Genomic DNA, 113,119 nt, shown 5'->3' on the forward strand with positions numbered 1-113,119 from the left:
AAGCTTCGCGGGGGATGGCGTTCCGCTTGTTTCCGCCGGCGAAGGAGGCGACCTGGAGATCGAAGGCGGGCACGATGCGGAACAGGATCTGGCCCAGGATGCGCAGCGCGTTGCCCCGGCCCTGGTGGATCTCCATGCCGGAGTGCCCGCCCTTGAGCCCGAGCACCTTCACGCGGAAGGGCTTGGAGCCCGGCGCGGGCGCCACCTGACGCAGCCGGCGGGTGGCGACAGTGTCCATCCCGCCCGCGCAGCCGATGGTGAGGTCGCCCTCCTCCTCGCTGTCGAGGTTCAGGAAATAGCGGCCCTTGAGAAGGCCCGGCTGGAGGTTGCCGGCGCCGGTGAGGCCCGTCTCCTCGTCGATGGTGATCAGGAATTCCAGGGGGCCGTGGGCGATGTCCTTGGCGGCCATCACCGCCAGGGCCGCGGCCACGCCGATGCCGTTGTCGGCGCCGAGGGTGGTGCCCTTGGCCCGCAGCACGTCGCCGTCGCGCACCACCTGGATGGGGTCCTTCAGGAAGTCGTGGACGGTACCCTCGTTTTTCTCGCAGACCATGTCCACATGGGCCTGGAGGACCGTGACGGGCGCCTGCTCGCGGCCCGCCGTAGCCGGCTTGCGGACGATGACGTTCCCGATGGCGTCCTGCTCCGCATCGAGCCCCAGGCCCTTCGCCTGGTCCAGCACCCACTGCGCCGCCGCCTGCTCCTGCTTGGATCCGCGCGGGATCTTCGACAGGGCGAGGAAATAGGACCAGATCGTCTTGGGTTCGAGGGTTTCGAGCAGGGCGTCCACAGAGCCTCCATGCGCCGGGCCCCGGGGGCGCCGGACCCTCCCAGGCTACCGGGGGCCCTTCGGCCGCAGGGTGACCGCGGTCACGATGGCGGCTTCAGCGGAGACCGTGCCGGGCTTTGAAAGTCGGCCACTCGGCTTTTAGGCGGATGAAGGCCGCCGCGTCCGCGCACTGGAGGAAGGGGTTGCAGCGCCGCTCCCAGGCCAGGGTGGAGCTGGGCCGGGCGCCGTAGTCGTGGCCGGGCCACACGGTGGTTTCCGGCGGCCACTCCCGCAGCAGGCGCTGGAGGCTGTCCCACTCCGTGCGGGCGTCGGCATCGCTGGCGGTGCCTCCGACCTTGCCCACGAAGAGGAGGTCACCGGTCAGCCCGGCATTCTCTTCTTCTACCAGGAACGCCAGGTGATCCGCGCAGTGCCCCGGGACGTGCCAGACCTTCAGTCCGAAGGCGCCGAACGCGATCCGCTCGCCGCCGCGCAAGAGGACGTCCACGGCGCCGGGATGTCCGGGTCCGCCCATCACCGGCGCCCCGGTGAGCGCCCGGGCCGCCGCGTTGCCGCTCGAGTGATCCGCATGGCCGTGCGTGTTGAGGATCCCCCGGATCCGCAGCCCCTGCGCCTCCGCCCGTCCCACGGCGGCCTCGGGATCGAAGGACGGATCCACCAGCAGGCCCTCTCCCGCCTCCCGGTCCCCCAGCAGGTAGCCGAAGTTGCGATCGCCCCCCAGCCGCAGCTGCTCGAAGATGAACCGCATGGAGCCTCCGCGTGAGAGGCCATTATGCGGCCGGCCCAAGGGGATCTTCGGCGGAGCGGGCTTGACGGATGGCGAATGCGATGTTATGTTGTTATAACGTCATGCCCAGGAGGGCGAGATGCTGGATCCCGAGAGCCGCATGCCGCTGTACCACCAGGTGGAAAACCACCTGCGCGAGGCGATCCGGCGCGGGCGGTGGAAGGTCGGCGAGGCCATCCCCCCGGAGCGGATCCTGATCGAGCAGTACGGCGTCAGCCGGATCACGATCCGCCAAGCCCTGACGAATCTAGTCGCGGCGGGCTGGCTCGTCCGGAAGCACGGGCGGGGCACCTTCGTGGCGGGCGAGGAGGACCGGCCCATCACCGAATCCCTGGCCAGCCTGACCGGGCACATCGAGGAGCTGCAGGGGCGGGGGCTGGATCCCCGGATCGAGGTGCTGGCGTTGGAAACCCGGACCATGGACGACGATGTCGCGGAGGCGCTGCAGCGGCGTCCGGGCTCCGAGGGGTGGTACGTGCATCGGCTCGTCTCCGTGGACGACCTGCCGCTCATGCTCTCGACCGTCTGGCTCCCCTGCGACCTCGGGATCGGGCTGACCAGGGCCCTCGCGAAAGCCGAGGGGATGATCCCGCTGCTGATCCGCCACGGCCTCATGCCCCGCTTCGGCCGGCAGAGGATCGGGGCCATGAAGGCCGGGTCCCAGGAGGCCCGTCTCCTGGGCATCCGCAGCGGAGAGGCCGTCCTGCGGGTGAGCCGCATCCTGCACGGGGAGGATTCCCAGCCGCTGGTGTGGTTCCGGACGCTGTATCGCGCGGATCGCTACGAGTACGACATCGAACTGAGACGAATGGGAGCGAGACCATGATCCTGATGACCGTCAGCATCTTCCTCATCGCCATCTTCGCCGGCACGGCCGGCGCGATGCTGGGCCTGGGGGGCGGCATCATCATCGTGCCCGTCCTGACGCTCATCTTCGGCGTCTCCATGCGCACCGCCGTCGCCGCGTCGACCGTCTCCATCATCGCCACGTCCACGGGGGCCGCGGTGGCCTACCTCCAGGACCGCCTGTCGAACGTGCGGGTGGCCATGTGGCTGGAGATGGGCACCGCCACCGGGGCCCTCACGGGCGCGCTGGTCGCTGGCTTCGTCAACCAACGGCTGCTGTTCCTCCTGTTCGGCGGCCTGCTCGCCTATTCGGGCTGGAACATGTTCCGGACGCGCAGCGCCGAGCTGCTCCGGGACGTGGTGCCCGACCGGGTTTCGAAGGCCCTGCGACTGGGCGGGTCGTACCACGACCAGGTGCTCAACCGGCAGGTGGACTACGAGGTCACGCGGAGCATCCCGGGCCTGATCATCATGTACTTCTCGGGGGCCGCCGCCGGCCTCCTGGGGATCGGCGCGGGCATCTTCAAGGTGCCGGCCATGGACCAGGTAATGGGCCTGCCCTTTAAGGTCTCCACCGCCACTTCCAACTTCATGATCGGCGTGACGGCGGCTTCGGGCGCGGTGGTCTACTTCGTCCGTGGCGACGTGGATCCGCTGATCACGGGGCCCGTCGTGCTCGGCGTCCTTCTCGGCGCCCTGATCGGCGCGCGGCTGATGGTCCGGCTGAAGGCGGCCACCGTGCGCAAGCTCTTCATTCCCCTGGTGGCCTATACGGCCGTCGTGATGATCTACAAAGGTCTGGTGCGCCCATGAGCGATTCTGCAAACGCCGCTACCCCTCACATGATGATCGAGCTGATCCTGGCCCGGTGCCTGCGTATCGGTTCCATCGTCGCCGCGGCGCTGCTGGCGCTGGGTCTCGGCGTGATGGCGGCCACCGGCGCCCCCGTCGGGAAGAGCCTGATGACGGCGGGGCTGATCGCCCTGCTCCTGACGCCGGTCCTGCGCGTCCTCGTCGCCGCCATCGTCTTCGTGAAGGAGAAGGACTGGCTGTACGTCGCCTTCTGCCTGGTCGTCCTGTGCTCCCTCGCCGCCGGCGTGAAGTTCGGGCTGGTGGAATAGGGCGCTGAAGCCCATTCGTTCAGGGCTCAGAGCGTTCTCCGGAAGGTGCGGGCGGCGAGGTGCAGCGCTCCCGTTCCGATCAGCGCCAGGACGAGGACATCCAAGCCCACGGTGGCCAGGCCCACGTGCCTGAGCAGCACCGCGCGAAGCCCGTGGACGGCGTAGGTCATGGGGTTGATGCGGGAAATCAGGCGAAGCCAGCCCGGAAAGGCCTCCAGCGGATAGATGGCTCCGCTCGAGAAGTACAGCAGCGTGTTGAGCAGGCCCGAGAGCACCTTGGGCGTCATCGGATCGTCGAGTTGGCCCATCAGCAGGAACATGAGCGCATTGAACGCGAAACCGGCGGTCAGGATCAGCAGCACCACCCACGCCAGCGAGAGGGGATGGAGCAGCAGGTTCACGCCGTCCAGGGCGGAGCCGAAGATGGCGACCAGCAGCCCGCAGATGCTCGCTTTCACCGTGCCCGCGAGCACCATCCCGCCGACCATGTCGATGCTGCGGATAGGCGTCACCAGGAATCCTTCGTGCACGCCCCGCATCCGGTCCTCGTTGTAGAGCATTCCGCCGCCGATCATCACGGACACGAAGATCGACAGGGAGATGATCCCCGGCAGCAGGAACCGGATGTAGCGGATGTAGGGAAAGACCTCCACGGTGTCGAGGGTGATCTCGGAGGACAGCCGCGGCGCGAAAGCCGGCGCATTCAGGGCGGTGACGACCTCCTGCATCTTCTGGCCGAGGGCCGCGCTCACGAAGGCGTCGCTGTTGTCGATGACGAGCCCGAGCCGCGGGGCGTCCCCCTTCAGGGTCCGCGCGCTGAATTGGGCGGGGATGATGATGGCGGCTTTCAGCTTTCCGGTCGCCACTGCCCGTTGGGCGACCTCCTCGTTTTCGATGTCCGTCGTCCGGAACGTGTCGGCGTTGACGGAGACGGATTGCAGCGCCGTCCTGAGTCGGACGGACTGGCTCCCCCGGTCCAGGTCCACGATCCCGACGGGGCACTTGACGACCTTTCCCCCGAAGGCGTTGCCCATCAGGAGGAGCTGAATCAGCGGGCCCAGAAGCGCGACGTAGAGTAGCACCGGCGAATGGAAGAACTTGCGGAGCTCCCGCTCCGCGATGGCGAGCATGCCCATCATGGGCCCTCCTTCCGGCGCCCGTGGGAAGCGCCCTGGCCCTTGTCGGCGATCACGTGCCCTGTGAAGTGGACGAAGACGTCGTCCAGCGTCGTCGGTTTGACCGCGATGGATGCCAGTTCCACGCCCGACCGCAGGGACAGGTCCAGGAGATCGGTGATGGTCTTCGAGCCGTTCCGGGCGCGCAGTTGGAACGTGGCGTCCTCGAGTTGCCTCAGATCCTGAATCTCCGGAAGCCTCCCCAACTCCGACAGCCACTGCGGCGGCGCGGATTTGAACGCCACTTCCACGAGCGTTCCGCCGGGGACGCTCTTTTTGAGGTTGTTCGCCGTATCCAGCGCCACGAGCGTTCCCTGGTCCACGATGGCGATCCGACCGCAGAGGAAGTCCGCCTCGTCCATGTAGTGGGTGGTCAGGAGCATGGTGATGCCGCGCTCCTGATTGAGCCGCTTGAGGAGTTCCCAGACGCGCACGCGCGACACGGGATCCAGGCCGGTGGTGGGCTCGTCGAGGAAGAAGACCTTGGGGCTGTGGATCAGTCCCCGGGCGATCTCCATGCGGCGGCGCATGCCTCCCGACAGCGTCTTCACCATGGCCTTGCGCTTGGGCACCAGGTCGACGGCCTCGAGCAGCTCCTCGATGTTTTTCTTCCGGGGGGCGCTCCCGACGCCGTACAGCTTCGCGTAGATGGAGAGGTTCTCCTCCACGGTGAGATCGGTGTCGCTGGTCATCGCCTGGGGGAGCACGCCGATGCTCTTCCTGACGGCGTCGGGAGCGGCGGTGACGCTGTGCCCGTCGATGAGGACCTCGCCTGCCGTGAGGGGCATCAGCGCTGTCATCATCCGGATCAGGGTGCTCTTGCCCGCGCCGTTGGGGCCAAGCAACCCCAGCACCTCTCCGGGGTTCACGTGGAAGCTCACGCCCTTGACGGCCTCGAACCCCCCGAAGCGCTTCACCACGTGGTTCACGTGAATGGAACCGGGATCGACGGAAGTCATCCCCGCCTCCGCATCGAGGCCGGAATCACCGCTTCCGCGGTCATGCCGGGGACGAACCGGCCGCCCGGGTTGGGAATGAGGAGCTTGAGGCGGATGCAGCGGATGTCCCGTTTCTCGCTGCTCACATCCCGCTGGGTCGCGAACTCCGCTTCCGTCGCCTTGGCGATCACGCGCCCGTCGATGCGCGACCCGCCCGGCATCCGCACCGCCAGCACGTCGCCGACCTTCACGTGGTCGGCTTCGGTCTCGGGAAGGGAGACGTAGACCCAGGTCTGGCTGAGGTCCACGAGCGCGACCACCGGAGCGCCCGCCGAGACCACTTCGCCTTCGCGGACCACCACGGTCGAGATCCGTCCGCTCACGGGGGCGTGGAGCCGCGTGTAGCCCAACCTGGCCTCCGATTCGGAAGTCACGGCCCGGGCCGACCGCAGTTGGCCTTCCACCGAGGTCACGGTCCGCCTGGCCGCCTGGGCCTGGAACTCCCGCGATTTCGCGGCCTGGAGGGCGGCCTTGGCCTGTTCCACGGCCTTCTCCGCGGACCGCTCGCGGGCCTGAAGGGCTTCCAGGCTCTGCTGCGCGGTCTCCTGGTCCTGGAGCGACATCGCCCCCTGCCGAGCGAGGGCGATTGTGCGTTGCGTGAGGCCCTCCTGGCGTTTCCGGTTCGCGGCGGCTTCCGCGGAGGAAGCCACGGCCATGTCCAGGGCGGCCCCGGCATTGGCCACGCCGCTGGTGACTTCCCCCAGGGTGCTCAGGGCCGAAGCCTGGGCCGCCTGCAACTGGCTTTCGAGGCTTCCCGCCTGGGCGCTGCTGGAATCGTGGGCCGCAGCCAACTCGCGGCCTTCCAGGAGGGCGATCAGCTCGCCCGCCTGAACTTCCTGGCCCTCTCCCACGAACAGCTTCTCGACCCGGCCCGTGACTTGGGGACTCACCAGCACCTGGTGGGCGTCCACGGTGCCGACCAGGTTCAGATCCGAGACGTGGAACGCCGTATACGTGCCTGCCGCGACACCAAGCGCGACAAGGGTGAGGGCGATTCCGTACAGACGCTTCCTGTTGCCAAGCAGATTCATGGCTAGCTCCGAACATGGATTGACGGGTGGGTTGTAAGGCTGCCTACGCGAGCCCCAGGCCGCCCACCCCGAATGGAGGGCCGGTGGATCGAGTTGGCGAGAGTCGATGGAGCTTAGGGACGAAGCCCCTTGATGACGCAGGCGAACGCCTTCTCAATGAGGAGGCCATCGACCTGCGCGGGACTTTCATGCAGGGGCTTCGACCGGTCCGGCACCCACCTCAGCATGGAATAGAGGGGCCCGTAGGCGAGCGACCAGTAGAGGTCCCGGGGGAAGTTCTCGTGGACGGACGGGCCCAGGCCGAAATCGGTCAGTTCCCCCCGCTTGATGGCTTCCAGGACGTAGGTCATCGCGATTTCAGCCAGGGCCGCGGGCATCCGGCCCATGTGCTTCTCGTGAAGCGGCGAGTGCCTCACCTGCTGGACGAACTGCCATTCCAGAGGGTGCTGCTGGAAAAAGAGGACTCGGTTGTTCCACTGCCGCCAGAGTTCCGCTTCGAACGGCGCCTCCGGAACGAAGCCCGCCAGCTGGAGTTCGCTCCACGCCGTGACCTGCTCCTGCCAGAGCTGGAAGATCAGGTCCTCTTTGTCCTTGAAGTAGATGTAGAGCGTGGCGGGAGACACCCCCGCGGCCTTGGCCAGCTTCTGCATCGAAAACCCGTCGAAGCCCTCGAGTACGAGCAGCTCAAGCGCGCACCGGCGGATCTTCTCGATTTTGGCTTGGTCTCTGGGGCGCATCGTCTCTCTCGTTCCTCGCTTTATCAATAATAAACGAACATTCGCTCATTTCAAGATGGAGAAAATAAATTTTCAACTCTATTCAAATGAATATTTGTAGGTGGAGAGAGGGGTTCTCGGAGGGCTCAGGGCTGTGCCCCATCCCACGAAAACGCCCCGCAGAGCGGGGCGCAGTCTGGCGGAGAGAGAGGGATTCGAACCCCCGTTGAGGTCACCCCCAAACCTGATTTCGAGTCAGGCGCCTTCAACCGCTCGGCCATCTCTCCGGATCGTCCAGTCTAGCAAACCGGGGGCTAGAATCCAGCGCGGGAGGTCGGGATGGCTTCGAGGTGGCGGCTGGGGCTGGCGGCGGCGGTATGCGTGGCGGCGGCGGGGCAGGGGGACGCGGGGCTGACGGATGGGGCGGCGGACCGGTTCGCGGCGCTGGCGCTGAGGTGCGCGCGGCAGGAATATCCGAACAAGCTGGACCACGTGATGAACGGCGCTGCGGAGGTCCAATCGCCCCGGGCGCTCCATCCGGCCTTCTACGGCTGCTTCGACTGGCATTCTTCGGTGCACGGCCACTGGATGCTGGTCCGGCTGCTGCGGACCCACCCCGGGATGGCGCGCGCGGCCGACATCCGGGCGGTATTGGACGAGAATCTGACGCCGGAATCCATCGCTGCGGAGGTGGCCTATTTCGCGCAGCCGGGCCGCCGCAGTTTCGAGCGCACCTACGGGTGGGCCTGGCTGCTCAAGCTGGCGGCGGAACTGAGGAGCTGGGACGCGCCCGAAGCCCAGCGCTGGGCCGCGGCGCTGCAGCCGCTGGCGGACCGGGTGGCCGCCGTGTACCTGGAGTTCCTGCCGAAGCAGACCTATCCGATCCGCACCGGGGTTCATCCCAATTCGGCCTTCAGTCTGGATCTGGCCCTGGATTACGCGCGGGCGGCGAATGACGGCCCGCTGGAGGCGGTCCTTCTCGACCGGGCGCGGACCTGGTTCGGAAAGGATCGCCGGGGTCCGTTGGTGTGGGAGCCGGGCGGGGAGGACTTCCTGTCGCCCTGCCTGGAAGAGGCGGCCCTGATGGCGAAGGTCCTGCCCCCGCGCCGGTTCGCGGCTTGGCTCGACGGCTTCCTCCCGGGGCTGCCCAGCGGCCTCGCCCCGGCGGAGGTCTCGGACCGCACGGATCCCAAGATCGTGCACCTGGACGGGCTGAATCTCAGCCGGGCGCGGGCCCTGTATGCGCTGGCCCGGACGTTCGGGCCGAAGGATCCCCGGCGGGCGGCCCTGATGCGGTCGGCCGAGCGCCATTCGCAGGCGTCGCTGCCCCACTTGGCCAGCGGCAGCTACGAGGGGGAGCACTGGCTCGCCACCTTCGCGGTCCGGATGCTGGAGGAGGCCCGGGCCGAGGAGAAATGAGCCCTTCGGTGCCCTGGATCACATCGCCGGAAGATTTGCTTGCGCGTCTAGAGACTGTGTCTCATTATTTGGCCCAGCGGGGCCTCCCAATGCGCGATTACATCCATCACATCCCGGGCAGATTGCGTATCAAGGGCGCGGGCCTGCGCCAGCCTCAACGGCATCTCGAAGCCCTGCGCGCCCTCGAGGGCGTGGAGAGCGCCACGTTCAACGCGGCGGCGGGCTCTCTGCTGATCACCTACGTGCCGGCGGAAGGGCGCGGAGAGTGGATCCTCAACGAGATGGTCGCCATGGGCGTTCTGGCCGGCCGGCCCTCCGCCGCGAAGCCCGCGGCGCCGCCGAAACTGGCGTCCCTCCTGTTCAAGACCCTCGCCGGGGAAGTGGTGGGGAAGCGCATTCCGATGGGGTTGGGCAAGGTCCTGATCGCGCTGGTCTGAGCGAAAAAAGAACCTGATAAAGCGTCGCAGATCCAGGAGCGGCGCGGGAAAGCGAGGCTCCGCCTCGCTGGTGGAATTTCCTTAACTCCCGGAATCGGTTTGGACGAAGATGGGGGAGCAACCCCATTCCGCAGGAGCCGCGATCGTTCCTGCGTAGCTCGTCATCCGGAGAGCACGTGAATCCGACCCGTCCCACCCTTGAGAAGGGCGCGCTCCTGGGCCTTCTCATGAAGGCCCGCCGCTACCTGGACATCGCCCATCACGTCCGGGGACGCATCCGCATCACGTTCGATTTCGAGATCCTCGCGCTGGGCCGCACCGTCGATCTGCCGAGCCTCCGCGCCGCCTTCGAGCGGATCCACGGCGTCCGGAACGTGCGCTGGAACCTCATGGCCGGCTCGCTGGTCGTCGAATACGATCCGGCTCTGCTGCTTCCCGCCTGGTGGGAAACGCTCGTCCACGGTTCGTCCGAAGGTGCTGAAACCGTGCTGGAAGCCCTTCTCGGGCTCTCCGGCGCGTCCCCGATTCCACCCGTCCAGAAGGAGGTTCATCGATGAACACCGCCCCCGAGGGCTTCCCGACGGGAAGTCCCATCCCCCCGGGAATCGATCCCGAGCTGTGGGCCGCGTGGGCCCGCGCCGGTTTCCCCCAGCTTCCTCCCAAGGGCTGGCCGCCCCCCGCGCCACCGGCTCCCGCTCCGTGGCAGGCCGGTCCGTGGGGTCCCGCCCCGTGGCCTCCCTATCCTCCGCCGGGCTATTTCCCGCCTCCCCCTCCGCCCATGGCGGCTCCCGCTGCGCCCAAGGGCGGCCTGGGCGCGCTGTTCGGAGGCGACGACGGAGGCCTGCTGAAGAGCCTCGCCCCCTGGTTCGACTTCTCCGACAAGGACTTCCTCAAGGGCGCCCTCCTCGGCGCGGCGGCCCTCTACGTCCTCACCAACGAGGGGACGGAGGACAAGCTGATCCGCGGGGCCGCCAAGGCGGCGGGCAAGGTGAAGGCCAAGGTCAAGAAGGCGCGCGCCGCGTTCCGCGAGGCGGCTGGAGATGAGGATCCGTTCGGTTCCGAGGAAGGAGTGAGCCATGTCCCGTCAGAATGAGTGGCCTTACGGCTATCCCTATCCCTACGGTCCGTGGCACAACCACGGCCAGTATCCGCCCCACCCCTCGTCCTATCCCCACGCCGAGCAGCCGGACACCCTGGCCAACCCCAAGTTCCTCCGGGGCCTGATCACCGGTGCCGTGCTCACCTACCTGGTCACCAACGACAAGGTGCAGGGCGCCGCCATCAAGGGGCTGGTGAAGGCCTGGACCAAGGCCCAGGGCGGGTTCGAGGAGATGAAGGAGCGCTTCCGCGACGCCGAGGCCGAGCTGCGCGCCGAGCAGGAGCAGGAGTGAGCAAGCCGACGGCCCCCTCTGGTCTTTCCGCCGGGGCGGGGCCGTCGATCCTTCACGAGCTGCCGGGGCGCCTCCGCGTCGGCCTGCCCGCCCTCCGGGATCCGGATGTGTCGCGGGTGGCGCTGGAACAGCGCCTGGGCTCGCTGCCGGGGGTCCGCGCCGCGCGGGCCAACCGGCGCGCCGGCTGCGTCGTGGTGGAGCATGACGGGCGCCCTGCCACGCGGCGGGGCGTCCTGTCCGAGATCGAGGCCTGGCACCGGGCGCCGGAGGTGGATTCCCTCCCGGATCCCGACGACGGGCCGGATGGCGTCGAGCTGGCCGCGAGCGGGCTCCTGGCGCTTGCCACGCCGCTGCTTCCGCCCCGCCTGAGGTCGGTGGCCACGGCGGCGAACATCGCGCCGGCGGTGTTCCGGGGCGCCTCCACCCTGATCACCCAGGGGCTCAAGGTGCCCGTGATGGACGCCGCCGCCCTGCTGATGCTCACGCTGGGCCGCGGCGATCATCAGGCGGCCAACACCACGGCCTTCCTCCTCCGGCTGGCGGAGTACCTGGAACACCGCACCGAGCGGCGCTCCGAGGATCTGCTGAAGCGCCTCCTCGCCCCCGTGCCCGGCACGGCGTGGGTGGAGGTGGACGGCGAACTCCAGGCGCGGCCCGCGGGCGAGCTCGCGTCGGGGGACGTGCTGGTGGTGGGTCCCGGCGAGATGATCCTGGCGGATGGGCGCGTCCACTCCGGCGCCGCCACCGTGAACGAATCCGTGATGACCGGCGAAAGCCTGCCCGTGGGCTTGGAGCCCGGCGATGCGGTGCGCGCCGGGACGACCGTGATCGAGGGCCGCATCCACGTCCACGCCGAGCGCGTGGGGCGGGAGACGGGCCTCTCGCGGATCTCCAGCTACATCGAGGAGGCGCTGCGGAACCCCGCGCCCACCCAGCGCCTGGCCACCGAAATGGCCGATCGCCGCCTGGGGTACACCCTGGCGCTGGCCTCCGGGGTCTTCCTGTGGACCGGCAGCGTGGATCGCCTGGCGTCCATGCTCCTGGTGGACTTCTCCTGCGCCCTCAAGATTGGCGTGCCGGTGGCCTTCCGCACCGCCATGAAGCATTCCGCGGAGGCCGGCGCCGTGCCCAAGGGCGCCGCCGCGGTGGAATCGCTGGGCCGGGCGGACACGTTCGTCTTCGACAAGACGGGCACCCTCACCACCGGCAATCTGTCGCTGTCCGGCGTCCACACCCTGGATCCCCGCGACTGGCCGGAGGACCGGTTCCTGGCGGTGATGGCGTCCCTCGAGGAGCACGCCCAGCATCCCATCGCGCGGAGCATCGTGGACCTGTCGTCGTTCCGGAACCTGGACCACGTGTCCCACACGCCGGTGGAATTCGTCGTCGCCCACGGGCTGCGCGCCGAGGTGGAAGGGCGGGCGGTGGTGCTCGGGAACCGCCACTTCCTGGAGGCCCACGAGGGCGTGGACTTCGCGGCGGTGGAGGATCGGATCGCGCCGCTGGAGGCCGAAGGCAAGCTGCTGGTATTCATGGCCTGCGACGCCCGGCTGGTCGGGTTCCTGGCCTTCGAGGACGCCGTGCGGAAGGAGACCCGCGAGGTGCTGAAGGGGCTGAGGGCGGCGGGCGTGCAGCGGCTGGTGATGCTCACTGGCGACCGCCGCGGCCCCGCGGAGGCCCTGGGCGCGCGGCTGGGGATGGACCAGGTGATCGCCGAGGTGGAGCCGGAGGGCAAGGCCCAGGTGGTGAGCGACCTCCAGAAGCGGGGCTACCGCGTCGCGTTCATCGGGGACGGCGTCAACGACGGCCCCGCGCTGGCCCAGGCCCACGTGGGGATCGCCATGCCCAAGGGCACGGATCTCGCTCGCGCCACCGCGGACATGCTGCTCCTGCGGGAGGACCTCCGCACGCTGCTCCAGGCGCGGAAGATCGCCCACGCCACCCTCGAGCGCCTCCAGAATCACTTCCGGGTCGCCATGACCGCGAACACCGCCATCATGGGCGCCGCGGGGCTGGGCCTCCTCACGCCCATGGCCAGCGCCACCCTCCACAACGGCACCACCCTGGCGCTGCTGGCGGAGAGCCTGATGGGAGCCTCGGTCGAGACGTAGGCCGCGGATTAAGCCCGGGATTCCCGCCCGAGCTTGTGGTTCAGGTGGTCGAAGTAGTGGCAGTCCTCGGTGAGGAGGTGCCCCTTCACCAGGTCGGTGGCGAGGTAGGTGACCAGGCGCCCGAAATCCATGCAGCCGGTCCTCAGGTCGGCCTGGAGGTTCCGGGCGGCGCCCAGCAGGCGGGCGTGCTCGCCGCGGTGCTGGTCCAGGTCCGGATAGCCGGCCTTGCGGAGGAGAGCCTCCTCGTCGTGGAAGTGCCGCTCCGCGTGATAGAGCAGCGTGTCCAGGCGGGCCTCGGCCACGGAGATGGGAAGCCCCTCGACGATCGCCGAGAAGAGGGCGTTCGACAGGTCGAACAGGAGGATGTGCTGTTCGTCGATGAGGTGGTGGCCGCTGCCGTAGCCCTCCTCCCAGATCAGTTCCAGCAGACCCGTGCTCGCCGAGACGGTGCGGGGGCTGCGGGCGTGATCGCCCACCACGCGGTTGCGGCCCTGGGTCTTGGCGCGGTAGAGGGCCCCGTCCGTCCGGGCGATCCAGGCATCCAGCGGTTCGTGGGCCAGGTATTCCGCGACGCCGGCGCTGAGGGTGACGGGTTCCGCGTCGGGAAAGGCCGTTGCTTCGAGGGCGAGCCGCAGGCGCTCGGCGAGGTTGATCGCTCCGTCCAGGCCCGTGGCGGGGGTGAGGACGAGGAACTCCTCTCCGCCCCAGCGGACGAGGGCGTCGGAGCTCCGCAGCACCGTCCGGAACACCGCCGCCGCCCCAGCCAGGACGCCGTCTCCCGCGCGGTGGCCGTAGGCGTCGTTGATGTGCTTGAAGTGGTCGAGGTCGAGGCTGATGAGGGCCAGCGGGGCCCGCCGCCGGTGGGCCAGGCCCATTTCCATGGCCACGGCCTCCTCGAAGCGGCGGCGATTCCAGGCGCCCGTCAGGCGGTCCCGGCTGGTGCTCTCCTCGAGGCGCACCATGTCCTCCTGAAGGTGCCGGATCTCCTCCGACAGGTCCTTCGTCTGGCGCACGAGGAAGCGGTTCCGGAGCATCGCCTTCCCCCAGGCCAGGCCTGCCGCGCCGACGAGAAGGATGGGAAAGAGGGAGGTGTGCAGGAAACCCGGGAGGGGCATAGACGTGTCCAAACAGGAATGGGGCGTCATCGGAAGGAAAGCGGCGGCCTTGAGTTATGGAGACCGCGGCTTCCCGGTGTCCCTCAGCTCCGTCGGCGGCGGAAGAAGGCCTGGAGCTGTTGTCGGCATTCCGGTTCGAGGAGGCCTCCCTCGAAGGCGAACCGGTGGTTGAGGGCCGCGCCGTCCAGGCTCGCCAACCAGCGGCTGACGCCCACTTTGGGATCCGACGCGCCGAAGACCACGCGGCCCACCCGGGCGTGCACCAGCGCCCCGAAGCACATCAGGCAGGGTTCCAGGGTCACGTAGAGGGTCGCGCCGGTGAGGCGGTAGTTCTTCGCCCAGGCGCCCGCGCTGCGCAGGGCCTGGATTTCCGCGTGGGCGCTGGGATCGTTCAGCCGCACCGGCTGGTTGTGCCCCCGCCCCAGCAGCGCGCCTTCGGAGACCACCACGGCGCCCACGGGCACCTCGTCCAGGCGATCCGCCCGCTCGGCTTCCTCCAGCGCCAGCTTCATGAAGTAGATGTCGTCGCCCGACCACATGGGGACCAGTGTGGCCTACTTCGCACGGGAGGCTCCGACGGGCCTGATTCCCTTCTCGCCCGGGCGGCCGGAACATCGCCGCCGCTCCACAGGGTGGAGACCGTGAGGGACAGGAGGAGGGAAGCGGTGTGGGGCAAAGGAGCAGTATGGCCCATTTCCCCTTGAATAAAAAGGCTGATCCTCGCGTTTGCCGGTCGATACACTCACCTTTGGTCCTTGATGACCGACGGATATTCCATGCCCCGCGACGGCCCGGCCCTCGCGGGGTTTTTGCAGGGCCGCCGAGGGGGAGGCACATGCGCGCGCACTTGATCCTGAAGGACGGCACCCTCTTCCGCGGGCGGGCCCCCCTGGGCTTCGGCGGGAGCGGCGAAGCGGTGTTCACCACCGCCATGGCCGGCTACCAGGAGATCCTCACCGACCCCAGCTTCGCGGGGCAGATGGTCTGCATGACCTTCCCGGAGCAGGGCATCTACGGGATCCACGCGGACCTCAACGAAGGGACCAGGCCCTGGGCCACGGGCCTGCTGTGCCGGCGGCTGACCTTCGATCCCGACCACACCCGCTCCGAGGGCGACCTGGCGGGCTGGCTCAAGCGCCACCGCGTCCCCGTGATGACCGACCTCGACACGCGCGCCCTGACCCAATACCTGCGCGATGGCGGCGCCCAGCCCTCCCTCCTGTGGACGGAGGTGGACGGCGATCTGGACGCCGGCGTGGCCAAGGCGAAGGCGCTGCCGGAGATGACCGGTCAGGCCCTGTGCGCGGAAGTGAGCTGCCGGGACCGCTACGAGCTGAACGCCGGCGGAACCTTCCGCGTGGCGGTGCTGGACGGCGGCATCAAGCAGAGCATCCTCGACCAGCTGGTGGGGGTGGGGCTGCACCTGGAGGTCTTCCCCTGGGACGCTCCGGCCTCCGAGCTGGCGGATGCCCGCTTCCACGGCCTGTTCCTCAGCAACGGCCCCGGCGATCCCGCGGCCCTGTCCGGCATGCAGAAGGAGATCGAGGCCTGCGTGGGGAAGCTGCCGATCTTCGGCATCTGCCTGGGCCACCAGCTCCTGGGCCAGGCCTTCGGGGGGCGCACCTTCAAGCTGAAGTTCGGCCACCGCGGCGCCAACCAGCCGGTGCATGACCTCACCACCGGCCGCATCGAGATCACCGCCCAGAACCACGGCTTCGCGGTGGACGAGGCCAGCCTCCCGCCGGACATCGAAGTCACCCACCGGCACCTCAGCGACGGTACGGTGGAAGGGCTGCGGCACACGAAGCTGCCCATCTTCTCCTTGCAGCACCATCCCGAAGCCAGCCCTGGCCCCCACGACGCGCATCCGGCGTTCCGGCGGTTCGTCGAGCTGATGGAAACCTTCCACAAATGACTGAATCGAAACCGCAGATGCCGCAGATCGCGCAGATGAAAACCGGCCCTGCTTCGTCTGCGTCATCTGCGACATCTGCGGTTGATCAAGAGGTTCTCTGATGCCGAAGCGAACGGATCTGAAGAGCGTGCTGGTGCTGGGGTCGGGACCGATCCAGATCGGGCAGGCGTGCGAGTTCGACTATTCGGGCACGCAGGCGCTGAAGGCGCTGCGGGAGGAGGGGATCCGCACGGTCCTCCTCAACTCCAACCCGGCGTCGATCATGACGGACCCCGGGCGGGCGGACGCCACCTACATCGAGCCCCTGACGCTGAGCGTGCTGGAGAAGATCATCGAGGCGGAGAAGCCCGACGCCATCCTGCCCACGGTGGGAGGCCAGACCGCGCTGAACCTGGCGATGGAGGCCCACCATTCCGGCCTCCTGGAGCGCAGCGGCGTCATGCTGATCGGCGCCCAGCCCGAGGCCATCAAGCGCGGCGAGGACCGCCAGCTCTTCAAGGCCCTTATGGACGACCTGGGACTGGAGACCTGCCGGGGCGGCTTCGCCCACAACATGGCCGAGGCCCGCGACCTGCTCAAGCTCACGGGCTTTCCCGCGATCATCCGGCCCAGCTTCACGCTCGGCGGCAGCGGCGGCGGGATCGCCTACAACGTGGACGAGTTCGAGACCATCGTCGCCCGCGGCCTGGACCTGAGCCCCACCAAGCAGGTGCTGATCGAAGAGAGCATCCTCGGCTGGAAGGAATTCGAGCTGGAGGTGGTGCGCGACCTGGACGACAACGTCGAGGTGATCTGCTCCATCGAGAACGTGGATCCCATGGGCGTCCACACCGGGGACAGCATCACGGTGGCCCCGGCGCTCACGCTGACGGATCCCGAGTACCAGCGGATGCGCGACGCGGCGCTGGCGGTGATCCGCGCCGTGGGCGTGGAGACCGGCGGCTCCAACATCCAGTTCGCGCTGGACCCCGAGACCAGCCGGATCATCGTCATCGAGATGAATCCCCGCGTGAGCCGCAGCTCCGCCCTGGCGTCGAAGGCCACGGGCTTCCCCATCGCCTGGGTGGCCACGAAGCTGGCGCTGGGCTACCGGCTGTGGGAACTCCCCAACGCCATCACGCGCATGACCAAGGCCGCCTTCGAGCCCGTGCTGGACTACGTCGTGGTGAAGATCCCCCGCTTCACCTTCGAGAAGTTCCCCCAGGCCGAGAAGGTGCTGGGCACGCAGATGAAGAGCGTGGGCGAGGTGATGAGCCTGGGCCGCAGCTTCCAGGAGGCCCTGCAGAAGGCGGTGCGCTCGCTGGAGGAAGGCCACCGCGGGATCTCGGGCGCTCTCGAAGGCAAGCTGGACTTGGGCCGCCTGAAGGAGCACCTGATCACGCCCGGCCCCCAGCGCCTGTTCTGGATCTACCACGCGCTCAAGGCCGGCCACAGCGTGGAGGAACTGCACCGCCTCACGAAGATCACCGCCTGGTTCCTCCGCGAGATCGAGGAGATCGTGGTGCTGGAGGGCCGCCTGCGCAGCTTCCCCGTGGACCGCCTGCCCGAGGAACTGCTGGAGAAGGCCAAGCGCGCCGGGTTCGCGGACGCCCAGATCGGCGTGTTCTGCTCGGGCACCGAGGCCGAGGTCGCCGCGCGGCGCGAGGCGCTGGGCCTGCGTCCCGCCTACAAGCGGGTGGACACCTGCGCCGGCGAGTTCAAGGCGGAGACGCCCTACCTCTACGGCACCTGGGAGGACTACAGCGAAGCCGAACCCACCGACCGGCCCAAGGCCATCGTCCTGGGCAGCGGCCCCAACCGCATCGGGCAGGGCGTGGAGTTCGACTGCTGCTGCGTCCAGGCGGTGGAGGCCATCCGCGCCAGCGGGGTCGAGGCCATCCTGATCAACTGCAACCCCGAGACCGTCAGCACCGATTTCGACACCAGCGACCGCCTCTACTTCGAGCCCCTCACCTTCGAGCACGTGAAGGCGGTGGTGGACCGCGAAGCCAGCACCGGCAAGCTCCTGGGCGTGTTCGCCCAGTTCGGCGGACAGACGCCCCTGAAGCTGGCGTCGCCCCTGGACGCCGCGGGCGTCAAGCTGCTGGGCACGCCGCTGAACACGATCATGGACGCCGAGGACCGCGAGCGCTTCGGCCAGGCCCTCAAGCGCCTGGGCATCCCGGCTCCGGCCTGGGGCATGGCCACCAGCTTCGAGCAGGCCCGCGAGGTCGCCCAGCGGCTGGCCTATCCCGTGATGGTGCGGCCCAGCTTCGTCCTGGGCGGCCGGGCCATGGCCGTGGTCTTCGACGACGCGGGCCTGGAGAAGTACATGCGCGAGGCGGTGGCCGTCAGCGAGGACCAGCCGGTGCTGCTGGACCGCTTCCTGGACGGCGCGCAGGAGCTGGACATCGATGTGGTCTGCGACGGCGAGGAGGTGGCCATCGCGGGCCTCCTGGCCCACATCGAGGAGGCGGGCATCCACAGCGGCGACAGCTACGCCGTGATCCCGGCCCTGGGCGTGCCCCAGGAGATCCTGGAGACCGTCGGAGGCTACGCCCGGAAGCTGGCGCTGGACCTGGGCGTGCGCGGGCTGATGAACCTCCAGTTCGCCGTGAAGGACGGCGTCGCCTACTGTCTGGAGGCCAACCCCCGGGCCAGCCGCACGGTCCCCTTCGTGAGCAAGGCCACGGGCGTGGACTGGGCCGGCGTGGCCGCCCGCATCGGGTTGGGCCAGACCCTGAAGCAGCAGGGCATCACGGACGGCGTGCCGCGGGCGGTCTCGGTGAAGGGCGTAGTCTTCCCCTTCGCCAAGTTCCCCGGCGTGGATCCGATCCTCGGCCCCGAAATGAAGAGCACGGGCGAGGTCATGGGCATCGGCGAGACCTTCGGCGAAGCCTACGCCAAGGCCCTGCTGGCGGCGGGCATCCCCCTGCCGCTGTCGGGCACCGTCTTCCTCACCGTGAACGACGCGGACAAGGCCCGCCTTCCGGATCTGGCCCAGAAGCTGGTGGCGCTCGGCTTTGGGCTGTGCGCCACCGAAGGGACGGCGCGCACCCTCGAATCCGTGGGCCTCAAGGTCCGGCGGATCTTCAAGGTCAACGAAGGCCGGCCCAACGCCGTCGATCTCCTCAAGAACGGCGAGGTCCAGTGGGTGATCAACACCCCCCTGGGCCGCGAGGCCTTCTTCGACGAGAGTTCCATCCGCAAAGAGGCCCTCCGCCTGAAGATCCCCTGCCTCACCAACCTCAGCGCCGCCCTCGCCGCCTGCGAAGCCGTCGAGACCCTGCGCGGCGAGATGAAGGTACGGGCCATCCAGACGCTGGGCTGAAGCAACCGCGAAAGACGCGAAAGGGCGCGAAAAAAGAATTCGTACCGCTGGGCGTTCGGAAGATCAAAGGATCATCGCCAAGGCCCCCCGTGCCCTGCTTTCGCGTCCTTTCGCGCTTTTCGCGGTTACAGTCTTTGGTTCTGGAGGTTCCATGTCCGTCGACGACCGCATCCAGTCCTTCCTCGCGTCCGATTCCTTCGCGGTGGTGGGCGCCAGCTCCGACCGCTCGAAGTTCGGGAACAAGGTCCTGCGCTGCTACCAGGAGCATGGGAAGGAGGTCTATCCCATCAATCCGCGGGCGGAGGAACTGGAAGGGCTGAAGGCCTATCCCTCGCTGGCGGCGCTGCCGGTGAAGGTGCCGGCGATCTCGGTCATCACGCCCCCGGCCATCACCGAACAGGTGGTGCGCGACGCGGCGGCGGCGGGCGTGAAGCACGTCTGGATGCAGCCCGGCGCCGAGAGCGACGCGGCCATCCGCACGGCGGAATCCCTGGGGCTGAGCGTCATCGCCGGCGGCCCCTGCCTGCTGGTGGTCCTGGGCTTCCGGGGCTAGGCCCCGTGTCCGGAGACCGGCCGCCCGTCCTGCTGTTTCCCGGCCAGGGGACGGAGGGCGTGGGCATGTCCGCGGGCTGGGACGGCCACGAACCCTGGGTCCGCACGCTCGAAGCCGCGGAAGCCCATGTGGGCCGCCCCCTGCGGCGCCTGATGGCGGAAGGGCCGGTCGAGGCGCTGCGCGCCCAGGACTGCGCTCCGGCCGCGGTCCTGGCGCATTCCGTGGGCGTCTACCGCGCGTGGCGGGCGACGGTTCCCTTCGAGCCCCTCGCGGGCGCAGGTCACAGCATGGGGTTCTACTCGGCCCTGGTGGCCGCGGAAGTGGTGCCGCTGGAGGCCATCCTGGACCTGTTCGCCGAGGTGGATCGCCTGGGCGCCGCGGCCTTCGAGGCGCCCATGGGGATGGCGTTCGTGATCGGCGCCTCCGAAGCGGAGGTCCGCGGCGCGCTCGCGGAGCGGCCGGATCTGGTGCTGTCCAACCGCAACGGCCGCGCCCAGTTCACGGTGTCGGGTCCCCGCGCGTCGCTGGAGGCCCTGGTGGAGGCGCTCCGTCCCGTGGCGATGAAGGCGGGGCTCCTGCCGGTGCAGCATCCTCTCCACGGCCCCCACATGGCGGCGCTGCTGCCGCCCCTCGCCCGTCGCCTGGCCGCCGTCCGGCCCGCGGCGCCGCGCTTTCCGCTGATCTCCTCCTTCGACGGGCGGCTGATCGCGGAGGGCGCCGCGGCCTGGGACGAAGGCCTCGCCACCGTGGCATTGCCGGTGGATTGGCTGGCCGTGGTGGCGCGGCTGAAGGCCCTTGGCGCGCCTTTGGCGGAGTGCGGCCATGGGAGCCAACTGGCGGGGCTGACCCGCTGGGCGGACCGGGAGCTGGTGGTCCATTCCCTCCAGGCGCCGCGGCCCGTAGCCGAGGGAAAGTAAAAAATCGGCCAATTTTTGGTGACCGCCGCCGGGACATCGCTTCCCTGATCTGGCATCATGCCCCCTGACTCCTTCTCAGGACCGCCCGATGCCGGCCCCTTCTCTCCTCCTCGGTGATGCGCTCGCCAACCGGTGTTCCCAGGTTCTGTACCGCTGCCTGGAGGAGGTTGGAAGCACCAAGGGCGCCCTCTACCTCCGGCCTTCGGGCGGCGGCGGATTCCAGGTGGTGAGCTTCTACGGCTGGCCCCGCGGGACGCGCCCCCCCGTGGCTCTGGCGGAGGATCATCCCCTCGTGGTGAAGGTCCACCGGGAACGGCGGGCCTTCGTGGTGAACGACGCTTCCGGCTCACCCGAGCTGGCCGCGTTCGGGCAGGGCGGGGAATGGCCCCGCTACTTCATCGCGCCGGTCTACCTCCAGGGGGACTGGGTGGGCCTTCTGGTCCAGCGGGACCGGATCAAGGGCGGGACCTTCGACCTGGAGCGCGACGGGCCTCCCACGCTGGCCATCTGCGAGGATCTGGCCGCGGGGCTGAAGGTCTTCCGGTTCGACGGGGGCGGAGAGGCGGTACCCTTCCGGGACCCCCAGCCCGAGGTCACCTCTCCCGGCACGGGCGTGGACTTCGTCCCGACTTCCCCCGGGACGGGGGTCGAGGCGCTGCCCACGGCCGCCGCCTTGATCGACGAGGTGGCGCCTCCGCCGGAGCGCCTGCTTCCTCCGCCGGGGCTGGGCGCCGAGAGCGTGCCGGCGGGCGAGAACCGCCCCCCGGCCAGCGGCCCCGGGCAGCAGGAGCACCTGTTCGGGTTTCTCGGCGGACAGGCGGGCTACGCGCCCCTGCCGTGGGAAGGCGACCGCACCCTCAGCGGCTGGGTGGCGCCCGCGTCCGACGAAGTCCCCCGCCGGCCGGGGATGGTGCCCCCGGAGCAGCGGGCCTACTTCTGGGAGGTGGCCGGGTTGCTGGGCGAGATCCTGTCGGCCAGCGCCGTGGTGCTGTGGATCGAGGATCCGGAGGAGATCCGGCCGCTGCTGGCCTACAGCATGTTTCCCCTGTCCGCGGACCTGCAGCAGCAGATCCTCGCCCACGCCACCTTCCACCTTCCGGAGGTGCGGGAGCCGGAACTGCGCCTGATCACGCGGACGGAGATGCCCGAGGTCCCCGAGCTGAAGGGCGCGTTCGCCACCTACCTCCCGCTGCTGCTCAACGAAGCGCCCCACGGCTACGACCTGCTGATGGTGTTCCGGGTGGAGGACCACTCGTTCTCGCGGACGGAGATCGAGGCCATCCATCAGCTGGCGCGGATGCTGGGCCTCTACCTGCAGGAGGCGCGGCTGCACGAGCGCTACCACCACGCGTTCCTGTCCGTGAGCCACCGCATCCTGAAATCCGGCGAGGCCCGCGTCCCGGCCCTCCGTCCCCACAGCCTGGCCACGGCCCGGCTGGCGCGGGAGCTGGCCCTCCGCCTGGAGCTGCCCACGGAGGAGGTGGAGGCGATCAGCATCGCGGCGATCCTGCACGACGTGGGGATGCTGATGCTCGATCCCGGGATGCTCGCCAAGGCGCAGCTGACGGACGACGAGATGCGGAAGGTGCGGAACCATCCGGAGCTGGCGGCGGTGTTCCTGCGCGACCTCCGCTTCCCCTTCGACGTGGTGCGGATGATCCGGCACCACCACGAGCGCTGGGACGGCCGCGGGTATCCCGAGGGCCTGCGCGAGACCGCCATTCCCATCGGCAGCCGGATCATCGGGCTGATCGAGGCCTACGAGGTGATGACCAGCGGGAAGGGCTACCGGCGCCCCCGGGGCTTCCGGCAAGTCCTGGCGGAGATCCACAACGAGGCGGGCTCCCAGTTCGATCCCACCGTGGTGGAGGCCTTTTCCGACCTGATGACCAGGAAGGATGGGCGGGCCTGATATTTTGAAGGGAGGAGCATCCATGCCCTCTCGCCGTTCCCAGCGCGGATTCACCATGGCCCTCGCCCTCGCCCTGGCGGTGGTGATGGGCCTGATGCTGATGAAGAGCGGGCCGAACATGATCGCCGAGGTCCAGCGGGAGAACGAGGCGGAGCTGATCTTCCGGGGGGAGGCGATGGCCACCGCGCTGCGGATCTACTTCGCCAAGGCCGGGCGCTATCCCACGGACCTGGACGAGCTGATGAAGGTCCGCCCCCGGATCCTCCGGCAGAAGTACAAGGACCCGATGACCGCCGACGGGCAGTGGGAGCTGATCACCCAGGTGCAGCCCGGCGCGTCGGGCAACAAGGACGGGCTGCCCATCGTGGGGGTCCGCAGCCACAGCATGCTGGACAGCTTCCGCATCTACCAGAACAAGACGCTGGTCCACGACTGGATCTTCACGGCGGACCAGAACCTGCTGGGCGTGGCGCCGGTGGTGGACGATGAGAAGGTCCGCTCCCTCCTCAAGGGGACCGTGAGCAAGGGCACCACCGACGCGGCCACGACGACCGCGACCAAACCCTGATGCGCCCTTCCGCGGCTTTGGCCGCCCTGCTCCTGATGCCCGCCCTGGCCGCCCAGGATTTCCAGGCCTGGGCCCGCGGGCTGGAGGCCCGGAACATCGCCGTTTCCGCCGGGATCTGGGACGTGGAGACGGGCAGGGCGCTGGAGCGGTACCTGGACGGCCAGGCCCTCGTTCCCGCCAGCACCACCAAGGTCGTCACCACCTACGCCATCCTCAAGACCCTCAAGCCCGAATCCGTCATCGAGACGGAGGTCTGGGGCGACCTCCGCGACGGCGTGGTCCAGGGGGACCTCACCTTCAAGGGCGACGGCGACCCGCTGTTCACCAGCGAGCGCATCTGGATGTTGGCGCAGAGCCTGAAGCGCCAGGGCGTCCGCCGCGTGACCGGCAGCGTGCGGCTGGACCAGAGCGCCTTCGACGCCCAGCGTCGGCCCGTGGGATGGGAGAACACGTCCGCCGACACGCTGCCCGAGGTGAGGGCCCTCTCCGTCAACTTCAACCGGGACGACAACGGGCGGCCCGTGGCGGATCCCGATCGCGCCGCGCGCGAGACCCTCCAGCGGATCCTGCAGGAATCCGGAATCCCCGTCGAAGGCCGCGTTCCCGCGGTGGAACCCATCGCCGGGCCCGCGCCGCGAAAACTCGCCGCGTGGACCTCGCCTCCCCTGCGGGCGGTGGTCCAGGACGTCAACAAGTGGTCCAACAACTTCATGGCGGAGATGCTGGTGCGCCGCTTCGGCGCCGGCTCCTGGCCCCGGGGCGTCCAGCGCGTCCAGGACTTCTACCGCACGGCCTTCGACCTCGGTCCTGACGCCATCCGCATCACGGACGGCTCGGGGCTGAGCAAGGAGAACCGCCTGTCGGCGCGCATCCTCGCCATCATCCTGCGGGGCGCCTACCACGACTTCGAGGTGGGTCCCGAGTTCGTGTCTTCGCTCAAGATCATCGGAGGCGAGCCCTGGCAGCTGCGGGTGAAGGACGCCAACCTCGCGCGCCGCGTGCGGGTGAAGACCGGCCACCTCGACCGCGTCACCAGCCTGTGCGGCTATCTTCAGACCCTGGACGGCCGGGTGCGCGTCTTCGCGATCCTCCTGAACGGCGCCGCGCGGGAGGAGGACATCTGGGAGCAGGTCTCCCGCTGGGCCAACGAGGCGCCGCCTCCATAGTTGATCTGCAGGTGGGAGTGGAGGATAAAGGGACGGGAGGCTTCATGCCGCGCATCGCCATCGTGGACGACAGCCGCCTCATCCGGGCCTTCACGGCCTCCGCCCTCCAGGCGAGGGGATTCGAGGTCGTGGAAGTGGATCCCACCTCCCTGTTCGACGTGCTGCAGATCCTGCGGGCGGAAGCGGTGGACATGCTGCTGGTGGATCTCCTGATGCCCGCCTGTCCCGGCGAGAAGCTGGTGCGGGCCTGCCGGGCCGACGAACGGCTGAAGGAACTCCCCATCCTGATGGTGTCGGCCCACCGCGACGAGGAGACGGTGCTGTTCCTCCAGTCGCTGGGCGTGTCCGGCTTCCTGTTGAAGCCCGTGGACGCCGCGACGCTGGCGGACCGGGTGACCGAGGTCCTTGCCGCGGGCTGAGCCGCTCCGGGGGAGGTTGGAAGAATGGACGGAACGGAGGCGCGGGACGCCAGGGGGCTGGCGGCCCTGATTCTGGGGGCTTCGCTCCTGGGGTTCGCCGCGATGCTGGTGCGCTGGGCCGCTCCCGCGGGACCGCTGGCGGTGGGCTTCTACCGCATGGCGATCGCCCTGCCGCCCGTGGCATGGCTGGCGTGGAAGGCCCGCCGGCCGGACCGCCCGGAGATCATGCGGGCCCGCGGCTGGTGCGCGCTCGCGGGCGTCTGCTTCGTGGCGGACCTGTGGATGTGGCACTCCGCCCTGCACCACACGAGCGCCGCCAACGCCACCCTCCTGGTGGCCCTGGCGCCCATCTGGGTGGCCGTGGTGTCCGTGGCCTGGATGGGCGCCAAGCTGCGGAAGGGCTTCTGGGCGGGCGTGATCCTGGCGCTCCTGGGCGCTCTGATCCTGGGCTTCGCCAAGGGCGCCCGCTGGGGCACGGGCCGGGGCGAACTGCTGGGTGCCCTGGCTTCCCTGGCCTACGGCGCCTTCACCTTGGCCCTGGGCCGCGCGCGGCGGGACCTCAGCGCACCCGAGGCCCTGTTCTGGGTGATCCTCTGGTGCACGGCGGGCTTCGGGATCCTGGGACTCGCCCACGGCGAGACCTTCGGCGGCTATCCGGTCCGTGCCTGGTGGGCCCTGGCGGGCCTGGGCCTGGTGGTGCAGGTGGCGGCCTGGTGGCTGATCACCTGGGGCATGGGCCACGTGCCCACCAACCTCGGCGCCATGGGCCTCATGGTGCAGCCCGTCGCCACGGTGGCCCTGGGCTGGCTGCTGTTGGGCGAATCCGTGCGGCCCCTGCAGGGGGTGGGGACGCTCCTCGTCCTGGCGGGCATCGCGGCCTGCGCCTTCGCGCGGCCGACCGCTACTCGGGCGTGAGGACGCCCCGCTCCTCGCGATAGGCGAAGAGTTCGCCGAACCGGCCCCACGCGACGATGGTCTCGAAGGTCAGGTCGGAGTTCTCCATGGGCAGGCGGGAGTGGATCTCGGCGAGGACTTCCTCCCGGGACAGCTTGCCCTCGTGGAATTCCAGCAGGTCCCGGATGACGCGGAACAGCTTGAGGTCCAGGAGCCGCTCCTTCCAGATCTCCTTGCGCTCCTCCATCCCCGCGCGGATGAAGCGCGTACCGAGGGGCGTGAGCAGGACCATGCGCTTGGGCGTGTCCACCAGGTCGAGCATTTCCGCGGCCTTCACGGAGGCCAGCACCTTCTCGAAGGGGACGTGGGTGGCGGCCACCACCTGGAAGAGTTCGGAACTGCCCCCCTGGGTTTCCAGATACTCCATCAGGCCCAGGATATCGGTGCTCTGGGCGTTGGGGAGGGGCTCGATGACGTCGGGCCCGAGCGAAGGCTCCACGGTGGTGACCTGGATGTCGGGCAGTTCGGTGGAGGTGATGATGTCGTGCAGCTGGTCCACCAGCCGGAGGAACTCCGGCGAGCGCGTGTCGCGGGGGCGGGGCAGGGTGTTCTCCACGATGGTCCGCACGCGGCCGGGATTCGCGGACAGGACGGCAATGCGGTCGGCCATGTAGGCCACTTCCTTGATGTCGTGGCTGACCATCAGGATGGACGAGGGGTTGCGCTCGGCGTCCTCCCAGATGTCCAGGATTTCCGCCCGGAGGCCTTCCGCGGTGAGGGCGTCCACCTGGCTGAAGGGCTCGTCCATGAACAGGATCTCGGGATCCACGCTCAGCGCCCGGGCCATGCCGACGCGCTGCTTCATCCCGCCGGACAATTCGCGGGGGTAGGCCTCCTCGAAACCCTCCAGGCCCACCAGGGTGATGGCCCGGTCCGCCCGGGACTTGACCTCCTCCTCGGGCAGGCCCTTGGCGCGGAGCACCGTCCGGACGTTCTCCTCCACCGTCATCCACGGGTAGAGGGCGAAGCCCTGGAAGACGATGGACACGCCGGGATTGAGGCTCTCCAGCCGCGCCCCGTGGTACCGCACGTCGCCCTTGGTGGGGCTGATCAGCCCCGCGAAGATCCGCAGGATGGTGGATTTTCCGCAGCCCGAGGGCCCGATGAGGCACAGCACCTCGTTGGGGCGGATGTCGAGGTTGATGTCTTCCAGCACGCGCAGGAGGTTGCCCCCGCCGCGGTCGAAGGACTTCCGGACGGCCTTGAGTTCGCAGATCGGAGCGTCAGCCATGGGGCACCTACTTGGTCAGGGAATAGCGGGTGGAGGCCAGTTTGTAGCAGGGCTTCCACACGAGCCGGTTGAAGACCACCACCAGCGTGGACATCAGCATGACGCCCGCCGCCAGCACGGGCAGGTCCTTGTGGTAGGCGGCGGCGCTGACGGTGGAGCCCAGGCCCCAGGTGCTCAGGACCTGGCCCTTGACCTCGGCGTACTCGGCCACGATGCTCGCGTTCCACGCCCCACCCGCGGCCGTCACCCAGCCCGTCACCAGGTAGGGGAAGATCGCCGGCAGGTAGAGGGCCTTCATCCGGTGCCAGCGCGACAGGCGGAAGCTGGTGGCGGCCTCGCGCAGGTCCCCGGGAATGGCCATGGCGCCCGCGATGACGTTGAACAGGATGTACCACTGGGTGCCCAGGAGCATCAGGAGGACGCAGCCGTAGTTGAGGCCCACGCCCAGGGTGGCGAGGCCGGCGATCACGGCGGGGAACAGCATTGGCGCGGGGAAGGAGGCCGCCACCTGCACCACCGGCTGGAGCAGGCGCGAGAGGCGCGGGGACAGCCCGATGGCGAGGCCCGCGGGAACGGCCCACAGGGTGCCGATCACCGTGGAGACCAGCACGCGGGTGAGGGTCAGGGCTCCGGCCTTGATCAGGTCCCACCACCGCGGCCCGGGGATGGTCTGGAGGAAGCCCAGCAGCCGCGCGGCGGCGAAGATCGACAGGATCAGGAGGATCGCCAGGGCGAGGTTGGAGAGCCACTGTCCCCCGCGGAGGCGGGGCGACATCCGCCGCTCGACGCGGCGCTGGGGCGACTGGAGGCGGCGCGACGAGCCGCGGGTGAGGTGGGCGCGGCGGACTTCCAGCCAGCGGATCAGCCGGGAGCGGCGGATCAGCTTCAGGAGCCAGCTCCGGGGCGGCTCGGCCTGGCCGCTCTCCTCCACCCGGAACCGCTGGGCCCACACGACCACCGGCCGCCAGAGCACCTGGTCCAGGAACACGATCATCAGGACCATGGCCAGGATGGCGTAGACCATGGCCCGGCCGTTCCCCTGCTCCACGGCCACGCTCATGTAGGAGCCCAGCCCGGGCAGGCGGAAGTCCTTGTCGCCGAGCTTGAAGGCCTCCGTGATCATCAGGAAGAACCACCCGCCGGCCATGCTCATCATGCTGTTCCACACCAGGCCGGTGGTGCCGTAGGGCAGCTCGATCCAGCGGAACCGCTGCCACCAGTTGAATCCGTAGACCGTGCCCGCCTCCTGCATGTCCTGGGGCACGGACTTGAGGGAGTGGTAGAGGCTGAAGGTCATGTTCCAGGCCTGGCCCGTGAAGATCATCACCACCGCGGCCAGTTCCAGCCCCAGGTTGCTGTGGGGGAAGAGGGCCACGAGGGCCAGCACGAGCCCGGGCATGAACCCCAGGACGGGGATGCTCTGGAGGATGTCGAGCAGGGGGATCAGCAGCTTTTCCGCCCGGCGGTCCTTGGCGGCCCAGAAGGCGTAGACCAGGGTGAAGGCCAGGCTGATGGCGTAGGCCACCAGGCCCCGCATCATGGAGAAGAAGGTGTACTTGGGGAGCGCCCAGGGCGACAGGCTGATCTCTACCAGGGGGCGATGGACGCCGGTCCACTGGCGGCCCATGACCACCAGCCCGTAGAGGATGGCGCAGCCCGTGAGGAGGACCAGGAGATCCACCCACCGGCGGCGCTTGATGGGGTACATGAGGGCCGTGGCCTGGCCCCACACGGTGTCGAGGAAACGATGGATCATGGCCGGTCCGGTCGGAGGGAGGCGCGGGCGGAAGCGCGGTCCCGTTCAGGGGGCGGATTCGGGGGAGCGGAGATGGGCCGCCTCAGCGGACGGCGGGCCTCGACGGAGGTTCAGCGAGATCGGCATGTCGTCCCATTGGACCTCCTTTCCGGCACCGGGGCCAAAGGGCCAGTCTGACGGGGCGGAAAGGGAGGGTCAACCCGCGGAAATCCCTTCAGGGCGTGCCCCGAAGGAGCCCCTGGAGGCCGCCCCACACGATCTGGACGCCGATGGCGAGCAGGACGAAGGCCGAGATCTGGGTGATGGTGGCGGCGCCGGTCTTCCCCAGCTTCCGGATCACGGTGGTGGAGTAGCGGTAGAAGAGGAAGACCGTCGCTCCCGCCAGGGCGATCCCCGAGGCCGTGGCGAGAAAGGCCATGAGGGTGCCCGGATCGAGGATGCTCCCGGACGGCACCAGGCTGAGTGTCACGGCGATCGCGCCGGGGCCCGCGGTGACGGGCAGGGTGAGGGGGTAGAAAGCCTGGTCCAGCATCGTTCCCGGGGCTTCCTCCGGCGCCGAATCCGGCACGCGGGGCGCGTCGTTGAGCATCTTCCACGCGGAGTGGAAGAGTAGCAGCCCTCCGGCGATGGCGATCACGGGAATGGAGATCCCCAGCAGCTTGAGGATCCAGCCCCCCACGCACAGCAGCAGTGACAGGAAGAGGAAGGTGTACAGCCCGATGAGGAAGGCGAGGTGGTTCCGCTGGGCGACGGTCACGCCCTCCGTCAGCCGGAAGAACACGGGCGCCATGGCCGGCGGGTTGAGGATGGGGAAGAGGGCCAGGTAGGCGAAGAACAGCGTGTTCAGGAACTTCATGGCCGGGGTACGGCCTGGAGGAGGTGGGCGATGGCCTGGTCGGTGGTCGCGCCGTCCGCCTCGCTCTCGAAAGTGAGCAGCAGGCGGTGGCGGAGCACGTCCGGAGCCAGGTCCACCACGTCCTGGGGCAGGACGTGGTCGCGGCCGTGGAGGTAGGCCAGGGCCCGGGACGCGGCCTGGAGGGACAGGGACGCTCGGGGGCTGGCGCCGCAGCGGAGCAGCTCCTTGCCCTTCCAGGGCTTCCCGGAGCTGGGCCGGGTGGCCTGGACCAGCTTCACGATGTAGGTGCGGATGGCCTCGTCGAGGCGCACCTGCTGCGCCTCCCGGCCCGCCGCCAGCAGGGAAGGGCCGTCCGTCACGGCGTGCACGTCCTCGCCGTCCAGGTGGGCGCGGCGGAGGACTTCGATCTCCTCCTCCTGCTTGGGATAGTCCACGCGGAGCTTGAACAGGAAGCGGTCCATCTGCGCTTCGGGCAGGGGAAAGGTGCCCTCCTGCTCCAGCGGATTCTGGGTGGCCATCACCAGGAAGGGATCCGGCAGGCGGAAGCTGTCCTCGCCGAGAGTGACCTGGCGCTCCTCCATGGCCTCCAGGAGCGCGGCCTGGACCTTGGAAGGGGCGCGGTTGATCTCGTCCGCCAGCAGCAGATTCGCGAAGATCGGCCCTTTCTTGGGCGTGAACGTCAGGGCCTTGGGATCGAACACGAGCGTGCCCACCACGTCGCTGGGGAGCAGGTCGGGCGTGAATTGGATGCGGCGGAAGGTCGTGCCGCTCGCGGACGCCAGGGTCTTGACGGTGCGCGTCTTCGCGAGGCCCGGCAGGCCCTCCAGCAGGACGTGCCCCCGGCACAGCAGCGCCACCAGCAGGCGCTCCAGCAACTGGGGCTGGCCCACGATCACCTTCCGGCATTCGGCCAGCAGCGGTTCCAGGGCGTGCGCGGGAGTGGACATGAAGGGTCCTTGCGGAATCCCTCCATCTTGCCTGGAATGGGCGGTCGCGGGGGCGCGCCGTTGACCTACGGTAAGTGTCCGCGGGCCTCCCGGCGGATGCTAGGCTCCTCGGAAACCCTGAGCCCAGCCCTTTCCACATGGAGGCCCCATGCGATCCGCAGTCATCGTCGAAGCCAAGCGCACCCCCATCGGCCGGGGCGTCAAGGGCGCCTACGCCGCCACCCGCCCCGAGCAGCTCGGCGCGGTCGTCATCGAGGCCATCAAGCCCCTGCTGAAGGACTGGTCCGGGCTGGAGGACGTCCTGGTGGGCTGCGCCATGCCCGAGGGCGAACAGGGCATGAACATGGCCCGCATGATCAGCTTCCGCGCCGGCCTTCCCCTCACCGCCGGCGCCGCCACCGTCAACCGCTTCTGCGGCAGCAGCCAGGAAACGATGCTCATGGCCGCCCGCGCCATCCTGGCGAACCAGGGCGACCTGTTCCTCGCGGGCGGCGTGGAGAGCATGTCCAAGGTGCCCATGATGGGCTTCAATCCCAGCGTGGATCCCTTCATCAGCGAGACCTATCCCGAGGCCTACTGCTCCATGGGGATCACGGCGGAGAACCTCGCCAAGGAATACAAGATCAGCCGCAAGGATCAGGACGAGTTCGCCTACCGAAGCCACCAGAAGGCCGCCGCCGCGTGGAAGGCCGGCAAGTTCGAGAAAGAAGTCGTCCGCTTCGAGACCCAGGGCCTGGACGGCAAGCCCGTCACCCTGCAGCAGGACGAGTGCGTCCGCGCCGACACCACCGTGGAGAAGCTGGGCGAGCTGAAGCCCGCGTTCCTCGCGGAGGGGAACGTCACCGCCGGCAACAGCTCGCCCATCACCGACGGCGCCGCGTTCCTGCTGGTGATGGAAGAGGGTCTGGCGAAATCCCTGGGTCTGAAGCCCCGCGCCCGCATCCTGGGCGGCGCCGTGGCGGGGGTGGAGCCCGACCGGATGGGCATCGGCCCCGTTCCCGCCGTGAAGAAGGTGCTGGACCGCTTCGGCCTGAAGCTCGACCAGATCGACGCCATCGAGCTGAACGAGGCCTTCGCCGCCCAGAGCCTCGCCGTCATCCGCGAAGGCGGCTACGATCCGGCCAAGGTGAACGCCTGGGGTGGCGCCATCGCCGTGGGCCACCCCCTCGGCGCCAGCGGCGCGCGCATCCTGACGACCCTCCTCCACCGCCTCGAGACCGACGGCGGCAAGTACGGCCTCGCCACCATGTGCATCGGCGGCGGCCAGGGGATCGCGTCCATCATCGAGAAGATCTGAGTTTTTAACCGCAGATGGCGCAGATGACGCAGATGGATTCTGGAGATCCTCGCACCTACGCCATTCTCGGCGCGGCGATGGAAGTCCATCGCGTGCTGGGACCGGGCTTCCTGGAGGCTGTCTACCAGGAAGCCATGGCCCTGGAGTTCGAGGCTCGAAGGATCCCTTTCCGGCGCGAGGTCGAGTTGCCGGTGCTCTATAAAGGCAAGGCGCTCTGCACCACTTATCGCGCCGATTTCATCTGTTTTGAAAGCGTGATCATCGAGTTGAAAGCCATCACAAGACTGGGGCCCAACGAAGAGGCCCAAATACTCAATTACCTCCGGGCCACCGGATACGAGGTAGGGCTGTTAGTCAACTTCGCGGAACCCCGCCTTGCCTATAAGCGATTCGCGAATTCCAAATCTGCGTCATCTGCGGCATCTGCGGTTTCAAATTAGGAGTTTTTATGGTCATGAGGAAGGTAGGCGTTCTCGGTTCCGGCGTGATGGGCTCGGGCATTGCAGCGCATGTGGCGTCGGCGGGATGCCAGGTGGAGTTGCTGGACATCGTCATCGACGACGCGGCGCCGGACAAGCTGGCGGAGGGCGCGCTGGCGGCGCTGGCGAAATCCAAGCCGGCCCTCGCCATGCATCCCGCCTTCCTCAAGAAGATCCGCCCCGGCAACCTGCGGGACCACCTGGATCGGCTGTCGGATTGCGACTGGGTGGTGGAGGTGGTCAAGGAGGACCTGGCCATCAAGCGCGAGCTGTACGGGCGCCTGGAGCCGAAGCTCAAGGCGGGCGCGTGGATCAGCTCCAACACCTCGGGCATTCCCCTGAAGCTGCTGGTGGAGGGGCGCAGCGACGCCTTCCGGCAGCACTTCGTCATCACCCACTTCTTCAACCCCGTGCGCTACCTGCGCCTGCTGGAGTTCGTGACGGGGCCGGAGGTGGATCCCGCTGAGGCCCAGGCCTTCCGGACATGGCTGGAGGAGGCCCTCGGCAAGGAAGTGGTGCCCGCCTACGACAGCCCGACTTTCATCGGGAACCGCATCGGGATCCACGGAATCATGGCCACCCTCCACCTGGCGCTGAAGGAGAAGATCCCCTTCGAGGTGCTGGACCTGGTGCTGGGCGACGCGGCGGCCCGCGCCAAGAGCGCCGCCTTCCGCACGGCGGACCTGGCGGGCGTGGACATCCTGGCGGCCACCGCCAAGAACGTCTACGACCTCTGCCCCAACGACGAGGTGCGCGACGTCTTCAAGTTCCCGGAATTCCTGCAGTGGATGCTCGATCACAAGCTGCTGGGGAACAAGACGAAGCAGGGCTTCTTCAAAAAGGGCCCCAAGGACGCCAAGGGCAAGAAGACCTTCCTGGCCTTGGATCCCACCACCCGGGAGTACGTCCCCCAGGTGAAGAAGGACTGGCCCATCCTCAAGGAACTGAAGGGCCTCGATGACCCTGCGGAAAAGGTGAAGACGCTGCTCGCCAGCGACACCGAGGCCGGGCGCCTGGCCTGGCGGTGCATCTCGCCCAACCTCACTTACGCGGTGAACCGCCTGGGCGAGGTGACGGACGGCCCGCTGAACGTGGACCGCGCCATCAAGAACGGCTTTGCCTTCGAGCTGGGGCCCTTCGAGACCTGGGACACGCTGGGCGTGGAGCGGGTGGTCGCCCGGATGCGGTTCGACGATCAGCCCATCCCGCCGCTCGTCGAGAAGATGCTCGCCCAGGGAATCACCAGCTTCTACCGCTGGGAGCACGGCGTGCCCGTGGCCCAGCTGAATCCCAAGACGCTGGCCTACGACCCCATCCTCGAGGATCGCCGCGTGATCATCCTCAAGCGGGAGGAGGGGCGCGGGAAGGTGGTGGCCGAGAACGAGAGCTGCCAGCTCTTCGACCTAGGCGACGACGTGGCCTGCCTCAGCTTCCGCAGCAAGATGAACGCCCTGGACGACGGGATCATCGGCCTGATGGAGGAGACCGTCCAGAAACACGTTCCCGGCCGCTTCAAGGGGCTGGTGGTGGGCAATCAGGGCCAGCACTTCAGCGCCGGGGCCAACCTGGTGATGGTCCTGAACGCCGCCAAGGACAAGCAGTTCGACCTGATCGAAGAGGTCGCGCGCCGGCTGCAGTACGCGGGCCGGATGCTCACCTACGCGCCCTTCCCGACGGTGGCGGCCCCCTTCAACCTCGCCCTGGGCGGCGGCTGCGAAGTCAGCATGGCCTGCCAGCGGGTGGTGGGCCACGCCGAGCTCTACATCGGCCTGGTGGAAGTGGGCGTAGGCGTCATCCCCGCGGGCGGCGGTTGCCTCCAGATGCTGCTCCGCATGGAGGAGGCCATGGCCGCCAAGGGCGAGCTGGGCCCCATGCCCAAGGTGAAGGCCGCCTTCCAGGGCATCGGAACGGCCAACGTGAACACCAGCTTCGACGAAGCCCAGCGCAACGGCTACCTCCGCCGGACGGACCGCCGCGTGATGAACAAGGCCTTCCTCCTGCACGAGGCCAAGCAGGAAGTCCTGAAGATGGCCGCGGACTTCCAGCCAGTGAAGGAACGCACCCTGCGGCTCCCGGGCCGCGGCGGGGCCGAAGCCCTCAAGTTCGCGGTGCGGGATTTCCAGCTCCAGGGCCTGGCCAGCGAGCACGACGGCGTGATCATGGGCGAGCTGGCCACCATCCTCACGGGCGGCGACGTTAGCCTCGTCCAGGAGGTCGGCGAGGCGCGCATTCTCGAACTGGAACGCGAGGCTTTCGCGCGGCTGTGCGGCTACGAGAAGACCCAGGCCCGCATGGAGTCGATCCTCAGGTCCGGCAAGCCATTGCGGAATTAGAAGTCCGGTCATTTTGTGACTTGAGCCGCCTTTTCCCGGGCGGCTTTTTTTGGTGTTGCCAGAGTGTGACGAGGTCGGAACACTTGGGGCGGTCCAATACGGAACCAGACAATCAGGAGGCACTGTGAGCGGAAATTCTCAGTCAACTCCACGCGTAGCGGCGATCGTGGGGCCCTACCTCTCCGGAAAGACCTCCTTGATGGAGAGCCTTCTCTTCGTGGCAGGCGCCCTGCCGCGCAAGGGCTCCGTCAAGGAGGGAAACACGGTCGGCGACGCCTCCATTGAGGCCAAGGCCCGCCAGATGAGCGTGGAAGCCAGCTTGGCCAGCTGCACCTACCAGGGCGAGGCATGGACCCTGATCGACTGTCCCGGATCGGTGGAATTCCGCCAGGAGACGGTCCATGCCCTGATGGCCGCGGACATCGCGGTGGTGGTGTGCGATCCCGATCCCGTCCGCGCCCTGATGGCGGCGCCGGCCCTCAAATTCCTCGACGACCACCGGATTCCCCACGTCCTGTTCATCAACAAGATGGAGGCCCCCGGCAGCGCCGGGAAGCTGAAGGACGCCCTGAACGCCCTGCAGGGCGTCTCCGAGCGCCCCCTGGTGCTGGTGGAGATCCCCCTCCGCGACGGGGACCAGATCACGGGTTACGTGGACCTCATCAGCGAGCACGCCTACCGCTACGAGGCCGGCAAGGACGCCGACCTGATGCAGCTGCCCGAATCCGTCCTGCCCGAGGAGCACGAGGCCCGGCAGCTGATGCTGGAGAAGCTCGCGGACTTCGACGACCACCTGATGGAGGAGCTGCTGGGCGACATCGTGCCCTCCCTGGAGGAAGTCAGCGACGACATGGCCAAGGACGTCCAGCAGGATCTGCTGGTGCCCGTGTTCTTCGGCTCCGCGGACAAGGACGCCGGCGTGCGCCGCCTGTTCCAGGCGCTGTGCGACGAGGCTCCCCGGGTGGATACCACGGCTGAGCGGCTGGGCATTCCCGCGGGCCAGGATGCGCTGGTGCAGGTCTTCAAGACCGTCCACGCCCAGCACGTGGGCAAGCTGAGCCTCTCCCGCGTGTGGCGCGGGGAGGTGGCCGACGGCGCCTCCCTGGCCGGGCACCGGGTCAGCGGCATCAACAAGCTGTTCGGATCCCAGCAGGTGAAGCAGCAGAAGGCCACCGCGGGCGAGGTGGTGGCCCTGGGCCGGATGGACGAGGTCCACACCAGCGAAGGGCTGACCTCCACCGGCCGCGTGGACCTGACCTGGCCCGAGCCCCTCCAGCCCATGCTGGCCCTCAGCCTGCACACCTCCAAGAGCGGCGACGACGTGAAGCTGTCCCTGGCGCTCCAGAAGCTGTGCGAGGAGGACGCCTCCCTTCAGGTGGAACAGAACGCCGAGACCCAGGAGCGGATCCTGTGGGGCCAGGGCGAAGTCCACCTCAAGTGCGCCATGGACCGCCTCAAGAGCCGCTTCGGCCTGGACGTGCAGCACCATCCGCCGATGGTTCCCTACCGCGAGACCTTCACGAAGGGCGCCAAGGTCCACGGCCGCCACAAGCACCAGACGGGCGGCCACGGCCAGTTCGGCGACGTGTGGTTCGAGATCAAGCCCCTGCCGCGCGGCGCCGGATTCGAGTTCGAGGAGCGCATCGTGGGCGGCGTGGTGCCCAGGAACTTCTTCGGCGCCATCGAGCATGGCGTCGTGGACTGGATGAAGCGCGGGCCCCTGGGCTTCCCCGTGGTGGACATCCACGTGGCGCTGGTGGACGGCAGCTACCACACCGTGGACAGCTCCGACATGGCCTTCAAGACCGCGGCCCGGATCGCCATGACCGAGGGCGCCCCGCAGTGCAACCCCGTGCTGCTGGAACCCATCTGCGAAGTCCACATCAGCGTGCCCAGCGAGTTCACGCCCAAGGCCCAGCGCCTCGTCACCGGCCGCCGCGGGGGCCAGGTGCTCGGCTTCGACGCCAAGCCCGGCTGGAACGGCTGGGACGTGGTCTCCGCCTACATCCCCCAGGCCGAGATGGGCGACGTCATCGTCGAACTGCGCAGCCTCACCATGGGCGTCGGCTCCTTCACCTGGGCCTTCCACCACCTCCAGGAACTCGTGGGCCGCGACGCCGACAAGGTGGTGGAGGCGCGGAAGCAGGCGAAGGCCGCCGCGCAATAGGCCGGGTTTCCGGAACCCGCCCCGAAGTCTAGAGAAGCGCCCGGGTTGCCGGGCGCTTCTCCAATCGGAAGGGAGGGCCCCGGATTCCGGAAAAGCCTTTTTCTTCCTCCAATGAGACACTTGTCTCTGAATCTTCATCTGAAGGTTTGGAGGAACGGCATTGGCCCAGCAAGGCGTTCAGATCATCGCGGTGGAATCCGGCAGCCTGGCGGAGGAGGCGGGGCTGCGGCCGGGGGACACGCTGCTGGAGATCCACGGGGAGGCGGTGCTGGACCAGCTCAGCTACCAGTACCTGATCAGCCGGGAGGACGAGGCGGAACTGCGGGTGCGGCGGCCGGACGGCAGCACGTTCGGGACCCGGGTGGAGAACGGCGGCGAGGGGATCGGGGTGGACCTGGCCCAGGACGAGGTGAAGGTCTGCAAGCAGAACTGCGTGTTCTGCTTCGTCCACCAGATGCCCAAGGGGTTCCGGAAGTCGCTCTACCTGAAGGACGAGGACATCCGGCTGTCCTTCCTCTACGGCCACTTCACGACGCTTTCGAGCAGCGACGACGCGGAACTGGATCGGATCGTGCGGGAGCGGCTGGGGCCCATCCACGTGTCCGTCCACGCCACGGACCCCGAGACCCGGGTGAAGGTGGTGGGCAATCCCCGCGAGGGCCACATCCTGCGCAAGATCGACCGGCTGCTGGCGGGCGGCATCGACGTCCACACCCAGGCGGTGGTGGCGCCGGGGCTCAACGACGGCGACATCTGGCAGCGCACCGTGGACGACCTCTGGGCCCGGCGGAAAGAGGGCCGGGGCAGCGTCCTCAGCCTGTCCTGCGTGCCCGTGGGCCTGACGGCCCACCGGGACCACCTGCCTTCCGTCCAGGACGTGGATTCCGCCTTCGCGCGCGAGTGGGTGGCGCGCTGGACCCCGGAGGTCCGTCGGTACGCCCGGGCCAATGACGGGGAGCCCTGGTTGCTGCTGGCGGACGAGTGGTTCACCCGGGCCGGAATCGAGGTCCCCGGGCGGCCTTTCTATTCCCGCTCATGGGCGCAGTTGGAGAATGGCGTGGGGCTGGTCCGCCGCTTCCTGGAGCACAGCCGCCGGTTCATCCGCAGTCCCCGGGCCCGGGGATTCGCCGGCCGCCGGGTGCTGCTGCTGACGGGATCCAGCTTCGCGCCGACCCTGTCGCGGGTGGCCATGGAGCTGAACCGCGCGGTGGGAAGCCACCTGCGCGTCGCCGTGGCGAAGAACTTCAGCTTCGGCGAGAGCGTGACCGTGGCCGGCCTGCTCTGCGGGGAGGACCTCAAGTACGCCGCCCATGCGGACCGGGACGCCAAGGGCGGCGGGCCGGATTGGGTGGACGCGGTGGTGGTGCCCTCCGCCAGCCTCCGGACCCACACCGGGCCCACGGACCAGTACACGCTGCGGGGAGCCGTGGTGCGCGAGGAAGGGACCTTCCTGGACGACGTGACCCTGCCCGAACTGGCTTCGGATCTCGGCGTGCCCGCCGTTCCCAGCGGCGCGAACCTGTCCCATCTCCTGGACCATCTGGAGGCCGCCGACCGGGGGGCTTTCCGCGGGGGGGCACTGAAGTCGGCGTTCCATGGCGCCGGATTGAACTCGCCGCAGGGCGCATATAACCCCTGATCGGAAGCGGGATTTCCCGGCAGGATGGTGGGGATGCCCGATCCAGCCGCCGCTCAGACCCGCCACCGGATGGCGGCCCGTGTCCAATTGGCGGGATCGGCCCTGTGTTTCGGGCTGATGGCCATCCTGGCGCGGAAGCTGACGCAGCCGGGCATGGGTTTCACGGCTGGGCACCTGGCCGTTCTCCGCTTTGTGGCCGGAGCGCTGGTGAGCCTGGCGGTGTTTCGCGCCGTTCCGGGCCTCTATCGGCCGCGCAACTACCGCCTGCTGGTGAGCCGCGGGCTGTCCGGTGGGGCGGTGGTGGTCCTGTACTTCTACGCACTGGCGCACATGCCGGCGGGGGAGGCGGGGATCCTCTACAACGTGTATCCGGTTCTGGCCACGGTGATGTCCCTGGCGGTATTTCCGGAGCGGCCCACGGTCCATCTGTGGCTGGCGATCCTCGCGGCGTCCGTGGGGGTGGTTCTGGTGCTGGGGCAGGGCCATGGGGGACTGACCCTGGGCCGGGGGGCGCTGGCCGCCCTGGCGGCGGCCGGATTCGCGGCGGCCAGCGCCAACGCTATCCGGGCGGCGCGTCACACGGAAAACGCGGCGACGATCTTCTTCTTTTTCTGCCTCGCGGGGCTGCCGGTGGTCCTTCCCTTCGCCCTGGATCCTTGGCCCAGCCTCGTTCATGGGGGGGCGTGGGCCCTCGCGGTGGCGATGAGCCTCCTGGCCTACGGCGGGCAGATGCTGATGTCCCAGGCCTACGGCACGCTGTCGGTCTCCGAAGCCGCGGTCTGGCTCCAGCTCCTGCCCATCGTCCAATACCTGCTGGCGGTGCCTCTCCTCGGGGAGCGGGCCACGGGATTCGGGCTGGCGGGCGTCCTGATCACGGTCGCCGGGGTGGCCTACGGCACCGTCTTCGGCCATCGCAAGCGGGCATGAAAAAGGGCCCCGAAGGGCCCTTTGGCTTTGCGGTGCGTCGGTCTAGCTGACGGGAACGGCGGCGCCGGCCCGCTTCCTCAGGGAGACGGCCACCTTGATGTCGCCGCCGTCCTGGCCCTGGAACTTGTCGATCTGTTCGAGGGACTTCTTCTTCGCGTCGTCCGAGGCCACGCGAATGGCGTCGAGGATGTCCACCATGTTCTGGTACCGCACGTCCTCGTCCACCTTCAGGAAGACCTTCCGGTAGTTGAGGGGCTGCAGCAGCACGGCGTCGGGCAAGCGATCCTTCAGGCCCTGCACGTCGATCTTGTCGGACTGCAGCATGAGGGTTCCATCCTGATCCACCTGGATGAGGATGTTGTTGGGATCCGGAGGGGAGGGCTTGGAGGTCTGGACGACCTGGGGCACCACCACCTTCGTGGCCCTGTCGAGCCCGGGCACCATCACGATGAACACGATGAGCAGCACGAGCACGATGTCGATCAGGGGAGTGACGTTGATATCCGATTTTGCTTTGCCCTTGGGGCCACCGGCATCCATTACTTGCCCCCTTCCTGCTGATTGCCCTTGTCTTCGCTGGTCACGATGGACGCTTCATCGGCGCCCCCCTTGCGGCAGACCTGGAACAGCTCGTTGATGTACTTGAAGGGAAGGTCGGCGTCGGCCTTGACGAACACCACGCGCTGGCTCAACTGGGAGACGTTGCGGTTGATGTAGTCCGACAGCTTCTGCTGCTGGGCTTCTTCGTTGATGAAGAAGCGCTCGTCCTTGGCGTCCTTGTCGTCGATCAGGACGGGGCCGGGGCCGATCACTTCGTACTTATCGTTGCGCTTGGAGGTCAGCATCAGGGTGAGGTACTTCTCGCCCTGGTTCTTCTCCGCCTTCGGACTGTGCTTGGCCAGCGGCAGCTTCACTGCGCTGTTCACCGCGGGCGTGATCACGATGAAGATGATCAGCAGCACCAGCACGATGTCCACAAGGGGCGTGACGTTGATGTCCGACTTCACGCCACCCTTGCCACCACCACCTGCATCCATGGTGTGTTCTCCTCTGAATGGCCCGGGAGCTCGCGCCCCCGGGCAAGGGTGGGAAGTCCTAGCTCTGGCTCTCGCGGCGGATGAACTCGTCGATCATCTGGGAGGCCGCGTTGTTGATGTTGGTGACGACCACGTCCTGCTTGTTGGTCAGCAGGTTGTAGATCCACACGGCCGGGATGGCGACGATCAGGCCGAGGGCGGTGGTGGCCAGGGCCTCACCGATGGAGCCGGCCAGGGCGTTGATGTCGCCGGCGCCCTTGGTCTTCAGGTCGGAGAAGACCTTGATGATGCCGATCACGGTGCCGAGCAGGCCGATGAAGGGGGCCAGGGCGCCGATGGTGGCCAGGCCGCTCATGCCCTTCTTGAGGAGCTCGAGGACCTCGGCGGTGCCGCGCTGGATGGCGCGCTCGACGGGCTGGATGGCGTCGTGGTTGGGGTTCATGGTCTTGAGCTGCTTCTCGTACTGGAAGATGTCCAGGCCGTGCTTCAGCACGAGGGCGATGTGGCTCTTGTTGTGGGTGGTGGCGGCGCGCTTGGCGGCTTCGAAGTCCCCGCGGCGGAGGGTGTCCATGAAGAGCTTCAGGAACTTGTCCGAGGCCTGCTTGCTCTGGGCGTAGGTCACGAAGCGCTCGACGGCCACGTAGATCTGGTAGGCCAGCAGCACGAAGAGGATGGCGATGATGAACTTGTTGGCGATGGAGGCCGAGCGCCAGATCTCGGCCGCGGAGAAGCTGTCGTGGCCGCCTTCGGCGAGACCGAGGACCAGGGAAGAGGAAAGCAGGTTCATGAGGTTTCCTTGTGGGGTTGAAAAAGTGGGGTGACGGGGGGAAAGGGGTGAGCTACTTCAGCCGGAACGACATGGTCAGCTTGAAGCGGGCATATTGGGGGACGCCATTCATCATGGCGGGCTCGAAACGCCAGGTCTTACCCCAATCGGCCGCGTACTGCCTCAGCTGAGGAGGACCTTCCTTGGCGACGGCATCCGTGGGAATGCCGTCGGGCCCAATGACGATTTCCACCACCACCGTGCCCTGGATCTTGGCGATCTTGGCGAGGGGGGGATAGGGGGGCTGGGGCGGCTGGTACTTGATCTTCACTTGGCTGAAGTCGAAGTCCACCACCTTGCCGGTGCCGCCGACCACGCCGCCGACGACACCGCCGACCACGCCGCCGATGACGCCACCCGGGACACCGCCCGGAACGCCGCCGGGAACGCCACCCAGGGAGTGATCCTGCTTGGGCAGTTCCTTGGGCACCGTCTCAGGCACCACTTCCTGCCGGGGATCGATGGGCGTGGTGTCCGCCTTGCTCGTCGTCGTCATCGCCATGGGCGGCGGCGGCGGCGGGGGAGGAGGGGGGGGCGGAGGCGGAGGAGGCGGCGCATCCTCTGCTTTCTGCTCCGAGATGTCGATGCCCACCGTCTTGATCACCTTCTGGCCGGCTTCCGTGTGCTTGGCCAGCTGGAAAGCCGCGACGGCGAACAAGGCGTACATGGCCACCGTCGTGGGGATGGTCACCATGGGGTTGCCCCGCTTGATGGCTTCGTTCCCGGCGGAGAGGGAGGATTTGTAGACGGCATCCTCCAGCGTCTCCGTAGGAGCAGCCTGTTTGGCGGGAACTGGTTTTTGGGGATCTTTGCTCATGCGACTCCCTTGAAAGATCCATATGAAAAAAACATCGAGCCGAATCGGCGGGAACACCGGTTCGGCTACCGAAGATGGGATAAAGAGCTGGGGCAAGCCCAGCGGCTAAGATGGCAAAGGGCCGACGGCAGGTCAAGTGCGGATGGCTGACGGAACCCCCCGTGAACAGGGCATTCCACGGTTTTTTACTGACTACCGCAACATCCATCTCCGGGGTTAAAGGACCGGATTGTTAATTTTTGTTAAGGAAGCGCTGCCATTCCCATGTCCAAGATCACAACTCCTGATTTCGCACTCATCCCCGAGGCCTCCTGCGGCGTAGCCCGCGCAGGCCGATTCCCCACCTCCCATGGCGAGGTGCTGACGCCTGCCTTCATGCCCGTGGGCACCCAAGGGACGGTGAAAGGCATCACCCCCGTCCAACTTGGGGACCTCGGACCCCAGGTGATTCTAGGCAATACTTACCATCTGGGCCTCCGGCCCGGCGATGAACTGGTGGCCCGCCTGGGCGGCCTTCACCGTTTCATGGGATGGGAGGGACCCATCCTCACGGACTCGGGCGGGTTCCAGGTCTTCTCCCTGGCCTCCCTTCGGAAGATGAGCGAGGACGGAGTCACGTTCCGGAGCCACCTGGACGGCAGTTCCCAGTTCCTCTCCCCCGAGCGGAGCATGGAGATCCAGCGGAACCTGGGGTCGGACATCTGCATGGCCCTGGACGAATGCCCGCCGGGCCGGATGGAGCGGACGCCGCTTGAAGCCAGCATGGCGCGGACCACCCGCTGGCTCGCCCGCAGCCGGGCCGTGCCCCTCCAGTCCCACCAGGGGTTGTTCGCCATCAATCAAGGGGGGACCCACCTGGACCTCCGCCGCCGCCACTTGGAGGAGGCCCTGGAGCTGGACGCCCGGACTCCGTTCCAGGGCTTCGCCGTGGGCGGCCTCAGCGTGGGGGAACCCAAGGCCGAGATGAATGCCGTCCTGGCGGAGTTCGTGAAAGAGCTGCCCCAGGACCGGCCCCGCTACCTGATGGGGGTCGGGACACCGGAGGACCTCCTGTTCGGGATCGAACATGGGGTAGATCTGTTCGACTGCGTGCTGCCCAGCCGGGAAGCGCGCCACGGCCGCATCCTCACCAGCCGGGGGAAGCTCAACCTCAAGAACGCCAGGCACCGCGAGGCGGACATTCCCCTGGATCCGGACTGCGGATGCTACACCTGCCGCACCTTCAGCCGGGCCTACCTCCACCACCTGTTCCGGTGCGGAGAGCTGCTGGCCTTCACGCTGAATACCATCCACAACCTGAGCTACACTGTGGGGCTCACCCGCGCCGCGCGGCAGGCCCTGCTGGAGAACCGTTTTCCGGCCTTCGTCCGGTCCGCGCGCGCCGGATGGACGACCGAGGAGCCTTGAATGATGTACGCCCTTCTTCAGCAGCCCGCGTCCGGCGGACCGGCCTGGATCCAGTTCGTGTTCATCGGCGGCATGGCCCTGATGTTCTACTTCCTCCTCATCCGCCCCCAGAGCAAGGCCCGCAAGGAGACGGAGGCCCGCCTGTCCAAGCTGAAGGCCGGCGACGAGGTCGTCCTGACCTCCGGTCTCTACGCCACCATCGACCGGGTGGAGGACAAGCACATCTGGGTGAAGCTGGGCGGATCGGTGGTCAAGGCGCGGCGGGCCGCCGTCGCTGCCCTGGCCAGCGAGCCCGAAACGCAGAACTGACCTCTTTTCGACTCCCGGGCCGGATCCGTTCCGGCCCGCTTTCTGTGAGGAGCGCCCCGTGACCAAGCGGAGCCTCTGGCGCCTCGCCATCGTCCTGGCCGTCGTGTTCGGCTGCGGATACTTCTTCACGCCCCTGTCCAAGGTGAAGCTGGGCCTCGACCTCCGGGGCGGCGTCCACTTCGAGCTGGAGGTCCAGGGCCAGGAGGCCCTCGCCGCCGACCTGCGCGACAGCAAGGACCGCCTCGTCGCCCGCCTAAAGGAAAAGGGCCTTCCCGATGCCTCGGCCATCGTGGACGGCACCGCCCTCCGGATCGAAGGGGTGAACCCCGATCAGCGGGCCACCGTGGAGAAGGTCACCAAGGACTTCTTCTCCGGCTACGCCCTCGTCGTCGACGGCAGCTCCTTCCGCCTGTCGCAGAAGGCGGACTACCAGAAGCAGCTCAAGGACGACGCCAACAAGCGCGCCCTGGAGGTGATCGAGAAGCGCATCCGCGACATCGATCCCGCCAACGTGCTGGAACCCGAGATCACCGCCAGCGGCGCCGAAGGCAACCGCATCGTGGTGGAGATCCCCGGAATCGAGGAGGGCGACCGCGAGCGCATCAAGAAGCTGCTGGCCACCCCGGGTCACCTGGAGCAGCGCCTTCTCGCCAAGGCCCCCCAGCTCTACTTCGCCACCAAGGAAGACGCGCTGGCCGCCTACAAGGGACAGATCCCGCCCGAATTCGAGCTGCTTCCCGAGATCGAGAGCGACCGCCAGGCGCGCCGCGGGGGCCAGTCCGTCGTGAAGGCCAAGCCCGGCGAAGAGAAGATCAGCCGCTGGATCCTGCTGGAGAGCCGCATTGCGGTGGACGGCGCCGACATCATCGACGCGCACCGGGCCTCCAACTCCCAGACCGAGGCCAACGAGGTCAACTTCACCCTGAACAAGAAGGGCGGCGACGACTTCGCGCGCCTCACCGGCACCGCCGCGGACGAGAACCGGCTGATCGCCATCGTCCTCGACCACAAGATCGTCACCACCCTCAGCGCCAAAGAGAAGATCATCGGCGGCGCGGTCCGCATCAGCGGCAGCTTCACCGCCCAGGAAGCCGACGACCTCGCCAGCCAGCTCCGCAGCGGCGCCCTGCGCGCCCCCATGAAGTTCCTCGAAGAGCGCGTCGTGGGTCCCGGCCTCGGCCGCGACTCCATCCACTCGGGCGTCATGGCGGCCGCCATCGGCTTCGCCGCCATCATCGCGTTCATGGTGTACTTCTACCACTGGTCCGGGGCGAACGCGATCGTGGCCCTGACGGTCAACGTGATCGTGATGATGGGACTCCTGGGCTCCTTCCGCGCCACCCTGACCCTCCCAGGCATCGCGGGCTTCGTGCTCACCCTCGGCATGGCGGTGGACGCGAACATCCTCATCTTCGAGCGCATCAAGGAGGAACTGGGCCTCGGCAAGAGCGTTCCGGGCGCCATCGACGCGGGCTTCAACCGGGTGTTCTGGACCATCGTGGACAGCCACGTGACCCAGCTCTTCGCAGCCCTCCTCCTGTTCATCTTCGGAACGGGGCCGGTCAAGGGCTTCGCCGTCACCCTCACCGTGGGCGTGGTGGCCTCGCTGTTCACCAGCATCTACATCAGCCGCTACATCTACGATTGGATCCTGGAGCGGCATCCCGGCACCAAGACCCTCTCCGTGGGCACCCACACCTTCTTCAAGGGGTCGAGCTACGACTTCATGAAGTACAAGGCCCAGGCTCTGGCCATCTCCTGGGGCATCATCCTCCTGTGCGTCCTGTGGGTGCGCCCCTGGAACCTGACCCACAACAACCGGATCCAGCTCGGAATGCAGTTCGTGGGCGGCAACGACATGACCGTCCGGTTCCGCGGCGCCATGGAGCCCGAGACCATCCGCGAAGCGCTGGCGAAGAACGGCTACGTCGACGCCACCGTCGTGGCCTACGAGAACAAGGACAAGTCCGTCCGCGACTTCGCCGTCAAGGTGAAGGCCAAGAAGGACGGCGACCAGAAGGACAGCACCAAGCAGGCGAACGCCCTGCGGGCCATCTTCAAGCAGATGGATCCCGAGGGGACCAGCAATCCGCTGCCCGCCCTGAACCTGGAAGGCTCGAAGACCCTCACCGACACGCTGGCGAGGGTCAATCCGGCGGGCATCGGCGGTGACGACGCGGCGCTCCAGGCGGCCTACACGCCCTTCGCCGAGAAGGTCATCGCGGGCCGGGACCGGCTGCCTTCGGGGCTCTACCAGAGCTTCAGCGAACTGCCGCAGGATCTGCCCCAGGTGGTGAAGGACAGCATCCAGAAGAGCTACCGCCTGGGCGCGGTGGGCCTCCTCAAGGATGAGAGCTTCTCGCCCAGCATCTCCGGCGAGTGGACCCGCAAGACGCTCACCGCGGTGGCGTGGGCCCTCGGCGCCATCCTGGTCTACGTGATGTTCCGGTTCACCGCCAGCTACGCCGTGGGGGGCATCGTCTCGCTCCTCCACGACATGCTGATGGCGCTGGCGCTGTTCGCGGCCTTCGGGTACGAATTCAACGTCCCGGTGGTGGCGAGCTTCCTGACCTTGATGGGCTACTCCATGGCCGACACCATCGTGGTCTTCGACCGCATCCGCGAGAACGGCCACCGGCCCGAATACCGCCGCGCCACGGTCACCAAGCTGGTGAACGACTCCATCAACCAGACCCTGGGCCGGACGATCCTCACCTCTGCGTCCGTGCTGTTCGTCAGCGTCTGCCTCTGGCTGTTCGGCGGCCCGGCCCTCAAGGACCTGGCCTTCCCCTTGGTCATCGGCGTCATCACCGGCACCTACTCGTCCATCTACATCGCCAGCCCCGTGGTGGTGTATTGGGACAAGTGGTTCGGCGGCAAGGACAAGCTCAAGCAGCATGCGTGATGTTCTCCGGGGGTTCCGCGCTGCGCGCATACCCCCGGACCCCCGCGAAAAAGCCCGGCGCAGCCGGGCTTTTTCTTGTTTCCGATTCGGCGCTTCCGCTTACTTCAGGTGCTTTTCCAGGAAGGCGTAGATCTCCTTCCTCGATTCCTGGGCCAGGGTGGTGTCGATTCGGTTGAAGCTGTGGCCGCCGGGGGCGTCCTGGTAGATCCGGTGCTCGAAGGGCTTGCCGGCGGCTTTGAGGGCGGTGATGAGCTGTTCGACTTCGACCACGTTCACGTCGCGGTCGTTGGTGGTGGTGTGGACCAGAAGCGGGGTGCGCAGCTTGTGGACGTTCCACACGGGGCTGCGGCGGCGGTACTCGTCCACGGCGTCCTTGGGCTCCTTGCCCAGGTGGTACGTGGCGGAGAATTCGGCCACGTAGTCCGATCCCAGGTAGCCGAGGCGCGTGATCAGGTCGGAGACGGGAACGCCGGCGTAGCAGGCGGCGAATTTCCCGGGGTGGTCGAAGACGGCCATCAAGGCGATGAGGCCCCCGTGGCTCCAGCCCACGATGGCGCAGCGGGCGGGATCGACGGGCAGGTGCTCCACCGCCCAGTCCCGGCCCGCCACCACGTCGCCGATCTCCAGGCCGCCGTAGTCGATGGCCTCGTAGAAGCCGCGGCCGTAGCCGGTGGAGCCGCGGTAGTCCGGGGCGATCACGGCGTAGCCGCGCGCCACCATCTCCCGGACGATGTGGGCGTGGTAGGTGGTGAAGTCGGCGTGGACGCCGCCGTGGGGAAGGACGATCAGCGGCAGCTTCCGGCCCTTTTCGGCCTTCCGCGGAAGGAAGACGTACTGCTGGATCTTCAGAGGGTGCCGCTCGTTCTTGATCCCGTAGGTCTCCTCGCCTTTGGGATTGGGCGGGCCGGTGTAGGTGACCTTGTCCACCACCGCCACGTCCGACAGGCGCTGGAACCACAGCTGGTCGTCCGCGGCCTTCCGCAGGCTGTCCAACTCCCACCGCAGGCCCTCCACCTGCTTGAGGGCGGCGTCGGGGGAGGCGGTCTGGGCGCCGAGGGGAAGCAGGGCGGCGCAAAGAAAGGCGGCAAGGCGACAGCGCACGGAAACCTCGGATGGACGCCCCGAGCCTACCGCAACTAGCCTCGTCTTGCGAGGTTCAGCCTTCCCAGCTCACCCAGCCGGCCCGGCCCGGGATCTCCCGGCGGGTGACCGCCTTGGCGGGCGGGTTCGCGGCTTTCAATTCGGGGAGCCACTCCTCATGGGTGCGGACGGCGATGCCCCGGTCGTTGAGGCCGCCCAGGAAGGCGTCGAAGGTCTCGAACAGGGCGCCGCCTTCCACCTCGGTGTGCAGGGCGTAGACGTTCAGGGCGTCCTCCCGCACCAGGTCCCAGACCTCGCGGTTCACCTGGTCCGGGGCGCGCCCGTCCAGGCCCAGCAGTTCGTCCAGAGTGGGCAGGGTGGTGGGGATTTGGAGGGTGGAGAGCGTCCGGCCCTTCACGACGGGATAGAAGGGCGCGAAGCCGCGGCAGTCCCCGGCGTAGGCCAGGCCGTAGCTCTCCTGGAGTTCCAGGGTGGCGTCGTTGCAGCGCCACGCCGGGCTGACGGCACCCAGGGGCTTCTCGCCGAACACCGTCCCGAAGGCGTCGTGGGCCTGGGCGAACCAGTCGGACAGCCACTGGCGCGATTTCCGGTCCAGCAGGTCGTGGTACTGGACGTGGTCCCAGGCGTGGATGCCCACCTCGTGCCCGGCCATCTTCGCGGCGCGCATCTCGGCGGCGGCGCGCTTCCAGATGGTGGGGGCGGGCAGGAGCACGCCGTACATCATCGTCTTGAAGCCGTAGAGCTTCGCCGCGTTGGTGCGGCGCATCTTGGCGAGAAAGCCCTTCCGGAAGATCCGGCGCAGGGCCTTCCCGCTGTTGTCGGGACCGAAGCTGAAGTAGAACCCGGCCTTCATCCGGTGCTTGTCCAGGAGGCGCAGGAGGGTGGGGATGCCGGTGATGGAGCCTTCGAGGGTATCGACGTCCACGCGCAGGGAGATGGCTTTCATGGCGGTTCCTTCCGCTTTCCATTCCACCCGCGAAGGCGTGGCGCATCAAGGCGCGGTCAGCGCGGATCCTTGGAACTGTCGCCCGCGCGGCGCCGCTGGACCAGGCCTTCGGTGCCTTCGAGCCAGGTCCGCTGGATGGCGCCCATCCGCTGCCACAGCCGGAAACCCACGGCCAGCATGATGGCCAACGCCAGCGCGGGCACCAGGCTGGTGGGAAGGAGCGGCTGGAGGATCGCCACCATCGGGAGGGCGACCATGGCCCCCAGCCCCAGCTCGATCACGAAGCGGATGGCGTCCTCCACGCCCTCTGCCGTATCGCCCGAGGCCTGGGTGGCGGTGGCCGCGATGGACCGCGCGATGCGCCGGATCTGCTTCACCATCCCGAACAGGAAGCGCAGGGCGATCCCGCCGACGGCCAGCCAGACGAGGTACTCCGCCATGGCGGGGGAGATGCCGCGGCGTTCGAGGAGGGGCGTCAACTGGCGGTGGACCAGCGCGCCCAGGGCCACGGAGACGGCGACGAGCAGGCTGTCCAGCAGCAGGTAGCGGAAGGGGCGGTGCAGGTGGCGCCAGGCCGCCTTCCGGAAGGGAATCGCCCGCAGGTGCCCTGTGGCGGCCCGGTGGTGCATCAGGAAGTGGCGGAACGACCGGGGCAGGCGCTGCTCGATCCGGTCGGCGAGGCTCTCCGAATGCTGGATCAGGAGCGGCGTGGTGAGGGTGGTCCAGGCGCAGGTGGCCACCAGGACGGGGAACAGCGCCGGCCCGATGACGCCGAGGCTCTGTCCCAGGGAGGCGATGATGAAGCTGAACTCCCCGATCTGCGCCAGGCTCGCGCCGGTCCGCAGAGAAATCCGCAGGCTGTTGCCGCCGATCAGGGCGCCCAGGGAGGCCGAGGCGAATTTCCCGATCAGGACCAGGGCGCCGAAAGCCAGCAGGGCCTTCCAGTTGGGGGGAAGCTGCCCCGGATCGATCAGCATCCCGATGGATACGAAGAACACCGCCACGAACATGTCCCGCAGGGGCAGGACGAGGTGCTCCACCTTCCGCTCGCGGCCCGATTCCGCCACGATCATCCCGGCGAGAAAGGCGCCCAGAGCCACGGAATAGCCGGCCTTGGCCGCCAGGAGCGAGAACCCGAAGCACAGGCCCACCACCGTGACGAGGAGGGTCTCGCTGCTGCCCGAATCGGCCACCCAGCGGATGAACCGCGCCAGCACCCACAGGCCCACGGCCATGACGCCCACCAGGAACCCGAGGAGTTTCCCGACGGTGATCACCAGGGCCGGGAGGCTGAGCCCCGATCCGCTCCCGATGGCGGTGAGGAGGGTGAGCATCAGGATGGCGAGGAGATCCTCCACGATCAGGGTGGACAGGACCAGTTCCGCGAGCGGCCCCTTGATCCGCAGGTTCTCGAAGGCCCGGGCGATGATCATGGTCGAGCTGATGGCGAGGGCCGCCCCGGCGAAGATGCTCTCGATGGCGCCCCATCCCACGAGGCGGCCCACCAGATAGCCCGCCCAGGTCATGAATCCGGCCTGGATGATGGCCACCAGGGCGGCGGGGGGGCCGGCCCTCAGCAGCTTCTTCAGGCTGAACTCCAGCCCCAGGGAGAACATCAGGAAGATGACTCCCAGTTCCGACAGGGTGTGGACGTTCGCCTGGTCGGCCACCAAGGGGACCGGAAGGTGGGGGCCGATGATCAGCCCCGCCAGGAGATAGCCCACCACCACGGGCAGCCGGAAGCGCTGGCAGGCGACCGTGGTGAGCGCGGCCACGCCGAGGACGGTGGCCAGGTCGACGAGAATGCCGGGAGGAGTCGTGGCTGCGATCATGCGCCGGAACCTCACTGAGGGGTGGCGGCCGATGGGCGGGCGGAGAGCTTCCTCCACCATGCCACGGACGGGCCTGCCATGCGGATCGAACGGAGTTTCCCGCCGGGCGGGAGCGGAGCGTCAGCGCGGAAGGGGCGGGGAAGGCGGCCCGGTGCGGCCCCCTTCGTCGGGCGTCAATCCCTGGCTGGCCCTGGGCATGGGCCGATTTGGCGCGGTCGCCGCGGCGGAAGGGTCCGGGCCTTTCCCGCAGAAGGGGATCGAAAAGGGGAGGCTGGGCGCGTCTTTTTCCGGCGGGGCGCCGCCCCCTTCGTCCGAGGATCCGCGATGGACGGCGGGCGCTTCCCGCGGCGGCGCCTGGGAGGATCGGAGGGGACGGGCGGCTTCCACTTTTGGTGCGTCGTGCGGATAAGGCGCGGGAAGGGCGTGACTGGGGGACTGGGAAGGGACCGCCGCGAGCAGGAAGCCGCAGGCGACGAAGCCCAGCGCCATCCGGATCCCGGTCCACCTTCCCGTCATCGCCATCCTTTTCAGAACGTCATGATAACCGCCGGCGGCGCTGGTTCGGGACGCGCCTCCCGTATACTCCCTGGATGTCCACTTCGCGTCGCGCCGGGATTCTCTCCTCGTTTCCGCCGGTCTTCTGGCTGGCGAACGTCATGGAACTCTTCGAGCGGGGCGCCTACTACGGGCTTAATTCGGTGCTCGCGGTCTACCTCACCAACCAGGTGGCGGCGGGCGGCCTGGGCTTCACCGAGCAGTCCGTGGGCTTCCTCCAGAGCCTGATCTACGCCATCACCTACGTGGTGCCCATCGCCGGCGGGGCCCTGGCGGACCGCTACGGCTACCGGCGGATGCTGCTGTTCGCGTTCTCGATCCTGACCGTGGGCTATTTCGTGGCGGGGAACGTCACGGGCTACGGGGCGGTGTTCACCGCGCTGCTGGTGATGGCCACGGGCGCGGGCCTGTTCAAGCCCATCATCTCCGGCACCCTGGCCCGCACCACCACGGAGGAGAACTCGGGATTCGGGTTCGGGATCTACTACTGGATGATCAACATCGGGGCCTTCCTCGCCCCGCTGGCGGTGAGCATCCTCAAGGGCTTCTCCTGGCGCTATGTGTTCATCGCGTCCGCCGCCTACTGCGCGGCGATGCTGCTGCCCACGGTGTTCCTGTTCAAGGATCCGCCGCGGCCCGCCAACACCAAGAGCCTCGGCGAGGTCGCCCGCGGCGCGGCGCTGGTCCTGGGCGACGCCCGGTTCATGCTGATGATCGTGGTCTACTCCGGCTTCTGGATCCTGTACTTCCAGAATTTCGGATCCATCCTGTGGTACCTCCGCGATTTCGTGGATGTGACGCCGGTGAATGCCGCCTTCGCCTCGATCGGGATTCCCCTCAAGTTCGACGCCGAGCACGTCACGGTGGTCAACGGAGGGACCATCATCTTGCTCCAGGTGCTCGTCAGCCGCATCGTGCGGAAAGCGCGTCCCCTGCCGACCATGGTGGCGGGGATCGTCATCGGCACCATCGGGTTCCTGTGCCTGGCGGCCTCCACCCACGTGTGGGTGTTCATCCTGGGCATCTCGGTGTTCTCCATCGGGGAGATGACCGCCCACCCCAAGTACTACAGCTACGTCGGGCTGGTGGCCCCCGCGGACAAGAAGGCCGTCTACATGGGCTACGCCTTCCTGTACGGCGTGATCGGGAGCCTGATTGGCTCCAGCCTGGGCGGGATGCTGTACGGCTCCATGCTGAAGCCCATGATCGGCCAGCCGGGAGCGGCCGCGGCGGCGCGGACCTTCTGGCTGATCTTCGTGGCGCTCAACGTGGTGGCTGCCGTGGGGCTGGTGGTCTACGACCGCCTGTTCGCCGAGGACACGCCCCGCACCAACGCCCAGGCCCGGAAGGTGATGCTGGGGATCTACGTCCTCCTGCTGGCGGGGGGCGTCCTGTTCGTCCGGTCGGCGCTGTTCGGAGGCGCGGAGGTCTCGTACAAGACCCTCGTCCAGGCCGCGATCATGCTGGCCCTGGGCGCCAGCGGCACCGTGGTGAGCCTGCGGAAGGCGGGCTAGGACTGCCGGAAGCGCTGGGAGAGGTCGGTGCGGCGCGCCTGGATGAAGCGGTGGATGGGATCCAGGTCCGTGTCGGGCCGGGGCTGGAGGACGACGCCCAGCCTGGCGGGGTAGGGCTGGCCTTCCAGATAGGTGATGTGCCGCACCTCGCCCGGACAGCGGAGGACGGCGCCGTCGGGAAGCTGGGCATCGATCTCCACCGGGGCGTAGAGGTCCACGTCGGCCGGCTCCTCGAGCCCGAGGCCCACGCCGGTTTCCGTGAGGTTCACCAGCATCGCCTCCAGCCGCCGTCCGCCCAGATTCACGCGGATCCGAAGGGGGGACTGCTCGGGGGCGGCGACCCGGACTTCCCGCCGCTGGTGAAGGCGGGCGGCTTCCCGGGGCCACGCCAGCCGAAGGAGGAGGCCGCTGTCGTCGCCCGCGCCGGGAAGCACGCGGGATTCCAGGGTCAGGACTTCCTCGTCCAGCAGGACGGTGAGCGTCACGGGCGTGCCCTCGGAGGGCGGCAGGTCCCGGGCGCGGAGCCCGGCCAGTTCCAGGAAGGCGCCCGGGCGGAAGGCGTGGACCCGCAGGTCGCCCTGCAGGCGCGGCGTGGCGCCCAGCAGCCGCAGGCTCGCCGCGGCCCCGGCCAGGTGGGCCTGGGCGAGCGCCTGTTCCAGGTCGGGAGCGGACAGAAGGGATGCGTGACCCATGGAGATCCTGCCTTTCAAATGCCTTGGCACAGCCGGTCGGCAAGACTTGGATGCATCCCGACGGCCAAAATGGCCCGGGCCGCGCCGTCCACGTCGTACTCCAGGCGATGCAAGCGGATGCGCCTGCGCCCGGGGTCGAAGGTCATGAAGGAGGCTCGGGGGTCCCGGTCCCGCGGCTGGCCCACGGAACCCGGGTTCACCAGGTAGCGGCAGTTCGGCTGGAGCTGGAACCACTCGCCCGGCTTGAGGGTGATCCAGTTGAGGCGGCCTTCGGTCTCGTCCAGCTCGAAGCAGCCCGCGACGTGGGTATGGCCGAAGAAGCACAGCGGGCCCTCGAAGGCGTCGAACGCCACGCCCACCTCCCGGATGTGAAGGAGGTAGGCATCCTCGTCCATGGGCGACCCGTGCGCGATCACGTAATCCCCCTCCACCTGGAGAGGTCCCACCGGCAGGCTCGCCAGGAAGCGCCAGTTGTCGCGCCGCAGCTTCTCCTGGGTCCATTCCGCGGATTCCCGGGCGGCCTGGTTGAAGCTGGAATCCGCCGCCAGCCCGGCGCAGACCTTGTCGTGGTTCCCCCGCACCAGGAAGCAGGGGCGCAGGTCCCGCACCTTCTCCAGCACCTGGTTGGGATGGGCGCCGTAGCCCACGAGGTCGCCCAGCACGGCGAAGCGCCGGATGGAGCGGCGCTTCGCGAACCGCAACACGGCGCGGAGGGCGTGCAGGTTGGCGTGCAGATCGGAAAGGATCAGGTCCACGGTTGTCCGGAAGGGTTTCTTCAGTCTAGCAAAGCCGAAGCCAACTGCTCAGCGCTCCGGCCGAAGGGGAGGATCATCGGCGCCAGGGACCAGGCGGGCACCCGAGCCGCCCAGCGCTGCAGGAAGACCGTCCGATCCTGGGCCAAGGGGCGCCGCGGATCTCCCGCCACCCGCGCCCAGGCCCGCAGGGGCGGTTCGGCCAGCCACAGGGGCGAAGCTCCGGCCGCCGCCACGGCGGCGCGGTTGGCCGGGGACTCCCAGGCGCCGCCCCCCAGGGCCACTACCGCCGGCGCCTCAAGAAGGCCGGGGAGGAGGGCCGATTCGAGGGCACGGAAGGCGCCTTCCCCCGAGGCGGCGAACACCTCGGCGACGCTGCGGTTCTCCCGGGTTTCGATGGCGGCGTCCAGGTCGTGGAAGGGCAGGCCCAGCCCCCGCGCCAGCTCGCGCCCCAGGGAGGTCTTGCCCGCGCCGCTGCCCCCGATGAGGACCACCGGCCGGTCGCGCCGGAACGGGGGCCGGATCCGCCAGCGCTGCCGCTGGACCTCCCAGCCCAGCGCGGCCGGATCCTCCGCGTCATGGACGGCCCCGACCATGGCCACGGATTCGGCTCCCGCCTCGAAGCAGGCCGCGACATCCTCCACCCGAAGGCCCCCGATGGCGACGGGCGCCAGCCCCCGGGCACGCAGGGTCGCGCAGCCCGCCCGCAGCCCTTCGAGGCCCACGGGCGCCGCGTGATCGGCCTTGGTGGCGGTGCCCCGGAAGGGCCCCACCCCGGCGTGGTCGCAGGCGGGATCGACCGCCGCCCATTCGGCGAGGTCGTGGGTGGAGGCCCCAATGTGGCAGACCTCCAGCCCCGGCAGACGCGCCGCCTCCGACGCGGGCAGGTCCCCCTGGCCCAGGTGAAGCCCCCACGGGGTGAGTCCCTCCCGGGAGGCGAGGAGGGCAAGATCGGCCCTGTCATTGACGCAAATCCACGGCCATCCGCCATTTGCGGTGGACTCCTCCAGGGCCCTTCTCAGCTCGGACCACTGGGCCTGGATTTCCAGTGGCTTTCCCCGGAACTGCACCAGAGGAAAACCCGCTTCGCCCAACCGTCGGACCTGGTCGGAAAGGGGCTCCGCCCGGGTGGCGTCGGTGATGGGGTAGAGGGGGGGCAGGTGGAGCATGGAGGAAGTCTACCGGGGGAGCGATCCCCGCTTCAGGCGGCTTCCCCATCGGCGAACTGCAGCCGCACCAGCTTGGCGTAGACGCCGTCCTGGGCGACGAGGCCGTCGTGGGTCCCGCGCTCCACGAGGCTGCCCTGGTCCATGACCCAGATCTCGTCGGCGTCCCGGATGGTGGACAGGCGGTGGGCGATGGTGAAGGTGGTCAGCCGGTGACTCACCCGCTCGATGACGGTCTGGATCTGGGACTCCGTTTCCGAGTCGATGTTGGCGGTGGCCTCGTCCAGCAGCAGGATGGCGGGCTCCAGGTAGAGCATCCGGGCGAAGGCCAGGAGCTGGCGCTCGCCGGCGCTGAGCTTCTGGCCGCGCTCGCCCACGGGCGTCTCCAGTCCCTGGGGCAGGCGCTCGACCAGCCCCTTCAGCTGGCTCTGCTCCAGGACCGAGGCCAGCCGGGCCTCATCCCGGGGGCGGTCCAGCAGGATGTTCTCCCGCAGGGTGCCGGAGAACACGAAGACGTCCTGGAGGACCAGGCCGAAGAGGCTCCGCAGGCCGCGGATCTGGAGGTCGCGCACGTCGACGCCGTCCACGGTGATCCGCCCGTCCCGCACGTCGTAGAACCGCATCAGGAGATTGATGAGGGTGCTCTTCCCGGCGCCGGTGTGGCCCACCACGGCGATGCGCCGCCCCTTGGGGATGACGCCGCTGAGGTCCCGCACCACCTGGCGGCCGCCCTCGCTGTAGGCGAAGGTCACGTTCTCGAAGCGGATCTCGTGCTCGAACGCGGCGGGCCGGGCATCCGGCGCCTCGGGGATCTCGTCGCGGTTGTCCAGCAGCCGGAAGATCCGTTCGCTGGAGGCCAGGGCGGTCTGCATCACGTTGTACCGCTCCGCCAGTTCGCGGATGGGCCGGAAGAAGCGGCCCGACTGCTGGATGAACGCCAGCAGCAGGCCCCAGGTGATGGCCCCCGCCTGGAGTTTGAAGCCCGCGTAGAAGATCAGCGCCGCAAGGGTCGCGGAAGTGATGAACTCCACCACGGGGAAGAACACGGCGTAGGCGAGGATGGTCCGCAGGAAAGCCTGGAAGTAGTCCTCGTTCAGCCCCCGGAACTGCCGGTCGCTGCGGCTCTCCTCCCCGTTGATCTGCACCAGGCTCATCCCGGAGATCTGCTCCTGGAGGAAGGCGTTGATGGCGGCGTAGCGGCGCTGGGTCTCGCGGAAGGCCTCCCCCGCCCGGCGGCGGAAGACCTCCGTGGCCACCAGCAGGAAGGGCAGGATCCCCAGGGCGACCAGGGCCATGCCGGGATGGGTCCAGAACATCCACGCCACGATGGCCAGCAGGGAGAGGGCGTCCCCGACGATCGCCACGAAACCCGACGCGAACATCTCGTTCAGGTTCTGCACGTCGCTGGTCACGCGGGTCATCAGCCGCCCCACGGGGTTGCGGTGGAAGAAGTCCGTGTTGCGGCCCATCAGGTGCTCGAACAGCTGGATGCGGAGCTGCAGCATGGCCTGCTGTCCCACCCGGGCCAGCAGGAAGTAGCGGGCCAGGCTGACCACCATCCCCGCGATGAGCACGCCGAAGAAGCCCGCCACCAGCGGCGCGGCGCCCCGCAGATTGCCCTGGCCCATGAACCGGTTGATGAGGCGGAGGGTCAGCTCCGAGGGCATCACCTCCAGGAAGGCGCCCAGGGCCATCAGGCCCAGCAGGGCCAGGAGGGAGGCCCACTGGGGCTTCAGGTAGCCCGCCAGGCGCCAGAGGAGCGCGTGGCGCACGGGCTGCTGGTCCACCCGGTCCGATTGGAAGAAGGCTTCCTGTTCCGACATTCGGCCATTCTCCCACAGGCGGGACGGATCCTCCCCGCGCCGCTACAGTGGAAGACTCCGGAGACGAGATGGCCCCCTGGATTCCCGTTCTGCTTGCCGCTTCCTTCCTGGCGGGCGCCCCCGTGGCCCAGGAGAGCGCGGCGGCGGCCCGGATGCGCCGGGACGTGGCCTTCCTGGCGTCGCCGGAACTGAAGGGCCGGGGCAACGGCTATCCCGAGCTGGATCGCGCGGCGGACCGCATCGCCGGCGAGTGGAAGAAGCTCGGATTGAAGGCCGAGATCCAGCGGTTCCCCTTCATCGCCCGGATCGTGCGCGAGCAGCAGGAAGCGGTGGTGGCCGCCGGGAACGAGCGCCGCACGCTGGTCTGGGGCCGCGACGTGGAGGCCCTGGGACTGAGCGCCGACGCGGATTTCGGCGCCGCCCCGCTGGTCTTCGCGGGGTACGGCGTGCAGATCCCTGGGGGCTATGACGATCTGGCGGGCCTGGATCTGAAGGGCCGCGTGGTCGTGATCTCCCGGGCGGTTCCGGATCTGGATGCCTTCGCGCACCTGCCCCGCGGCGAGCGGAGCCTGCTGGTGCGCCTCAAGCGGCTGGAAGCCGCCCAGGCCGCGGCGGTGCTCGTTCTGGAAGACGGCGGACCTCGGCCCCTCCAGCGGGAGGAAGGCCCGGTGAAGGGGGGCATTCCTGCGCTCGGCATCACGCCCGAGGCCCTGGGAACAGCCTGCGGCGACCTGTCGGCCCGCTTCCGGACGATGCGCGAGACGGGCCGCCCCTCGGCGCCGGAGGCCTCTTCCGCGTCCTTCTCGCTCAAGCTGAAGCTGCGGCGCGAGGAGGCGCCGGTTCCCAACGTGGTGGCCGTGATCCCGGGCCGGGATCCGAAGCTGCGGAAGGAATACGTCGTCCTCGGCGCCCACCTGGATCACCTGGGATTGGGCGAGCGCCACAGCATGGGCGGGGCCGAAGCCCGGGGCCAGGTGCATCCCGGCGCCGACGACAACGCGTCCGGCACGGCCCTGGTGGTGGAACTGGGCCGGGAACTGAAGAAGACCCGGCCGCGGCGCTCCATCCTGCTGATGCATTTCGGCGGCGAGGAGGAGGGCCTGCTGGGTTCCGCCCACTGGGTGCGGAATCCCACCCACCCGCTGGAGTCCGTCAAGTTCATGCTCAATTTCGACATGGTGGGCCGGCTGGATCCGAAGGCGCCCAAGCTGATGATGGGCGGCCTGGGCGCCTCTCCCGCGGCGACGGAGGCCGCGAAGAAGCTCGCGCCCCGGGGACTTTCCGTCACGCCCGAGCTGGGCGCGGCGGTGGGAGGCTCCGACCACATGAGCTTCTCCCAGGCGAAGATCCCCACGTTCTTCTTCTTCACCGGCCTCCACGGCGACTACCACCGACCGACGGACACCGCCGACCGCATCAACTTCGAAGGCATGGCCCAGGTGGCGGCCTTCGGCAAGGCGGTGGCCCTCGACCTCGCCAACGCGGACGCCATCCCGGCCTTCGATCCGGAGACCGCCAAGCTCCCCGCCCGGGGCGACGGCGGGCCCATGCGGATCGCCTTCGGCACCATCCCCGACTACGCGGACCATCCCAAGGGCTTCCGGATCAACGGCGTGTCCAAGGGCTCCACCGCCGAAGCCATCGGCCTCCAGGCGGGCGACGTCCTCATAGCTTTCGGGGACCAGCCCATCCGCACGATCTACGACTTCATGGCCGCCCTCGGCGCCCACAAGCCTGGCGACAAAGCGATGATCCGCTGGCTGCGCGAGGACCGGCCCATGGAAGCGGAAGCCACTCTGAAAGGCCGACCATGAGACTCGCCACGCCCCCGGGTTTCGCCACCGAAGTGTTCCTCCTGGAAGCTCCCGATCCGAGCCTGCTGCCGGAAGGCCCCTGGACCCTCGTGGGCGACCAGCGCCTCCGCGAGGCATGGATCGAAGGGGGGCTGCCGGAACCCTCCGACGCGCTGTGGATCTCGGTGTCGGAGGAGGAGAAGAAGCTGCGCACGGTCATCCCCTGGCTGGAGCACTGGGCCCGGATCCCGCTCCACCGCGATGCCACCGTGGTGGCGCTGGGGGGTGGCGTGCTGTCGGATCTCGCGGGCCTCGCGGCCGCCCTCTACCTTCGCGGGATCGCCTGGCAGGTGTGGCCCACGACCCTGCTCGGGATGGTGGACGCGGCCCTGGGCGGCAAGACTGGCGCGGATCTGGCCGCCGGGAAGAACCTCGTGGGCGCCTTCCATGCGCCCAAGCGCCTGGTGGCCTGCACCGGCTTCCTGCGGACGCTTCCCGAGCGCCACATGGAGAACGGGCGCTGGGAGCTGGTGAAGACGGCCATCCTCCAGGGCGAGTTGGGCTGGGCGACGGAGATCCTGCAAACGGGACCCGTGCGGACTGGCTGGATCGAGCGCGCACTCGCCTACAAGGCGGGCGTGGTCCACCGGGATCCCCGCGAGGCCGGAGAGCGGCGCCTGCTGAACCTCGGCCACACCCTGGGCCACGCTCTGGAAGCCGCTTCCGGCTACCAGCTGCTTCACGGCGAGGCCGTGGGACTCGGCCTCCTGGCCTCCTGCCTGCTGGGCGAGGAGCAGGGCTTGAAGCCCTTCCCGGCGGAGCTGCTGGACGCCCTCGCCCGGCGCCTGGCGCCCCTCGCGCCCCTGGTCGCGCCGTGGCAGGCCTGCCTGCCGCTGCTCCACCGCGACAAGAAGGCCCGCCACGCCCCCGGCCACACCGAGGACGCGCCCGTCACCGAGATCCACTGCATCCTGCCGCGCCCGGGCGAATCCGCCATCCAGCGGGTCCTGGCGCCCCGGGTTTGGGAAGCTCCCCACGCCCGTCTCGTCGACCTCCTCGACCGCGAGGCCACCCGTGCCTGATGTCCGACTTCCCATTCTGGGAGCCCTTCTGGGGGCCGCCCTTCTCGCTGCGCCTCCGGCCGAGGACGTCCGCGCCCTCATGCTGCAGGCGCGCGCCCTCCAGATCCGGGGCGGGGGAGGCGATCCCCAGGAGGCGGCGGCCCTCTACCGGCGCGTCGCGGCCCAGGTGCCTGACAGCGCCGAAGTCCAGCTCCGCCTCTCCGAGGCCCTGCAGGAAGCCCAGGATCCGGCCGGCGCCCTGGCTCCCGCCCGCCGCGCCGTGACGCTGGCCCCCGGCAATGCCGAGGCGCGGGCCCACCTGGGGCTCCTCCTCTACCAGCTGGCCCAAAAGGACCCGGCGATGGCCGCGGAAGCGGTGAAGGTCCTGAAGGCGGCCGCCCTGCTTCTGCCGCAGGATCCCGAAGTCTGGGCTCGCCTGGGCGAGATGGCCGAGCAGGTGAAGGACACCGAGGGCGCCCTGCGGGCGTGGCTGCGGCTGGGCCGGCTGCGTCCCGGCTTCATGGTGGCGTGGGAGCGCGCGGCGATCCTGGCCCGGGGGCTGGAGGACTACGAGGGGCGGCGGGAATCCGTTCTCGCCCTGAACGCGAGGACGCCCGAGGATCGCCACCTGCGGATGCTGGAGGAGCTGGCCCGGGATCAGATCCAGGCGGGCTACCTGGCTCACGCCGAGGAGAGCTTCCTGCTCCTCGCGCGCCACCTGCCGCAGGAATCGGGCCTGTGGGAAAACGTGGCGCTGGTGCGGCTCCAGACCTCCCGCTTCGAGGAGGCCCTGGAAGTCCTGGCGCGGGCCGAAGCTCTGAAGCCCACGCCGCGCCTGTCCTTCAACACCGCCCTGGCCCTGATGAACCTGGGGCGGTACCAGGAGGCGGAGGCCCGGCTGCGGACCCTGTTGGGCGAGAAGGTGGACGAGGAGCGGATCGCCGACGGCGCGCAGGCGCTCTACGCCGAGGCGCTGCTGCTTCAGGGCAAGGGCCGCGAGCTGTTGGCATTCGTCCGCGAGCAGTCGATCCGCCCGCGGGTCGCCGGAGAACTGCAGGTGTTCACGTCCCAGGCCCTGATCAGCCTCAACGACTGGCGCAGCGCCCTGGCCGCGATCCGCGAGGGCATCGAGCGGTTCCCGAAGGTTCCCTTCTTCCAGCAGGCCGCGGGCCTTCCACCCAAGTACCTCGAGTACCGCTTCTTCTCGCGGAAGGAGGCGCGGGCGGGCCTGGAGCAGCTCCACCTGGAGGGCATGGCGGCCATCTGGTCCGAGTTCCGCCGCTGGGACAAGTGCCTGGAGTGCCTCGAAAAGGCCCGGAAACTGGGGCCGGTGCGGAATGTGGACGTGCTGCTCATGCGGAGCAGCGCCTATGAGCAGGTCGGTCGGCTGGACGATTCCCTGAAGGTGTTGCGCGAAGCGCAGAAGGCCGAGCCGGAGAATCCCCTCGTCCAGAACAACCTGGGCTACCTCCTGCTGGAGCGGGAGCAGGACCTGGAGGAGGCCGCGGCCCTCATCGCCGCCAGCGCCAAGGCTACGCCCGACAACGGGAACGTGATCGACAGTCTGGGCTGGGCCCAGTTCAAGCTGGGCCGCCTGGAGGAAGCGGAAGCCACCCTCCGCCGCGCCGCGGACCTGAGCCCCTTCAGTCCCGAGGTCCGGCGCCACCTGGGCGAGGCCCTGGTGAAGCAGGGCAAGCTGGCCGAGGGCGCCGAGCAGTGGGAGCGGGCCCTGGCCTTCGTCTTCCCCGAGCGCGCAGACCTGGAGAAGCGCCTGGGCCAGTTGCGCATCCGGATGGCCAAGGAGCAGGCCCTGAAAGTTCCTCCGGCAGATGGCGTTTCAGACCCCATTCTCGATGCGGACCCGTCGGCGGACGACGAGGATCAGCCGTGATCGCGCTTCAGGCGCCCCCCGCGGAAACGGCCCCCGCTCCGGCAGCCCCGGTGCGCGCCCAGTACGGCTGGGGCTATTCGGGACCAGAGGGCGAGGGCGTCGGCACCCTCAGCCTCCTGATGGATCCGAGTTCGGGCCGGCTGGTGGCGGAACTCCACGGCCTCGGCGAGCGGCTGCTCCTCCTGGAAGGGGACCGGGCGGCGGGCTACCGCGTCCAGGTGCCGCGGCAGGGCCTGGATCAGCGCGCGGCCACCCTGGGCGCTTTGCCGGTGCCCTTTCTTCCGCAGCTGCCCAGCGTGGAGGCGCTGCTTCGTCTGCTCGGCACCGGCGAAGGGCCGGGCGTCTCGGTCCTGAAGAAGGACGCGCAGGGACCCCTCAAGCTCCACTGGCGGGGAAAGGACCTGCGGGGTCGCGAGGAGCAGGTGTGGCTCGAGCGGAAGCGATGGGAGGCTTCTCGCTGAGGGGCATAAAAGCACCGGGTGCTCGATGGGTGAAGTGTAAAAAAACGAATAAAGACGCCTTGACGGAAGGAATCCGGCGGGTACCTTGATGCCGAGGCTCCCATGATGATTTCGTTCCCATTCCTGAAGGCGAAAGCCTGGCTCCAGGTCTGGGTCGGCGTCCGTCCGCAGTCTCCTTGCCATTCCCTTTTCGGGGACCCGCGCGCTGGGCAATCCGCCCGCGCGTACGTCGACGCTGCCGAGTGCGGAGCACCCGGTCCGGAGCCGCGGGGCGATGCCCCGATCCGGCGGACGCTCCGGCGGAATCGATGGTCCCCACCAATCTCCCCGTGCCCAGCCGGAAGAGCTCTCTTCCGCGGCTGGCTTTGATCCCAAGAGGCGGTCAGGAACCAAGTAACCCCCCGGTTCCGAGGGCTCCAAGGAAAGTCACCTTCAAAGCGGCGGAGGGAAGGCAGAGACGCCCTTCTCCGCCCCTCTGCCTTCACGCCTGGGGGACGGGAACCCCGAGCTCTCCCTGACCGGCGAGATGCTTTTCTTGGTGTCTTCGCGCCTTGGTGGTGATCTTTGTCTTTTGATATCGGAATGAGCCGGACCTATTCCGGGATCGTGCCCGTCCGCTCCCACCGGGTGCGCGTCAGGAAGTGGCGGGCGGCGTCGATGAAGTCCGCGGCCACGTCCGTGGGGCCGTCGGGCACGCGCCCGTTGTCGTTGTCGGTGTCGCCCTCGCGGAAGCTCCACCACACGATGAAGGGCCGGCCGCGGAGGTGGTCCAGGGGCAGGAAGCCCCAATAGCGGCTGTCCATGCTGTTGTCGCGGTTGTCGCCCATGGCGAACAGGTGGCCGGGCGGGACCGTGACGGGCCCCAGGCTGTCCTTGAAGCTCTCCTGGATGAGGCTGTTCATGGCCTGCATCTGGTTGCGGTCCTGCAGCCCCAGCACGTCGGGATCCGCGTGGCGCCATAGGCCCATGGGCCGCTCCGCCTCGCCGGCGTAGCGCTGCGGCGGCCAGGGGCCGGGCGTCGGGCCTTCGGGGCTGCGCCCGAACTGATGCTCGAAGGGGCCCGTCACCTGCTTGCCGTTCACGTACAGCCGCTTGTTCCGCATCTCCACGGTGTCGCCGGGCAGGGCCACGCAGCGCTTCACGTAGTCCTGGTCGCGGTCGAGGGGGTAGCGGAAGACGATGATGTCGCCGCGCTTCACGCCGCGCATGGGGAAGAGAGCTTCCTCCCAGCCCCACTGCGGCTGGGCGAAGATGAACTTGTTGGCCAGCAGGTGGTCCCCGATCATCAGCGTGTTGCGCATGGATGCCGACGGGATCTTGAACTGCTGGCCCACGAAGGCCTTGAAGAACAGGATCAGGACCATCGCGAAGCACACCACTTCGAGGTTGTCCCGAATGGCGCCCTTGGCGGCGCCCGGCGGGAGGGCCGCTTCGGGCTTGTCGGCGGTCTCAGCGGCCATGGAGCCTCCGGAAGGGATCGATCACGGACGGGGGGCGGGGAAATCGACGAAGCCCCGGCCCACCAGGCGGTTGACGGCCACCCAGGCTCCGCCGCGCTCCTCCAGGGTCTCCACCTCGCCGAGGTTGGGCAGGTAGAGGGTGCGGCGCTGGGGTGCCCGCGGGGAAGTGGCTTCCACCCACACGCCGACCGAAGGGGAGGTCTCGGGAAGGATGGCCGCGCCTTCCCACGCCCCGCGTCCGATCACGCGGAAGCTCGTGCCGCGATCTTCCCAGGCGGCGACGGCGGGGAATCCCTCCGGCAGGATCCGCGCGGCCGGCCGGCCATCGGCCAGCAGGGCCACGCCGCCCGCCTGGTGGCGGACGAAGATCTCCATCTGGCCGCGGGGGCTGCTGAGGGTGAGCTGCACCGTCCGGGCGGCGGCGCCCGGCGCGAGGGCGGCCTTCGCCACCCGCACCTGCAGCCGCTCCTGGGTCCGCTGAGGGAAGGGCAGGGTCGGATCCTCGTAGGCGAGGGTCAGGCCCTCTTCCCAGGGTGCGAACACGGGCGCCGCGGTCCGGGGCTGGCAGCCGAGGGCGCCGAGGAGGACCGCGATCGCCGCGACGGCGACGCCGCGGCCCATCAGCGGGGGCCCTTGTTGAACTTGGCCATCAGGTCGGACAGCGAGGCGCCGCTCGCGGGCATCACAGGCTCCCGCTTCGGCTGGGGCGGGCGAACCTCGCGTTCCGGCCGGGGCAGACGGGGGCCCTCGGGCCGCGGAGGCCGCGCCCCTTCAGGACGGGGAGGCCGGTTCCCCTCGGCCCGGGCAGGCCTCGCGCCTTCGGGCCTGGGCGGCCGGGCGCCCTGGGGCCGGGAACCCTCGGGGCGGGGCGGGCGCGGACCGGCGGCGGGACGGGGCTGGCCATCGGGGCGGCCCTGGAACCGACCCTGGGGGCGGCGGTGAGCCTGGGCGCGGTCGGCGCCCTCGGGAGCGGCCAGCAGGGCCTTGATGGAGAGGGCGATGCGCTTGGCCTGGAGGTCCACCGCCAGGACCTTCACCTTCACGGCCTGGCCCACGCTGAGGGCGTCGGCGGGGTTCTTCACGTAGCGGTGGGCGATCTCGGAAAGGTGGACCAGCCCGTCCTGGTGGACGCCGACATCTACGAAGGCGCCGAAGTCGGTCACGTTGGTGACGATGCCCTGGAGCTCCATGCCCACTTCCAGGTCGCTGGGCTTGTTCACGCCCTCGCGGAACTGGACGGCCTCGAAGCGGTGGCGGGGATCGCGGCCGGGCTTCTTCAGTTCGGCCAGGATGTCCTTCACCGTCTCGACACCGAATGTCTCGTCCACGAACAGCTTGGGATCCAACCCGTCCAGCACGCCGTCGTTGCCCACGAGTTCGAGAATCGTCTTGCCTGCAAGCTGGCAGATGCGCTGCACCACCGGGTAGCTCTCGGGGTGGACGGCGGAGGCGTCCAGGGGATCCTCGCCGTCGCGGATGCGGAGGAAGCCCGCGGCCTGCTGGAAGGCCTTGGCGCCGAAGCGGCTGACTTCCAGGAGCTGCTCCCGGCGCTTGAAGGCGCCGTGCTCGAAGCGGTGGGACACGATGTTCTTCGCCAGGCTCTCGCCGATTCCCGCCACGTAGGCCAGGAGCTTGTAGGAGGCGCTGTTGAGGTCGACGCCGACGCGGTTCACGCAGCTCTCCACCACGTCGTCCAGGCCCTTCTTGAGGGCGGTCTGGTTCACGTCGTGCTGGTACTGGCCCACGCCGATGCTCTTGGGGTCCACCTTCACCAGCTCGGCCAGGGGGTCCTGGAAGCGGCGGGCGATGCTCACCGCGCCGCGCACGGTGACGTCGTGCTCGGGGAACTCCTCCCGGGCGATGTCGCTGGCGGAATAGACCGAGGCGCCGGCCTCGCTCACGCTGACGCAGATCAGGCCCTGGCGGCCGGTCTCCTGGAGCCACTCGCGGATGAACGCCTCCACTTCGCGGCCGCCGGTGCCGTTGCCCACGGCGATGGCCTCGATGGGGTTCTCCGTGCAGAGCTTCTCGAGCAGCGCCCGGCTGCCCTCCAGGTCGCGCTTGGGCTCCAGAGGGTAGATGACCTCGTTCCGGATGAGCTGGCCCAGGCGGTTGATGACCACCAGCTTGCAGCCGGTGCGGATCCCGGGGTCCACGCCCAGGGTGCAGCGCTGGCCCGCGGGGGGCGCCAGGAGGAGGTGGTCGAGGTTGGTCTGGAAGACCTTGATGGCCTCGCCGTCGGCCTTCCGCTTGGCCTCGTAGCGCACTTCGGATTCGATGGTGGGGCTCAGCAGCCGGTCGAAGGCGTCGCCCGCCACTTCGTTCAGGAAACGCCGGTAGCCGCTGCCGGGATCGGCCTTCACCTTGGAGACGAGCTGGGACACCAGGTTCTCGCGCTCCATCAGGAGCTTCACGGTGAGGATCTCCTCCTTCTCGCCGCGGCGGAGCGCCAGCAGGCGGTGGCTGGGGATCTTGCGGATGGGCTCGGAGAACTCGAAGTAGGGCTTGAAGCGGAGCGCCGCCTGGTCCGCCTTGCGCTCCTCGCGGATCTCGGACTTGAGCGTGCCGTGCTCGTGGAATTCCAGGCGCAGCCAGGCGCGGATCTCCGCGTCCTCCGCCAGGCGCTCGGCCAGGATGTGGCCCGCGCCCTCCACGCATTCCGACGGCGCCCGGAGGCCGTCCTCGTCCTTGATGAAGGGCTCGGCGATGAGGAAGGGATCGGCGCCCGTCGCGTCCGCCAGGAGCGAATCCAGCAGGGGCTCCAGGCCCCGCTCCTTCGCCACCGTGGCTTTGGTCCGCTTCTTCGGCTTGTAGGGGAGGTAGAGGTCCTCCAGCTCCGCCTTCACCCAGGTGGCCTCGATCTTGGCCTTCAACTCGGGCGTGAGCTTGCCCTGTTCGTCGATGGACTTCAGCACCGTCTTCCGGCGGTCCAGCAGGTCCTTGTAGTAGGCGTTCCGGTCCTCCACGGCGCGGATGGCCACTTCATCCAGAGAGCCGGTGGCCTCCTTCCGGTAGCGGGCGATGAAGGGCACCGTGTTGCCCTCCTCCAGCAGCGTCACGATGGCGGCGACGCCGGCGCGGGGGAGCTTGAGCTCCTTGGCCATGAGGTCCAACACCTGATCCACACTTGCTCCTTGCGATCTTTCCCGAAGGGAACTGCGATCATATCAAGGACCCGGCCCTACCGCTCGGTCAGCCCCAGGGTGCGGTCCAGGAGATCCTTCAATTCACCGTCGAAATCCACCGGGAGCTTTACGACATGAGTGACGCCCGCGGCTTTTGCCGATAGCAGCGCCCGCACGTCCGGCGATCGCATGAACTGGAAGATGGGCACGCCCTCCATCCTCCCCATCTTTCTCAGGCGCAGCGCGACTTCCGTTCCCGAGAGGGGACCGATCTGCTGGTCCAGGAAGATCGCGTCGATGTGGGCCTTCTTGGACATTTCCAGCGCGTGGACCAGGGTCCGGGCCTCGAAGAAGCAGCAGTACCCGCCCCCCTGGAGGGTGCAGATGAAGGTGCTGCGGTCGAGGTCGTCCGGCATGATGACGAGGAAGTGCCTGCCCCGCCGCCGAAGCCGGATCCGGCGGTCCTCGGCGGCCGCGTCCCGCTCCTCCGGGGTCTGGCAGGCGGAATCTTCGACCATCTCCTCGAAGCCCTCGTCCAGGGGCTCGTTTTCCGCTTGATCGGAAGGTTCCTCGTTGGGGCCATCGGAAGGCTCCTCCTCGGGCGGCTCCTCTTCCGCGGCCCCCCGCCTCCGCCGGGAAGGGAAGGCCCGCCCGAAGGTCGGGAGTCGGCGCAGCATGAACTTCTGGAGGTGGTTCTGGTCGGAGCTGCCCATGCCTTCGAGGCGGATGCCCACGAGGACGGGTCCGCCCTGCGTCGAATGGCAGAAGCGCACCTCGCCCGCGCATTCGAGGGTGGGCAGATGGGGCAGGTTCAGGATGCGGACGACCTGGAGCGCCTGCCCGGGCTGGAACAGGTCGGCATGGGGGGCGAGGCGCTTGTTGCCCTGGATCTGCATGACGCGCTCCATGCGCATGCAGAGGCCCTCCATGCTGAGGTTCAGCAGGCGCCCCGACGCCGCCACCCCCTCCAGGAGGCCTTCGAAAAGGGCGGCGCTGGCTTTTTCCCGCGAGCCGATGCGGGTCCGCATGGCTCCGCGGCGGTCGGCGAATCGGATGGCGCGCGGCAGCCGGAAGATGCTTTCCATGTAGCGGCCCCGGTCCAGATAGGTGACCTCCGCGCGGAACCGCATGCCCGCCAGGGGGAAATGCAGGTCGATGGTTTCCCCGGCGTTCAATCGCGGGACCTGGTGCGGGAAGCTCAGCGAAAAGGTGAAGTCCTGGTCGTTGACCAGCTCCACCCGGGCCCCCAGGCAGAGGGGCGGCTCCGACCGCATGTGGAGGTGCACGAGGGTGCGGAGACGGGCCAGCTCTTCCAGGTAGGCCAGGATCTGCTGCACGTCGGCCTGCGCCGGTTCCCGGTCCGTGGAGTCGCCTTTTTTGAGTCCGAGCCGCTTCAGCATCGCGTTTTCCCGAGGGTTGAGACCCTAATCGGGGCGGCTTGGAAAAAACTGAAGCGGCTTTTTGGTTCCTAGTTCATGGTCTCACTGTGACTTTTCTGCGCGCGCCAGCCGGGGGCACCTCCAGGGCCCGCAGGGCGCGCTTCCAGTGCGCGGCGTCGAGTTCCGTGCCGATGACGACGGCGGCACAGGAAGGTGCCGATCCGTCCGCCCGCAGGGGCAGGGGGGAGATCTCCAGGCGCCCGTCGGCGAGTTGGAAGGCCCAGCGGTCGCTGCCGTCGTTCCGCGCGGCCCAGCCCGCGAAGGCGCACACGCCCTTGGCCCGCAGCAACTCGCCGTGTGCGGGTGGTGCGAGGAGGAGGGCCTCCAGGGCGGCGGGATCCACCGGATGGTCCCAGGCCGTTGTGAAGGATCGCGCCGCGGCGAAGCTCGGGCCCGCGGTCGCCTCCCATCCTTCCGGCACGGGCCGCAGGTCGCCGCGCCAGGGATCGGGGCTGTCCGTGGGCGCCACCCCGTTCCGCGTCAGGACCAGCGGGATGTGCCGGAAGGCGGACCGCAGGTCGCCCTCCCACGCCACCGCCGCTGACGGGTCCACATCGCCCTTGCTGAGATGGAGGAGGCTCGCCAGGGCCACCTGCCGGCGGAGGAGGGGCCGGGTGCGGAGGTGATCCACGGGCCCGAGGCAGGAGACCACCGTCAGCAACCCCGCGAGGCGCAGGCGCCCCGCGAGCTCCGGCTCCTGCTCCAGATCCACGAGGTCCGTGGGATCGGCGAGGCCGGTGGTCTCCAGGACGACGCGTTCCGGCCGCTGACCCTCCGGCTGGTCGCACCAGGCCTTCAGGGTGGCGACCACGTCGTCCCGCAGGCTGCAGCACACGCACCCGTTGACGAGGTTCTCCACGCCGGCCAGTTCGGGGCGCTCCGCGTCCACCAGGGCGCCGTCCACGCTCACCGCGCCGAATTCGTTGATGAGCACCGCGACCCGGCGCCCCGCGGCCACCTCGGCCTTGAGCAGCCGGTTCACGGCGGTGGTCTTTCCCGCGCCCAGGGGGCCGGTGACGATCAGGACTTCGAGAGCGCGGTGGGACATCTCTCCATGATGCCGCCGGCCGGGGATTCATGAGAGCGTGGATCGGTGGATTCCCTCGACTTCAGCTACCGGGCCGCGGTCTCCCTGGCGGGCGCCGTTGCCCGTTCCTGCGCCCGCGGCGTGCCCGAGGGCTGGCGGGTGCGGCTGGAGGCGTGGGTCCCGGATCTTCCCGCGCACCGCTGGATCTGGCTGCACGCCGTGAGCGTGGGCGAACTGCTGCTGGCGGAGGGCCTGGTGGCCCGGCTGCGCAGCGCGGGGCACCGCCTGCACCTGAGCACGGGCACCCCCGCGGGTCTCGCCCTGCTGGCCCAGCGCCTTCCGGGTTGGGATGCGGGAACGGGCCTCGTCACCGGCGGGGCCTTTCCTCTGGACGATCCGGCGGGCCTGGAGCCCTTCCTGGCCCATCTGCCGGGAGCCTTCGTGGCCCTCGAAACCGAGCTGTGGCCGGGCCTCCTCCAGGCCCTGGAGGCGCGCGGGATTCCGCGGCTGGTGGTGAACGGCCGGCTGACGGAGAAATCCCTGGATCGGGGCGGAGCGTGGCTCCGACGGGCCGCGTCGCGCCTCACCCTGGTGGCCGCCCGGGACGAGTCCAGCGCCGCCGCCTTCCGCCGCCTGGGGGCGCCGGAGGTGCACTTGGGCGGGAACCTCAAAGCCGACCTGCCTCCTCCGCGTGCCCTCCATGGCGGGTGGGCGGCCCTCCGCGCGGCCTGGGCGGCCGATCCCGTGGTGGTGGCGGGGAATACGGTGGAAGGCGAAGAGGCCCTGGTTCTTGATGCCTGGGCGGCGGCCCGCCGGGAACTCCCCGGCCTGCGGCTCATCCTGGCGCCGCGGCAGCCCCGGCGCTTCGACGCCGCCGCGGACCTGCTGGCGGCCCGCGGGCTGGCCTTCCGTCGGGCCTCCGCGCCCTGGTCCGCCGAGGGATGGGCCGACACGGACGTTCTCCTCCTCGATACGCTCGGCGATCTGTCCGCGGCCTATGCGGAAGGGACCGTGGCGCTGGTGGCGGGCGGGTGGAACGCGGGGGGAGGGCACAATCCCCTGGAGCCCGTCCGGGCGGGGGTTCCCACCTTGGTGGGGCCGGGTTTTGCCAATTTCGAGGACCTGGTTCCTCCCCTGGCGGAGGCCGGTCTCGTGGAGATCGCGGCGGTTCCGGACCTCTCTGTACGCGTGAGGGAGGCGTTGACGGGAGCGCCCCTCCGGCCCCGGGGACCCGGGACCCTGCCGGAAGCCCTGCGGGGGACCCTGGACCGGACCCTGGGCCTCATCGCGCCCCATCTTCCCCCGTCAGAATCCCCGTTACACTGAGCGCCCATGCCCCGCCGCGGAACGCACATCCTCCTGATCGACGACGACCCCGATGTACTGGACATGGTGCAGACCGCCCTCGCCCATTACGGGATCGAGGTGCACGCCTATCCGGACGCGGCCCAGGCGGTGGACTTCCTGCAGACGCCCGGCGTGCCGGACTTCGACCTGGTGATCAGCGACATCAACATGGAAGGGCTGGACGGGTTCGACGTCATCCACAAGGTGAAGGCCACGCGGCCCCACCTGCCGGTGGTCCTCATGACCGGCCAGTCGTCGGTGGACTACGCCATTAAGGCCCTGCGGATGGGCGCCTCCAACCTGTTCATGAAGCCCCTCGCCATCCGCGACCTGGTGCAGAGCGTGTTCCACCTCGTGGACCTGCACCGCGACCTGCGCAAGGCGGACCACGGCCTCCGGGGGCTGGTGAACGAGCGGCGGCACTTCCTGTGCCGGTCCGACGAACTGGAAGTGGCCAGCCTGATGCACCACCTCACGGATCGCCTGGTGCCCATGGGCTTCGCATCGTCGAGCAACCTCGACGTGATCACCATGGCCTTCCATGAGGCCCTCGTGAACGCCCTGGAGCACGGCAACCTGGAGCTGGATTCCAGCCTCAAGACCGACCTCTTCGCGACGGAAGACGCCTACTCCGCGCTCCGGACCACGCGGATGGGCGATCCCGTCTACGCCGCGCGCCTGATCGAAGTGCGGACGGCGATGGACACCGAGCGCTTCGAGCTGGAGATCGGGGACGAAGGCAAGGGTTTCGATACCACCCGGATTCCCGCGCTTCCCCCGGATTCCGACATGGCCTCCCACTGCGGCCGCGGCCTGCCCCTGATCTTCCTCGTGATGGACGAAGTCCACTTCAACGACAAGGGCAACCGGATCCGGCTGGTGCTGCGGCGGAAATAGCGTTTACCCCAAAGGAAAAGCGCCGGCGGGGCCGGCGCTTTTCCGTGAGTGGGGAGATGGCTTAGAACGCGCTTTCCACGAAGGCCTTGAGCTGGGGCTTCGGCTGGCCGCCCACGAGCTTGTTCACGGGCTTGCCGTCCTTGAACACGATCAGGGTGGGGATGCTCATGATCCCGAACTGGCCCGCGACCTGGGGGTTCTCGTCGACGTTCATCTTGACGAATTTGGCCTGGCCCTTCATCTCGCCCGCCAGTTCGTCGAGGACGGGGGCGATCATCTTGCAGGGGCCGCACCAGGGCGCCCAGAAATCCACCAGGGTGACGCCCTGGGAGACGGCCTGGGGGAATTCGGCGTCGGTGATGTGCGCCACGAGGTCGGACATGGGAACTCCTTTCAAGTTCAGGGGAGGGGGGACGGGCCGGCGGGGTTGGCGCCGCCCCATTGTGCGATGGTGAAGACGCTCATGTAGCGCTCGTTGGTTTCCCGCAGGCGCTGCGCGAGCACCTCGCAGAGGGCGGAGAGGAGCTTGAGGGCGATCCCGTGCTCGGCCTCGATGAGCGCCTGGAGGGCGCCGAGGGGGACGAAGAACAGGTCGGAGGGTTCGTTCGCGATGGCGTCCGCCGCCCGCGCGCCCAGGTCGATGAGGGCCATCTCGCCAAAGTAGGCCGGGGCTTCCAGGATCGCCAGGGCCTCTTCACCGGTGACGCTGCGCTTGGAGATGCGCACCGACCCGCTGAGCACGATGAACAGCCCGTCGCCGGGGTCGCCCTCCCGGAAGATCACCTCGCCCGCGATCACGCTCCGGACCCGGCCGATCATCAGGATCTGGGCGCGCTCCGGCTCGTCCAGGTTCCTGAACAGGGGCGACTGGGTCAGGAAGAGGGTGTCGATCAACGCGGGTCCGCCGAGGGCTGGTCCGGGGAAGGGTCGAGAGGCACGTGCGCGCAGATGTCGAGGCCGAAACCGCGCAGGCCAATGTACTTCGTTTCATGCCGGCTCAGCAGGCGCATTTTCCCCACCCCGATCTGCCGGAGGATCTGGGCGCCCACGCCGAAGTCCCGATCGCTCATGGTTTGCATCTGCGCGTGGCCCTCTTCGGCCACCCCGGGGGTGTGGGCGTGGCGCCGGAGGTAGACCAGGGCCCCGCGGCCCTCCCGGGCGAGGATGGCCATGGCCTTCTGGAACAGCCCGGACTCGAAGCCGTGCAGGTCGTCCGGCAGGGTCTCCACGTGGACCCGCACCAGAGGAGCCTCGCCGGCTTCCAGATCGCCCAGGACGAAGGCCAGGTGGCTGCCGCCGTCCAGGAGGCTGCGGAAGCGGTGGACCCGCAGGTCGCCCCACAGGCTGGGCATCTCCCGGGTCTCCAGGAGAGAGACGAGGGGCTCCTGGCGGAGGCGGTAGGCCACCAGATCCGCCACGGTGACCAGCGGCAGACCGTGCTTTTGGCAGTAGGGGATCAGGTCCGGCACCCGGGCCATGGTCCCGTCGTCCTTCATGATTTCGCAGATGACGCCGCTGGGGTGCAGCCCCGCCAGCCGCGCCAGGTCCACGCTGGCCTCGGTCTGGCCGGTGCGCGTGAGCACGCCCCCGGGCCGGGCGCGCAACGGGAAGACGTGCCCGGGCTTCACGAAGTGCTGAGGCTTGGCGTCGGGGGCGATGAGCGCCTGGATCGTGCGGGAGCGGTCCTGGGCGCTGATCCCGGTCGTCGTGCCCTCGCGGGCCTCCACGGAGACGCAGAAGGCGGTCTCGAAGGGGCTGGTGTTGTCCCGCACCATCAGCGGAATCTGCAGGCGGTCGAGGGCCGGACCCTCCAGGGCGGTGCAGATGAGCCCCCGGCCGTGGGTGGCCATGAAGGCGATGGCTTCGGGGCTGACGTGTTCCGCGGCGAGGGTGAGGTCGCCCTCGTTCTCGCGATCCTCGTCGTCCACCACGACGACCATCCGCCCCTGGCGGATCGCTTCGATGGCCTCCTCGATGGGAGCGAATGGAGAGGAGGCGCGCGTGTCCATAGGACCCCCAGCATCGCGCAGGACACCTTCCGGGGGAAGGGCGCACTCCGGAGTGAGGACGCACTCCATGGTAAGGTTGGCCATCCGAATTCATCTTCTCCCGAGAGGAATGGCCCCATGTCCCAGGGTGTGATCCAAGGCTCCATGCGCGAGGCGCCGTTGCCTGACATCATCCAGCTCGTGAGCCAAGGCGGAAAGTCGGGCTGCTTCCATGTGCAGCAGGACGCTTCCCGGGCCCGCATCTACCTGCGGGACGGGCGGATCATCCACGCGGTGACGCCCGCCGGGGAAGGCTTCGAGGCCCTCATGGACGTGGCCCTGTGGCTCGACGGCAGCTACCGGTTCGAGGAAACGGTGCCCGACGTTCCCACCACCATCACCAAATCCAACGCTTCCATCCTGATGGAGCTGGGGCGGCGGATGGACGAGTGGCGGGTCATCAGCCAGAAGGTCCCCTCGGTGGACCTCTACCCGGCTTCCACCCTCCTGCCCGGCGACGCCCCCCAGGGGATCAATCCCCGCGAGGCGAAGCTCCTCGCCCTGGCCACCGGCTACTTCAACGTGGCGGAGATCGCCGAGGTCCTGAAGAAGCCCGTCCTGTCCGTCGCCAAGGATCTCTACGGCCTCGTGATGTCGGGCCATGTGGCCTTGAAGGGCCTGCGCTCGGGCAAGCCTCCCAAAATCGATGTGCCCGTTCCTCCTCCGGCGGCGTCGCCCTTCCCCGAAGCGGGTCCGGAACTGGTGCCGGTCTCCGCCTTTCTCGGTGCCGCTCCCGCCCCTGCGCCCTCGGAGCTTGGCGAGGACACCGCCATCGTTCCCCTCCGGCGCCCGGCGCCGCAGGCCCAGGGCTTTCCCGAAGGGGACGAGCCCCTGCCCGTGACGGTGGGCGGCGGAATCGCAGGGGGCACGCCGCCGGTGGCGCCCAAACCCGCGTCCGCCGACGATCCGCAGCGGATGGTCAAGCTGATGAATTTCACCCACCGCATCGCCCAGGCGGCCAAGCACGCGCTGCCCGAGCCCCACCACGAGATGGTCAACCGCCTGCAGGCCAAGGCCACGCAGCAGATCATCTCCGGCGAAGGTCCGGAAGCGGTGAAGGGCCTGGCTCTGGCCATCAGCCGCGGGGCGGTGGACGCGGGTTGTGATGCGGACCTGGTGCGCACCCTCAACACCCAGCTGAAGGCCCTCTTCAGCCCCAAATAGGGTTTCCGATGGCATCCCGATTCCTGCTCGGCTTCGTCGCCGCGATCACGCTCCTGTTCTCCGGCTGCAAGGATGCCGAAACTACGGGAGGCACGGCCGGGGCGGCGCTCTACGCCTACGACGGCACCACCGCGTCGGTGTTCGTGTGGACCGACCTCTCCACGATCTACGACGGCGCGCCCAGCACCACCGCGCCCACCAAGCAGATCACCTCCAGCGTGTTCAGCAGCAAGATCACCAGTCTGGCCTGGGGCGGGCTGTGTTTCGACAGCCTCAACGGCTACCTCTATCTCATCTCGGACACCGGCAACATCGTGCGGGTGAGCAACATCCGCTCCCAGAGCGGAGCCGTGTCCAGCACGGACGTGGTGTCCTTCAGCCTCTCCAACACCGGCCGCCTTTCGAGTTCGACCTTTGGCCAGGCCGCCCTGGATCCTCAGAACAACCGCCTCTACATCACCGAGAACAGCAGCAGCAGCACCCAGATCTGGGTGGTGGACAACGCCAGCGGCCAGGCCCAGAGCGCCACCATTGCCCTGCAGGCCCTCGCGGTGAGCGGCGATACGGGAGGTACAGGCGTCGCAGCGGGGGCGGGCTCCGTCTACGGTTTCATGCTGGACGGCGACACGGTGGGCACGGTGGTCACCTATTCCGGTCCGCGCCTGCGGAAGGGCACCTCCGCGGGTTTCAGTGACGCCACGACGCTGATTGGAAACTCCACCCTGATCGGCAAGTACGGTTCTCTCGCGCTGGATACGGGCAATGGCTATCTCTTCGTGGCCCGCCACAATACCGATGCCGGCGCGTCGACGGCGCCCATCCAGGTCTTCGCCACCGGCCTGTTCGGCCAAGCCTACGATCAGGCTCCGACCACGACGCTGGGAAGCGTCACCGACCAGGCGGACCTGCGCGTCATCGCCCACGCGGGCACCAAGGACTGGCTGGTGGGCCTGCGGGGGAACGATACGACTTCCTACGGGACGATCTTCATCTGGAAATCGCCCGTGGGCGGCACCGCGGCGAAGGTCCTGACGGCCTCTCCCACGACCTCCCTGTTCAAGGGACTGGCGGTGGACGGGAACGCGTCGTGATGCCCCTGAGGCTCCTGGGCCTGCTGCTGCAGGACGTCGTCCGGGACCTCTTCCGACATCGGGGCCAGTACCTTCTGGCGATCCTCACGCTGGCGTCCGGGCTCCTTCTGGCGGGTGGCGGGCTTCTGCTGGTGGAAAGCCTGGGCCGCTTCACGGCCCGCCTGGAGGGGATGGCCAAGGTGGTGGCCTACGCGGCCGAAGGCAAGTCCCTGGATGAGGCGGAGGCCCGCCTGCGCCGGGATCCCCGATTCCGGGAGGTCCGGCGCGTGTCGGCCGAGGAGAACCGCAAGCGCTTCCAATCCGCCACGCGGGAGGCGGGGCTCCTGCTGGAAAGCGCGGGGCAGGATGCCCTGCCTGAAAGCCTGGAGCTGACCCTTCGCCCCGACCTCGCGTCGGGTCCCCGGGCGGTGGACGTGGGCGAAAGCCTCCGCAGCCTTCCCGGGGTCGGCGACGTCCTGGCCGACCAGGAGCGGCTGGAGCAGCTCCAACGCATGGCCCGCATGGTGCGCTCCGCGCTGATGGCCCTGGGCGTCATTCTTCTCATGGCCGCCGGTTTCGCCACGGGCAACGTCATCCGCATGAGCATCCTGGCTCGCGAGGAGGAGATCACGATCATGCGGCTGGTGGGGGCCTCCGAAAGCTACATCCGGACGCCCCTTCTGCTGGAAGGCGCCCTCCTGGGGCTCGGCGGCAGCGTATTGGCCATTCTGGGCCTGTTCGCGCTGTGGCTGCCCCTCTCCCGGGGCGTCGGCGGCCTGTCGCCCCTGCTGGTGGAACTGGCGCGCCTCGGCTTCTTCTCCCCCTGGAGCATGCTGCTCTTGGCCCTCCTCGGCGCGGGGACCGGCGCCCTGGGCGCTTTGTGGGCCTTCTGGATCACCCGCCGCGTGCAACGGGAGCAGGCGGCGCTCATGGAAGGGGCCGGCTGAGGGGCGGAGCCCCGTCGCAGCCGAAGGCGCTCCGGATTTTCCGGAGGGGTAAATTTTGATGTCTTCTACAAGAACTTGGCTCGGGCTAGACTTGGAGGACCCCAATACCTCCATGCCGTGCGGTTCCTTCTAGGAGAATCTCGCGTGAGTCTACTCGATGGTTGGATGCAGCAGCATCGGACGACCGGCCAGGCCTACGACTATCTGTATCAGATGCATATAGCATTTCTGTGCCGGTATTTTCCTATCATGGCTTCCCGGAGCATCTACCGCGACCGGATGGGGAAGGACCTCGATCTGGGGGCTCCGCGGAACTTCAACGAAAAGCTGCAGTGGCTGAAATTGTATTGGCGGCATCCCCTGGTTCCGGTCTGCGCCGACAAGGCGCGGATGAAGGGCTACGCCGCCGACCGGGGGTTTCCGCACCTGGTGCCCCAAACCCTGGGCGTCTACGGAGATGTCCGCGACATTCCCTGGGCGGAATTGCCCGATCGGTTCGTCCTGAAGTGCACCCACGGCTGCGGCTTCAACATCCTCTGCCCCGACAAGAGCCGGCTGGACGTGGCGGAGGCGGCGCGGAAGCTGCGGCGGTGGCTGAAGACGGACTACAGCCTGGTCGCGGCGGAGTTGCACTACGCCGAGATCCCGCCGCGTATCCTGTGCGAGGAATACCTGACGGACGGTTCGGGGCCGCGGCCCATCGACTACAAGGTCTACTGTTTCGGCGGGAAGCCCCACTGCATCCTGGCTTGCGCCGACCGGGGCGAGGCGGGAGAGGCCCGGTTCGATTTCTACGACGCGGGGTGGACCGCCCGGTTGCCCTATTGCGATCCCAGCATTTCGCTGGGGCGCGACCTGCCGGCGCCGGCCTCCCTGCCGGAGATGCTCGCCGCCTGCGAAGCCCTGGCCCAGCCCTTCCCCTTCGTCCGGATGGACTTCTACGACATCGGCGGCCGGGCGCGGCTGGGGGAAATGACCTTCACGCCCATGGGGTGCGCGGAGACCGGCTACACCGAGCAGGCCCTCGATGCCCTGGGCCGGCTGCTCGAACTTCCCGCGAAGCGCCCCTGACCGCTAGTTCCCCCACCGCCGGGGATCTTCTTCCCGCAGCCCCAGCTGGTCGAGGACGCGGGTGGCGAAGGTGTCGTAGAGGTCGTCCAGGGTCTTGGGAGCCGTGTAGAAGCTGGGCATGAGGGGCATGATCACCGCCCCGGCCCCCTGGGCGCGGAGCATGTTCTCCAGATGGATGCGGTTCAGCGGCGTCTCCCGGAGACAGAGGACCAGCGGCCGCCGCTCCTTGAGGCAGACGTCAGCGGCCCGGCTGACCAGGCTCTCGCTCGTGCCCGCGGCGATGCGCCCCAGGGCTCCGGCGCTGCACGGGAGGATCGCCATTCCGTCGTGGCGGTAGGATCCCGACGAGATGTCGGCGCCCAGGTCCCGCTCGTCCCGCAGGCTCACCTTGGCGAACGCGGCCAGATCCTTGGGCGCCAGGCCCGTCTCGTCCAGCAGGCAGCGGCGGCCCGTGGGCGAGATGAGGAGCGCGACCTCCTCCACCGCCGGGCTGGCCGACATCCGCCGCAGGAGGGCCACGCCGAAGGCCGAGCCCGTGGCGCCGGTGATGGCCAGGGTGAAGCGCAGGCCCATGATTCCTCCTATTCCACCGGTGCCCGGTAAGCCCCGAAGAAGATGGCGTTCAGGAGCACGCGGCGCGTGAACGGCGTCTGCCCGCGAAATACGGGATCGCCCGCGGTGAGGATCACCGCGCCCCGACCCAGGCGTTCGCGCAGGGCATAGGCGGTCTGCTGGAGCTTGGCTTCCAGGGGCTTCGCCACCAGGCCGGAGACCTTGAGGCCCTCCTTGCCGTAGTGGAGGGGATTCTCACCGCCGGGGCTCAGTTCCAGGATGGGATCGCCGGTGTTCAGAACCGCCGCGCCGCCCTCGGCGTGGAGGCCCCAGGCCAGCGGATGGCTGCCGTCCACGTCCACCTTCAGGAACGCGCCGGGGATGCTCTCCTCGAGGATCCGGTCCTCCCGCTTGTCCCAGGGGCGCACCAGATCGGTGGGATCGGGCCTCGGAGCCTCGCGCTTGGGGTCCTTCTCCTGGAGGCGGGCTTCCTCCGCGGCGCGGCTGAGGAACCGGAAGCCGGCCTGGGCCAGCCCGGCGCGGGACGCGTAGGCCGCTCCGCCCTGGAAGGCGAGGAGGGAGCCGCCGTCCTGGACCCAGGCCTTGAGCTTCGCGGCCCCGCCTTCGCCGAGGGCCTGCTGCCAGCTTTTTCCGGCCGCGCCGTCGTCCACCAGGATCACGTGGGTGAAGCGGGCCAGGGGAATGCCCCCCAGCCGATCCGCCCGGAGCTGGACGAAGGGCAGGCCCGTTTCCCACAGCGTGTGGGCCAGGGCGCCGAAGGCGGTGGGGCTGGCGGGCCGGTCCATCAGGACGGCGATGCGGGGCGCGCGCAGGATGACGCTGCGGTTGGAGCCGAGATCGGGTCCCGACGCCATGTGGGCGGACTCCGCGGCCGCGACGGGATGACCGTTCTCCGCTGCGAGGGCCTGCAGGCGGGCCCGCAGTTCAGGCGGGTTGTTCCGGAGCGGGAAGACCACGGTTCCGGCCCCCCAGCGGCGGTCGCCGAGCACGGCGGGCTCCGCCAGGGCCGAGGCCTTGAAGCCCTCTTCCAGGAGCGCCGCCAGGGTGCGGCAGGCCCCTTCATGGCCCGCGGGGATCACGTAGCCCCACGCCGTTTCGGGCAGGGCGGGGGTGGTTTCCGGCGCGCGGGAAGCCGTTTTCACCTTGGGTCGCACCTTGGCCTGCCAGGCGGGAACGTGGAAGGCGAGGGGCAGGCTCCAGGCGGTGATGTCGTAGGTGGGCTTGGGGCCCATCCGCGCCTCGCCCTCCAGCAGGGCCTGGGCCAGCGGACCCCGCGGCTGGTCCAGCGGAACGAGGTAGCTGCCCGCCGGAAGGCCCGCGGCGCGGGCGGGGCCGATGGGTTCCAGCCCGGCGGGATCGAGGTCCGCGGCCGTGCGGAGCACCTCGATGCCGTTGCGGCCGAGCAGATCCGCCAGGGCCCGCGCCCGCCCCGGATCCTCGCCTTCGGCGAAGAGGAAGGCTCCGGCCCGGTCGCCCAGGGCCACCCGCTCGCGGCGGATCCGCTGGAAATCCCACAGCAGCGCCTTGCGCTCGGCGGCGGCGGTGGCCACCGTGGCGAGGCTGGCGGCCACGTGGCGGCGGATGCGGCCGTCCAGGGTCAGGCGCTCCCCGTCCATGCGGCGGTAGGCGGTGCCGCCCTGACCGGCGGATTCGAAGGTCATGCCCACGGCGCCCTGGAACGTGGGCCAGGTGTCGCCGTAACCGGGGTAGAAGAGGTCGAACACGTCGCGGCTGAAGTAGGCCCAGCCCTGGGCGTCGAAGCTGCGCGCCATCGCCTGGCCGAAAGTGGCCTGCCACCGGCCCGACAGGGCGGCGGGAAGGGCGGGGTGGATGGGCTGCATGGTGGGCGGGAAGTAGGCGGAGGCCTCGGGCCACATCTCGTGCTGGTCCAGCAGGACCTGGGGATTCCAGCGGAGGAAAGCCGCGGCCTTGGCCCGGGATTCGCCCTGCGTCTGCCACGCCCAGTCCCGGTTGAGGTCGAACAGCCGGTGGTTGAACCGTCCCGCGGGCCAGCGCGAGGTGTTCTGGGCGTCCTGGGGATCCGCGGATTCGAAGGGACCGGCGGCCTCCATCACCGCCTGCAGGTGGCGGTCCCGCCCGTCGGGGTTCTGGGCGAGATCCATGAGGATCACCACCCGCTCCAGCTGCTTCATCACCTCGGGGCTGCGGGCGCTGGCGAAGTGGTAGGCCACGGCCAGGGCCGCTTCCGATCCCGATGCCTCGGACCCGTGGACGGAGTAGCCGAGCCACACGAAGGCGGGCTGGGTCTCCGCGAGCCGTCCGGCCTCCGCCTCGGTGCAGGTCCGCGGATCGGCCAGCTTGGCGTTAAGGGCCTGGAGTTCGTCCAGGCGCCGGAGGTTCTCCGGCGAGGTGATGACGAGAAAGGGCTGCTCCCGCCCCTCTTCGGTGCGGTGGAGGACGGTCAGCTTGACGCGGTCCGGCGCCGCGGCGGCCAGGGCCCGGGCGTAGGCGACCAGGGCGTGGTGCGGCGTGAACCGGATTCCCAGGTCCGGCTGCGGGACCTCGGGCCGGGGATCGGCGGGCGGCAGCAGGCCCGGGGGAAGGCCCGCGATCAGGCCGCCCGTGGCGAAGAGGGCCGGCACGATCCGTCGCATGGGAGAACCGCCTAGCGGGCTCAAGCCAGGTCCAGGAACGCGGGACCGGCGTGGGTGATGGATCCGGCGCCGAACGTGATCAGCAGATCGCCGCTGCGGGTGAGCTTCTTGAGGACCTGGGGCAGGTCCTCCACGCGCCCCGCGAGGTGGACTTCCTTCTGACCGTGGGCCCGCAGCGCCGCCGCCACGGCCGCGCCGTCGATGCCGTACACCGGCGGCTCGCCCGCGGGGTAGATGTCCGTGATCACCACGGAATCCGCCTCGAAGAACGCCGTTCCGAACTCCTCCAGGAGGGCTTTGGTGCGGCTGTAGCGGTGGGGCTGGAAGGCCGCTACCAGGCGGCGCTCGGGGAAGCCGGCGCGGGCCGCGGCCAGGGTCGCGGCGATCTCGGTGGGGTGGTGGCCGTAGTCGTCCACCACCAGGACGCCGCCCTTCTCGCCCTTGAGGTGGAAGCGGCGGTCCGCGCCGGTGAAGCTGGCGAGGCTGGCGCGGATGACCTCCGGTTCCACGTTCAGTTCCAGGGCGATCCCGATGGCCGCCAGGGCGTTCAGCACCATGTGGTGGCCCGGCACGCCCAGGCTGAAGGCGCCCAGATCCTCGCCGTAGGCGCTCACGCGGAAGTGGGTGCGGAAGCCCTCCTGGCGGATGTCCCGCGCGCGGATGTCCACCTGGGGATGGGTGCCGTAGGTGTGAACCTGGCGCTTCATCCGCGGCCGGACGGCGGCGGCGTGGGGATCGTCCATGCACAGGAAGACGGAGCCGTAGAAGGGCACCTTGTTGGCGAAGGCCACGAAGGCGTCCTGGATCTCCTCCAGGTCGCGGTAGTGGTCCAGGTGCTCGCGGTCGATGTTGGTGATGGCCGCCAGCGTCGGGTTCAGCATCAGGAAGCTGCCGTCGCTCTCGTCGGCCTCGGCCACCAGGAAGGGGCCCTTCCCGAGCTTGGCGTTGCTGCCGATGGCGCCCAGCTTCCCGCCGATCACGATGGTGGGATCGATCCCGCCCTGGCTGAGGACCTGGGCCACCATGCTGGTGGTGGTGGTCTTGCCGTGGGAGCCCGCCACGGCCACGCCGTACTTCATCCGCATCAGCTCGGCCAGCATCTCCCCGCGGGGAATCACGGGCACCTTGGCCGCCAGGGCCGCCACCACCTCGGGATTGTCGCCCTTGACGGCCGACGAGATGACTACCACCTGCGCCCCCTGCACGGCGTCGCCGCGATGGCCCAGGTGGACGGTGATCCCCAGGCCGCGCAGCCGCTGCGTGACGGCGCTCTCCTTCAGGTCCGAGCCGGAGACGTGGTAGCCCAAGTTGGCCAGGACTTCGGCGATTCCCGACATGCCGATGCCGCCGATGCCCACGAAATGGATGTGCTGGATCTTGCCGAACACCGGGGAACTCCCATGCTTGAAAGGGCCAGGATACCGCCATGGCGGTTCTTCGCGCCCCGGCGGTCACCTCTGGCATCCTGAGATGTCATTCGAGATACCGAGGAGGTGCGCGATGACGCGTTCGGGCCCGTCTTTCCGTTTCGCCCTGGCAGCGGCAGGTGTGATGGCGCTTGCTTTCCACGCCTCCGCGCAGGATCGCCAGGTGATGCCCCGTCCGTCCGGGCCCATGCGACCCGTGGAAGGGCGGCCCGCCGAGAGCTTCCGGGAGCGCCCCCGGGAGATGGCTCCGCCCCAGGCGGATGGCCCGCGGGAGGTGGGCCCTCGGGGCGGCGGACACGTCCGCGTGCGCGAGGTGGATCCCCGTCCCGGTCCCGCGCCCCGGGTCAACCGCATCACCGTCTACCCCGGCACCCGGACCGCCATCCCCCCTGCGTGGCCCCGCTGCGCCGTTCTGCCGACCATCGCCTATTGGCGGGACCGGGATCTGATGGCCGAGATCCAGTGGCTGTCCCGTCGCGCCTTCGTGCCGGTGACGCCCCTGGGCGACACCGTGGCTTCCCTCGACGACTACGTCCAGATGCCCTCCGGCTGGCGCGCCTACGGCATTTCCGTTCCTGTCGGAGGCACCGTCCAGGTGGAGGTCAAGCACCCCAAGGTGGGCTGGTTCCGCCTGATGATGGTCGACAAGTGGGGCACGCCCGGCCCGGGGATGCTCCAGGCCGCCATCGCGCCCCAGCCCATCCTGGTGACCTACAAGAACCCCAACAAGGAAGCCACCGCCATCTACGTGATCGTGGACGATCCCGCGTGGTGGTCCGACGCCAAGGATCCCTACACCCTCGTCGTCCGCCGGGACTGGGATCCCGCCAAGGCCGACCTCAGCGGCGTGAAGATGGTGGCCGGGCTGTGGGGCGCCAGCCCCAGCGTCAGCGCCGAATTCCGCGGCCCCAGCCTCAGCGGCCCCGCGGTCTATCCCCGCTGAGGGAGTCCGATCCCCTGAAGGCCCGCGGAAGCGGGCCTTCGCTCGTCATACCAAGGGCGATCCAGACCTAAGATCTCTTTTCACCGCCAAGACGCGAAGGAATCAACAAAAGCCCTACCCACTGGGGGGTGTCATTCTTAGCGCCCTTCCCGCCTTGGTGGTGATCCTTATTTTTTGAATGCAAAGGGGGATCAGGTCCACGGACACGCGCCCGTCACCTGCATGCGGAAGGCGCGGGGCTCGACAGTGAGTTCGGCGCGGTCCCGCTCCCCGGCCGGTTCGCCGTCCAGATGCCAGGGAAGGGGGCGCTCCAGGCGGAGGACCGCGTGGCGGATCCGTCCCTCGCGCCGGAGCGCCGTGCGGCCGGTTTCCCGGAACAGGTCCGGCACTTCCGCCAGGAGATCCATCCAGCCCGGCCGCGCCAGCGCCGCCCACTGGAGGGCGCCGTCCGTGGGATCGGCGCCGGGGGCCAGCCACAAGCCGCTTCCGTGGGTGGGAAGGTTCGCGAAGCACAGGCTCCAGGCGGAGGGGGGTAGCTCGGGCTGCGGGCCGTGGAAGGCGGCGCGCAGCCGCTCCCCGCGGGTGGCCGGTGCGGGAACGGGCGCGACCTCCGCTTCCCACGTGAGGTCCGTCGCATCCCAGCCGCGCCACAGCTGCCAGCAGGCCTGGGCGTAGGTCCTGAACCCCCGCGCCGGCAGGGCGCCGAAGCGGTGGGCGACGGCGGCCTCGAAGCCGGTCCCGCACACATTCAGGAAGGGCTCGCCGTCCAGGCGCGGCAGGTCCACGCGGAGTTCGCGCCCCTCCAGCAGGCGGCGCAGGGCCCCCGCGGGTTCCAGGGGCGTGCGCAGCCCGCGCGCAAGGCCGTTGCCGCTGCCTCCCGGCACGGCGCCCAGGGGAACGGGGCAGCCCCGGGCGATCAGGGCCTTGGCGGCGTGATGAAGGGTGCCGTCGCCGCCCCACACCAGCAGGGGACCCTCCGCGCGAAGGGCCTGGGCGACGGCGGGCTCGAAGTCCCAAGGCGGGCCGAACGCCATCGGTTCCACCCGCTCCCGCAGCTCGTTGGGCAGGACCCGGAGGAGGGCGTCCGGATCCTTGGGGATGGGACCGGAGGCGGGATTGAACAGGAGCGGAAGCTTCATCCCATCACTCCCACGCGAACACCACCGCCCGCTCGTCGCGGTAGACGGCGCGGAAGGGGGCGAGGTTCAGCTCGGGGTAGCGGCCCGCGCGGTTGGCCCGCAGCACCAGGTGGCGCGCGCGGAATTCCGTCTTCAGAACCTGCGCGTCCAGGGGCGCGTCGTGCCGGCGCAGGCGCTCCAGCAGCTTCGCCCGCGCCGGATCGTCCCGCAGCGAGTAGGTGGGATCGAGCCCCCACAGGTAGGTCTGCCGGGCGCCGTCGTAGAACAGCTCCGGGAAGTCGTCCCAGAACAGGTTGATCACCGTCTCGCCGGGGGGCAGGTGCTGGGCCATCCAGGCGCAGGCCCCCGTGAAGAAGCGGGGCGGCGCGGCCTCCGTCTGATAGACGCGGTAGAAGTCCAGCGACCGGACGTGGAAGCCCGCCAGTACGGCCAGGGCCAGGCCGGCCCCGGCCAGGCGCACGGAGCGGCGCGCGATCCACGTGCCAGGCCGTTCCAGAAGAGGCCCCAGGTCCCGGGCGACCAGGGCCCACGCGGCGCAGACCAGCAGCGCCGAGTACTCCGCGAAGCGCGGCGAGGCCGCCGTCATCCCGAACCAGAACAGGGCCGCCGCGCCCATGCCCACGGTGCCCGGCGCGAGGCGCTTCCGGCCCAGCACGAGGGCGATGGGCAGGCCCGCGACGAGGATCAGCAGCAGGGGATAGATGTCGAAGAACACCGGCCATGAGTAGGGATAGAGCTCGTTCCCCAGCTCGAAGCCCGACGCGGCGGAGCCCTGGAGGCCCAGCCGGAAGACCTGGATGTAGGTCAGGAAGGTCTCCAGGGTGAGCGGCGAGTAGGGATGGATCGCCAGCCCCAGGACGGAACCGAGGCCCGCGGCGGCCGACGGCCGGAGGTCCAGCCGCCCGCCGCCGGCCCACCAGCCGAGGGCGAAGGGCGCCGCGGTCAGGAGGAGCACGAAGGGCACCGTGTAGCTCCACGCGTAGACGAAGCCCAGAAGGAGCAGGGGCCGCCACCGCCGCTCCAGCAGGAAATGGAGGCCCAGCATCAGCAGCAGCATGCTCAGGACGTGGGAGCGGATCATCCCCAGCCGGGCGATGAACAGTCCGCCGGTGGCCAGAGGCAGGGCCGCGAAGAACACGGGAAACCGCACCCGGTGGGCGCGCAGCACCGCGTAGAAGGCCGCCAGGACCGCCACCGACAGGAGGACGCCGAAGATGCGCGCGCCCAGGATGGGGTCGTCCCCGAGGCGGGCGAAGGGCGCCATGGCCAGGTGGTAGAGGAACTCCTTGTCGCAGAACTGCTCGCGCCAGGTGCTGAGCTGCGTCCAGGGAAAGGCCCGCGACAGGCCGCGCGTCGGCATCATGGCGGCGAGCCGGGCGTGAAAGTAGCCGTCCCGCTCGAAGAGGCCCCTCTGGAAGAGCGCCGTCCCCCCGAAGAGGAGCAGGGCGTAGAAGAGGAAAAGGGCGGGCGCGGCCCAGGCCTTGAGCCGGGCCGTCCAGGCGGGGCGCCGCTGCGGGCTCACGGGCGGCCCACCGGCGGGATGGCGAGGTAGGCGAGCCGCTTCAGCTCCTTCCGGCCCCGCGTCACGGTGTCGAGGATCAGGCCGCAGGTGAAGCCCAGGGCCGACACGGTCATCAGCCCCGTGCACAGGATGGCGGTGGGAAACCGCGGCACCAGCCCCGTGGCGAAGTAGGTGAGGAAGACCGGGACGGACAGGGCCACGGCCGCGGCGGCCAGCAGGCCCGCCAGGATGGAGAAGAACTGGAGGGGCTTCTCGTTGCGGTAGAGGGCGGCGATCAGCCGCAGGATCCGCAACCCGTCCGCGTAGGTCCGCAGCTTGCTGGCGGAGCCCTCAGGGCGGGCGCCGTAGGGCGTGGGGACTTCCGCCACGGGCATGGAGAGCTCCAACGCGTGGACCGTCAGTTCCGTCTCGATCTCGAAGCCGCCGGACAGCGCCGGGAAGCTCTTCACGAAGCGGCGGGAGAAGGCGCGGTAGCCCGACAGGATGTCCGTGAAGCGCTGGCCGAACAGGACGCGCACCGCGCCGGTGAGCAGCCGGTTCCCGAAGCGGTGGCCCTTTCGGTAGGCCTCCCGCGCCATCTCCGTCCGCGATCCCACCACCATGTCCATGCTTTCGCCGACCAGCCGTTCCACCAGCCGGGGGGCGCTGGCGGCGTCGTAGGTGGCGTCCCCGTCCACCATCAGGTAGACGTCGGCGTCGATGTCCGCGAACATCCGCCGGACGACGTGGCCCTTGCCCTGGGCGGTCTCCGTGCCCACGAAGGCGCCCGCCGCCCGCGCCACCTCGACGGTCCGGTCCGTCGAATTGTTGTCGTAGACGTGGATGGTCGCGCCCGGCAGGGCCCGGCGGAAATCCGCCACCACCTGGCCGATCGCCGCTTCCTCGTTGAAGCAGGGGATGAGCACCGCGATCCGGAGGGGCAGGGGAGCGGGAAGGTTCATGCGGACCTCAGGCGCGGAAGCGGGCGGGCGGCGCCTCCAGGCGGAGGTCCTCGCCGGTAATGGGGTGCTTGAGCCCCAGCCGCCAGGCGTGGAGCCAGATGCGGTCCGAGGAGGCGCCGCCATAGAGCGCGTCGCCAAGAACGGGGCGGCCCAGGTGCGCGAGGTGGACGCGGATCTGGTGGGTGCGGCCCGTGTGGATGCGGGCGACGACGTAGTGGCCCGGCGCCAGCCCGGCGGTCTCCTCCGCAGTGGCCGGGCGGAAATCCGTGCGGGCGGATTTGGGGTCGATCAGATCCCCCTCGCACCCGAAGCGGCCGGGATCGGCGCCCCGCCGGCGGCCGATGGGGGCCTCCACGGTGCAGGCGTCCAGGGGCTCCGAGATCCGCGCCAAATAGAGCTTCTCCAGTTCCCGGGAGGCGAAGGCCGTCGCGAGGCCGGGATTGGCCTTGGGATCCTTGGCGAGGACCAGCAGGCCCGAAGTGCCCTGGTCCAGGCGATGGTGGAGGAAGGGCTTCAGGTCGGGCCGCTGGGTCTTGAGCAGGGCCAGGAGGTCGTGGCGGTCCGTGGCCCAGGTGCCCTGGGTGGCCAGGCCCGCGGGCTTGTCCACGGCCAGGATCCAGGCGTCCTCGTACACCACGGGAATGGCCACGTCCGGCACCGGCGGCAGGTCCGGATCGTAAGCCACGCGGACCTCGGCGCCGGGCTTCGCCAACCTGCCGGCGACGCGCGTCCGCTTGCGGTCCACCTGGACGCCGCCCAGCTTCAGGGCTTCCCGCGCCGTCCGGCGGGACAGGTCCGTGCGCTGGGCGATGAGCTGGTCCAGGCGCAGGTTCGCCTCGCCGGGATCCACCGTGAACGTCCATTTCTTGATCGCCATGTCCCCAGGGTAGCCGGGCCGCGAAATTGCCTCAAAAAGCGAGGCAATTCCAGCGCGGGTTTGGCATGCTGGGACGCGGAGGCTCCCCATGATCCGATCGCTTCGCGCTGGCCTGCTGATGGCCCTGGCGACCCTGGCCGCCGTGGCCGCCGACCTTCCCGTGTCGGGATGGGCGCTGAAGCCCGGATCCACGGCGAAGGCCGCGGGCCTCCGGCTGGAAGCCGCGGCGGAGGGCTCCGAAGCCGTCCTCGCGTCGGCGCCCGTGGCGCTCCAGGTCGGCGAGCTGTACCGCCTCAGCGCCACCATCCGCGCCGAAGGCGTGAAGGCCGACGCCCTGGCGCGGTATCCCACGCCCCTCGGCGCCTGCCTGGCCATGGAGAGCTTCCCCTTCACCAACGCGTCCCAGAGCGTGGCCGGCACGTCGGAACGGAAGGTGTCCGTCCTGTTCCTCGCCACCAGCCCCAGCGACCGCGTCCAACTCCATCTCGGGCGGAACGGAAAGGCCACGGGCGCCGCGGCCTTCAGCGCCGTGAAGCTGGAGAAGGTGGAGGACATCACCGAGTTCATCCCGATGCAGACCGTGCGGTGGGCCGGGAAGGGCTTCCGCTACGAGATGGGCGGCTGGACCTTCCTGCACATTGAGGGCGCGCCCTACGCCCGGGGCCGCCAGCACGGCGAGCTGATGGCCGACGAGATCGTCCGCTACGTCACCAAGCTGGGCGTGCTGAAGAACGCCGCCGATCCCGTGCGCGGCTGGAACGACCAGCGGCAGACGGCGGACGCCCTGTTCTTCAGGAAATACGACGTGGAGTACCTGGAGGAGATGAAGGGCATCACCGACGGCGCGGTGAAGGCGGGCGCCAAGTTCAAGGGCCGCGACCTCGACCTGCTGGACATCGTGACGCTGAACAGCGCCGTGGACATGAGCTCCCTCCAGGACGGCCTGGCCCACGCGCCGAATCCGCTCACGGGCCGCACCTTCATGACCGGCGACGACGAGGCGGCCAAGGGCGGCGAGGGCGACCACTGCTCGTCCTTCGTGGCCACCAAGGGCGCCACGAAATCCGGCCGGTTCATCTTCACCCAGATGTTCATGTGGAATGGCTACACGGGCACCGAGTGGAACGTGATGCTCGACATCGTTCCCGAGAAGGGAAAGCGCCTGGTGATGCAGACCTTCGCCGGCGGCATCCACAGCGGCACCGACTGGTATCTCAATGCCAGCGGGCTGGTGATGGGCGAGACCACGGTGGGCCAGACGCCCTTCAACGCCGACGGCACACCCCAGAGCAACCGCATCCGCAAGGCCGCCCAGTACGCCGGCGGCATCGACGAGGCCGCGGCCATCCTGTTCAAGCAGAACAACGGCCTCTACACCAACGACTGGACCATGGCCGACGCCAAGACCGACGAGGGCGCCTGCTTCCTGCTGGGCACGGAGAAGACGAAGCTGTGGCGCACCGGCAGCAAGGGCAAGGCGGCGGACACGCCGGGCGGCCACCGCGACTTCATCTGGGCCAACAACAACAACCGCGATCCCGAGGTCCGGGGCGAGTACGTCTCCAATCCCGACAACGCCCCGGCGGACCTGGCCTTCAACACCTGGAACCGCGACATCGCCTTCCAGGAGGCCTTCCGGACCTACGGCAAGGGCGGGTTCGACATCGATTCCGCCACGCGCCTGATGGCCACGAGCCCCATCAACCGGCCCCACGCCTGCGACGCCAAGCTGACCACCGCCGAGATGGCGGAGAAGCTGGTGTTCATCGCCCACCAGGGCAAGACCACCCTGCGGGAGAAGATGGTGGGCGGGCGGTGGATCGCTGATCTGCCCGGCGCCACGCCGCACCTGACCCACGGCTACACCGCCTTCAGCCCCATCTGGATCACCGAGAAGCTCCAGGCCGCGAAGGCCGCCTGGAAGCCGGAGAAGCCCGCCAAGGCGGCGCCCGCGCCCGACGTGGCCGCGGTGAAGGAGGCCTTCTCCTATGACGCCAAGGGGCTGTGGACGGGTACCGTCCGGCCCGCGTCGGACGCCGACAACTGGTTCGTCAGCGGATCCGCGGCCTACTGGCAGCAGCTGAAGAACCTGCCCGGCGTTCCCGCGAAGGCCTACGAGGCGCAGGCCGCGGCCCTCGCCGACCTCACCACCCGCCACCTGTGGCTGGACGCCAAGGAAGGCGCCCAGGCCCCCGCCGCCACCGCCACGGACTACGGCCGCTACGGCGCCTACCAGATCCCCCGCATCCGCGGCGCGTTCGCGCTGCACCAGCTCCGCCTCCACCTGGGCAATGCCGCCTTCGCCAGGGCCATGGGCGCCGTCCAGAGCCGCTACGCCGGCAAGGCGGCCTCCACCTCCCAGATCCTGAAGGCGCTCTCCGACGGCGCGGGGAAGGACGTTTCCCCGATCCTGAAGCCCTGGATCGAGCGGGCCGACCTGCCGGCGCCCAGGGTGCGGGCCCACGTCGAGAAGGCGGGCGAGGCCTTCGAGGTGAAGGTCGAGGTCGAACAGACCGGCGCCGCCTATCCCTTCATCGCTTTCGCGAGCCTGGAAACCGACAAGGGCGCCCGGCTGGAGCGGCTGGAGGTGAAGGACGCGAAGGCCTCGTTCACCCTCCGCAGCGACGCGAGACCCACCCGCCTGGCTTTCAACACCGGGAACGACGTGCCGCTGGCCCGGGGCAACTTCTGGGTGCCCGGCAACCTGCTGGACGACTGGAGCGCCGGGCTGCTGGTGGTCGGCACGGGCCGCGAGATCGAGGCCCAGCGCACCCTCGCACTGAACTACCGCGAAGTCCTGGCTGACAACATGACCGAGGTGCTGCTGCCCCTGAAGCCCGACGCGGAAGTGAGCGACGCGGATCTCGCCGCCAGTGACCTGGTGGTGTTCGGCGGCCCCGCCGACAACGGTGTCCTGGCCCGCCTCCAGGCCGAGGGCAGGCTTCCCTTCCAGGCTGGCCCCGGCTGGTTCGCGTGGCAGGGCCGCACCTACGGCCGCCCCGACGACGGCCTGTTCGCCGCCTTCCCCAACCCCTGGAACCCCAAGCGGATGATGACGGTCATCCTCGCCAACAGCCGCGTCCAGCAGTGGGCCATGACCAAAGCCCTCCCCCGCGGCCTGCCCGGCTGGGCCGTCTACCGGGGAAGCGAAATCCAGGTGAAGGGACACGCCGAGCCCGGCGGCTTCTCGATCGAGCTCAAGCCCTGAACCAAGGCCGATCCGTCGGCCTCTTTATCCCAGGCAGCGCCGCCGCTAGCCTGGGGAGAAATCCTTTCCACAGGAGCGCGCGGTGACTGAGGTAGCCCAGGGCCTCCCGAGGCTTGCTGAGCGATACCGGGAGGACCCGGAATCGGTGCATCGGACGTGGTTCCTCGGCGAGGACCGGTTGAAGGCGTTTCGCACGATCCGCCGGGGCGTGCAGACCGTGGTGGATGACATCCTGGCGGGGCGGTTCCCCCAGGACTACCGCGGCTCCAGCCTGGAAGTGGTGATGATGGCCATCACCGAACAGAAGCAGGTGTTCCAGGGGGCGGCCCACGCCTTCTACTGGAAGCCCAAGCTGCGGATCCCGGACATCTACGAGGACCGGGCCAACCAGCTCGCCTTCGCCCGTTTCCTGTCGGAGGTCCTGCACGCGACGAAGGAAGACCAGATCCTCCAGGCGATCGCGACCCTCGACCGCCTGCGGATCAAGGGACTGGGTCCCGCCGCGGCGAACATCCTCTACTTCCTGCATCCGACGCTGGTTCCCCCCTTCAACACCGCGATCCTGAACGGCTTCAATGCCCTGACGGGAGCGCGTCTGAGGCTGGGATCCTGGGCGGACTATCTGACGCTGCGCGCCGCCATCCTGGAGTTGAACGCCGGCCATCTACCCCTCTTCTCGAAGGATCTGGGTGCCTTCTGCGGCCTGCTGTTCGAGATCGGAATCGGGAAGGTCGCCACGGAGGGCTCGGTGGAAGCGGCCCTGGCCTTTGAAGCGAAGAAACGCGAAAAGGTGCTCGAGAAGCGGCATCGGGAAGTCGAGGAGGACGCCGAGGAAATCGGGGCCCATGCCCGCATGCAGGCCCATCTCCTGCGCATCGGCCAGTCCGTCGGGTACCAGGTGTGGGTGGCCCGGAACGATCGCAGCGTCCCCTGCCACTACGGCGGCACGTTGGGCGAGCAGTCGCTTCCTGCCCTTCCGTTGGAGGGCCTGTCCCCGGAGGTCCGCGGCACCATCGAACTGATCGATGTGCTCTGGCTCCAGAACGGCAACGTGACCTGCGCCTTCGAGGTGGAGAAAAGCACCTCGATCTATTCCGGCATCCTGCGGCTGCAGGACCTGAGCCTGTCGCTGCCGGAACCGGCGCCCCACCTGTATCTGATCGCTCCCGACGCCCGGGAGGGCGAGGTGCGGGCCCAGCTCGCGCGCCCCGCTTTCGCCCAGCTTCGGAACCGGCCCGGCCTCATCACCTTCAGGGACTTGGAGGACCACTGCGAGGCCATCTGCCGCTTCGGGGCCGACCGGGACGTGCTCCGCCGGCTGGCCAAGGTGGTCTGAGCCGCAGGGGTCAGATCGAGTACCCGTGGCTGTCCACCTCCAGCGCCTGCTGTTTGGCGGCGAGGTCGGCGAGGGTGGTGGTGCGGAGGACGGTCCGCGCTGCGTCGGTGGTGCGGGTCCAGAGGTCGCGGACGGCGCGGGCGCCGGCGGGGGCGTCCAGGGCCAGGGGACTGCCGCCGCCGAGGCGGCCTTCCAGGGCCTCCAGCACGTCCAGGGCGGTGATGTGGCTGGGGTGCCGGGCCAGCTCGCAGCCGCCGCTGGGGCCGCGCTGGACCTTCACCAATCCGGCGGCCTTGAGGGGACCCAGGAGGACGCGCAGGAATTTGGGCGGCAGATCCTGGCGGCCGGCGGAGGCCTCCACCTGCACGGGGCCGCGGCCCGCGTGGAGGGCGAGATCCACCATGAACTGGAGCCCGTACCGCCCCTTTGCCGACGCCTTCATGCGATGCTCCGATGTACAGATACATAATAAAATGAATTAACAAACTTGACAATTTGTTTTTCGCCTCCATCCTGGAAGGAATTCGGCTCGCACCGACATCCCAGGAGGAACGCATGGCCCGGCCCACTGATCGTCCCAACCGCGTCGAGCACGCCTACGAGCTGGTGGGCTACACGCCCGTCGTCCGGCTCAACCGCGTGGTGCCGGAAGGTTCCGCCAAGGTCTACGTGAAGCTGGAGAGCGCCAATCCCGGCGGCAGCGTGAAGGACCGCATCGCCCTGAGCATGGTGGAGGACGCGGAGAAGCGCGGCGCGCTGAAGGCCGGCATGACGCTGCTGGAAGCCACCAGCGGAAACACGGGCATCGGCTTGGCGTTCGTGGCCGCCGCCAAGGGCTACAAGATCACCCTGGTGATGCCGGACACCATGACCCTGGAACGCCGCGCCCTGCTGAAGGCCTACGGCGCGGAGCTGGTGCTGACGCCCGGCTCCGGCGGGATGAAGGCCGCGGTGGACAAGGCCCAGGAGCTGGCGGACGCCGATCCTTCCTACTTCCTGGTGCGGCAGTTCGACAACCCCGCCAATCCCGACGTCCACCGCCGCACCACCGCGCTGGAGATCCTGGAGCAGGTGCCCGAGTTGGACGCCTTCGTGGCCGGCGTGGGCACCGGCGGCACCGTGACGGGCGTGGGCGAGATCCTGGCCCAGAAGAAACCCGGAACCCTCGTCGTGGCCGTGGAGCCCGAGACCTCGCCCCTGCTCAGCACCGGGCAGGCCGGCCCCCACAAGATCCAGGGCATCGGCCCCAACTTCGTGCCGGGCATCCTGAACCGGCAGGCCTTCCAGCGCATCCGCCCCGTGGGCTACGACGACGCCATCGCCACGGCCCGGCGCCTGGCGCGGGAAGAGGGCCTGCTCACCGGGATCAGCACCGGCGCCATCGTGTTCGCAGCCCTGGAAGTGGCGAAGGAGCTGGGCGCGGGCAAGACGGTGGTCGCGGTCCTGTGCGACACCGGCGAGCGCTACCTGACCCATCCGCTGTTCGCGGAGATCGACGGGCCCGCCATCTGAGGGATGGAAAGAGGGGTTAACCGCCGATGTCGCAGAGGGCGCAGATGAAAGCTTGCGAGGCTTTTTCATCGGCGGCCATCTGCGGTTGAAATTCATTTATCGTCGACCTTCGGAGGTGCCCATGGGGCTGGCCGCGCTGGTGTTCGCGACGCTGGCGCTGGGCGCCCAGGCGCCGCCCCAGGAGAAGGCCACGGCCTTCGAGCGGGCGGTGGTGCAGGAGATGAGCGACGCCCGGGCGCGGCCCCGGGCGTACGCGGCCCATCTGCGGGAGCTGCGTCCCTACTTCGAGGGCGCGCTGTGGAAACGGCCGGACCGCGTGCCCCTGCGGACCGAGGAAGGGGTGGCGGCGCTTGATGAGGCCGTGGCCTTTCTCGAATCCCTCCAGCCCATGGGGCCCTTGCGCTTCAACGAGGGCCTGGCGAGGGCCGCGCGGGCCCATGCCCGGGACATCGGTCCCCGGGGCAGCCTCGACCACGCGGGGGCGGACGGCAGCTCGCTGTCGGCGCGGCTGAACCGTTTGGGGGCGTGGCACGGGCTGATCGCCGAGAACATCGCCACCTACGAGGACGACCCGCGCCAGGTGGTCCTCCAACTGATCATCGACGACGGGGTGGCGTCCCGCGGTCACCGCCGGAGCCTCTTCAATCCGGATCTCCACCAGGCCGGGGCGGGCGTCGCGCCCCATCGCCAGTACCGCACGATCATCGTCATCGACTACGCGGACGGCTTCGTGGAGCGACGCTGAGGGCGGACCGTTCCTGCTAGCCTGGGCCCTTACCTCGGGTGAGAGATGGCTTTCCTTGCGCGGCTCGGCGCGCCGGTGCGCCGCTTCCTGGCCTTCCTCGGAGCCCAGGCGCGGCTGTGCGGAAGCACGATCCGCCACGGAGCCGCCCTGCGCTCCGGCCAGTGGGCGGTGGTGGGAGAGCAGATCCGCCTCCAGGTGAGGTTCACGGGATTGGATGCGGCCGGGCTGGTGATGGGAACGGCCTTCCTCCTCGGGGCGGTGACGCTGATCCAGGCCTTCAGCCAGCTGTCCGCCCTCGGCGCCGAGCGCTATGTGGGCGCCCTGATGGTGGTGATCGTCCTGCGGGAACTGGGCCCGCTGCTGACGGCGATGCTGGTGATCGGGCGCAGCGCCACGGCCATGGCCGCCGAACTGGGCGCCATGCAGTTGAACGGCGAGGTGGAGGCGTTGGTGGTCCACGGGGTGGACCCCTACCAGTACCTCCTGCTGCCGCGGTGGGCGGGGGCGGTGGTCTCCCTCTTCGCCCTGGTGGCGCTGTTCGACGGGGCCGCGCTCGCCGGAGGATTCGCGGTGGTGCGCCTGAATCACGGTGTCACCTTCGGGTTCTTCATGGAATCGGTGCGACAGTCCCTGTCCAACCTGGATTTCGCCGCCACGCTGCTCAAGGTGGGGCTGTTCGGCAGCGCGATCACCTTCCAGGCCTGCCATTTCGGCCTCGGGATCCGCCGCAGCCGCACCGAGATCCCCCAGGCCGTCACCCGGACGGTGGTGGCGACGCTGGTGTCCGTGTTCCTCGTCGACGGCCTCGTGGCCGCGCTGTTCTACGCCCGATGATCGAAGTCCGCGGCCTCGCCTGCGACACGCCCGAGGGCCGGCCCCTGCTGGAGGGGCTCGACCTGGACGTGGCGCGGGGCGGAACCCTGCTGGTGACGGGAGCCAGCGGTTCCGGCAAGAGCCGGTTGCTCAAGGCCATCGCCGGGATCGAGGCTCCGCGGGCCGGAGGCGTGAAGGTGGCAGGAGGAGGCCGCGTCCGGATGGGATTCGCATTCGCGGAGGGCGGTCTCCTGTCCAACCTCAGCCTGGCGGAGAACCTGGCGCTGCCCCTGCGCTTCCTGGGCCTTTCGCGGGCCGAGGCGCACCGCCGGGCGGAGGCGGCCCTCGATCGGCTGGATCTGCGGCTGGTGGCGGACCTGCGCCCCCATGCCGTGGGCGCCTCCGCCCGGAAGCGCGCCAACCTGGCCCGGGTGCTGGCGCTGGCGCCCGACCTGATCCTCCTGGACGACCCGCTCGAAGGGCTGGATGCCGCCGACCGCGCGACCGCCCTGGCGCTGATTCTCGGGTGGGCCGCCGATCCGGAGGTCACCCTGCTCCTCGCCGCGGAGGACGCCGCGGCCTTTCCCGGGTTGGAGGCTCCGCGGCTGGAGCTCCGGAATTCTTCCCTTCCAGCGGAGGCGCCATGAACTTCGACAAGCAGGACGTCCGTCTCGGCTGCTTCGTCCTCCTGGCGCTGGCCCTGTTCGGAGGCCTGGTGGCCTACAAGAACGCCGGGGCGGTGACCGAGCGCACCTACCGGCTGCGGGTGCGGCTGGACGGCATGGAGGGCCTCGGGCCGGGCACGGACGTGCAGCTCAAGGGCTACCGCGTGGGCCGCGTGGAGCGGGTGGACCTGCTGCGCGAAGGGGAGGACTACCGCTTCCGCGCCGTCATCGCCGTGCGCGAGGACATCCGGCTGTGGCGGGGCACCCGTGCCGTCGTCGCGCCCAAGGGCGTGGGCGGCGCGGTGCTCGACCTGCGCCTTCCGGAGCTCGCCCAGCGGACCGTCCCGCTGGCGGAGGGCGAGGAAATCGCCGGCGAAGAGGGCGCGTCTCCGGGCCGCATCCTGGAGCGGGCGGATGGCCTGCTCGCGAACCTGAACCTGTCGCTGGACGCGCTGCGGGACCGCCTCCGGACGCGGGGCGTGGATGACTTCCTGGAGCATCCGGCGGTGGCGCGCTCCCTTCGCTCCCTGGACGCGACGCTGGCGGAATTCCAGGCCCTGGCGCGGGAAGGGCGGGGCGTTGCGGCCCACGCGGACCGCAGCATGGCGGGGGCGGACCGGGCCCTCGCCGACCTGGAGAAGAGCCTGAGCCTGACCCGGGGCCTGCTGGAAGCGCGGCAGCCGGAGCTGGACCGCATCGTGACGGGGCTGGCGTCGGTGCTCCAGCAGGCGGACGGCGCCCTCGGGCGCTTCCGGACGGAGGAGCAGCCGGAAGTGGACGCCAGTCTGCGCGCGCTTCGCCGCTCGCTGGAATCCGCGGAGGAACTGCTCCAGTTGCTCAAGCAGCGGCCCAGCCGGGCGGTGTGGGGACAGCCCGGGGACGCGGAGCGCGAACGGGCGCGAAAGGCCGCGGAGGCGGCCCGCAAGGGCTCAGATCCCAAGTAGGTCTTTGGATCGTTCGTTTTATATCCTTTCGGTGGAAGGGGCATGGTTTGAATTTTGCGACCTTGTTTCACGGGGGGCGCGCGGCATCCTGGGAAGGAACCTCAAGGCCGCCGCAGGCGGAATTCCCGGGTGCTCCCCGCGCCCCACTTCGCAGGAGCAACCATGGGCAACCTGGCGACCATCCGCAACGGCGTGAACGTGGAAGAGCTGGAGGCCATGCGGGCGCGGGTCGAGCAGGAGCCCGCGGGCGCGCAGTTCACCTTCCGGTCCCGCGTGAAGTGGATCAACCGGGCCCACTCCCAGAGCGCCTTCGGCTCGGTGTACGGCTGGGGCGAGGAGCACGCCCGGCCGGTTCCCCTATTTCTGGAAGGGGATGAACCCGCGGTGCTGCTGGGCACGGACCTCGCGCCGACGCCCCGGGAAGCGGCCCTCCACGCCCTGGGAGCCTGCCTCAGCGCCACCTACGCCTATGCCGCCGCGGCCATGGGAATCGACATCGCCAGCCTCGGGTTCGACCTGGAGACGGACGCCGATCTGCGGGGGTTCTTCGAGACGGACCCTTCCGTCGGGCCCGGCCTTTCCCAGATCCGGATCAAGGTGAACCTCGCGTGCAGCGGGACGCCGGAAGAGGTGGAGGAACTCCACGCGCGGGCCGCCCGGACTTCGCCGCTTCTCGACGCGTTCCGGAATCCGGTGGACGTGCGCATCGAAACGTAGCGGAGAGGCGGAGCGACCGCCTGCGGCGAATTAAAGACCCACGCGTGATTTGAATCACAGATGCTGGTGTACAAGGGGTTCCTGGTGGGACATTGGAGTCCATCCGACCGGTCGCCTTCGTGCGCCGATCTGTCCTGTCCGGAAGTTCTGCCGGGATCTCCCGCACATTTTGGACGCGAGCCGAATGATGTTGCCTCCGCCCCCAGGGCCCTTTCTCCAGAAGACGGTGCAGCGGGTGGTGGTGGCCTTGGCGACCTGCGCCCTCGCGCTGGTGGTGCTGGGGATCGCCGGCAGGCTTTTGGGCGTGGACGTGCTGTTGACCTTCGGATCGGGCCAGGCCCTCCGGCCGCCCGTGGGCCTGGGGCTGATGGGCCTCCTGGCGGTGGCGATTCTCCTGGCTGAGGGACGCCCCCGCTCGGCGCCCCTCCGGCGGCTTGCCGCGGGGATGGCGGTAGGGGCGGGGATCGCGGGCGCGGTCCTTCCGCTGGGCGGCTGGAGTTCCGGGACCATGGCCGTGGCGGTGGTGGGCATCGCCCTTTCCGCCCTTCTGCGGTGGCTCTCGCCCGCGCCGTCCCGGGGCGCGCGGCAGGCCGCGGCGGTGGGCGTGCATGTGCCGCTGGTGATCGGGACGGTGGTGGTGGTCAGCCATGCGGCGGGGGCGCCGTCCCTGTACGAGGCCTCGGCCCTGCCGATGTTCCTGCCCTCCGCGCTGTGCGCGGTGCTGCTGGGCCTGGCGCTCCTACTGGCGGGGGGAAGCGACATCTGGCCGCTGGCCGCGTTCCAGCTTCTCTCGACCCGAAAGGACGGCCCCAACGGGGATTCCGGTCGCTGGCCGGGGGCGGGCCCGCTGGCGCTTTTCCTGACGACGGGCGCGGTGATTCTGATCGTCGGGTCGCTCCATCTCCGAAGCCAGCTGCGGAGCGCGCGGCAACAGGCGCAGGAGGAGTTGGCGGCCATCGCCGGCCTCAAGGCGCGGCAGGCCGAGGCCTGGTACGGCGAGCGACACTCCGACGCCGACCAGATGCGCAGCCGCGTCTACCTCCACGCGAGGCTCCGCGATTTCCTCTCGGGCGCTTCGCGGATTCCCGCGGCGGAGGTCGAGGCCTCGCTGAAGGAGCTGCGCCGGGACGTGTATCAGCACGCGGCGCTCGTGGATGGGAACGGCCGCGTCCGGTTGGCGGTTCCCGCGGAGGCGGGCGCCGACGAAGTTCTCGCTGAGCCGGCGGACGGCCGCCTGCGCTTGCGGATTCCCCTGGGATCCGGGGAATCGGGCTGGCTGGTTCTGACGGCGGACATCCGGTCCGCGCTGGGGTCGGGAATCGAGTCCTGGCGGGCCGGCGCGCCCATCGAGACGCTGATGATCCCTCCCGGCGGAGTGCCGGGGCTGGTGCTGAATCCGGCCAAGGAAGAGGCGGACCTGGCGACGGGCCGGGACGGGCGCGGGGTGCCCGTGCTGGCTGTGCTGCGGGACGTGCCGGGGACGCCCTGGCGAGTGGCGGCCAAGGTGGATGCCGCCGGCGTGTACGGCCCGATGCGCCAGCGCGTCTGGGTCACGGGGGCCGGCCTGATGGCGCTCCTGGCGCTGGCCGCCGCGGTGGTGGGCCTGATGGTGCGCCACCGCGAGGCGGGCATGGTCCACGCCCAGCTGGTCCTGTCGCAGCGGTTCGAGTGGCTGATGCGCGAAGCCAACGACATCATCCTGCTCCTGGACGAGGAGGGCCGCATCCGCGAGGCGAACCAGCGCGCGGTGGAGAGCTACGGCTACACGGCGGAAGAACTGAGGGGCAGGTCCATTTCCATGCTGCGCCTGTCCGAAGCGGCCCCGCTCGTGCAGGAACAGCTCGCCCGGCTGCGCGTCGTCGGCGCCCTGAGGTTCGAGACCCGCCACCGCCGCCGGGACGGATCGACCTTTCCGGTGGAGGTCAGCTCGCGGCTGGTCCGGCTGGACGGCGAACGGGGCGTGATCAGCTTCATGCGCGACATCTCCGAGCGGGAGGCGCGCCAGCACGAGATCCAGCGGATGACGCAGCTCTATGCCGCGCTCAGCCAGGTCAACCAGGCCATCGTCTGGTCCGCCACGCGCGAGACGCTGTTCGCCAAGATCTGCGGCGCCATGGTGGTCTTCGGCAAGTTCTCCATGGCCTGGATCGGCTGGGAGGATCCCGCCACCCACCGCGTGGAGGTGGTGGGGCGCCACGGCGACACCACGGGCCTCCTGGATCGCGTGGTGGTCCGGGCCGACCAGTCCTCCGAGGGCCAGGGCGCCGTGGGCCAGGCCATCCGCCTAGGACGGCCGTGCATCCTGAACGACTTCATCGCCGCCCAGGCTTCTTCCCCATGGCGGGAGGAACTGGTGGCCGCGGGCTTCGCCTCCATCGCGGCGTTTCCCATCCGCGAGGGCGGCGAAGTGCGCGGCGCCCTGACCGTCTACGCCCACGAGAAGGATTTCTTCGGGGTGCAGGAAGTGGCTCTGCTGGAAGAGGCGGCCGTCGACATCTCCTTTGCGCTCGATCACCTGGCCGGGGAAGCGCGGCGGCGCGAGGTGGAGCTGGCGCTCCAGGAGAGCGAGCGGTCGCTCCGCGAGGCCCAGCAGGCGGGCGGCGTCGGCACCTACGCCTGGGACATCCGCGCGGATTCCTGGAAGAGCAGTGCTCAACTGGATCGGATCTTCGGCGTGGGTCCCGATCATCCCCGCACCCTGGAGAGCTGGAGGGCGCTGGTGGTGCCGGAAGCCCGGGAGCGGATGGAGCGCTACGTGGCGGGCCTCGTGGCGCGGCACGAAGCCTTCGATCTGGAATACCCCATCATCCGCGTGAGCGACGGCGTCCGCCGGTGGGTCCACGGCCGGGGCGAACTCCACTACGACGAGGAGGGCCACCCCCGGGCCCTGGTGGGCATCATCCAGGACATCACGGACCGCAAGCAGGACGAGGAGGCGCTGCGGAAGGTCACGGTGGCCGTGGAACAGAGCCCGCTCTCCATCGTGATCACCGATCCCGAGGGCCGGATCGAGTACGTGAATCCGGCGTTCACGGCCACCACGCACTACGCCGCGGAGGAGGCCCTCGGGCGCAATCCCCGCATCCTCAAGTCCCCGTCGACGCCGCCCGAGCACTACCGCCCGATGTGGGAGGCCCTGGCCCGGGGCGAAGTGTGGCGGGGGGAATTCGAGAACCTCCGGAAGGGCGGCGAACCCTTCTATGAGCGAGCCATCCTCGCCCCCGTGCGCGATGAGAAGGGCGACCTCACCGGCTACATTGCCATCAAGGAGGACATCACCGGGCTGAAACGCGCCGAGGCCGAGCGGCGGGCCCTGGAAGCGCAGCTCCAGCAGGCCCAAAAGCTGGAGAGCCTGGGCAGCCTCGCGGGCGGCGTGGCCCACGACATGAACAACGTCCTGGGCGCCATCCTTGGGCTGGCCTCCAGCCTGCAGGAGAATCCGGACGACCCGCAGGCCCTGGCGAAGAGCCTGGAGACGATCACCACCGCCTGTCTCCGCGGTCGCGGGGTGGTGAAGAGCCTGCTCTATTTCGCGCGCCAGGATCTCCAGGAGGAGCGTCCCCTCGACCTGAACGCCCTCGTGCGCGAGATGGGCCACCTCCTCAGCCACACCACGCTCAAGCGGATCCACCTCGAAATGGATCTCGCGCCGGACCTCCGGTGGGTGCGCGGGGACGGCGGCGCCCTCAGCCACGCGATCATGAACCTGTGCGTCAACGCCATGGACGCCATGCCCGGCGGCGGCACCCTCGCCATCTCCACCCGCGCGAGCGCCAACGGCGGGGTGGAGCTGCGGGTGAAGGACACCGGCGAAGGCATGTCGCCGGAGGTGCTCGCCAAGGCGATGGAGCCGTTCTTCTCCACCAAGCCGCAGGGGAAGGGGACCGGCCTGGGCCTGGCGATGGTCTACGGCACGATGAAGGCCCATGAAGGCAACCTGGAACTGTCCAGCGTCCTGGGGGCCGGAACCGAGGCGATCCTGCGTTTCCCGCCCTTCCGTGTGGAGTCCGCCATGCTTCCCGAACCGACGCCGCGGCCCGAGCCCGAGGCCCTGCAACCGCTCCGCATCCTCCTGGTGGACGACGACGAACTGATCCGCGATTCCCTGGGGCCCATGCTGGAGATGCTCGACCACGAAGTGACGCTGGCCGCCAGCGCCGAGGAGGCGCTGCAGCTCATGGAGGAGGGACTCGCGCCGGAGCTGGTTCTCCTCGACATGAACATGCCCGGCCTGGGCGGCCCCGAGGCTCTTCCGCGGCTCCGCGCCCTGCGGCCCGGCATTCCCGTGATCCTGTCCACCGGCTACAGCGACCAGGAAATGGCTCCGCTCCTGGCCGCCCACCCCGGCGTCACCAGCATCCGAAAGCCCTTCACGGCGAAGGAGATCCAACAGAAGATCGCGACCCTCGCGATCCAGCCCGCCAAGGACTGAATCCTGCCCCTGTCCCTTCATGCCACTTGCATTCAAAGAATAAGGATCATCGCCAAGACGGCCCACTACCAACAAACGTGCAACCAGGGATCAAGTAGCGAATGCCTCATCCTGAGTGGCCGCCTTGATGGGAAGTCTCGTTTCCATGTCTAGGCCGAAACGCCCGTACGGGGTGACGTGCGCGGTCAGCAGGGGGCTCAGGGCCGCCAGATCCCTGGGCGTCATGCGCCCGAGCAATTTGGGATCCTCCAGCACCTCCTGGATCATGAGCATGTTGATGTAGACGAGGCAGGATTGGAGCAAATGCAGGCAGAGAACGCTCATCTCCTGGTCTTCTTTTCGGTTCGTGGCCAGCTCGCCCTTTTTCCCGAAGAGGATGAAATCATTTGTGCCGTTCCAATTCTCCACCACGTTCAAGCCCTCGTTTACCTCGCGGCGCAGTTCCTCAGAAGCCAGATAGCGACAGAGGAAGATGGTCCTGATGGCCTTCCCTAATTCGGTGAAGGCCTTGTAAGCCGGGTGCTGGACGTTGTGTCGCGTGAACCGCCGCAGAAGACTTTCCGCATCGGCTGTTCCCCGTTACGGAACTCACCAGGTGGGGACGGAGCACCATGGATCTGGTGCAGACCCTTCATGATCTGCAGGCATGGAATGTGTCCCTGATCGCACAGACTGGCCTCCAGTTCGACCTGAGCACACCCCAGGGCAAGCTCATCGCCTCCTTGATGGCAGCCCTCTCTGAATTCGAGCGAGATCTGCTCAGAGAGCGCATCCGTTCCGGATTCGCGGCGGCGAAGGCCAAGGGAAAAACGTTCGGGCGGAAGCCTGGAGAACGACCGAAATCCGACCGCCTCGCCCCCAAAGTGCTGCGTCTCTTGGAACAGGGGAAGTCCTACCGCATGATTGCCAAGGAAGTGGATCTCAGCATCAACACCATCATGGGCATCGCCCATCGGGAGCGTGAACAAGGGCGCATGCTATCAGAGGAAACCCCTCTGAATTAGGCTATCGTTGTTCATTAGAACGTATCGCCCCGCGAGTTCGATGTTACCAACTCATAGGAAAGCCCCCGGCTGTGCCGGGGAGGCAGTAGATGTTTGACATATACAGGAGTCCACCGCAGAAATCTTCATGTGAGCCGCCAAGCACACATGAGGAGAACTGAGATGGACTCAGAAGAAAGTCTAAGCCACTCCAGATGGGAGTGTAAGTACCACGTGGTCTTTGTGCCGAAGTGTCGGAGGAAGACGATCTACGAGAAGTTGAGGCCGCACCTTGGAGAAGTCCTGAAGAAGCTGGCAGAGCAGAAGGAAAGCCGAATCATTGAGGGGCACCTGATGGGTGACCATGTCCATATGCTGATTTCAATTCCACCGAAGTATTCGGTATCGCAGGTGATCGGATTCATCAAGGGGAAGAGCGCCATTCACCTGGCTCGAGTCTACGGAGAGAGGAAGCGGAACTTTGTTGGGCAGCATTTCTGGGCCCGAGGATATTTCGTATCGACCGTGGGGCGCGACGAAGCAACAGTGCGGGAATACATCCGTCGACAAGAAAGGGAGGACCAGCGCTTGGAGCAGATGTTGCCTTGGTAGGGGTGGCCACCATGAGGTGGCACCGATGAAATGGGGCCGCGTTAGCGACCCCTCTTAGCCGCTTTGAGCGGCTCACTTGATAAAGCCCCCGGCTCTGCCGGGGGATATTTACTTGTTTCCCTCTACCGAGACCTCCGCCCGCGATGGGTTCCCTGGGGGCTTCAGCAATTACTAGCATTTATTTGGGGCATCTGTTGGAGTCCATCATGAGGCGCATCTTTAGCCTTCTAGTTATTTTTTTAATATGGGTACCGGCCTCGGCATCTCATGAATTCCTCGTCAAGCCAATGGGTGCAAGCGCAAGCTCCAAGATAGGCGATGACTACAGCGCCGAAAAGGCGATAAATGGCGTCGGCCTAGATTCGGACCTGTTGACCAATATGGACATCCCATCCAAATGGCCATCTCATCATATCGATCAGAGTACAAATTGGATCTCCGGGACGGAGAAATTTGGAACCGGCAAAAGTATCGATTTCGATTTAGGGGCAACCTTTGTTGTTTCAGGCTTCCATGCCTGGAATTACTACAACCCAGGGAATGCAAGTAGTCGTGGCGCCAAATTGGTCGAAATTCAGTATTTAAGCAATCAGTGGGATTGGATCAGCACCCAAGAATCTATGACGCTTGATCAAGCTCCCTCGACTTGGGACGGGTACACAGGTGTTGACTATCGTTTATCTAACCCAATAACCGCCAGAAAAATACGCTTCCTGATCAAGAATAATTGGGGTGATATTGAAAATATTGTCTCCATCGGAGAGGTGCGTTTTTTTGCACAATCTGTCGTTAATTTGGCTCCTAAATTTATAGTGAAGCCTGTAGGTGCCAATGCCAGTTCCCTTTGGTCGACGGTGTACGATTCAACTAACACCATAACCGGTAGGGGATTGTCGGTCGATCTTAAAACTGGCGCAAGCGTCCCCTCTGTTTGGCCCGACCACCAAATCGACCAGGGCACCCATTGGATTTCCGGAACCGAAGAATTTGGGATCGGCAAATCGATCGAGTTCGATCTTGGGGGAAGTTACATACTTTCAAAATTCCATGTTTGGAACTATTGCAACACTTTTAATGCCAGCAACCGTGGTGCAAAGGATGTGACCTTTCAATACCAAGACATCACCGGCATCTGGGTAGATGCAGGTGTATATCAATTTGATATTGGTCCGAACGGATGGGGAGGCAGTTTTGCTGGCTCCGATTACACCCTGCCCTGCGAAATAACTGCACGGAACGTCCGATTCCTGATCCATAGCAATTGGGGTGACCCAGATCACCTCACCTCCATCGGCGAGGTAAGGTTCATCGCTGAGACCTTTCTCGCCAAACCCATGAGTGCCGAGGCTAGCTCATTCTGGAGTCAATCGTTCCTACCTGGAAACGCCATCAACGGTTCCGGTTTGTCCTTCGACTTGACAACTGGCATGACGTCCGGCATTTGGCCCATGCACGGCGCCACCCAGGAAGACCACTGGATATCTGGAACGGAACCGTTCGGTAATGAAAAGTGGATTCAGTTCGATCTTGGGAACACACAGTTCATCACTGGGTTCCATGTTTGGAACTACAACAACACCTCCAATTCCAGCAACCGAGGTGTCAAGAATGTTGTTTTTCAGTATCAAGATGGGACAGGGAACTGGGTCAATGCTGGAACTTTCATCTTTTTAAAGGGAGCTTCTTCTTGGGAGGGGGAAACTGGGGCCAATTACTTCCTGGAGAGCGGAGTAACTGCACGGAAAGTCCGGTTCATCATTTCGAGCAACTGGGGCGACTCATCTAATTTAGTTTCTATTGGGGAGCTTCGTTTTTTCATAGCTCCTCGTGTCGTCAAGTCCAGCGACCTCATGGCGGTAACCCTTCAGCTCCAACCCGGAAGTGCTATGGCTAGCTCCACTTGGTCCCAGCCCTATCTGCCCATCAATGCCATTAACGGCTCCGGGTTATTCGGTAACTTCCCAGTTGGAAACCTGGCAGGAAGTTGGCCAATGCATGGAGCAACACAGGAGGACCATTGGATTTCCGGGACCGAGCCTTTCGGAAACGGCAAGTGGATCCAATTTGATTTCGATAATCCCAGACTCATTTCTGGTTTTCACGCATGGAATTACAATAATACTTCCAATAATAGTAGTCGTGGCGCGAAGGATGTGAGCCTCCAGATTCTAGGCGATTCGGCCGCTTGGTCTTCAACCGATTCATTTCAATTCAAGCAAGGAACTTCCACTTGGGCTGGTGAGCCCGGGTATGACTACATTTTAAACAAGCCTATCCTTGCGCAAAAGTTGCGTTTCCTGGTTTCCAGCAACTGGAGTGACCCAGAAAACCTAGTTTCAATTGGGGAAGTTCGATTCCTAAGTCCGGTGATAAGACAGAAGGAGTTTCAGGTCGGATGGTATGACCAAATCGATTACAACTCCAACTCTCCAGACGAAATGGTTTCTGTTGGGGCAGGAATTTCGCTGATGTATATTTATAATTCCACAAATGAACAAGTTAAGGCCAAGCTTGATCAAGCGGCAAAGTACAACCTAAAAATCATTCTGGAGCTTCCACGACGCTGGATAACCGCAATTTCCAATGGCGATACTCAAGCTGAGGAAAACATAAACAACTTTGTCCGCCAATTCGACAAGCATCCTGCGCTAGCAGGATGGTACACAGCGGATGAACCCTCGGAAGGAGATTATCCAGGATGTAAAAAGGCCTATGAGCTGATCAAGCAGTCGAGCGTTGGCTTCCCATATTCATCAAAGCCCGTATTCATCGTTTTTTGCTTCACAGATAACCTGCCAAACCTGTTTTCAGATAGCTACGACATCGCACTTATCGACAACTACCCTTGCAACCAAGGCGACCCCGAATTCACGCTTACCTACCCAGGCCCATACCGTAACGTCATTAACGCCTTCAGCCAAAAAATGAAAGGAATCGGTAAGCCTTGGTGGGCCGTGTTGCAGGGAGTCGGAAGGGTTCCCAGCGAGCCGACATGGTATTTCCGCCTGCCAACCTTTAATGAGATGCGCTTCATGTTGTACTACGCTATCGACCACGGGGCCACCGGCTGGTTGAGCTGGATGTTCAACGCGTGCAAAGAGAGCCAGGCCAGCGTCGATCCCTTCCCCGGCGATGGTCAGAGGTGGGCTGATGGAGTGTTCAGCTCACTCGCGGAGGAGATAAGTGTTATCAGCACGGCTTTGGCGGTGGGTCCGTTGCCGAACGAGGTAGAGGTAGACAACGTGCCACATATTGATGTCCCAAAAAATTGGCCGATTGTCTGCCATCTTTGGATGGATCCCAATTCCCAGGATCTGTATTTAATTGCGATTAACCAGGTGCAACCCCGGGTGAAGGTTTCGATGAAATTTAAAGTGGACAACCGCTTTGTTATTGCTGCTATACCCCTGTTTGAAAATCGCGGTAGCCTACCAGTTTCTAGCGATGGGTCACTTACTGACGACTTCAGCAGTTGTGGTGTTCATGTCTATAAGCTAATTTGCAGTGAACCGTCGCCAGTCTCCCGGAACTGACATGAAACTGATTGAATGCCCATGAATCTGAAGTCATTCGTTCTGAATTTTCCGATCTGAAGGCTCTCTCGGCACAAGGGATCCTGTCCTTGGCGTTTCAGAAATTTTTCTATAGCCATTTCGAAATCGACCTAATCCATTGAGATCTACTCCCAAGAAGGGAGTGCTGGAGTGGATTACTTGATCCCTGGTTGTAAGTTTGTTGGTAGTGGGCCAAGACGCCAAGAAAGACAGAAAGCGGTGTCTTTATGCAGTTCTTGGTGTCTTGGTGGTGAAAAGAAAAGCTTGGGCTTCAGACGGCCACTGAACTCCACTCAGCCAGGTGGCGGGCGACGTCGGCCAGGGGGACCTGGACCTGGACGGCCCCGCGCGACCAGGCTGCCCGCGGCATTCCGTAGACCACGCAGGTGGCTTCGTCCTGGCCGAGGGTGCGTGCGCCCTTCTGGCGCATCTCCAGGAGGCCGCGGGCGCCGTCGTCGCCCATGCCCGTGAGGATCGCCCCCAGGGCGTGGGGGCCGCAGGCCTCGGCGACGCTCTGGAAAAGGGCGTCCACGGAGGGCAGGTGGCGGGAGATCCGCTCGCCGACCTGGAGGTGGGCAGCGAGGCCCGCCCCCTGCCGGATCACCGTGAGGTGGCAGCCGCTGGGGCCCAGATACACCGTCCCGGACTGGAGGGTCTCGTGGTCCTCGGCAACCTTCACTTTGGCCGCGCAGCTGCGGTCCAGGCGATCGGCGAAGGCGGGCATGAAGCCCGGAAGCATGTGCTGAACGACGACCACGGGCGGAAGGTTCCCGGGGATGGTCTCGAAGACGCGCCGCAGGGCCTCGGTTCCCCCGGTGCTGGCGCCCACGGCGATGAGGGCGCGGCCGCTGCGGGTCTTCCGCACGCTGGAGAGGGGAGCGACCGGTCCCGCGGCGGCGGCCGTCGAGGCCATGAGGGGGCGGACCCTCGCCAGGGACGCGGCGTAGACCGTCTCGGCGATCTCGGTCCCCATGGCCTCCAGCCCCGCGGCCTGGTCCAGCACGGGCTTGCCGATGACGTCCACGGCCCCCAGCGCCAGGGCGTCCAGCGCGGTGGACGTGCCCTGGGCCGTGAGGCTGGACAGCATCACCACGGGCAGGGGATGGGCCTTCATCAGTTTGCCGAGGAAGGTGAGCCCGTCCATGCGTGGCATCTCCACGTCCAGGGTGAGGACGTCGGGATCCAGTTCCTTGATCTTCTCCCGCGCGTCGTAGGGATCGCGGGCGGAGCCCACCACTTCGAGTCCGCCGTGGCGGACGAGGATGGAGGACAGGGTCTGGCGGACCAGCGCGCTGTCGTCCACCACCAGGACGCGGGATTTGACCTTGGCGTTCATGTGGGTAGCTCCGTCCCCCCCTCGGTCCGCGACGAGGCCATGTCGAAGAGGTAGGCGCGCTCGCGGTCGAAGATGGTGTCGTTGTGAAGGCGTTGGATGCGCTTGACGAGAACCTGGCCCGTGTGGGGAAAGAAGTAGATCTTGCGGGGAAGGGTGCCGCCCATGTCCTCGCTCCAGAGGGGGATCCCCTTGTCGCGGAGGAACCCGCGCACGAAGTCGATGTTCTGGCCGCCGATGTCGGGGAGGCCGCGGACCACGCGGCCCCCGCCGAAGGCCTTGGCCACGAGGCGGCTGCGCTCGGCTCCCAGCAGGACCAGGTCGTCGATGAGGTAGTCCATGGCGGCGGCGCCGTAGCGGGCGGAGGAGAACACGTCGGGATCGGGCTCGCCGTCCCCCCGTAGCGGCAGCATGAAGTGGTTCATCCCGCCCACCATGGCGATGGGATCCAGCAGGCAGGCGGTGACGCAGCTCCCCAGGACGGTGACGATCACCTCGTCGTCCACCGTGGCGTAGAACTCGCCGGGCAGGATCTTCATGGCCTGCCGGTTGAAATGGCGGTCCAGGTACTTGGAGGCCCGGCCTTGGACCAGGGGAGCGAGGGAAGACGTCATGCTTTGCCGTCCTTCCGCTGGTAGACGGTCTGGCCCAGCGGATGGAACCCGCTCGCGGCGTCCAGCAGCGCCTCCGAGTGGCCCACGAACAGCAGCCCGTCCCGTTCCAGGCGCTGGTGAAAGCGGGCGAGGAGGTTCCGCTGGGTGGGCTTGTCGAAGTAGATCATCACGTTGCGGCAGAAGATGGCGTGGATGGGGCCGCTGCCCAGCGGCCAGCGGGGGTCCAGGAGGTTGAGGCGCTCGAAGGTGATCAGCCCGCGGAGCTCCGGCCGGATCCGCACCTGGCCCTCCTGCCGGCCCGTGCCGCGGAGGAAGCCGAAGTGCTTCCACGGCTCGGCGACGTTCTCCAGGCGGGCGAGGGGGTACACGCCCCGGGCCGCCGTCTCCAGGACGGACGTGTCCAGGTCCGTGGCCACGATCTCGATGCGGCACATCCCCCCGAAGGCCTTGTGCAGCGTCATGGCGAGGGTGTAGGGCTCCTCGCCCGTGGAGCAGCCGGCGCTCCATACCCGCACCAGGGGCGGAGGGCCCTGGGCCTCCAGCAGCTCCACCAGCCGCGTGAAGTGGTGGCCCTCGCGGAAGAAGCTGGTGAGGTTGGTGGTGAGGGCGTTGATGAATTCGCCCCACTCCTCGGACGCCGGATCGCTCACTCGCTCCAGGTAGCTCTCGTAGTCCGTCAGGCCGAGCACCCGCAGGCGCTTGGCGAGGCGGGACTGGACCATGGTCAGCTTGTGGGGCGCCAGGGCGATTCCCGAATGGGCGTAGAGCAGGTTGCGGATGGCCTGGAAGGTCCGCGGCGACAGCGGCGTCCGGTCCAGGACCACGCTTTCCCGCGGGAGTTCGTCGGGCCGGTTCATGCTTTCACGGCGGCGGCGCCGGATTCGAGGCGCATGAGGCCCTGCACGTCCAGGATGAGGGCCACGCGCCCATCGCCCAGGATGGTGGCGCCGGAGATCCCCTCCACGCGGTGGTAGTGGGTCTCCAGGCTCTTGATGACCACCTGCTGCTGGCCCAGCAGCTCGTCCACCATCATGGCGGCCCGCCGGCCCTCGGTTTCCACCAGGACCAGCAGCGCGCGATCGCGGCCGCTCTCGCCGGGGGCGGCTTCCAGCAAGCGCTGGAGGCGCACCACGGGAATGAACTCGCCCCGCAGGCTGATCACCTCCCGATCGCCCTTCACCGTGCGCACGTCCTCGGCCCGGCACTGGAAGCTCTCCAGCACCGACGCCAGGGGGAACACGAAGGTCTCCTGGCCCACACGCACCGTCAGGCCGTCGAGGATGGCCAGGGTGAGCGGCAGCACCAGGCGGATGGTGGTGCCGCGGTTCACCCCGCTCTCCACTTCGATGCGGCCCCCCAGGGCGCGCACGTTCTGGCGGACCACGTCCATCCCCACGCCGCGGCCGGACAGGTCCGAGACCTGATCCTTGGTGGAGAAGCCGGGCTCGAAGATCAGCAGGTTCAGCTCGTCGTCCGAGGGCCGGGCGCCGGGCGCGACGAGGCCCCGCTCCACGGCCTTCCGCAGGATGCGCTCGGGATCCAGTCCCTGGCCGTCGTCCTTCACTTCGATGTGGATGTGGCCGCCGCGGCTGGACGCGCGGAGCAGGATGGTCCCGCCGGCGGGCTTGCCCGCGGCGATGCGGGCCTCCGTGGCCTCCATCCCGTGGTCCACCGCGTTCCGGACGAGGTGGGTCAGGGGATCCACCAGCATCTCGATGAAGGTCTTGTCCAGTTCGGTGGCCTGGCCCTCCATCCCCAGTTCCACCTCCTTGCCCAACTGCCGGCCCAGTTCGTGGACCATGCGGGGGAAGCGCGAGAACACCATCTCCACGGGCACCATCCGGATGCCCATCACCCGCTCCTGCAGCTCGCGGGTCTGCCGGTCGAGTTGCAGGAGGGCGGCGTTCATCCGCTCCTCGCTGGCCGGCACGTGCGAGGCCTGGGAAGCCTGGGCCAGCATGGCCTGGGTGATGACCAGTTCGCCCACGAGGTTCACCAGCCGGTCGATCTTCTCGGTGGCCACGCGCACGGTGGAGGCTTCGGCCTGGTGCCGCTTGGACTGCTGGCGGTCCAGAGCCTTGGTGACGGCCTCGGGCTTCACCTTCCCCGCTTCCACGAGGAGTTCGCCGAGGTGCTTCTGGTGCGACAGCGCTTCGCGGATGTCCTTGGGGCTCACGCCCGCTTCCACCTGCAGGATCTCTCCCAGGGGCGGGACGGCGCCTTCGGGGGCCAGGGGCTGGATCTGGAGGTTGTCGCCCTCGGCCACGAACTCGAAGACCTCCTCCACGTCCGCCAGGGGCGCCGAGGTCTCCAGGCGGAGGTCCCAGGCCATGTGGCAATCCTCGGGATCCAGCTGGTCGAAGGGGGGAAGGCGGGAGAGGTCCAGCCACGTCCGGAGATGTCCCAGCTTCCCCAGGTCGCGGAACAGGCGCTCCAGGTTGATGCCGCGGCGGAAGGCGTCCGAAGGGGCCTCGAACCGGATGGCGAAGCCGGTGCCGCTGTGGGCCTTGGCGGCGGCTTGGGCCATGGCTTTGGCGAGGGGCTCCGGCGGCGGCGCGGCCTCCCGGGCCTGGAGCTTCGCCACCAGCGCCTCCTGGGTCCGCACTTCCTTCGCGGGCAGCGGCTCCTCCTGGCGGGCGTGGTGCAGGTGGCTGCGGATGAGGTCCACGCCCTGGAGCAGCAGCTCGCGCAGGTCGGAGGTCATCGCCCGGGTGCCCTTCCGCACCGGCTCCAGGGTGTTCTCCAGCTCATGGGTGAAGGCGGCGACCTCCGGAAACCCGAAGGTCCCGGCGTTCCCCTTGATGGAATGGGCGCCCCGGAACAGCGTGTGCAGATCCTCCACCTCGATGGCGTCGAGATCGAGGGAGAGCAGGGTCGCTTCCATGCCGTCCGCCAGCTCGGCGGCCTCTTCGAAGAAGGCCTCGCGAAATTGCTGCATGGGATCGGACATGGGAACCTCAGATGACCTTGTTCACGACCTCGAGGAGCTTCTCGGGACTGAAGGGCTTGACGATCCACCCCGTGGCGCCGGCCTCTTTCCCCTTCTGCTTGATGTCCCCGCGCGCCTCGGTCGTGAGCACGAGGATGGGCGTGAACCGGAATTCGGGGAGGGCCCGGAGTCGCTGCACCAGCGTGATCCCGTCCATGCGGGGCATGTTCACGTCCGTGATGACCAGGGACAGCTGCTTGCCCTGGGCCACCTCCAGCGCCTCCACGCCGTCGGAAGCCTCCAGGACGTCAAAGTTCGCCCCTTTCAGGGTGAAGGTGATCATCTGCCGCATCGTGCTCGAATCGTCCACGGTGAGAATGCATTTGCCCATCGGATCAAGCCCCTAGAAGAGATCGACATCGCCCGCGACGAGATCGCCGCGCTTCACTGCCTTGAACTGCACCCGGGCGGCTTCCACCTGGCCCAGGACTTCGTGGAGCGAGGCGATGGCCTCCACCCCGTCGGCGCCCGCGGCCAGCCGGGCCTCGAAGGCCCGCCACGCGCCCGCCTGTTCCAGCAGGTTTTGCAGCTCCTGGAGGCAGGCCATCAGGGTCTGATGGACCAGGTCCTCGAACTGGAGGCTGCGCACCACGTGGCTCACCTGCTGGGCGATGCCGCCGGCGTTGGCTTCCAGCTGGCCCACCAGCTCCTGCGCCTTGGCGTTGTTCGTCTCCAGGGTGCGGATCACCACTTCGGACTCGTCCTTGGACCGCAGGGCCACCCCCACGTCCTTGCTGACGATGGACTGGACCAGGGCATCCGTCCGCTCCAGGGCCTGGCGGGTGCCGCTGATCTGCTCGTGGATGATGGAGCTGAGCGCCGTGCTGCGGTCCGCCAGTTTGGACACTTCGCCCGCCAC

95 protein-coding genes, 1 tRNA gene and 2 pseudogenes (2 of these 98 running past the window's edge) are annotated in these 113,119 nt (G+C 68.3%); 51 read left to right on the forward strand and 47 right to left on the reverse strand.

Features of this window, described 5'->3' with window-relative positions; translation table 11 throughout:
* Positions 1-790, reverse strand: the 5' portion of a protein-coding gene (locus RAH39_RS04590; protein WP_306591627.1) for an aminoacyl-histidine dipeptidase. It extends 665 nt beyond the left edge of the window; 790 of the gene's 1,455 nt are visible here — the first part of the coding sequence; it begins with the start codon at positions 788-790; the stop codon falls past the left edge of the window.
* 94 nt (positions 791-884) lie between these two features.
* A complete protein-coding gene (locus RAH39_RS04595; RefSeq protein ID WP_306591628.1) occupies positions 885-1,538 on the reverse strand; it encodes an MBL fold metallo-hydrolase in 654 nt (217 codons plus the stop codon).
* 118 nt (positions 1,539-1,656) lie between these two features.
* Here RAH39_RS04595 and RAH39_RS04600 point away from each other — a divergent pair, with 118 nt between their 5' ends.
* The 3 genes from RAH39_RS04600 to RAH39_RS04610 are packed head-to-tail and all read left to right on the forward strand — an operon-like array spanning position 1,657 to position 3,544.
* Positions 1,657-2,403 carry a GntR family transcriptional regulator gene (locus tag RAH39_RS04600; RefSeq protein ID WP_306591629.1) on the forward strand — a complete coding sequence of 249 codons (747 nt, stop codon included), beginning with the start codon at positions 1,657-1,659 and terminating at the stop codon, positions 2,401-2,403.
* Positions 2,400-3,236 carry a sulfite exporter TauE/SafE family protein gene (locus RAH39_RS04605; RefSeq protein WP_306591630.1) on the forward strand — a complete coding sequence of 279 codons (837 nt, stop codon included), beginning with the start codon at positions 2,400-2,402 and terminating at the stop codon, positions 3,234-3,236. The genes RAH39_RS04600 and RAH39_RS04605 overlap by 4 nt, the downstream gene beginning before the upstream one ends.
* A complete protein-coding gene (locus RAH39_RS04610) occupies positions 3,233-3,544 on the forward strand; it encodes a DUF1634 domain-containing protein (RefSeq protein ID WP_306591631.1) in 312 nt (103 codons plus the stop codon). Before RAH39_RS04605 ends, RAH39_RS04610 begins: the two co-directional genes overlap by 4 nt.
* Positions 3,545-3,570: 26 nt before the next feature.
* On the opposite strand, the gene RAH39_RS04615 is transcribed toward RAH39_RS04610, so the two are convergent.
* The 5 genes from RAH39_RS04615 to RAH39_RS04635 all read right to left on the reverse strand — a co-directional run bounded on the left by RAH39_RS04615 (position 3,571) and on the right by RAH39_RS04635 (position 7,751).
* A complete protein-coding gene (locus RAH39_RS04615; RefSeq protein ID WP_306591632.1) occupies positions 3,571-4,683 on the reverse strand; it encodes an ABC transporter permease in 1,113 nt (370 codons plus the stop codon).
* Entirely contained in the window at positions 4,680-5,678 is a 999-nt protein-coding gene (locus tag RAH39_RS04620) for an ABC transporter ATP-binding protein (RefSeq protein WP_306591633.1), read from the reverse strand. Before RAH39_RS04620 ends, RAH39_RS04615 begins: the two co-directional genes overlap by 4 nt.
* Entirely contained in the window at positions 5,675-6,748 is a 1,074-nt protein-coding gene (locus RAH39_RS04625; protein ID WP_306591634.1) for an HlyD family secretion protein, read from the reverse strand. The genes RAH39_RS04620 and RAH39_RS04625 overlap by 4 nt, the downstream gene beginning before the upstream one ends.
* A gap of 113 nt (positions 6,749-6,861) precedes the next feature.
* Complete coding sequence (locus RAH39_RS04630) at positions 6,862-7,485, reverse strand: TetR/AcrR family transcriptional regulator (protein WP_306591635.1); 624 nt, start codon at positions 7,483-7,485, stop codon at positions 6,862-6,864.
* Positions 7,486-7,661: 176 nt separating this feature from the next.
* A tRNA-Ser gene (locus RAH39_RS04635) sits at positions 7,662-7,751 on the reverse strand.
* 52 nt (positions 7,752-7,803) lie between these two features.
* Here RAH39_RS04635 and RAH39_RS04640 point away from each other — a divergent pair.
* The 6 genes from RAH39_RS04640 (at position 7,804) to RAH39_RS04665 (ending at position 12,822) form a co-directional block, all read left to right on the forward strand.
* On the forward strand, positions 7,804-8,883 hold the full coding sequence (locus tag RAH39_RS04640) for a DUF2891 domain-containing protein (protein ID WP_306591636.1): 1,080 nt from the start codon (positions 7,804-7,806) through the stop codon (positions 8,881-8,883).
* Between the two features lie 89 nt (positions 8,884-8,972).
* Positions 8,973-9,320 carry a hypothetical protein gene (locus RAH39_RS04645; protein WP_306591637.1) on the forward strand — a complete coding sequence of 116 codons (348 nt, stop codon included), beginning with the start codon at positions 8,973-8,975 and terminating at the stop codon, positions 9,318-9,320.
* 176 nt (positions 9,321-9,496) lie between these two features.
* Positions 9,497-9,877, forward strand: coding sequence for a hypothetical protein (locus RAH39_RS04650; protein ID WP_306591638.1), 381 nt, complete (start codon positions 9,497-9,499; stop codon positions 9,875-9,877).
* Positions 9,874-10,413, forward strand: coding sequence for a hypothetical protein (locus RAH39_RS04655; RefSeq protein ID WP_306591639.1), 540 nt, complete (start codon positions 9,874-9,876; stop codon positions 10,411-10,413). Before RAH39_RS04650 ends, RAH39_RS04655 begins: the two co-directional genes overlap by 4 nt.
* Positions 10,397-10,711, forward strand: coding sequence for a hypothetical protein (locus RAH39_RS04660; RefSeq protein ID WP_306591640.1), 315 nt, complete (start codon positions 10,397-10,399; stop codon positions 10,709-10,711). Before RAH39_RS04655 ends, RAH39_RS04660 begins: the two co-directional genes overlap by 17 nt.
* Positions 10,708-12,822: a heavy metal translocating P-type ATPase gene (locus RAH39_RS04665; protein ID WP_306591641.1), complete on the forward strand. Its 2,115-nt coding sequence runs from the start codon at positions 10,708-10,710 to the stop codon at positions 12,820-12,822. Before RAH39_RS04660 ends, RAH39_RS04665 begins: the two co-directional genes overlap by 4 nt.
* 8 nt (positions 12,823-12,830) lie before the next feature.
* Here the strand turns inward: RAH39_RS04665 and RAH39_RS04670 are convergent, their stop codons facing one another.
* Together RAH39_RS04670 and tadA are read right to left on the reverse strand one after the other, a co-directional pair.
* Positions 12,831-13,937 carry a diguanylate cyclase gene (locus RAH39_RS04670; protein ID WP_306591642.1) on the reverse strand — a complete coding sequence of 369 codons (1,107 nt, stop codon included), beginning with the start codon at positions 13,935-13,937 and terminating at the stop codon, positions 12,831-12,833.
* Positions 13,938-14,020: 83 nt separating this feature from the next.
* Positions 14,021-14,476, reverse strand: a complete 456-nt coding sequence (gene tadA / locus RAH39_RS04675; RefSeq protein ID WP_306591643.1) for a tRNA adenosine(34) deaminase TadA — start codon at positions 14,474-14,476, stop codon at positions 14,021-14,023.
* Between the two features lie 296 nt (positions 14,477-14,772).
* Here tadA and carA point away from each other — a divergent pair, with 296 nt between their 5' ends.
* The 9 genes from carA to RAH39_RS04720 all read left to right on the forward strand — a co-directional run bounded on the left by carA (position 14,773) and on the right by RAH39_RS04720 (position 25,612).
* The gene (gene carA, locus RAH39_RS04680; RefSeq protein WP_306591644.1) at positions 14,773-15,852 is read left to right on the forward strand and encodes a glutamine-hydrolyzing carbamoyl-phosphate synthase small subunit; all 1,080 of its coding nucleotides are present in this window, start codon (positions 14,773-14,775) and stop codon (positions 15,850-15,852) included.
* A gap of 100 nt (positions 15,853-15,952) precedes the next feature.
* Positions 15,953-19,162, forward strand: coding sequence for a carbamoyl-phosphate synthase large subunit (gene carB, locus RAH39_RS04685; protein ID WP_306591645.1), 3,210 nt, complete (start codon positions 15,953-15,955; stop codon positions 19,160-19,162).
* 151 nt (positions 19,163-19,313) lie between these two features.
* Positions 19,314-19,715, forward strand: a complete 402-nt coding sequence (locus tag RAH39_RS04690) for a CoA-binding protein (protein ID WP_306591646.1) — start codon at positions 19,314-19,316, stop codon at positions 19,713-19,715.
* A 5-nt stretch (positions 19,716-19,720) separates the two neighbouring features.
* Positions 19,721-20,632: an ACP S-malonyltransferase gene (locus RAH39_RS04695; protein WP_306591647.1), complete on the forward strand. Its 912-nt coding sequence runs from the start codon at positions 19,721-19,723 to the stop codon at positions 20,630-20,632.
* Between the two features lie 88 nt (positions 20,633-20,720).
* The gene (locus RAH39_RS04700; protein WP_306591648.1) at positions 20,721-22,544 is read left to right on the forward strand and encodes an HD-GYP domain-containing protein; all 1,824 of its coding nucleotides are present in this window, start codon (positions 20,721-20,723) and stop codon (positions 22,542-22,544) included.
* A gap of 22 nt (positions 22,545-22,566) precedes the next feature.
* A complete protein-coding gene (locus tag RAH39_RS04705) occupies positions 22,567-23,112 on the forward strand; it encodes a type II secretion system protein (protein ID WP_306591649.1) in 546 nt (181 codons plus the stop codon).
* On the forward strand, positions 23,112-24,278 hold the full coding sequence (locus RAH39_RS04710; protein ID WP_306591650.1) for a D-alanyl-D-alanine carboxypeptidase/D-alanyl-D-alanine-endopeptidase: 1,167 nt from the start codon (positions 23,112-23,114) through the stop codon (positions 24,276-24,278). The genes RAH39_RS04705 and RAH39_RS04710 overlap by 1 nt, the downstream gene beginning before the upstream one ends.
* A 44-nt stretch (positions 24,279-24,322) precedes the next feature.
* Positions 24,323-24,697: a response regulator gene (locus tag RAH39_RS04715; protein WP_306591651.1), complete on the forward strand. Its 375-nt coding sequence runs from the start codon at positions 24,323-24,325 to the stop codon at positions 24,695-24,697.
* A gap of 24 nt (positions 24,698-24,721) precedes the next feature.
* Positions 24,722-25,612, forward strand: a complete 891-nt coding sequence (locus RAH39_RS04720) for a DMT family transporter (protein ID WP_306591652.1) — start codon at positions 24,722-24,724, stop codon at positions 25,610-25,612.
* Here the strand turns inward: RAH39_RS04720 and RAH39_RS04725 are convergent.
* The 4 genes from RAH39_RS04725 to RAH39_RS04740 all read right to left on the reverse strand — a co-directional run bounded on the left by RAH39_RS04725 (position 25,599) and on the right by RAH39_RS04740 (position 30,441).
* A complete protein-coding gene (locus RAH39_RS04725; RefSeq protein WP_306591653.1) occupies positions 25,599-26,882 on the reverse strand; it encodes an ABC transporter ATP-binding protein in 1,284 nt (427 codons plus the stop codon). The genes RAH39_RS04720 and RAH39_RS04725 overlap by 14 nt on opposite strands.
* 7 nt (positions 26,883-26,889) lie before the next feature.
* The gene (locus RAH39_RS04730) at positions 26,890-28,638 is read right to left on the reverse strand and encodes an ABC transporter permease (protein WP_306591654.1); all 1,749 of its coding nucleotides are present in this window, start codon (positions 28,636-28,638) and stop codon (positions 26,890-26,892) included.
* Positions 28,639-28,852: 214 nt separating this feature from the next.
* Positions 28,853-29,494, reverse strand: coding sequence for a MarC family protein (locus RAH39_RS04735; protein ID WP_306591655.1), 642 nt, complete (start codon positions 29,492-29,494; stop codon positions 28,853-28,855).
* Positions 29,491-30,441 carry an AAA family ATPase gene (locus RAH39_RS04740; protein WP_306591656.1) on the reverse strand — a complete coding sequence of 317 codons (951 nt, stop codon included), beginning with the start codon at positions 30,439-30,441 and terminating at the stop codon, positions 29,491-29,493. Before RAH39_RS04740 ends, RAH39_RS04735 begins: the two co-directional genes overlap by 4 nt.
* A gap of 148 nt (positions 30,442-30,589) precedes the next feature.
* On the opposite strand from RAH39_RS04740, the gene RAH39_RS04745 reads away from it, so the two are divergent.
* From RAH39_RS04745 to RAH39_RS04770, 6 genes are all read left to right on the forward strand, one after another.
* Positions 30,590-31,738 carry a thiolase family protein gene (locus tag RAH39_RS04745; protein WP_306591657.1) on the forward strand — a complete coding sequence of 383 codons (1,149 nt, stop codon included), beginning with the start codon at positions 30,590-30,592 and terminating at the stop codon, positions 31,736-31,738.
* A 23-nt stretch (positions 31,739-31,761) separates the two neighbouring features.
* The gene (locus RAH39_RS04750; protein ID WP_306591658.1) at positions 31,762-32,178 is read left to right on the forward strand and encodes a GxxExxY protein; all 417 of its coding nucleotides are present in this window, start codon (positions 31,762-31,764) and stop codon (positions 32,176-32,178) included.
* 14 nt (positions 32,179-32,192) lie between these two features.
* Entirely contained in the window at positions 32,193-34,550 is a 2,358-nt protein-coding gene (locus RAH39_RS04755) for a 3-hydroxyacyl-CoA dehydrogenase/enoyl-CoA hydratase family protein (RefSeq protein ID WP_306591659.1), read from the forward strand.
* A gap of 124 nt (positions 34,551-34,674) precedes the next feature.
* Positions 34,675-36,717 carry an elongation factor G gene (locus RAH39_RS04760; RefSeq protein WP_306591660.1) on the forward strand — a complete coding sequence of 681 codons (2,043 nt, stop codon included), beginning with the start codon at positions 34,675-34,677 and terminating at the stop codon, positions 36,715-36,717.
* 160 nt (positions 36,718-36,877) lie between these two features.
* A complete protein-coding gene (locus RAH39_RS04765; RefSeq protein WP_306591661.1) occupies positions 36,878-38,356 on the forward strand; it encodes a DUF512 domain-containing protein in 1,479 nt (492 codons plus the stop codon).
* A gap of 33 nt (positions 38,357-38,389) precedes the next feature.
* Entirely contained in the window at positions 38,390-39,283 is an 894-nt protein-coding gene (locus RAH39_RS04770; protein ID WP_306591662.1) for a DMT family transporter, read from the forward strand.
* A 42-nt stretch (positions 39,284-39,325) separates the two neighbouring features.
* Here the strand turns inward: RAH39_RS04770 and RAH39_RS04775 are convergent, their stop codons facing one another.
* From RAH39_RS04775 to RAH39_RS04790, 4 genes are read right to left on the reverse strand one after another with little or no spacing between them, the layout of a single operon-like run.
* Complete coding sequence (locus RAH39_RS04775) at positions 39,326-39,823, reverse strand: ExbD/TolR family protein (protein WP_306591663.1); 498 nt, start codon at positions 39,821-39,823, stop codon at positions 39,326-39,328.
* A complete protein-coding gene (locus RAH39_RS04780; RefSeq protein WP_306591664.1) occupies positions 39,823-40,320 on the reverse strand; it encodes an ExbD/TolR family protein in 498 nt (165 codons plus the stop codon). The genes RAH39_RS04775 and RAH39_RS04780 overlap by 1 nt, the downstream gene beginning before the upstream one ends.
* Positions 40,321-40,378: 58 nt before the next feature.
* On the reverse strand, positions 40,379-41,107 hold the full coding sequence (locus tag RAH39_RS04785) for a MotA/TolQ/ExbB proton channel family protein (RefSeq protein ID WP_306591665.1): 729 nt from the start codon (positions 41,105-41,107) through the stop codon (positions 40,379-40,381).
* A gap of 52 nt (positions 41,108-41,159) precedes the next feature.
* The gene (locus RAH39_RS04790; protein ID WP_306591666.1) at positions 41,160-41,963 is read right to left on the reverse strand and encodes an energy transducer TonB; all 804 of its coding nucleotides are present in this window, start codon (positions 41,961-41,963) and stop codon (positions 41,160-41,162) included.
* Positions 41,964-42,227: 264 nt separating this feature from the next.
* Here RAH39_RS04790 and tgt point away from each other — a divergent pair, with 264 nt between their 5' ends.
* From tgt to secD, 3 genes are read left to right on the forward strand one after another with little or no spacing between them, the layout of a single operon-like run.
* On the forward strand, positions 42,228-43,370 hold the full coding sequence (gene tgt / locus RAH39_RS04795; protein WP_306591667.1) for a tRNA guanosine(34) transglycosylase Tgt: 1,143 nt from the start codon (positions 42,228-42,230) through the stop codon (positions 43,368-43,370).
* Positions 43,371-43,679, forward strand: a complete 309-nt coding sequence (gene yajC / locus RAH39_RS04800) for a preprotein translocase subunit YajC (protein WP_306591668.1) — start codon at positions 43,371-43,373, stop codon at positions 43,677-43,679.
* 58 nt (positions 43,680-43,737) lie between these two features.
* Complete coding sequence (gene secD / locus RAH39_RS04805; protein ID WP_306591669.1) at positions 43,738-46,584, forward strand: protein translocase subunit SecD; 2,847 nt, start codon at positions 43,738-43,740, stop codon at positions 46,582-46,584.
* Between the two features lie 99 nt (positions 46,585-46,683).
* On the opposite strand, the gene RAH39_RS04810 is transcribed toward secD, so the two are convergent.
* The 3 genes from RAH39_RS04810 to RAH39_RS04820 are packed head-to-tail and all read right to left on the reverse strand — an operon-like array spanning position 46,684 to position 50,463.
* Positions 46,684-47,685, reverse strand: a complete 1,002-nt coding sequence (locus RAH39_RS04810; RefSeq protein ID WP_306591670.1) for an alpha/beta hydrolase family protein — start codon at positions 47,683-47,685, stop codon at positions 46,684-46,686.
* 55 nt (positions 47,686-47,740) lie between these two features.
* Positions 47,741-48,631 carry a polysaccharide deacetylase family protein gene (locus RAH39_RS04815; protein ID WP_306591671.1) on the reverse strand — a complete coding sequence of 297 codons (891 nt, stop codon included), beginning with the start codon at positions 48,629-48,631 and terminating at the stop codon, positions 47,741-47,743.
* Between the two features lie 56 nt (positions 48,632-48,687).
* The gene (locus RAH39_RS04820) at positions 48,688-50,463 is read right to left on the reverse strand and encodes a cation:proton antiporter (RefSeq protein ID WP_306591672.1); all 1,776 of its coding nucleotides are present in this window, start codon (positions 50,461-50,463) and stop codon (positions 48,688-48,690) included.
* Between the two features lie 590 nt (positions 50,464-51,053).
* On the opposite strand from RAH39_RS04820, the gene RAH39_RS04825 reads away from it, so the two are divergent.
* Positions 51,054-52,532, forward strand: a complete 1,479-nt coding sequence (locus tag RAH39_RS04825) for an MFS transporter (protein WP_306591673.1) — start codon at positions 51,054-51,056, stop codon at positions 52,530-52,532.
* On the opposite strand, the gene RAH39_RS04830 is transcribed toward RAH39_RS04825, so the two are convergent.
* The 4 genes from RAH39_RS04830 to RAH39_RS04845 are packed head-to-tail and all read right to left on the reverse strand — an operon-like array spanning position 52,529 to position 56,965.
* Positions 52,529-53,224: a PilZ domain-containing protein gene (locus tag RAH39_RS04830; RefSeq protein WP_306591674.1), complete on the reverse strand. Its 696-nt coding sequence runs from the start codon at positions 53,222-53,224 to the stop codon at positions 52,529-52,531. The genes RAH39_RS04825 and RAH39_RS04830 overlap by 4 nt on opposite strands.
* A gap of 14 nt (positions 53,225-53,238) precedes the next feature.
* Positions 53,239-53,979: a metallophosphoesterase family protein gene (locus tag RAH39_RS04835; protein ID WP_306591675.1), complete on the reverse strand. Its 741-nt coding sequence runs from the start codon at positions 53,977-53,979 to the stop codon at positions 53,239-53,241.
* Positions 53,980-53,999: 20 nt separating this feature from the next.
* Positions 54,000-55,145, reverse strand: a complete 1,146-nt coding sequence (locus RAH39_RS04840; protein ID WP_306591676.1) for a thiamine phosphate synthase — start codon at positions 55,143-55,145, stop codon at positions 54,000-54,002.
* Between the two features lie 32 nt (positions 55,146-55,177).
* Positions 55,178-56,965, reverse strand: coding sequence for an ABC transporter ATP-binding protein (locus RAH39_RS04845; protein WP_306591677.1), 1,788 nt, complete (start codon positions 56,963-56,965; stop codon positions 55,178-55,180).
* A 68-nt stretch (positions 56,966-57,033) separates the two neighbouring features.
* Here RAH39_RS04845 and RAH39_RS04850 point away from each other — a divergent pair, with 68 nt between their 5' ends.
* Genes RAH39_RS04850 through RAH39_RS04865 form a run of 4 tightly spaced genes read left to right on the forward strand, consistent with a single transcriptional unit; the run spans position 57,034 to position 62,171 of the window.
* Positions 57,034-58,779, forward strand: coding sequence for a M28 family peptidase (locus tag RAH39_RS04850; protein WP_306591678.1), 1,746 nt, complete (start codon positions 57,034-57,036; stop codon positions 58,777-58,779).
* Entirely contained in the window at positions 58,776-59,840 is a 1,065-nt protein-coding gene (locus tag RAH39_RS04855; RefSeq protein ID WP_306591679.1) for a 3-dehydroquinate synthase, read from the forward strand. Before RAH39_RS04850 ends, RAH39_RS04855 begins: the two co-directional genes overlap by 4 nt.
* Positions 59,833-61,710 carry a tetratricopeptide repeat protein gene (locus tag RAH39_RS04860; RefSeq protein WP_306591680.1) on the forward strand — a complete coding sequence of 626 codons (1,878 nt, stop codon included), beginning with the start codon at positions 59,833-59,835 and terminating at the stop codon, positions 61,708-61,710. Before RAH39_RS04855 ends, RAH39_RS04860 begins: the two co-directional genes overlap by 8 nt.
* A complete protein-coding gene (locus tag RAH39_RS04865; protein ID WP_306591681.1) occupies positions 61,707-62,171 on the forward strand; it encodes a hypothetical protein in 465 nt (154 codons plus the stop codon). The genes RAH39_RS04860 and RAH39_RS04865 overlap by 4 nt, the downstream gene beginning before the upstream one ends.
* Positions 62,172-62,764: 593 nt before the next feature.
* On the opposite strand, the gene lepB is transcribed toward RAH39_RS04865, so the two are convergent.
* From lepB to RAH39_RS04890, 5 genes are all read right to left on the reverse strand, one after another.
* A complete protein-coding gene (gene lepB, locus RAH39_RS04870) occupies positions 62,765-63,631 on the reverse strand; it encodes a signal peptidase I (protein ID WP_306591682.1) in 867 nt (288 codons plus the stop codon).
* 21 nt (positions 63,632-63,652) lie between these two features.
* Positions 63,653-64,252: a hypothetical protein gene (locus tag RAH39_RS04875; protein ID WP_306591683.1), complete on the reverse strand. Its 600-nt coding sequence runs from the start codon at positions 64,250-64,252 to the stop codon at positions 63,653-63,655.
* Positions 64,252-66,756 carry a Tex-like N-terminal domain-containing protein gene (locus tag RAH39_RS04880; protein ID WP_306591684.1) on the reverse strand — a complete coding sequence of 835 codons (2,505 nt, stop codon included), beginning with the start codon at positions 66,754-66,756 and terminating at the stop codon, positions 64,252-64,254. The genes RAH39_RS04875 and RAH39_RS04880 overlap by 1 nt, the downstream gene beginning before the upstream one ends.
* Before the next feature lie 56 nt (positions 66,757-66,812).
* Positions 66,813-68,156 carry a response regulator gene (locus tag RAH39_RS04885; protein ID WP_306591685.1) on the reverse strand — a complete coding sequence of 448 codons (1,344 nt, stop codon included), beginning with the start codon at positions 68,154-68,156 and terminating at the stop codon, positions 66,813-66,815.
* Between the two features lie 73 nt (positions 68,157-68,229).
* Positions 68,230-69,243 carry a CobW family GTP-binding protein gene (locus RAH39_RS04890; RefSeq protein WP_306591686.1) on the reverse strand — a complete coding sequence of 338 codons (1,014 nt, stop codon included), beginning with the start codon at positions 69,241-69,243 and terminating at the stop codon, positions 68,230-68,232.
* 45 nt (positions 69,244-69,288) lie between these two features.
* Here RAH39_RS04890 and RAH39_RS04895 point away from each other — a divergent pair, with 45 nt between their 5' ends.
* On the forward strand, positions 69,289-70,548 hold the full coding sequence (locus RAH39_RS04895; protein ID WP_306591687.1) for a 3-deoxy-D-manno-octulosonic acid transferase: 1,260 nt from the start codon (positions 69,289-69,291) through the stop codon (positions 70,546-70,548).
* Between the two features lie 6 nt (positions 70,549-70,554).
* The gene (locus tag RAH39_RS04900) at positions 70,555-71,466 is read left to right on the forward strand and encodes an ATP-binding response regulator (RefSeq protein WP_306591688.1); all 912 of its coding nucleotides are present in this window, start codon (positions 70,555-70,557) and stop codon (positions 71,464-71,466) included.
* Positions 71,467-71,527: 61 nt separating this feature from the next.
* On the opposite strand, the gene trxA is transcribed toward RAH39_RS04900, so the two are convergent.
* Genes trxA through ribB form a run of 3 tightly spaced genes read right to left on the reverse strand, consistent with a single transcriptional unit; the run spans position 71,528 to position 73,475 of the window.
* On the reverse strand, positions 71,528-71,848 hold the full coding sequence (gene trxA / locus RAH39_RS04905; RefSeq protein ID WP_306591689.1) for a thioredoxin: 321 nt from the start codon (positions 71,846-71,848) through the stop codon (positions 71,528-71,530).
* Between the two features lie 17 nt (positions 71,849-71,865).
* Positions 71,866-72,360 carry a Crp/Fnr family transcriptional regulator gene (locus tag RAH39_RS04910; protein WP_306591690.1) on the reverse strand — a complete coding sequence of 165 codons (495 nt, stop codon included), beginning with the start codon at positions 72,358-72,360 and terminating at the stop codon, positions 71,866-71,868.
* Positions 72,357-73,475, reverse strand: a complete 1,119-nt coding sequence (gene ribB, locus RAH39_RS04915; protein ID WP_306591691.1) for a 3,4-dihydroxy-2-butanone-4-phosphate synthase — start codon at positions 73,473-73,475, stop codon at positions 72,357-72,359. The genes RAH39_RS04910 and ribB overlap by 4 nt, the downstream gene beginning before the upstream one ends.
* A 117-nt stretch (positions 73,476-73,592) precedes the next feature.
* On the opposite strand from ribB, the gene RAH39_RS04920 reads away from it, so the two are divergent.
* From RAH39_RS04920 to RAH39_RS04935, 4 genes are all read left to right on the forward strand, one after another.
* Positions 73,593-74,678, forward strand: a complete 1,086-nt coding sequence (locus RAH39_RS04920) for a DUF4388 domain-containing protein (protein ID WP_306591692.1) — start codon at positions 73,593-73,595, stop codon at positions 74,676-74,678.
* 8 nt (positions 74,679-74,686) lie between these two features.
* Entirely contained in the window at positions 74,687-75,769 is a 1,083-nt protein-coding gene (locus tag RAH39_RS04925; protein ID WP_306591693.1) for a hypothetical protein, read from the forward strand.
* A complete protein-coding gene (locus RAH39_RS04930) occupies positions 75,769-76,695 on the forward strand; it encodes a cell division protein FtsX (protein ID WP_306591694.1) in 927 nt (308 codons plus the stop codon). The genes RAH39_RS04925 and RAH39_RS04930 overlap by 1 nt, the downstream gene beginning before the upstream one ends.
* Before the next feature lie 249 nt (positions 76,696-76,944).
* A complete protein-coding gene (locus RAH39_RS04935; protein ID WP_306591695.1) occupies positions 76,945-77,766 on the forward strand; it encodes an ATP-grasp fold amidoligase family protein in 822 nt (273 codons plus the stop codon).
* A 3-nt stretch (positions 77,767-77,769) separates the two neighbouring features.
* Here RAH39_RS04935 and RAH39_RS04940 read toward each other — a convergent pair whose 3' ends face one another.
* Genes RAH39_RS04940 through murC form a run of 3 tightly spaced genes read right to left on the reverse strand, consistent with a single transcriptional unit; the run spans position 77,770 to position 82,342 of the window.
* Positions 77,770-78,339, reverse strand: coding sequence for a UbiX family flavin prenyltransferase (locus tag RAH39_RS04940; protein ID WP_306591696.1), 570 nt, complete (start codon positions 78,337-78,339; stop codon positions 77,770-77,772).
* A gap of 8 nt (positions 78,340-78,347) precedes the next feature.
* On the reverse strand, positions 78,348-80,954 hold the full coding sequence (locus tag RAH39_RS04945; RefSeq protein WP_306591697.1) for a M14 family zinc carboxypeptidase: 2,607 nt from the start codon (positions 80,952-80,954) through the stop codon (positions 78,348-78,350).
* Positions 80,955-80,974: 20 nt separating this feature from the next.
* Positions 80,975-82,342: a UDP-N-acetylmuramate--L-alanine ligase gene (gene murC, locus RAH39_RS04950; protein ID WP_306591698.1), complete on the reverse strand. Its 1,368-nt coding sequence runs from the start codon at positions 82,340-82,342 to the stop codon at positions 80,975-80,977.
* 205 nt (positions 82,343-82,547) lie between these two features.
* Between murC and RAH39_RS04955 the strand changes: the two genes are divergently transcribed.
* A complete protein-coding gene (locus RAH39_RS04955; protein ID WP_306591699.1) occupies positions 82,548-83,324 on the forward strand; it encodes a hypothetical protein in 777 nt (258 codons plus the stop codon).
* Positions 83,325-83,515: 191 nt separating this feature from the next.
* Here RAH39_RS04955 and RAH39_RS04960 read toward each other — a convergent pair whose 3' ends face one another.
* Genes RAH39_RS04960 through RAH39_RS04975 form a run of 4 tightly spaced genes read right to left on the reverse strand, consistent with a single transcriptional unit; the run spans position 83,516 to position 87,803 of the window.
* Positions 83,516-84,463 (reverse strand): diacylglycerol/lipid kinase family protein, encoded by a 948-nt coding sequence (locus RAH39_RS04960; RefSeq protein ID WP_306591700.1) that lies wholly within the window; start codon positions 84,461-84,463, stop codon positions 83,516-83,518.
* A 4-nt stretch (positions 84,464-84,467) separates the two neighbouring features.
* The gene (locus RAH39_RS04965) at positions 84,468-85,985 is read right to left on the reverse strand and encodes a glycosyltransferase family protein (RefSeq protein WP_306591701.1); all 1,518 of its coding nucleotides are present in this window, start codon (positions 85,983-85,985) and stop codon (positions 84,468-84,470) included.
* Positions 85,982-86,926 (reverse strand): glycosyltransferase, encoded by a 945-nt coding sequence (locus RAH39_RS04970; protein WP_306591702.1) that lies wholly within the window; start codon positions 86,924-86,926, stop codon positions 85,982-85,984. The genes RAH39_RS04965 and RAH39_RS04970 overlap by 4 nt, the downstream gene beginning before the upstream one ends.
* Positions 86,927-86,933: 7 nt before the next feature.
* Complete coding sequence (locus RAH39_RS04975) at positions 86,934-87,803, reverse strand: RluA family pseudouridine synthase (RefSeq protein ID WP_306591703.1); 870 nt, start codon at positions 87,801-87,803, stop codon at positions 86,934-86,936.
* An 88-nt stretch (positions 87,804-87,891) separates the two neighbouring features.
* Between RAH39_RS04975 and RAH39_RS04980 the strand changes: the two genes are divergently transcribed.
* Positions 87,892-91,011 (forward strand): C45 family autoproteolytic acyltransferase/hydrolase, encoded by a 3,120-nt coding sequence (locus RAH39_RS04980; protein WP_306591704.1) that lies wholly within the window; start codon positions 87,892-87,894, stop codon positions 91,009-91,011.
* 145 nt (positions 91,012-91,156) lie between these two features.
* Positions 91,157-92,347: a type II restriction enzyme NmeDI-related protein gene (locus tag RAH39_RS04985; protein ID WP_306591705.1), complete on the forward strand. Its 1,191-nt coding sequence runs from the start codon at positions 91,157-91,159 to the stop codon at positions 92,345-92,347.
* A gap of 10 nt (positions 92,348-92,357) precedes the next feature.
* On the opposite strand, the gene RAH39_RS04990 is transcribed toward RAH39_RS04985, so the two are convergent.
* Positions 92,358-92,789, reverse strand: a complete 432-nt coding sequence (locus tag RAH39_RS04990) for an RrF2 family transcriptional regulator (RefSeq protein WP_306591706.1) — start codon at positions 92,787-92,789, stop codon at positions 92,358-92,360.
* A 113-nt stretch (positions 92,790-92,902) separates the two neighbouring features.
* Between RAH39_RS04990 and cysK the strand changes: the two genes are divergently transcribed.
* The 7 genes from cysK to RAH39_RS05025 all read left to right on the forward strand — a co-directional run bounded on the left by cysK (position 92,903) and on the right by RAH39_RS05025 (position 102,175).
* Positions 92,903-93,859 carry a cysteine synthase A gene (gene cysK, locus RAH39_RS04995; RefSeq protein WP_306591707.1) on the forward strand — a complete coding sequence of 319 codons (957 nt, stop codon included), beginning with the start codon at positions 92,903-92,905 and terminating at the stop codon, positions 93,857-93,859.
* Between the two features lie 121 nt (positions 93,860-93,980).
* Entirely contained in the window at positions 93,981-94,604 is a 624-nt protein-coding gene (locus tag RAH39_RS05000; protein WP_306591708.1) for a CAP domain-containing protein, read from the forward strand.
* 45 nt (positions 94,605-94,649) lie between these two features.
* A complete protein-coding gene (locus RAH39_RS05005; protein WP_306591709.1) occupies positions 94,650-95,438 on the forward strand; it encodes an MlaE family ABC transporter permease in 789 nt (262 codons plus the stop codon).
* Positions 95,435-96,064, forward strand: a complete 630-nt coding sequence (locus RAH39_RS05010; protein WP_306591710.1) for an ATP-binding cassette domain-containing protein — start codon at positions 95,435-95,437, stop codon at positions 96,062-96,064. Before RAH39_RS05005 ends, RAH39_RS05010 begins: the two co-directional genes overlap by 4 nt.
* Complete coding sequence (locus tag RAH39_RS05015; protein ID WP_306591711.1) at positions 96,061-97,026, forward strand: MlaD family protein; 966 nt, start codon at positions 96,061-96,063, stop codon at positions 97,024-97,026. Before RAH39_RS05010 ends, RAH39_RS05015 begins: the two co-directional genes overlap by 4 nt.
* A gap of 162 nt (positions 97,027-97,188) precedes the next feature.
* A complete protein-coding gene (locus tag RAH39_RS05020) occupies positions 97,189-97,743 on the forward strand; it encodes an OsmC family protein (protein WP_306591712.1) in 555 nt (184 codons plus the stop codon).
* A 187-nt stretch (positions 97,744-97,930) separates the two neighbouring features.
* Entirely contained in the window at positions 97,931-102,175 is a 4,245-nt protein-coding gene (locus tag RAH39_RS05025) for a PAS domain S-box protein (RefSeq protein WP_306591713.1), read from the forward strand.
* Positions 102,176-102,265: 90 nt separating this feature from the next.
* Here the strand turns inward: RAH39_RS05025 and RAH39_RS05030 are convergent.
* Positions 102,266-102,751: pseudogene (locus RAH39_RS05030) on the reverse strand (Tn3 family transposase); the annotation flags it as partial.
* A 2-nt stretch (positions 102,752-102,753) separates the two neighbouring features.
* Between RAH39_RS05030 and RAH39_RS05035 the strand changes: the two are divergent.
* The 3 genes and pseudogenes from RAH39_RS05035 to RAH39_RS05045 form a co-directional block, all read left to right on the forward strand.
* Positions 102,754-103,179, forward strand: a pseudogene (locus RAH39_RS05035) (recombinase family protein); the annotation flags it as partial.
* A gap of 162 nt (positions 103,180-103,341) precedes the next feature.
* Positions 103,342-103,770, forward strand: a complete 429-nt coding sequence (gene tnpA, locus RAH39_RS05040) for an IS200/IS605 family transposase (RefSeq protein WP_306592105.1) — start codon at positions 103,342-103,344, stop codon at positions 103,768-103,770.
* Positions 103,771-103,976: 206 nt separating this feature from the next.
* A complete protein-coding gene (locus tag RAH39_RS05045) occupies positions 103,977-107,303 on the forward strand; it encodes a discoidin domain-containing protein (RefSeq protein WP_306591714.1) in 3,327 nt (1,108 codons plus the stop codon).
* 292 nt (positions 107,304-107,595) lie between these two features.
* Here RAH39_RS05045 and RAH39_RS05050 read toward each other — a convergent pair whose 3' ends face one another.
* The 6 genes in view from RAH39_RS05050 to RAH39_RS05075 are tightly spaced (at most 12 nt apart) and all read right to left on the reverse strand, a layout consistent with a single transcriptional unit that may run on beyond the window.
* Positions 107,596-108,660: a protein-glutamate methylesterase/protein-glutamine glutaminase gene (locus RAH39_RS05050; protein WP_306591715.1), complete on the reverse strand. Its 1,065-nt coding sequence runs from the start codon at positions 108,658-108,660 to the stop codon at positions 107,596-107,598.
* Positions 108,657-109,271 (reverse strand): chemoreceptor glutamine deamidase CheD, encoded by a 615-nt coding sequence (gene cheD, locus RAH39_RS05055; RefSeq protein ID WP_306591716.1) that lies wholly within the window; start codon positions 109,269-109,271, stop codon positions 108,657-108,659. Before cheD ends, RAH39_RS05050 begins: the two co-directional genes overlap by 4 nt.
* Positions 109,268-110,128 (reverse strand): CheR family methyltransferase, encoded by an 861-nt coding sequence (locus RAH39_RS05060; protein WP_306591717.1) that lies wholly within the window; start codon positions 110,126-110,128, stop codon positions 109,268-109,270. Before RAH39_RS05060 ends, cheD begins: the two co-directional genes overlap by 4 nt.
* Positions 110,125-112,221 (reverse strand): chemotaxis protein CheA, encoded by a 2,097-nt coding sequence (locus RAH39_RS05065; RefSeq protein ID WP_306591718.1) that lies wholly within the window; start codon positions 112,219-112,221, stop codon positions 110,125-110,127. The genes RAH39_RS05060 and RAH39_RS05065 overlap by 4 nt, the downstream gene beginning before the upstream one ends.
* Positions 112,222-112,228: 7 nt before the next feature.
* Positions 112,229-112,591 (reverse strand): response regulator, encoded by a 363-nt coding sequence (locus RAH39_RS05070; protein ID WP_306591719.1) that lies wholly within the window; start codon positions 112,589-112,591, stop codon positions 112,229-112,231.
* 12 nt (positions 112,592-112,603) lie between these two features.
* On the reverse strand, positions 112,604-113,119 hold the 3' end of the coding sequence (locus RAH39_RS05075; RefSeq protein WP_306591720.1) for a methyl-accepting chemotaxis protein. The gene runs 564 nt beyond the window's last position; 516 of the gene's 1,080 nt are visible here — the last part of the coding sequence; its start codon lies beyond the right edge, outside the window; it ends in the stop codon at positions 112,604-112,606.

The sequence above is a fragment of the Geothrix sp. 21YS21S-4 genome, assembly GCF_030845995.1.
Taxonomy (GTDB): domain Bacteria; phylum Acidobacteriota; class Holophagae; order Holophagales; family Holophagaceae; genus Geothrix.

Excerpts from the sequence above, each read along its gene's own strand:
- RAH39_RS04705 (WP_306591649.1), top strand. The coding sequence starts at position 22,567 with ATGCCCTCTCGCCGTTCCCAGCGCGGATTCACCATGGCCCTCGCCCTC.
- RAH39_RS04875 (WP_306591683.1), bottom strand. The coding sequence starts at position 64,252 with ATGGGCCGCGGCGTCGCCGTCGCGGCGATCGCGGTCCTCCTCGGCGCC.
- RAH39_RS04820 (WP_306591672.1), bottom strand. The coding sequence starts at position 50,463 with ATGATCGCAGCCACGACTCCTCCCGGCATTCTCGTCGACCTGGCCACC.
- RAH39_RS04605 (WP_306591630.1), top strand. The coding sequence starts at position 2,400 with ATGATCCTGATGACCGTCAGCATCTTCCTCATCGCCATCTTCGCCGGC.
- RAH39_RS04945 (WP_306591697.1), bottom strand. The coding sequence starts at position 80,954 with ATGCGACGGATCGTGCCGGCCCTCTTCGCCACGGGCGGCCTGATCGCG.
- RAH39_RS04970 (WP_306591702.1), bottom strand. The coding sequence starts at position 86,926 with ATGAACCTTCCCGCTCCCCTGCCCCTCCGGATCGCGGTGCTCATCCCC.
- RAH39_RS04755 (WP_306591659.1), top strand. The coding sequence starts at position 32,193 with ATGAGGAAGGTAGGCGTTCTCGGTTCCGGCGTGATGGGCTCGGGCATT.
- RAH39_RS04960 (WP_306591700.1), bottom strand. The coding sequence starts at position 84,463 with ATGAAGCTTCCGCTCCTGTTCAATCCCGCCTCCGGTCCCATCCCCAAG.
- RAH39_RS04940 (WP_306591696.1), bottom strand. The coding sequence starts at position 78,339 with ATGGGCCTGCGCTTCACCCTGGCCATCACCGGCGCCACGGGCTCGGCC.
- RAH39_RS04930 (WP_306591694.1), top strand. The coding sequence starts at position 75,769 with ATGCCCCTGAGGCTCCTGGGCCTGCTGCTGCAGGACGTCGTCCGGGAC.
- RAH39_RS04595 (WP_306591628.1), bottom strand. The coding sequence starts at position 1,538 with ATGCGGTTCATCTTCGAGCAGCTGCGGCTGGGGGGCGATCGCAACTTC.
- RAH39_RS04690 (WP_306591646.1), top strand. The coding sequence starts at position 19,314 with ATGTCCGTCGACGACCGCATCCAGTCCTTCCTCGCGTCCGATTCCTTC.
- RAH39_RS05025 (WP_306591713.1), top strand. The coding sequence starts at position 97,931 with ATGTTGCCTCCGCCCCCAGGGCCCTTTCTCCAGAAGACGGTGCAGCGG.
- RAH39_RS05020 (WP_306591712.1), top strand. The coding sequence starts at position 97,189 with ATGGGCAACCTGGCGACCATCCGCAACGGCGTGAACGTGGAAGAGCTG.
- RAH39_RS04655 (WP_306591639.1), top strand. The coding sequence starts at position 9,874 with ATGAACACCGCCCCCGAGGGCTTCCCGACGGGAAGTCCCATCCCCCCG.
- RAH39_RS04780 (WP_306591664.1), bottom strand. The coding sequence starts at position 40,320 with ATGGATGCAGGTGGTGGTGGCAAGGGTGGCGTGAAGTCGGACATCAAC.
- RAH39_RS05005 (WP_306591709.1), top strand. The coding sequence starts at position 94,650 with ATGGCTTTCCTTGCGCGGCTCGGCGCGCCGGTGCGCCGCTTCCTGGCC.
- RAH39_RS04730 (WP_306591654.1), bottom strand. The coding sequence starts at position 28,638 with ATGATCCATCGTTTCCTCGACACCGTGTGGGGCCAGGCCACGGCCCTC.
- RAH39_RS04750 (WP_306591658.1), top strand. The coding sequence starts at position 31,762 with ATGACGCAGATGGATTCTGGAGATCCTCGCACCTACGCCATTCTCGGC.
- RAH39_RS04630 (WP_306591635.1), bottom strand. The coding sequence starts at position 7,485 with ATGCGCCCCAGAGACCAAGCCAAAATCGAGAAGATCCGCCGGTGCGCG.
- RAH39_RS04670 (WP_306591642.1), bottom strand. The coding sequence starts at position 13,937 with ATGCCCCTCCCGGGTTTCCTGCACACCTCCCTCTTTCCCATCCTTCTC.
- RAH39_RS04610 (WP_306591631.1), top strand. The coding sequence starts at position 3,233 with ATGAGCGATTCTGCAAACGCCGCTACCCCTCACATGATGATCGAGCTG.
- RAH39_RS04955 (WP_306591699.1), top strand. The coding sequence starts at position 82,548 with ATGCCCCGTCCGTCCGGGCCCATGCGACCCGTGGAAGGGCGGCCCGCC.
- RAH39_RS04980 (WP_306591704.1), top strand. The coding sequence starts at position 87,892 with ATGATCCGATCGCTTCGCGCTGGCCTGCTGATGGCCCTGGCGACCCTG.
- RAH39_RS04830 (WP_306591674.1), bottom strand. The coding sequence starts at position 53,224 with ATGGGTCACGCATCCCTTCTGTCCGCTCCCGACCTGGAACAGGCGCTC.
- RAH39_RS04735 (WP_306591655.1), bottom strand. The coding sequence starts at position 29,494 with ATGAAGTTCCTGAACACGCTGTTCTTCGCCTACCTGGCCCTCTTCCCC.
- cheD (WP_306591716.1), bottom strand. The coding sequence starts at position 109,271 with ATGACGTCTTCCCTCGCTCCCCTGGTCCAAGGCCGGGCCTCCAAGTAC.
- RAH39_RS05050 (WP_306591715.1), bottom strand. The coding sequence starts at position 108,660 with ATGAACGCCAAGGTCAAATCCCGCGTCCTGGTGGTGGACGACAGCGCG.
- carA (WP_306591644.1), top strand. The coding sequence starts at position 14,773 with ATGCGCGCGCACTTGATCCTGAAGGACGGCACCCTCTTCCGCGGGCGG.
- RAH39_RS04645 (WP_306591637.1), top strand. The coding sequence starts at position 8,973 with ATGCGCGATTACATCCATCACATCCCGGGCAGATTGCGTATCAAGGGC.
- RAH39_RS04935 (WP_306591695.1), top strand. The coding sequence starts at position 76,945 with ATGGCTTCCCGGAGCATCTACCGCGACCGGATGGGGAAGGACCTCGAT.
- carB (WP_306591645.1), top strand. The coding sequence starts at position 15,953 with ATGCCGAAGCGAACGGATCTGAAGAGCGTGCTGGTGCTGGGGTCGGGA.
- RAH39_RS04845 (WP_306591677.1), bottom strand. The coding sequence starts at position 56,965 with ATGTCGGAACAGGAAGCCTTCTTCCAATCGGACCGGGTGGACCAGCAG.
- RAH39_RS04700 (WP_306591648.1), top strand. The coding sequence starts at position 20,721 with ATGCCGGCCCCTTCTCTCCTCCTCGGTGATGCGCTCGCCAACCGGTGT.
- RAH39_RS05045 (WP_306591714.1), top strand. The coding sequence starts at position 103,977 with ATGAGGCGCATCTTTAGCCTTCTAGTTATTTTTTTAATATGGGTACCG.
- RAH39_RS04710 (WP_306591650.1), top strand. The coding sequence starts at position 23,112 with ATGCGCCCTTCCGCGGCTTTGGCCGCCCTGCTCCTGATGCCCGCCCTG.
- cysK (WP_306591707.1), top strand. The coding sequence starts at position 92,903 with ATGGCCCGGCCCACTGATCGTCCCAACCGCGTCGAGCACGCCTACGAG.
- RAH39_RS04725 (WP_306591653.1), bottom strand. The coding sequence starts at position 26,882 with ATGGCTGACGCTCCGATCTGCGAACTCAAGGCCGTCCGGAAGTCCTTC.
- RAH39_RS04790 (WP_306591666.1), bottom strand. The coding sequence starts at position 41,963 with ATGAGCAAAGATCCCCAAAAACCAGTTCCCGCCAAACAGGCTGCTCCT.
- RAH39_RS05010 (WP_306591710.1), top strand. The coding sequence starts at position 95,435 with ATGATCGAAGTCCGCGGCCTCGCCTGCGACACGCCCGAGGGCCGGCCC.
- RAH39_RS04840 (WP_306591676.1), bottom strand. The coding sequence starts at position 55,145 with ATGCTCCACCTGCCCCCCCTCTACCCCATCACCGACGCCACCCGGGCG.
- RAH39_RS05060 (WP_306591717.1), bottom strand. The coding sequence starts at position 110,128 with ATGAACCGGCCCGACGAACTCCCGCGGGAAAGCGTGGTCCTGGACCGG.
- trxA (WP_306591689.1), bottom strand. The coding sequence starts at position 71,848 with ATGTCCGACCTCGTGGCGCACATCACCGACGCCGAATTCCCCCAGGCC.
- RAH39_RS05070 (WP_306591719.1), bottom strand. The coding sequence starts at position 112,591 with ATGGGCAAATGCATTCTCACCGTGGACGATTCGAGCACGATGCGGCAG.
- yajC (WP_306591668.1), top strand. The coding sequence starts at position 43,371 with ATGATGTACGCCCTTCTTCAGCAGCCCGCGTCCGGCGGACCGGCCTGG.
- RAH39_RS04890 (WP_306591686.1), bottom strand. The coding sequence starts at position 69,243 with ATGTCCCACCGCGCTCTCGAAGTCCTGATCGTCACCGGCCCCCTGGGC.
- RAH39_RS04850 (WP_306591678.1), top strand. The coding sequence starts at position 57,034 with ATGGCCCCCTGGATTCCCGTTCTGCTTGCCGCTTCCTTCCTGGCGGGC.
- RAH39_RS04715 (WP_306591651.1), top strand. The coding sequence starts at position 24,323 with ATGCCGCGCATCGCCATCGTGGACGACAGCCGCCTCATCCGGGCCTTC.
- RAH39_RS04885 (WP_306591685.1), bottom strand. The coding sequence starts at position 68,156 with ATGCTGAAGCGGCTCGGACTCAAAAAAGGCGACTCCACGGACCGGGAA.
- tgt (WP_306591667.1), top strand. The coding sequence starts at position 42,228 with ATGTCCAAGATCACAACTCCTGATTTCGCACTCATCCCCGAGGCCTCC.
- RAH39_RS05065 (WP_306591718.1), bottom strand. The coding sequence starts at position 112,221 with ATGTCCGATCCCATGCAGCAATTTCGCGAGGCCTTCTTCGAAGAGGCC.
- RAH39_RS04925 (WP_306591693.1), top strand. The coding sequence starts at position 74,687 with ATGGCATCCCGATTCCTGCTCGGCTTCGTCGCCGCGATCACGCTCCTG.
- RAH39_RS04640 (WP_306591636.1), top strand. The coding sequence starts at position 7,804 with ATGGCTTCGAGGTGGCGGCTGGGGCTGGCGGCGGCGGTATGCGTGGCG.
- RAH39_RS04990 (WP_306591706.1), bottom strand. The coding sequence starts at position 92,789 with ATGAAGGCGTCGGCAAAGGGGCGGTACGGGCTCCAGTTCATGGTGGAT.
- tadA (WP_306591643.1), bottom strand. The coding sequence starts at position 14,476 with ATGTGGTCGGGCGACGACATCTACTTCATGAAGCTGGCGCTGGAGGAA.
- RAH39_RS04740 (WP_306591656.1), bottom strand. The coding sequence starts at position 30,441 with ATGTCCACTCCCGCGCACGCCCTGGAACCGCTGCTGGCCGAATGCCGG.
- RAH39_RS04615 (WP_306591632.1), bottom strand. The coding sequence starts at position 4,683 with ATGATGGGCATGCTCGCCATCGCGGAGCGGGAGCTCCGCAAGTTCTTC.
- ribB (WP_306591691.1), bottom strand. The coding sequence starts at position 73,475 with ATGGACACGCGCGCCTCCTCTCCATTCGCTCCCATCGAGGAGGCCATC.
- RAH39_RS04600 (WP_306591629.1), top strand. The coding sequence starts at position 1,657 with ATGCTGGATCCCGAGAGCCGCATGCCGCTGTACCACCAGGTGGAAAAC.
- RAH39_RS05015 (WP_306591711.1), top strand. The coding sequence starts at position 96,061 with ATGAACTTCGACAAGCAGGACGTCCGTCTCGGCTGCTTCGTCCTCCTG.
- RAH39_RS04825 (WP_306591673.1), top strand. The coding sequence starts at position 51,054 with ATGTCCACTTCGCGTCGCGCCGGGATTCTCTCCTCGTTTCCGCCGGTC.
- RAH39_RS04815 (WP_306591671.1), bottom strand. The coding sequence starts at position 48,631 with ATGAAAGCCATCTCCCTGCGCGTGGACGTCGATACCCTCGAAGGCTCC.
- RAH39_RS04625 (WP_306591634.1), bottom strand. The coding sequence starts at position 6,748 with ATGAATCTGCTTGGCAACAGGAAGCGTCTGTACGGAATCGCCCTCACC.
- RAH39_RS04720 (WP_306591652.1), top strand. The coding sequence starts at position 24,722 with ATGGACGGAACGGAGGCGCGGGACGCCAGGGGGCTGGCGGCCCTGATT.
- RAH39_RS04785 (WP_306591665.1), bottom strand. The coding sequence starts at position 41,107 with ATGAACCTGCTTTCCTCTTCCCTGGTCCTCGGTCTCGCCGAAGGCGGC.
- RAH39_RS04620 (WP_306591633.1), bottom strand. The coding sequence starts at position 5,678 with ATGACTTCCGTCGATCCCGGTTCCATTCACGTGAACCACGTGGTGAAG.
- RAH39_RS04775 (WP_306591663.1), bottom strand. The coding sequence starts at position 39,823 with ATGGATGCCGGTGGCCCCAAGGGCAAAGCAAAATCGGATATCAACGTC.
- RAH39_RS05000 (WP_306591708.1), top strand. The coding sequence starts at position 93,981 with ATGGGGCTGGCCGCGCTGGTGTTCGCGACGCTGGCGCTGGGCGCCCAG.
- tnpA (WP_306592105.1), top strand. The coding sequence starts at position 103,342 with ATGGACTCAGAAGAAAGTCTAAGCCACTCCAGATGGGAGTGTAAGTAC.
- RAH39_RS04770 (WP_306591662.1), top strand. The coding sequence starts at position 38,390 with ATGCCCGATCCAGCCGCCGCTCAGACCCGCCACCGGATGGCGGCCCGT.
- RAH39_RS04855 (WP_306591679.1), top strand. The coding sequence starts at position 58,776 with ATGAGACTCGCCACGCCCCCGGGTTTCGCCACCGAAGTGTTCCTCCTG.
- RAH39_RS04745 (WP_306591657.1), top strand. The coding sequence starts at position 30,590 with ATGCGATCCGCAGTCATCGTCGAAGCCAAGCGCACCCCCATCGGCCGG.
- RAH39_RS04900 (WP_306591688.1), top strand. The coding sequence starts at position 70,555 with ATGCCCCGCCGCGGAACGCACATCCTCCTGATCGACGACGACCCCGAT.
- lepB (WP_306591682.1), bottom strand. The coding sequence starts at position 63,631 with ATGGCCGCTGAGACCGCCGACAAGCCCGAAGCGGCCCTCCCGCCGGGC.
- RAH39_RS04660 (WP_306591640.1), top strand. The coding sequence starts at position 10,397 with ATGTCCCGTCAGAATGAGTGGCCTTACGGCTATCCCTATCCCTACGGT.
- RAH39_RS04920 (WP_306591692.1), top strand. The coding sequence starts at position 73,593 with ATGTCCCAGGGTGTGATCCAAGGCTCCATGCGCGAGGCGCCGTTGCCT.
- RAH39_RS04975 (WP_306591703.1), bottom strand. The coding sequence starts at position 87,803 with ATGGCGATCAAGAAATGGACGTTCACGGTGGATCCCGGCGAGGCGAAC.